This window comes from Curtobacterium sp. MCPF17_046 (genome assembly GCF_003224295.1).
GTDB lineage: Bacteria > Actinomycetota > Actinomycetes > Actinomycetales > Microbacteriaceae > Curtobacterium.
In genome coordinates this window covers 111823-224926 of sequence record NZ_QKLB01000005.1, presented here as the reverse complement: position 1 = coordinate 224926, position 113104 = coordinate 111823, and the positions used below count along the sequence as shown (strand labels likewise).

Below are 113104 nucleotides of genomic sequence, written 5' to 3'. Positions count from 1 at the left end.
CGGAACGCGAATGCGCAAGGCAGGCGGGTGCTTTTTTTTTTTCAAGCAGAAAACGGCATACGAGATCCTGAGATGTCTCGTGGGCTCGGAGATGTGTATAAGAGACAGCCCCCCCCCCGGGCCCCCTGCTTGACATGACCGGCCACGGTGCCTATGGTCATGGAATCGATTCCATGGAATCGATTCCACGACTCGCCCAACGGAGTGCTCAACGATGAACGCCGTCACCATCAAGGACGTCGCCGCCCGCGCCGGCGTCTCGGCAGCGACGGCATCGCGCGTCCTCTCGGGCAACGCCGCGACGAGCGAAGACTCGCGCCGGGCCGTCGAGCAGGCCGCGAAGGACCTCGACTTCCGCCCGAACCTGCAGGCCCGCGCGCTGCGGTCCACCCGGTCGGACACGATCGGCCTGCTCGTCTCGGACGTCCGCAACCCGTTCTTCGCGGACCTCGCCCACACGATCGAGCAGGCCGCGCTGGCCGAGGGCTACGTCACGCTGCTCGGCAACGCGAACGAACGGGCCGACCAGCAGAACCGGTACCTCGACACGCTCATCGCCCGCCGGGTCGACGGCGTGATCGTCGCACCGCAGGGCAACGACACCGGGACCGTCCAGCAACTCGTCGACCGCGAGATCCCCACGGTGTTCGTCGACCGCGTGATCCCGGGCATCGACGTGCCGAGCGTCACCACCGACAGCAGCACCGGCATCCGGCAGACCGTCGAGCACCTCGCCGCACTCGGACACACCCGTATCGGGTACATCGCCGGCCCGCAGAGCGTCTCCACCGGCCGCGAGCGCTTCACGGCGTACCAGGACGCGATCACCGCCGCGGGCCTCAGCGCGGACCCCGACCTCGTCGTGTTCGGCGACTTCCAGGCCGCGTCCGGCTCGACCGGCGTCACGACCCTGCTCGGTCTCGACGACCCGCCGACGGCGATCTTCGCCGCGGACAGCCTGATGGCCGTCGGCGCGATCGCGATCCTGAACCGGCTCGGTCTCCGTGTCGGCGAGGACATCGCCCTGGTCGCCTTCGACGACATCGAGTGGTTCTCGCTCCTCGAGCCCGCCCTCTCCGTCGTCGCACACAGCGTCGAGGACATGGGCCGTGTCGCGGTCGACCTGCTCCGCGACGTCATCGACGGCGGCACCCCGCAGTCCGTCCGCCTGCCGAGCGAGCTCATCGTCCGCGCCTCCTCGGCCACCCCCATCCGTCCCCGTCGACCGGCCGCACCGCCGCGCCCGACCGACCAGCAGCACGCCGACCAGCAGCACGCTGACCAGCAGCACCCGGAGCACTGACATGGAACAGACACCGATGCCGCAGACCCCCCTGCAGCAGCACCCACTCCTCACCCTCGACCGGGTGAGCAAGTCGTTCGGCCCCGTCCAGGTGATCACCGACGTCACCGTCGACGTGCACGCCGGGAAGGTGCAGGTCCTCCTCGGCGAGAACGGTGCCGGGAAGTCGACGCTCATCAAGATGATGTCCGGCATCCACCAGCCCGACGGCGGGCGGATCCTCGTCGACGGGGCCGAGGTGAGCCTCCCGACCGTCTCGGCCGCGGAGCGGCTCGGCATCGCGACCATCCACCAGGAGCTCAACCTGGTCGGGTCGCTCAGCGTCGCCGAGAACGTGATGATGGGCCGGATCCCGACCCGCTTCGGCATGGTCGACCGGAAGACGCTCCGCCGCCAGGCGGAGGCGGCGCTCGCCACCATCGGGCTCGACGTCGACGTCGACACCCCGGTCGGTGACCTCGGCATCGCCCGGCAGCAGCTCGTCGAGATCGCGAAGGCGCTCAGCGTCGACGCGCAGATCCTCATCCTCGACGAACCGACCGCGGCCCTCACCCGCCACGAGACCGAGGCGCTCTTCCGGGTCGTCGCGGACCTGCGTGCCCGGGGCGTCGGCATGCTCTTCATCAGCCACCACCTCGACGAGATCGCCGAGATCGGCGACACGGTCGCGGTGCTCCGCGACGGTCACTTCGTGGCCGAGGTGCCGGCCTCGACGCCCGAGGACGAGCTCGTCCGGCTCATGGTCGGGCGGAGCATCGAGGAGCAGTACCCGACGGGCGCGGCCGTCGTCGACCGTGCCGACCCCGTGCTGCGGGTCGAACACCTCACCGCCGTCGGTCGTTTCACGGACGTGTCCTTCGACGTGCACGCCGGCGAGATCGTCGGCATCTCCGGCCTCGTCGGCGCCGGACGCACCGAACTGGTCCGCGCGATCGCCGGCGCCGACGGCTACGACAGCGGCACCGTGACCGTCCGCGGCCGCGCACTCGGCAAGGGCAGCGTCGCCGGCGCGATCAAGGCCGGTATCGGACACGTGCCCGAGGACCGCAAGGGCCAGGGCCTCGTGCTCGGCGCGTCGGTCAACGACAACCTCGGCTACGCCACGCTCGCGTCCAGCGCACGGGGCGGTCTCGTCGACTTCGCCGGGCAGAAGCAGCGCGCCGAGCAGGTCGCCGCCCGCCTGCGGATCCGGATGCACGACATCGACCAGCCGATCGGCTCCCTGTCCGGCGGCAACCAACAGAAGGCCGTCTTCGGGCGCTGGATCCTCGCCGGCTCGAGCGTCCTGCTGCTGGACGAGCCGACCCGCGGTGTCGACGTCGGCGCGAAGGTCGAGATCTACGAGCTCGTCAACGCCATCACCGAAGCCGGCGGTGCCGTCGTCATGGTGTCGAGCGAACTCCCCGAGGTCCTCGGCATGAGCGACCGCATCCTCGTGATGCGCGACGGCCGCATCGCCGGCGAACTCGACGGCGCCGACGCCACCGAGGACGCCGTCATGACCCTCGCCGCCCGGGACGTCACCGAGCCCGAGAACGGGCAGGCCGACGCCGCCTGACCCCGGCGCCCCACTCCGCACGGCGCACCACCGCACATCCCGCCGCCGTCCCCTCCCCCGCGTACAGCGCAGTACCTCCCAGAAAGCACCCGCATGTCATCGACCACTGTGAAGGCCCCGTCGCGGTCCTCCTCGTTCACGAAGTTCCTCGCGAACAACGGCGCCCTCGTCGGCCTCGTCGTGCTCTGCATCGCGCTCTTCATCGCGACGCCCGACTTCCTCACCGGCCGGAACCTCCTCAACATCGGCATCCAGGTGTCGACCGTGGCGGTGCTCGCGTTCGGCGTGACGTTCGTCATCGTCGCCGGCGGCATCGACCTGTCCGTCGGGTCGGTCGCCGCCCTGTCCGCCATGGTCTCCGGCTGGTTCTTCGCCACCGCAGGGCTGCCGGGGTGGCTCGCCCTCGTCGGCGGGCTCGTCGCGGGACTCGCCACCGGCGTCGTGAACGGCCTCGCGAGCGCCTACGGCAAACTGCCGTCGTTCATCGCGACCCTCGCCATGCTCAGCGTCGCCCGCGGCCTGACCCTCGTGCTCTCCGACGGCAAGCCGGTCCCCACCTCCCCGCAGGTGTCGTTCCTCGGCAGTGACATCGGCCCGGTCCCGGTGCCGATCATCGTCCTGGTGCTCGCCGCCCTCGTCGCCTCGTTCATCCTCAACCGCACCGTCATCGGCCGCAGCATGTACGCGGTCGGCGGCAACGCCGAGGCCGCACGCCTGTCCGGCCTGCCGGTCAAGCGCATCGTCGTCGTCGTCTTCGCCCTGTCCGGCCTGTTCGCCGCACTCGCCGGCCTCCTGCTCGCCGGCCGCCTCGACTCCGCGCAGCCGCAGGCCGCCAGCGGGTACGAACTCGACGCGATCGCCTCGGTCGTCATCGGTGGCGCCTCGCTCGCCGGCGGTGTCGGTCGGATCTCCGGCACGTTCATCGGTGCACTCGTGCTCGTCGTCATCCGCAACGGCCTGAACCTGCTCAACGTCAGCTCGTTCTGGCAGCAGGTCGTCATCGGCCTGGTCATCGCGGTCGCCGTCGGCTTCGACGTCCTGCGCCGCAAGACGCGCAGCAGCTGACCTCCCACTCCTCCTCCTCCCTCCCCCACACCACCAGCACAAAGGAACCAACGATGAAGTTCTCCTCCTTCCAGAAGGTCGCCACCGTCGGCGTCGTCGCCGGCCTGGTCGTCCTCGGCACCGCCGGGTGCAACCGCACGAGCACCAGCGGCGCGGCCGGCGGCGGCAGCGACACCAAGGTGACGCTCGCCCTCTCCACGCTCAACAACCCGTTCTTCGTCGAGGTCCGCGACGGCGCGAAGGCCGAGGCGAAGAAGCAGGGCGTCACACTCGAGGTCGTCGACGCCCAGAACGACTCCGCCCAGCAGGCGAACCAGCTGCAGACCGCCTCGAGCGGCAGCACCGACGCCGTCATCGTCAACCCGGTCGACTCCGACGCCGCCGGCCCGAGCGTGACCGCGCTCAACAAGGCCGACATCCCCGTCATCGCCGTGGACCGCACCGTCAACGGCGCCGACGTCGACTCCTTCATCGCGAGCGACAACGTCGCCGGGGGCAAGCAGGCCGCCGACGACCTGGCGAAGGCCATCGGCGAAAAGGGCGAGATCCTCGTCCTGCAGGGCCAGGCCGGCACCTCCGCCAGCCGCGACCGCGGCAAGGGCTTCGCCGAGGGCATCAAGGCGTACCCGGACATCACGGTCGTCGGCAAGCAGACCGCGAACTTCGACCGCGCCACCGCGCTCGACGTCACGACCAACCTGCTGCAGGCACACCCCGACGTCGTCGGCGTCTTCGCCGAGAACGACGAGATGGCCCTCGGCGCGATCAAGGCGCTCGGCGCGAAGGCCGGCAAGGACGTCAAGGTCGCCGGGTTCGACGGCGAGGCCGACGGTCTCAGCGCCATCGAGGACGGAACGCTCAGCAGCACCGTCGCGCAGCAGCCGGCGAAGCTCGGCGCCCTCGCGGTCGACCAGGCGATCAAGGCCGCCTCGGGCAAGGCGAAGAAGACCGTCCAGGTGCCGGTCGTGTCGGTGACCAAGAGCAACGTCGGAGACTTCACCAAGTGAGCCGCTCCACCGGAACCGTGGTCGTCGTGGGTTCGCTCAACGTCGACCAGGTCGTGACCGTCGAGCGGCACCCGTCGCCCGGCGAGACCCTCGTCGCGACCTCCATGTCCCTGCTGCCCGGCGGCAAGGGCGCCAACCAGGCCGTCGCCGCCGCCCGTCGCGGCGCTCCCACCACCATGGTGGGGAGCGTCGGACGGGACGGCTCGGCGCAGGTCGCCACGAGCCTCCTGGCCGACAGCGGGGTCGACGTCACACACGTCCGTGCCGTCGACGCCCCCACCGGTCTCGCGACCGTCACCGTCGACCGGAGCGGTGAGAACACGATCGTCGTCATCCCGGGCGCCAACAGCGCCACCGACCGGGAGGCCCTCCTCGCCTCCGCCTCGGTCGTCGCGTCCGCCGCGGTGGTCGTCCTGCAGGGCGAGATCCCGGCGGACGGCATCGCCGCCGCCGCGGAACTCGCGACCGGACGGGTGCTGCTCAACCTGGCGCCCGTCGTGCCGGTCGACCGGGAGGTCGTGCTCGCGGCCGACCCGCTCGTGGTGAACGAGCACGAGGCTGCGCTCGTCCTCGCGCAGCTCGACCCCGGTGCGGACGTGCCGGCGGACGAACCCGCACTGGTCGCCGCGCTGCGGGCACTCGGTGTGCGGAGTGTCGTCGTGACGCTCGGCGCGCGGGGTGCACTCGTGGCGGACGGGGACGACCTCGTCGCGGTCCCGTCCCCGCGGGTGACCGCGGTCGACTCGTCGGGTGCGGGCGACGCGTTCGTCGGTGCCCTCGCTGCCGGGCTCGCGGGCGGGGACTCCCTGCTCGACGCCGCGCGGCAGGCCGTCCGGGTCGGGGCGTTCGCCGTCCAGGGGGCCGGGACGCAGCCGTCCTACCCGACGCTGGACGACGTGCTGCCCTCGGTCGACCTGCCGGACGGGTCGGCTGCTCCGGCTGCTCCGGCCGGGGGTGCGTCGTGAAGAAGGGCGGCATCCTCAACGCCGAGCTGAACGCCGGTCTCAGTCGGCTCGGCCACGGTGACCTGGTCGTCGTCGCGGACTGCGGCCTGCCGATCCCGCCCGGCGTGCCGGTCGTCGACCTCGCGCTCGTGCACGGGGTGCCCCGGTTCGTGGACGTCCTCGACGCCCTGCTCGGGGACGCCGTCTTCCAGGAGTGCATCGCCGCGACCGAGGCCGCCGGGACCGAGGCCGACGGGTGGCTCGCCGACCGGTTCCCGGAGCGGCGTGCGGTGTCGCACGAGGAGCTCAAGACGCTGTCGGCCGGCGCCCGCCTGTTCGTCCGGACCGGCGAAGCCACGGCGTTCGCGAACGCCGTCCTCGTCTGCGGCGTGCCGTTCTGACCGGGGTCCCGGCCGGGTCATCCCCTCGGCCGGGACCACCACCGCTTCCGCGCTGTCCCGAGCGGCTTCGCGAGGGCCGTCCGGCGTCGGTGGGAGCGAGCCTGCCGGACGGTGACCGGCACGCCGATCGCGAGGAACACCGCTCCCGTTGCACCGACGACGGCACCGATCCGGACCTGTCGTTGCAGGCTCGCGCGAGCGCCCGCACCCGCCAGGGCGATGGTGCGACGGTCGTCGGGGTCGATCAACACGGTCAGACGCTGCCCACGCTGGTAGCGCTCGCGCGCCGTGCTCGCGTACCCACGCAGCGGAGTCGTGGACGTGACGCCGTCGATCGTCTGCCGGGTGACGGGCCAGTACTCGGTCCAGCTCCCACCGCGGTGACCGGTGTGGTGCTGTTCCTCGACCGCGACGACAACTGCGGACACCGTCCTTCCACGCTCGTGCAGGTCCGTGTTCTGCCGCAGCGTCGCGATGTCCCCGGGCAGGGTGAACACGACCGGCAGGACCGCGAGGAATCCGATCACCACCAGCCAGCGTGGCCAACCCACGCGGACGCTCTCCCCGGTTCCGCGCCAGAACCGGGCCCAGGTCATCGGCTGCCGCGGTCGACGTGGGCGGCGGCGCCGCTTCCTCGGCTTCGGCACGGCTACCTCCCCGCTGGGTCAGTGGCGCGAGCACCGTGGTGGTCGCTGGCGGCGCGCTGGTCACCGTGGGCACGGCGGGTGGGAAGGTCGCGCCGGTAGAACACGAGTGACCGACGGCGGTCGACCTCCGCCAGGCCGTTCGACTCGAGGACACGCTGCGACGCGGTGTTCGTCACGTCCGTGTCCGCCACCGCGACCCGCGCGCCGCAGACGGCCGCGCGGTCGAGAGCCAGTCCCACTGCCTCCGTCGCCAGACCGGCGCCCCGAGCCGACGGGACCAGGCCGTACCCGAACTCGACCGTCCCCGATGCATCCGGCGGGCCGAAGAAGCCGAACCCGCCGACGGCGAGACCATCCGACGTTCGCCGGACGAGGTACATCGTGAAGTCGGGGTCCACCTCCGACGCGGTCGCCAACGACCGCAGTGGGTCGAGCTCATCCGCGAAGGGGTACTCGGCGTGCCAGTCATCACCGGGACGCTCGTCACGCGCGACGACACGAGCCGCGAGTTCCGGCGTGATGGGTTCGAGCGTCGCCAGCGCCCCGTGCAGGATCACGCGTCGATCCTCGCAGGGCCGACGGTGCAGTCCTCGGTGACGCGATCGACAGGACACGAACCAGCGACCCAGCGCCGGTCCCTGCGGGCCGCGGTCACACCGGGCCGAGCGGCTGGTGGTCGCCCGCCGGGTTCTCCACGCGGATGGGATCACCGGCCCGGACCGTTCCGCCCGAGACGACGACTGCCATGACGCCGCCTCTGCGTCGCACCGAGCCGTCTTCGGCGCGACCCAACACCTCGCGGAGGAGACCGGGCTCGAAGTCGTTGATCTGCTGGCACGGGTTCCGCAACCCGGTCACGCGGACGCAGGCGTCGGCTCCGAGGTGGAGCAGTGCACCGGTCGACAGTCCGAGGAGGTCGATCCCCCGCGTCGTGATGTTCTCGCCCATCTCGCCCGGCGCGACCGCGAAGCCGACCTCAGCCACCTCGTCGAAGAGCTCGGCGTGGATCAGGTGCACTTGGCGCAGGTTCGGCTGCAGTGGGTCCCGAGCCACACGCGATCGGTGCTGCACCGTGCGTCCCGCATGTGCGTCACCCTCGACGCCCAGGCCCTCGACGAGCGTCACCTCGTCCACGACGGGTTTGCTGAAGTCGTGGCTGCTGTCCCTGCTCACCGCGACCACCCGTGCTCGGTCTCCGCGTTCCCCCGTCATGTGGTGATCCTGCCCCAGGCGTGCGAGCGACGGCAACACCGCGACCCGGGTGACGCGGAGGCCGGCCCCGCGATGGATGGTCGCCTACCGCGCGGACGAGAGGGCGACGGCGCCGTGCGACAAGGCGGCGAACTGTCGGCCGGGGTAGCGCAGTCCGGCGAAGTACATGTTCGTGTGGGCCACGATCTGCTCGCCGGTGATGGCCACTCCGTCGTGCTCGGCGTCTGTCGTCGTGTGGGCGTCGGCGACCAGCGTCACGTCGTACCTCCCGCCGTGGCGGAAGTGCCACGGGACGCGGCCGAGTTCGCACCCGTCACCGAACGAGAATCGCGTCAGGAGAACGAAGAAGCCCCGACGGAACTCGGTTCCGTCGGGGCTGTCGGTCGGGCTGACAGGATTTGAACCTGCGACCCCTTGACCCCCAGTCAAGTGCGCTACCAAGCTGCGCCACAGCCCGTGAGTCCGTACGGACCCAGACCCCGCGTCCACGAAGGACACTGCAGGCCCTGCTCCCCACCCGACCGAGCGCGGAGCAGCCCATCCAGCATAGCGGAAGCGCGAGCCCCACCGCGCCACGGCCCGCAGCCCGCGCGCGTCAACCCTGCGTGTGCAGCGCCGACGTGCCCTCGCGGCGAGCGCCGACACCCTGGGCAGCCTGACCCGGTCGGACGACCCGCCGCTCCCGCGACAACCACGGCAGTGCGAACCCGGCGAGCAACGCGCCGGCCCCGTCCGCGGCCAGGTCGCCGATGGTGTCGTCGTAGCCGACGACGATCGTGTCGTCGACGAAGTTGTGCCCGAGCCACTCGCCGATCTCCCACACGGAGCCGATCGCCATCCCCGCGGCGAGCGCCACGAGGGCGGAGAGCAGCACCCCTGCACGCGGGGCCGAGGCGATGACCCCGACGTCCGAGGCGATGACGTAGAGCAGCCCGGCGAGCAGGCCGACCAGGATGACGTGCACGACCTTGTCCCACAGGAACACGGTCGTGTACCAGTCGAGCATGCTGCTCCACGCGGCGACCAGGCTCAGCAGGACGACCGCTGCGTCGAACGTCGGGCGGAGGCCGAGCATGCGTGGGACGACGGCGCCGAGGAGTGCGAGCGCCATCACGGCGAACGCCACCGCGCCCCATCCGACGGCGGCGACGGGCACGCTGACGAGCGTCACGATCCGGAGCAGGTCGGCGGCCCAGACGGCGCCGTGCGGTCGGCGGAGGAACGTCAGCCCGAGGGTGGCGATCACGCGCTCGCTCCGAACGACAGGACGGCGTGCACGGCGAGGTGGTCCGAGGGCCACACTCCCCCGGGCCGCCTGGTGGACACGGCGACGCGGGACACGACGGCCGTCTCGGTCGCGAGCACGCCGTCGATGCGTGGCCGGTCGGCGCGGGGCTCCCGGTACGCGGCGTACGTCCCGACCTCCGGCGTTTCCGGACGGGAGGCCCGCCCCCAGGTGTCGGGGACACCTGCGTCCGCCAGCGCACGCCACGGCGCGGATCCTGCCGCACTGTTGAAGTCGGCCATCACGACGGCCGGCAGCGCGGACTCGGCCACGATCCTGCCGAGGAGTTGCGCAGACCGGAGCCGCGCCCACGGCGAGACGACGTCGAGGTGCGTCGCCAGGGCGAGGAAGCGTCTGCCGGTGGCGTGGTCGTCGAGGACCACGCCGACCGCGTGGCGGGGGAAGGCGGTGGCCCAGGCGCGGCTGCCGGGGCGAAGCGGTCGGCGGGAGAGCGCCCACGAGCGGCGTTCGACGACGGTGCAGCGCTCGGTGTCGACGAGGACCCCGACGGCCTCGCCGTCGCCGTGGCGGTCCCGCCCGAGGAGGACGGCTTCCCACCGTTCGCCGATGCCGGTGGCGAGGTCGACCGCCTGCCGGCGCAGGGCCTCCTGGACGGCGAGCACGGTCGGCTGCTCGGAGGCGACGAGCGCGACGACGGCGTCCCGGCGGTGCTCCCACGCGTCCGGGTGCCCGGCGGGCCGGGGTACCTGGCGGCGCAGGTTGAGGGTCATGCAGTGCAGATCGGGAGGCGACACCGGCCCGATGGTCGGTCGGTCGTCGGCCTGTCGGAGCATGCTCCCGTTCTACCGACCGGACTGACCCGGTTCCCAGGCTGGCTGTCGCCCGGCTCCTATGGTGGCTCGATGCGTTCCCGACCCGTTCGTCCCCTGCTCGCGCTCGCGGTGACCGGCCTCGTCCTCGGTGTCACCGCCTGTTCCGGTGCCGCGCCGGAGCCGCGGCCGACCCTGACCCGCGTGGCGTCCGACACCGTCACGGTCGTCGCCCAGGACTCCGCCGCCGAGCGGTCGGTCCGGACGAGTCGGGCCGTGTTCCGGTCCGCTCCCGGGGCGGTCGTGGCGCCGGCGGACGACGCCGAAGCCGTGCGGCGGGCGGCGAGCGCCGCGGTGCGCGCGCACGTCCCCGCGCTCCTCGTGGGCACGGGACCGGAGGCGGTCGACGCCGAGCTCGAGCGACTCGACGCGTCCTGGTACCAGGCGGTCGGCAGGGTCTCGCTCGACACGGACGTCGCCGAGCGGGACGCGCCGGAAGGAGGCCAGCGGGCGGAGGCGGAGCGGGCCTCCCGGCAGACGGTGCTCGTGGCGGACCGGTCCTCGGATGCCGCGGCCGTGGCGACCGCGCGGGCTGCCGGTGCCCAGCTGGTGGAGATGCCCTCGGGCGTGTCGGACCCTGCCGCGTCGGGCGACGTGGTGCGGGCGCTGCACGGTGCGGAGGGTCGGCCGACGCTGCTGCTCGGTGCCGCCTTCGCGGACCTCGGCGACCCCGAGTGGGTCGTCCGGGCGGCGCAGACCGGGTACCGGATCGGTGACGGCGGGCGGCGGCCCTTCGACGGCCACCGGTACACGGCCCTGTACGGCGCTCCGGGCGCGCCCGTGCTCGGGGTGCTCGGCGAACAGGACCCGGCGGCGAGCGTGCGGCGGGCCAAGGCCCTCGCGCGGGAGTACCGCGGGATCTCCGACGTGCCCGTGACGCCCGCCTTCGAGGTGATCGCGACCGTCGCCGCCGGCGAGGCCGGAGCGGACGGCGACTACTCACGCGAGCTGCCCGTGTCGACCCTCGAGCCGTACGTCGACGCCGCGCACGAGGCCGGCATGCCGACCATCATCGACCTGCAGCCCGGGCGGAGCGACTTCCTCTCCCAGGCGCAACGGTACGAGTCGCTGCTGCGGCGGCCGGACGTGTGGTTGGCGCTCGACCCGGAGTGGCGACTCGGGCCCGACCAGGTCCCGCTCGAGCAGATCGGCTCGGTCGGTGCGCGGGAGGTGGACGAGGTGTCGGCGTGGCTCGCGGAGCTCGTCCGCCGGCAGGGGCTGCCGCCGAAGGCACTCGTGTTGCATCAGTTCCGGTCGTCGATGATCGTCGACCGCGGCTCGCTCACCTCACACCCGGAGCTCGACCTGCTCGTGCACGTCGACGGGCAGGGCGCGCAACCGGACAAGCAGGCGACCTGGAAGGCGCTGCACGAGGGCGGTCCGGAGGGGCTGCACTGGGGGTGGAAGAACTTCCACGACGAGGACTCGCCGATGCTGACGCCGGAGCAGACGATGGCCGAGGTGCAGCCGACCCCGTCCCTGGTCACCTACCAGTGAGTGGTCGCGGGTCCTCCTCAGCGTCATGGCTCGTGGCCGGGTTCGTCGGTCGGTCCTGACAGCATGGGGGCATGAACCCACCTGCTGCCTCCTCCGTCCCGCCTGCCGCGGGGGTCGCGTCGTCGGCCGGTCCGGCGCCGTCCGCTGCGATCGCCGCCGAGGCGCAGGAGGCCCTGCAGGCCCTGACCGGTCGGGTCGACGCCGTCTTCCACCCGGGGCAACTCGAGGCGATCTCCGCGCTCGTCGAGCACCGGCAGCGCGCCCTCGTCGTGCAGCGCACCGGGTGGGGCAAGTCGGCCGTCTACTTCCTCGCCACCCTGCTGCTGCGGCGCCGGGGCGGCGGGCCGACCGTGCTCGTGTCGCCGCTGCTCGCACTCATGCGGGACCAGGTCGCGGCGGCCGCACGGGCCGGGGTGCGAGCGGTGTCCATCAACTCGGCGAACGCGCACGAGTGGACCGAGACGCAGGCCGCCCTCGCCCGTGACGAGGTCGACGTGCTCCTCGTCTCCCCCGAGCGGCTCAACAACCCGAAGTTCCGCGACGAACAGCTGCCCGCGCTCATCGGGCGGATGGGGATGCTCGTCGTCGACGAAGCGCACTGCATCTCCGACTGGGGGCACGACTTCCGACCCGACTACCGGCGCCTGGCCGAGCTCATCCGCTCCCTGCCGCACGGCGTGCCGGTGCTCGCGACGACGGCGACCGCGAACGAGCGCGTGGTCGAGGACGTCGCCGAGCAACTCACCGCCGGCCCCGAGGACCCGGTGTTCACCATCCGTGGGTCGCTCGCGCGAGCCTCGCTGCGGCTCGGCGTGCTCACACTGCCCGACGCCCGCGCCCGGCTCGGCTGGTTGCTCGCGCACCTCGGCGACCTGCCCGGCAGCGGCATCATCTACACGCTCACGGTCTCGGCTGCCGAGGACATCGCCCGCCTGCTGCGCGAGTCCGGGTACGCCGTCCGCGCGTACACCGGCCGGACCGACAACGAGGAACGCGAGCAGCTCGAAGGGCAGTTGAAGGGCAACGAGCTGAAGGCCCTGGTCGCGACGAGTGCGCTCGGCATGGGGTTCGACAAGCCCGACCTCGGTTTCGTCGTGCACATCGGCGCGCCGTCCTCGCCGGTCGCCTACTACCAGCAGATCGGTCGTGCAGGCCGCGCGACGGACAACGCCGACGTGCTGCTGCTGCCCGGACGCGAGGACCAGGAGATCTGGCAGTACTTCGCGAGCGCGTCCATGCCGACCGAGTCGCGCGCCTCGGCCGTGCTCGGTGCACTCTCCCCCGACAGCGCCATGTCGACCGTCGCACTCGAAGGGCTCGTCGACATCAAGCGGTCGACGCTCGAGCTCCTGCTCAAGGTGCTCGACGTCGACGGTGCCGTCCGTCGTGTCGGCGGCGGCTGGGTCACCACCGGCCGCCCGTGGGAGTACGACGCCGCTCGCTACGAGCGCGTCGCCGCTGCCCGTGCCGCCGAGGCCGCGTCGATGCTGGCGTACGAGTCGACGAGCGCGTGCCGGATGCAGCTCCTCCAGCAGGACCTCGACGACCCCACGGCCGAGCCGTGCGGCCGGTGCGACAACTGCGCCGGCGCCTGGTACCCGACGGACGTCTCCGACGCGGACCGCTCCGGCGCCGCGACCGCGCTCGACCAGGTCGGCGTCGAGATCGCCCCGCGTGCGCAGTGGCCCTCGGGCATGGCGTCCCTCGGGGTCGCGGTGAAGGGCAAGATCCCGGCCGGGGAACTCGTGGCCCCGGGCCGTGCGGTCGCGCGACTCACCGACCTCGGGTGGGGCGGGCCGCTCCGGGCGCTGTTCGCGACCGGCACCCCGGACGGGCCGGTGTCCCGCGAACTCGTCGACGGCTGCGTCCGAGCGCTGAAGGACTGGCCCTGGGAGGTCCGACCGACCGGCGTGGTGGCGCTGTCCTCGCGCTCCCGCCCGCAGCTCGTCGGCTCGCTCGCGCAGGCCCTGTCCTCGATCGGGCGGCTGCAGCACCTCGGCACCCTGGACCGCGACGGCGGCGTCCCGCGCGGCGACGGTGCGACGAACAGCGCCTACCGGTTGTCCGGCGTCTGGGACACCTTCGTCGTCGGCCCGGAGCTGGCCGCCGCACTGCAGGCACACGAGGGGCCGGTGCTGCTCGTGGACGACCTGGTCGACAGCCGGTGGACGATGACGGTCGCGGGTCGCGAACTCCGCCGGGCCGGAGCGTCCGCCGTGCTGCCGTTCGCGCTCGCCACCGTCGCCTGACCGGCCGCCACCGACCGCCACCGACCGACGGGTGGCCGGGAGGGGCGCGGCGGGGTCGTCACGCGCCTCCCGTCCGCCCCGGCCGCTACGCGGCCGTCCCGATCGCGTCGAGTTCCGCCACGGCGTCGTCCGGCAGCACGAACCCGGCGGACGCGATGTTGTCCCGGAGGTGCGCGACCGACGACGTCCCCGGGATGAGCAGCATGTTCGGCGACCGCTGGAGCAGCCATGACAGGGCGACCGTGAGCCGCGACACCTCCAGGCGCGCCGCGACCCGGTCGAGTGCTCCGGACTGGATCGGCGAGAACCCACCGAGCGGGAAGTACGGCACGTACGCGATGCCCTGCGACGCGGTGAGGTCGACGAGGGCGTCGTCCTGTCGGCGGGCGACGTTGTACATGTTCTGCACGCAGACGATCGGCACGTAGCTCTGCGCCTCCGCGAGCTGCTCCGCGCTGACGGTCGACAGACCGATGTGCCGGACGAGCCCCTCCTCCTGCAGGCGGGCGAGTGCCTCGACCTGCGGGGCGATCGAACCCGGCTCCGGGGCGTCGAACCCGCCCATGCGGATGTTCACGACGTCGAGCCGGTCGAGTCCGAGGGTGCGGAGGTTCTCGTGCACCTGCGCGACGAGGTCGTCGGGCTCTCGGGTCGGCACCCAGTTGCCCTTCGCGTCTCGGACCGACCCGACCTTCGTCACGATGTGGACGTCCTCCGGGTACGGCGCGAGTGCTTCGCGGATGAGCTCGTTCGTGACGTGCGGGCCGTAGAACTCGGCGGTGTCGATGTGCGTGATGCCGAGGTCGACGACGGTCCGGAGCACCCGGACGGCCTCGTCGTGGTCGGCAGGCGGTCCGAACACGTGCGGCCCGGCCAGCTGCATGGCGCCGTACCCGACGCGGGTCAGGTCGAGGTCGTCAGCGATGCGGTAGGTGCCGCCGGGGAGGGAGGTGGTGGTCATACGACCCACGATGCTCCTCGTGGTCCGGGCGACACGCATCCTCGGTGGTCCTGGGGTACGCGGTCGGGTCCGCCCCGGCTACCGTGCCTCGCGGCGGGCCGGCCTCGGGAAGGTGCTCCGCATGTGGTCGCTCGTCAGCACGTCCCCGATCCCGACCATGAGGACCGAGAAGACGATCTGCTCGATGACCATCCAGAACGGGTACAACCCGGGGATCGCCGCGATCACCAGCGTCACGATCGGGAAGACCCGGCTGAACAGCCGCAGCCGCTGGTACGCCCAGTAGTACCCGAGCTGCGCCCGCCACGCGAACACATACAGCGTCAGGGTGATGAGCAGCACGACCGTCGCGCGGAACCAGACCGCCCACGGGACGTCCTGGCCGGCCCGGGTCAGGAGCACGGCGACGAGGACCGCGGTCAGTCCGACGACGGTCTCGGCGACGAGCAGCCAGCGGATCCAGCGGAACGACCGGACGGTGTCCGGGTGGGCGAGCATGTCCTCCCGGATGACGTAGCCGCCCTGTCGTCCGCCTGCGAGGCGGTCGAGCCGCAGTCGCGTCCACGCGCGGTCCGCCCGCGCGGAGAGGGCGGGCGGGTGCGGCGTCACCGTCCCATGGTGCCCCATCCGGCCACATCGCGGGGCCACCGGATCTATGGCGGGGCCCCGGGATCTGCGGCGTAGCCACGCGGGGTCCGCGCCGCGGTCACCGACCCTCCCTCGGACGAGCGGTCGGGCGCTGCCATCCATCCCGCACGCACCACAGCGCGCACGGCTGCCCCGGTCAGGAGACGGGCAGCAACTCCGCTCCGCCGAGCACGGCACCGGTGCCGGCGTCGACGAGCAGGACGGAGTGCACCACCGACGGCAGGTCCTGCGGGTCGACGATGACCAACACGGGGTGTTCGCCGTCCGGCGTGAACGAGCCGAAGTCGGCCGGAACGTCGTCACCGGTCCACCGTGCTCGGTCGGTCCCCACGACGTCACCCGAGGACAGCTGGACCCGCACGGCACCGACGTGCGACCCGGTCGCCCCGGACCCCGCATCGACCCGGACACCGGTGAGGGTGATCTGGACGACCTGTTCCCCGACGACCTCGAGGCGGACGGTGCCCCGGACGTCATCTCGGATCGGAACGAGGTCGCCCGCGATCGGCAGAGCCCGTCGCCACCAGGGAGCCGACGCCTGCCCGTCGTCGACGGGCAGTCCGGTCGCGGCGTCGACCACGGTCGTGTCACCGCTGGGAGCAGCACCGGTGCCCGCGCCAGCGCCGGACGGGACGACCGTCGCGTCGGACGTCGGCTCGTCCGGGATGAAGCCGTGGCCGATGGCCATCCGGGGTCCGTCCGTGCTCGGGGACGGCGACGGCGTGGACGCCGACGTCCGGTCATCTGGAGCGGACCGCAGCGCGACCGCGCCGACGCCGACCGCGACGAGCAGGACCAGCCCCGCCACGAGGGGCGACCGACGCGGTGACGTCGATCGCTCCCCTCGCGGCGCGGCCATGACCGGTCAGCGCTTCCGGCGCTCGCGGACGCGCATGTTGACGATGATCGGGGTGCCGTCGAAGCCCCAGACCTCGCGGAGGCGCCGTGTGATGAACCGGCGGTACTGCGGGTCGAGGAACGCCGACGTGAACAGCACGAAGGTCGGCGGCTGGGTCGACGCCTGCGTGGCGAACAGGATGCGCGGCTGCTTGCCACCGCGGACCGGGTGCGGGTGCTCCTGGACGAGTTCGGCGACGAAGGCGTTGACCTTGCCGGTCGGGATGCGGGTGTCCCACGACTCGAGTGCGGTCTCGAGCGCCGGCACGAGCTTCTCGAGGTGGCGTCCGGTGCGGGCGGAGATGTTCACGCGCGGAGCCCAGGTGACGTGCGCCAGGTCCTGCTCGATCTCGCGCTCCAGGTAACGGCGGCGCTCGTCGTCGAGCAGGTCCCACTTGTTGTAGGCCAGGACGAGTGCGCGCCCGGACTCGAGCACGAGGTCGATGATGCGGAGGTCCTGCACCGACACCGGTTCGGTCACGTCGAGGACGACGACGGCGACCTCGGCCTTCTCGAGGGCGGCGGTCGTGCGGAGCGAGGCGTAGAAGTCGGCCCCCTGCTGCATGTGCACGCGCTTCCGGATGCCGGCGGTGTCGACGAAGCGCCAGGTCTTGCCACCGAGTTCGACCTGCTCGTCCACCGGGTCACGGGTCGTCCCCGCGAGCTCGTTGACGACCACGCGCTCCTCGCCGGCGGCCTTGTTGAGCAGCGAGCTCTTGCCGACGTTCGGGCGGCCGAGGATCGCCACGCGACGCGGGCCACCGATCTCCTGCTTCGCGACCGCGGACACGTCGGGCAGCGTCGCGATGATGAGGTCCAGGAGGTCCGCGACACCGCGACCGTGCAGGGCCGAGACCGGGTGCGGCTCGCCGAGGCCGAGGTTCCACAGCGCGTGGGCCTCGAGGTCGCGGCGCTCGTCGTCGGACTTGTTCGCGACGACGATGACCGGACGGTCGGTGCCGCGCAGCATCTTCACGACGTGCTCGTCGGTCGCGGTGATGCCGACCGTGACGTCCACGACGAAGAGCACCGCGTCGGCGAGGTCGATCGCGACCTCGGCCTGGGCGGCGACCGAGGCGTTGATGCCCTTCGCGTCGGGCTCCCACCCGCCGGTGTCGACGATGGTGAACCGCTTGTCGTTCCACTCGGCCTTGTAGCTGACGCGGTCACGCGTGACACCCGGGGTGTCCTGCACGACGGCTTCACGCCGCCCGAGGATGCGGTTCACGAGCTGCGACTTGCCGACGTTCGGACGCCCGACGATCGCGAGCACCGGCAGCGCCGGCAGGTACGCGACGCCGTCGACGCCGAGCTTGCCGGCTTCGAGGAGTGCGATGTCCTCCTCGTCGAGGTCGTAGTCCTCGAGCCCGGCACGGAGCGCGCTCGCACGCTGGTCCGCTTCGGCCTCGTCGATGTCGGCGAGCCGCTCGCCGAGGGAGTCGTCGTACTCGGGGAAGTCGTCGTCGCTTCGGTCGTCCAGCTGCGCCATGGTGGTTTCCTTGCCGGCGGCCGGTCGGCCGCGTGTTCGTGGTTCACGTGCGGCCGTGTGGCCGCCTCGTCGTCAGTTTGTGGCCGAGCGGGCCAGGTCGACCACCGCCTGCACGGTCTGGTCGAAGTCGAGGTCGGTGGAGTCGAGGGTGGTGACGCCGTCGGCGGCGTTCATGAAGTCGACGACCTTCGCATCGGCAGCGTCCCGACGGGCGAGGGCGGCCGAGGTCTCTTCGGCCGACTGGGTCGTGACCTCTGCCGACCGACGTGCCATCCTAACGGATTCGTCGGCGGTCAACAGGATGCGGACTTCGGCGTCCGGTGCGACGACCGTCGTGATGTCGCGTCCCTCGGTGATGATGCCCTGTCCGTCCGCCTTCCGCATGACCTGCCGGAAGAGCGCGACGAGCTTCGCGCGCACGTCGGGCAGCTTCGCGATGTGCGCGACCGCCGCCGTGACCTCGGGCGTCCGGATCGCGTCCGTGACGTCGACACCGCCGACGCGCACGAAGTAGGCGTCGGGGTCGGTGCCGATCTCGTAGTCGAAGTGGTCCCAGCTGGCCAGGACCGCGGCCGGGTCGTCGAGGTCGACGCCGAGCTGCAGGGCGTGCCACGCGAGCGCACGGTAGGCGGCGCCGGTGTCCTGGTAGCCGAAGCCGAGTGCGCGCGCCGCGGCGCGGGACACGCTCGACTTGCCGCTGCCTGCGGGGCCATCCACCGCGATGACGAACTTCGCGACGAACGCGCCGGCCGGGAGCCCCGCGGGCATCGGGTCACGCGTGGAGCCGAGTTCACCGGCACCCTGGCCGTCCGGACCACCGGTGACGTCGCCGCCGCCGAGGGGTCCGGGCTGGTCGACAGGGGTCGGCAGTCCGGCGTCGGGGCCGTCCGGGCCCCCGGTCACGCCGGACTCGAGTGCGGTGTCGTGCTCGTTCAGGCCCATGCTGCTGCGATCCTCCATCCGCGACCCTCGAGTTCCTCGACGAGTCGCTGTTCGTGCTCGGGGACCACCGACACCTCGACGATGCCGATCTGCGCCCGTGGCGAGTGTTCGAGGTGCAGGTCCTCGAGGTTGATGCCGAGCTCCCCGATGGTGGTGAGGAGCGCGGCGAACTGTCCGGGACGGTCGTCGATCAGGACGACGACACGGGCGAACCGGGCGGTGGAGCCGTGCTTGCCGGGCAACCGCTCGACACCCCGGTTGCCGGACGCGATGGTCTCGGCCAGGCTGCGGGGCGACCCGGGGGCCGTCGGGTCGGCGAGCGCGTCGATCACCCGGTCGAGCTCGTCCCGCAGGTCGGTCAGCACCGGTCGGATGTGTGCGGCATTCGCGCCGATGATCTGCACCCACAGACCCGGGTCGCTCGCGGCGATGCGCGTGACGTCGCGCACCCCGCCGCCGGCGAGCCCGAGGGCCTCCCCCGGAGCGTCCCGGAGTCGTGAGGCCATGAGCGTCGACACCAGTTGCGGGACGTGGGAGACGACGGCGACCGCCTGGTCGTGGGATGCGGGGTCCATCGGGACGACGGTCGCGCCGAGGTCGAGCGCCAGGTGCTCCACCGGGGCAGCTCGCTGGTGGGTGATGTCGTCGTGTCCGGCGATCACCCACGGACGGCCGATGAACAGGTCGGCCCGGGCGGCGGTCGGCCCGCTGCGTTCCCGACCGGCCATCGGGTGTGAGCCGATGTAGCGCGAGACGTCCGCGCCGACGGCACGGAGTCGTTCGAGTGGCCCGGACTTCACGCTCGCGACGTCCGTCACGACGGCGTCCGGGAAGACAGCGAGCTCCCGTTCCACGACACTGGCCGTGACGTCCGGCGGCACCGCGACGACGATGAGCTCCGGTGCGTCACCCGGCGCAGGGCGGCGTCCGGCGCCGTAGTCGACGGCGAGCGCCAACGCGGCGGGGGACACGTCGTCCAGGATGACGTCCACTCCCTTGTCACGCAGGGCGAGGCCGATCGAGGCGCCCAGCAGGCCGGTCCCGACGATCCGCACCGGACCGCGAAGTCGCCGGTCGATCTCCGACGACCCAGGGTCGTCGGAGCGGGCGGGCGGAGTGGCATCGGTCACGCCGCAAGCCTAGCGAGCGGTACGGCCCGGGAACGGGACGGCGCCGGGCCTGTGGGGAACTCCCCCACCTGCGCCGGCGCCGTCCGTGAGCCGGTCAGTCCGTGCTCTCCGCCTCGTCGTCACCCGTGCGGGTCCCCGCGGTCCGCGCGATGCTGAGCAGCTTGCCGAGCTCGACGGTGGTGAGTTCCCGCACCTGGCCCGGCGCGAGGCTGCCGAGCTGGAGCGGTCCGAAGGACCGTCGGACGAGTTCGAGGACCGGGTGCCCGATCGCCTCGAGCATCCGCCGGACGATGCGGTTGCGGCCGGAGTGCAGGGTGATCTCGACCAGGGACTCCCCGCGCGACGACTCGAGCAGGCGCGCCTTGTCGGCGGCGATCGGCCCGTCCTCCAGGTCGATGCCGTCGAGCAGCAGCTGCAGCGTGGAGGGCGTCATCGTGCCGTCGACCTTCGCGACGTAGGTCTTCGTCACGCCGAACGACGGGTGGGCCAGCACGTGCGCGAGGGCTCCGTCGTTCGTCAGGATGATCAGGCCGGCCGTGTCGTAGTCGAGGCGGCCGACGTTGAACAGGCGCTCCTCGAACCGGTCGACGAACTGGGACAGGTCCGGGCGGTCGTGCTCGTCCTGCATGCTCGAGACCACGCCGGTCGGCTTGTTGAGGACGACGTACCGCCGCGAGGTGTCGGTCTGCACCGGCACACCGTCGACGGCGACCTCGTCGGTGTCCGGGTCGACGCGGCGACCGAGCATGTCCGCCACCTCGCCGTTCACCGTCACGCGCCCTTCGGCGATGAGGTTCTCCGCGACACGACGGCTGGCGACGCCGGCAGCGGCGATCACCTTCTGCAGACGCTCACCACCCTCCTGGAGGTCCGGCTCGCCTCCGTCGGTCGTCGTCCCGTCCGCCGGGTCCCAGTCCGGGATGATCGGGCGTTCGGGTGTGCCCTCGGCGGGACGACCCTCGTCGTCGCGTTCCCCGGCGGGCAGGGGCGTCGTGCGCTTGCGTGCGGGGTCGTTGCGCGGGCTGGTCGTGCCACCGACGTAGCGGCGGCCGTTGTGCCAGACGCTGCTCGGGGCGCCGTCCGGGCTCCGGCGGTCGTCGCGGCGCGGGTCGCCGCCACGCTCGGCACCCCGGTCGTCCGACCGACGGGTGGCCCCGCGGTCGTCACGGCCGCGGTACCCACCGCGCTGGTCATCGCGGCCGCCGCCGCGGAAGTCACGTCCCTGGTGTCCGCCACGCTCCGCGCCACGGTCGTCGCGCGGCCGGTCACCACCGCGGTACCCACCGCGCTGGTCGTCACGGGCGCCAGCGCCGGGCCGACGGTCGGAGTCGTCGCGGCGCACGAATCGGCCGCGGTCATCGTCCCGACTCACGAAGCCGCCACGGTCGTCCGAGCGACGGTCGGAGCTGCGCGCGTCACGGTCCGGACGTCCGCGGAAGCCACCGGAAGACCGGTCGTCTCCGCCGCGGTACCCGCCGGAACGGTCGTCACGGCCTCGGAAGCCACCCGTCGGACGGTCGCCGCCACGGTCGTCACGCCCTCGGAAGCCACCGGAGGACCGGTCGTCACCGCCGCGGTACCCACCGGTCGATCGGTCGCCGCCCCGGTCGTCCCGCCCGCGGTACCCACCGGTCGGACGGTCGCCGCCCCGATCGTCACGCCCGCGGTACCCACCGGTCGGACGGTCGCCGCCCCGGTCGTCCCGCCCGCGGTACCCACCGGCCCCGCGGTCGTCGCTCCCGCCGTACCCGCCCCGGTCGCCGGCACCACGCTCGTCGCGACCGCGGTACGCACCGCGGTCCGAGGAGCCGCGGTCGTCGCGCCCGCGGTACCCGCCCGTCGAGCGGTCCCCACCGGCACGGTCGTCGCGCCCGCGGTACCCACCGGCACCCCGGTCGTCGCCGCCGCGGTACCCACCACGGTCGCCACCGGCACGGTCGTCGCGCCCGCGGTACCCACCGCCACCCCGGTCGTCGCCGCCGCGGTACCCACCACGGTCGCCACCGGCACGGTCGTCGCGCCCGCGGTACCCACCGGCACCCCGGTCGTCGCCGCCGCGGTACCCACCACGGTCGCCACCGGCACGGTCGTCGCGCCCGCGGTACCCACCGGCACCCCGGTCGTCGCCGCCGCGGTACCCACCACGGTCGCCACCGGCACGGTCGTCGCGCCCGCGGTACCCACCGGCACCCCGGTCGTCGCCGCCGCGGTACCCACCACGGTCGCCACCGGCACGGTCGTCGCGCCCGCGGTACCCACCGGCACCCCGGTCCTCGCCGCCGCGGTACCCACCACGGTCTCCGCCAGCACGGTCGTCGCGCCCGCGGTAGCCACCGCGGTCACCCGCACCCGCACCCGCACCACGGTCGTCCCGCCCGCGGTACCCGCCGGAGCCGGCCCCGTCGCGACCGCGAGGTGCGTCGTCACGGCGGCCCGCGCCTCCCGGCCGGTCACCGCCCGCGCGTCCGGAGCCGCCGCGGCGGTCGTCGTCTCGTCGTGGTCTGTCGTTCTGGTCAAACCCGGCCATCGGGGATCCCTTCGGTCTGCCCGAAGCCGTCCGCGCCGTCCTCCAGGAGGGGCGAGATGAGCGGAAGCTCGTCGAGCGAGTTGATGCCGAGCTGCTGGAGCAGCAACTCGGAGGTGACGTAGTTGATGGCGCCGGTCTCGGAGTCGGTGAACGACTCCTCGATGAGGCCGCGCGCGACGAGGGTCCGGACCACGCCGTCGACGTTGACGGCCCGGATCGCGGCGATCTGGGAACGGGTGATCGGCTGCTTGTAGGCGACCACGGCCAGCGTCTCGAGGGCTGCCTGGGACAGCCGTGCCGGACGCTCGGCCTCGACGAACTGCTCGACGACGGCGTCGAGTTCCGAGCGGACGTAGAAGCGCCAGCCCCCGCCGACCTCGCGGAGCTCGAACCCGCGGCGGACCGTGCCGTCGACGCCGTCGAAGTCGGCCACCAGGCGGTCGACCGCCTGCCGGACGACGGCCACCGGTTCCCCGACGGCGGCGGCGAGTGCCACGAGCGACTGCGGCTGGTCCGCGATCATCAGGATCGCTTCGAGTTGACGGTCGATCGATGCCTCGACGGGAGGCGCGGCGTGAGCGGGCGCGTCGGCCCGTGCCGCTGCGGCAGCACGGAGCTCGGCTTCCAGGGCTCGGGCGTCCTCGATCTCGTCCGAGCCACCCGGCTCGGCGGATCCACCGGCGCGGGCGCGCGCACCGCGAACGTGCACGTCATCCGTCATAGTCGGCTCCCAGGTTCGCGAGGCTCTCGTCCGTCCAGTCGAGCGCGGTCCACCGGAGGATCAGTTCCCCGAGTGGTTCGAGTTGCTCGAACGAGATGGAGGCGTTCCGGTACAGCTCCAGGATCGCGAGGAAACGAGCCACCACGATACCCGCCTGGTCGACGCCCGCGATCACCTCGCGGAACGTCACGTCCGGCGACCCCTCGTCGGCGCGGGTGCGCAGGAGGGACACGACGATGGCGGCCTGCTCCCGGATGCTCACGGCGGGGGCGTGCAGGTGGTCGAGCCCGACGGTCGGGATCTCCCGCGGGGCGAACGCCAGTGCCGCCAGCGCCGCGAAGTCCTGCACGGAGAGCGTCCACACCAGCTCCGGGGTCCGGGCGCGGAACCGTTCCTCGAGCCGGACGCTCCGGACGTGCCGTCGGGACTCGGTCGCCCAGCGGTCGCCGAACCAGTCCGCGGCCTGCTTGAACGCCCGGTACTGCAGCAGTCGTGCGAAGAGCAGGTCGCGGGCCTCGAGGAGCGCCACGTCCTCGGCGTCCACGAGTTCACCCTGCGGGAGCAGTCCGACGATCTTCAGGTCGAGGAGCGTCGCAGCGACGACGAGGAACTCGCTCGCCTCGTCGAGTTCGTCGCTCGACTCGGCCTGTCGCACGTACTCGATGAACTCCCCCGTGACCGCGCTGAGGGCGACCTCGGTGATGTCGAGCTCGTGTTTCGTGATGAGCGAGAGCAGCAGGTCGAACGGTCCGTCGAAGTTGCTGAGACGCACCCGGAACCCGGGTGCCGTCGTGGTGCCGACCGGCGCGTCGCGCGCGTCGTCGACGGGTCCGGGCGTGCCGGACGGGAGGCTCGTGGCCGGGTCCTCAGGCGACGGCGCCACGCTGGACGAGCTCTCGGGCCAGCTGCCGGTAGGCGTGGGCCGCGGCGTGCTCGGGAGCCGTCTGCGTGATCGGCCGTGCGGACACCGTGGCGTCCGGGAACTTCACGGTGCGCCCGATGACGGTGTCGAGGACACGGTCACCGAACGTCTCGACGACCCGCTCCATGACCTCCCGCGAGTGCAGTGTCCGCGAGTCGTACATGGTCGGGAGGATGCCGTCGAGCGTCAGGGCCGGGTTGAGCCGGTCGCGCACCTTGTCGATGGTCTCGATGAGCAGCGCGACACCGCGGAGGGCGAAGAACTCGCACTCGAGCGGGATGAGCACACCGTGCGCGGCCGTCAGGGCGTTCACGGTCAGGAGGCCGAGCGAGGGCTGGCAGTCGATGAGGATGACGTCGTAGTCGTTCGACACCTTCCGCAGCACGCTCGCGAGGATCTGCTCCCGGGCGACCTCGTTGACCAGGTGCACCTCGGCCGCGGACAGGTCGATGTTCGCCGGGATGACGTCGAGCAACGGCACGTTCGTCGGCTGGATGACCTGGTTCGGGTCCTTCACGGCGCCCATGAGCAGGTCGTAGACGGTGGGGATGTCGTGCGTCCGCACGCCCAGGCCGGCGGAGAGGGCACCCTGCGGGTCGAAGTCGACTGCCAGCACCTTCCGCCCGTACTCGGCCAGCGCGGCACCGAGGTTGATGGCGGTGGTGGTCTTGCCGACCCCGCCCTTCTGGTTGCACAGGGAGATGATGCGCGCCGGACCGTGGCCGTCCAGCTCGTCCGGCACGGGGAACGCCCGCACGGGCCGACCGGTCGGACCCGTGACGATGTCGCCGGTACCGGAGGCTGTCGTCGGGATGCTGCTCACCCGGCCATCGTACCGGCGCACCCGCGGCTCACCGGGCCGCACCGCCGAGCGGGCGGACCCGCGGGTCGGACCGGACACGGGCCTCCCGGTCGTCGGAGGGCCGTGATCAGGCGGCGCGGAGGGCGACGCGCATGCTGTCGACGCGTTCCGCGATCACCGGATCGGTGGCCCACCGCTGCTGCAGGCGCCCGACCAGTTCCGTCACCTGCTCGCGGTCGAGCCCGGCGATGAGTCGCAGGCCGACCGTGAGCTCGGGCCCGGCGAACCGGGAGAGCGGGTCCCCCGGTGACAGCTCGACCCGGACCACGGCCGGTTCGGTCTCGATCGTGCCGGCGAAGGCCCGCGCGACCTCGGGGTCCTCGGAGCACGGCGTCCAGGGCAGGTCCTGCCCGAGCGCCCACACCGCGGGCCGCCGCAGGACGAACTCGGTCGCTGCCGTGGGGTCGAGCACGACGAGTTGCGTGTCCTCGCTCGCCGCGGCCATCGCCACCCGGCGGGACTCGACCGGGATCGGACGGGCACCGGCGTCCCAGGCGCGCATCGCCTCGACCGAGGTGAAGGCGGGCATGACGGCGCGGCCGTCCGGGCCGGCCACGGTCACGATCGACAGTTCCTGCGTCTTGTCGACGCTGCGCCCGTCCGGGGTCTCCCCGACGTCGCCCGCTTCGGCGACGAGCGGGATGAGCAGACGTGCTGAGCGCAGGGCGTCCACGACGGCGCCGTGCGGGCCTCCCGAGGCGACCGCGGTGATCGCGGCGACGAGGTCCGGGTCGGCCAGGCCGTCGTCCTCGGCAAACGTCGTGTCGTGTGCGTCGAACGTCCGACCGGCCCAGGGGTTCCCCGCGGAGTCGGCGGTGTGGTCGTGCGCCGCGTGCTCCTCGGCGGTCCGGTCGTCGGGTTCCGGGCCGGTGCCGCGGCCGTTCGAGATCCCCGCCACGGACTACTCCGAGGCGATGTCGAGCGCGGCCGGGAGCGTGAACGCCCCTGAGTACAGCGCCTTGCCGATGATCGCGCCCTCGAGACCGTGCGGCACGAGTTCGCGGAGCGCACGCAGGTCGTCGAGCGTCGAGATGCCGCCCGAGGCCACCACGGGCTGGTCGGTCCGGTCGCACACCTGGCGCAGCAGGTCGACGTTCGGGCCCTGCAGCGTGCCGTCCTTCGTGACGTCGGTGACGACGTACCGGGCGCAGCCGGCGTCCTCGAGCCGGTCGAGCACCTCCCAGAGGTCGCCCGCGTCCTCGGTCCATCCCCGGCTTGCGAGGGTGGTGCCGCGGACGTCGAGCCCCACGGCGATCTGCTCGCCGTACTGCCCGATGACCCGCGCGGCCCAGTCGGGGTTCTCGAGCGCGGCCGTGCCGAGGTTGACCCGGGCGGCGCCGGTGGCGAGGGCGGCCTCGAGCGAGGCGTCGTCGCGGATGCCGCCGGAGAGCTCGACGGACACGCCCTCGACCTCGCGGACGGCGTGCGCGATCACCCTGCGGTTGTCGCCACGACCGAACGCCGCGTCGAGGTCCACGAGGTGGATCCACTCCGCCCCCTGGTCACGCCAGGTGCGGGCCGCGACGACGGGGTCGCCGTACCCGGTCTCGCTGCCGGCCTCGCCCTGGGTGAGGCGCACGGCCTGACCGTCGACGACGTCGACGGCCGGCAGCAGGACGAGGGGCTGGGTGGTGGAGAGCTCGGTCATGGTCCCGTCGGGATCGGGGGTCACAGTGACGAGACCCAGTTGCGGAGGAGGCGGATGCCCGGCTCGCCGGACTTCTCCGGGTGGAACTGCGTGGCGCTCAGCGGGCCGTTCTCGACCGCGGCGATGAACCGTTCCCCGTGCTCGGCCCAGGTGAGCTTCGGCGCACGGAACGGCCCGTACGCCTCGAGCGGGAAGTCGGTGACGCCGTAGGAGTGCACGAAGTAGAAGCGCTCGTCGCGGAGGCCGTCGAACAGCACGGAGTCCTCCGGGGCCTCGACCGTGTTCCAGCCCATGTGCGGTAGGACCTCGGCCTCGATCGGTTCGACGACGCCGGGCCACTGCCCGAGGCCCTCGACGTCGGCACCGCGCTCGACGCCGCGCTCGAACAGGACCTGCATGCCGACGCAGATCCCGAGCACGGGCCGCCCACCGGCCAGGCGGTGGTCGACGATCTCGCCGCCGCGCACCCCCTCGAGCTGGTCGACGACCGCGGCGAACGCGCCGACACCGGGGACCAGGAGCCCGTCGGCCTTGAGCCCGGCCTGCTTGTCGTTCGAGAGCGTCACGTCGGCGCCGGCGCGCTCGAGCGCCTTCGCGGCGGAGTGGACGTTGCCGGAGCCGTAGTCCAGGACGACGACGTTCGGCCGGGTGGTGCTCACAGCGTGCCCTTCGTGGACGGGATGCCGTCGACGCGCGGGTCGAGTTCGACGGCGCGGCGCATCGCGCGGGCGAAGGCCTTGAACTCGGCCTCCGCGATGTGGTGGGGGTCGCGCCCGTCGAGGACGCGGACGTGGACGGTGATGCCGGCGTTCATCGTGATCGCCTCGAACACGTGCCGGACCATGGACCCGGTGAAGTGTCCGCCGATCCGGTGGAACTCGAAGCCGGCGGGCTCTCCAGTGTGGACGAGGTACGGACGACCGGACACGTCGACGACCGCCTGCGCCAGGGCTTCGTCGAGCGGGACGAGGGCGTCCCCGTAGCGGCCGATGCCCGCGCGGTCGCCGAGCGCCTGCCGGAGCGCCTGCCCCAGCACGATGCCGGTGTCCTCGACCGTGTGGTGCACGTCGATGTCCGTGTCACCGGAGCTCTGCACGCGCAGGTCGATCAGGGAGTGCTTGCTGAACGCCGTCAGCATGTGGTCGAAGAACGGCACGCTCGTCGCGATGTCGGACTTCCCGGTGCCGTCGAGGTCGAGCGACAGGGACACGGTCGACTCGCTCGTCGAGCGGGTGATCTCGGCGGTGCGCGCGGTCATGCTGCAACCCTAACGGGCGGCTGCTCGGCGGCGACCGCGCGCATGGCGTCGAGGAAAGCGGTCGTCTCCTCCGCCGTCCCGGCGCTCACGCGGAGGTGGTTCGGGATGCCGAGGTCGCGCACGATCACGTCGCGCTCGAGCAGCGACTCGAACGCTGCACGCGGGTCGGCGACCCCGCCGAACAGCACGAAGTTCGACCACGTCTCGTGCGGCTGGTACCCCATCGCGCGCAGTTCCGTCACCATGCGGTCGCGCTGCCCGCGGATGTCGTCGACCATGCGCAGCATCTCCGGGGCGTGCCGGAGGGCGGCGACGGCCGCGGCCTGGGTGAGGGCGGACAGGTGGTACGGCAGACGCACGAGGCGGAGCGCGTCGATGACGGCGGGGTCCGCGGCGAGGTAGCCGACCCGGGCGCCGGCGAAGGCGAAGGCCTTGCTCATGGTGCGGGACACGACCAGGCGCTCCCGACCGGGCAGGAGGGTGAGCGCGGTCGGCTGCCCGACCGGCATGAACTCGGCGTACGCCTCGTCGACCATCACGATGCCGTCGGTCGCGTCGTAGACGGCCTCGATCGTGGCGAGGTCGAGTGGCGTCCCGGTCGGGTTGTTCGGCCCGCAGAGGAAGACGAGGTCCGGCCGGTGGGCGGTGACCGCGGCCACGGCGGTCTCGGGCGAAATCCGGAACGCGGCGTCACGGTCGGCCGGGATCCACTCGGTGCCGGTGCCCGACGCGATGATCGAGTGCATCGAGTAGGTGGGCGGGAACCCGAGCACACTCCGCCCCGGGCCACCGAAGGCCTGGAGGAGCTGCTGGATGACCTCATTCGAGCCGTTCGCCGCCCAGATCGACTCCGGTCCGAGTCCGTGCCCGAGGTACCCGGCGAGCGACTCCCGCAGCTCGGTGAACTCGCGGTCCGGGTAGCGGTTGACGGTCGTCAGCGCTCGGCGGACCGAGGCGACGATGTCCTCCGCGACGTCCTCCGGGACGGGATGCGTGTTCTCGTTGACGTTGAGCTGCACGCGGACGTGCTTCTGCGGGGCGCCGTAGGGGCTCTGCCCGCGCAGGTCGTCGCGGATGGGGAGGTCTTCGAGCGTGGTTGCCACCGATCCATCGTAGGCCGCGCCACCTCGGGGCTCGCTGCCCGTCCGGACGGTGCGCGATCGGTGATCGCGTCGGACACCCGACGGTCGGACGGTCAGTTGCCGTACTGGGCCGGGATGGCGATCTCCTGGCCGGCCTGCACACCCGAGCCGTCGAGTGCGTTGAGGCTCACGACGTCCTGGACGAAGTCGCGCGGGTCGGAGTCGGGCGCGGTCTGCTCGGCAAGCTGCCACAGGGTCTCGCCCGGCTGGACCGTGACGGTGTCGAAGTGCACGTCGGCCGCCCGGTCACCGGCAGATGCCTGACCGCCGTTGAGCATCGCGATCCCGACGCAGAACAGCACGGGAAGGGCGGCGAGGGTCGTGAAGACGACCCGCCCGCGGCGGGTGAGACGGAGACGCGTCCGCACTGCGGGTGCTGCGGTGTGCTGCGTGTCCACGATGGCGTTGGTGCTCATGTCGTTGCCTTCCTGCTTGCCGTCGGAGTCCGACCGGTCCGGATGGGCCGACCGAAGCCGTGTACCGAACATACGTTCGATCGGGTGGATGCACAAGTCCCGTGGAGGGGATCTGTGGGGGGATTTCCTGCGACACGCTCGAACAAGTGTTTGGCCCGGGTGCGCCGACCGGATACTGTTTCGAGCGACTGGAACGAGTCTCGCGGCCACCACCGACATTTCCGCGGACATCGTTCCACCGCGACGAAGGGCGAGACGTGACGGACGAACTGCGCGGACAGAAACCGCTGACCGCGAAGCAGCAGTCGATCCTCGACGCCATCCGCGCGTCGATCGCCAGCCGGGGCTACCCGCCGAGCATGCGCGAGATCGGCGACGCCGCCGGCCTCTCGTCACTCTCGAGCGTCTCGCACCAGCTCGGACAGCTCGAGCTCGGCGGGTGGATCCGTCGTGACCCGAACCGCCCGCGCGCGCTCGAGGTCCTCGTCGACGAGCCGGCGCCCGGCACCGACGGGCCGGACGTGGACGCCACCACCCTCGTGCCGCTGGTCGGGCGCATCGCGGCCGGTGTCCCGATCACAGCGGAGCAGCACGTCGACGAGATCATCCCGCTCCCCCGTCAGCTGGTCGGGACGGGCGACCTCTTCATGCTCAAGGTCGTGGGCGAGTCGATGATCGACGCCGCGATCTGCGACGGCGACTGGGTGGTCGTCCGTGCACAGCAGACCGCCGAGAACGGTGACGTCGTCGCCGCCATGCTCGACGAGGAAGCGACCGTCAAGGTCTTCCGTCAGCGCGACGGGCACACGTGGCTGCTGCCCCGCAACTCCGCGTTCGAGCCGATCCTCGGCGACGCCGCGACGGTCCTCGGCAAGGTCGTCGCAGTCCTCCGCTCCCTCTGACACCACTCCCCGACACACGACGAGGGCGGCCGCACGCATCGCGAAGGCGGTGCGGACAGCCGCCCTCGTCGGCGTCCCGCGGGACGCCGGACGGGAGGCGCGGTGCGAGCGTGCACCGCGCCTCCCGTCCGGCGGACCAGCGTCAGACGGACGCGACCGGCGCGACCACGTACGGGTCGAGTTCGGCGACCTCCCGCTGGAAGACCCGCACCCGGAGGCGCGTCCCCTCCGCCACGTAGTCGAGGGACTCGACCGCGCCGGCGTCGTGCAGCTGCGAGACCAGGTCGCCGCGGGAGAACGGGAGGACGACGGTCAGTTCGACGTCGGGCTCCGGCAGGCGTGCCTCGATCGCCGCGAGCAGGTCCGGGATGCCGGCACCGGTCCGCGCCGACACGAAGACGGCGTCCGGCGCGAGCGCCACGAGGGCCATGCGCTGGGTGTCGTCGATCAGGTCGGCCTTGTTGAACACGACGACCTCCGGGATGTCGCGTGCACCGACGTCGCCGATCACGTCGCGGACGGTCGCGAGCTGCGCCGCCGGGTCCGGGTGGGAGCCGTCGACGACGTGCACGATGACGTCCGCGTTCCCGACCTCCTCGAGCGTCGAACGGAACGCCTCGACCAACTGGTGCGGGAGGTTCCGGACGAAGCCCACGGTGTCCGTGAAGGTGAACTCGCGACCCTTCGACGTCTCCGTGCGCCGGACCGTCGAGTCGAGGGTGGCGAACAGCTGGTTCTGCACCAGGACGCCGGCGCTCGTCAGTCGGTTGAGGAGCGAGGACTTGCCGGCGTTCGTGTACCCGGCGATCGCGACGCTCGGGACGTCGTTGCGATTCCGGTCGGCACGCTTGGCCTCGCGGGCGGGTGTGAACGACGCGATCTGGCGGCGCAACTTCGCCATCCGGGTGTGGATGCGGCGTCGGTCGAGCTCGATCTTCGTCTCACCGGGACCACGGGAGCCCATGCCCGCACCGCCGGAGACCTGACCACCGGCCTGTCGGGACATCGACTCACCCCAACCGCGCAGACGCGGCAGCAGGTACTCGAGCTGTGCGAGCTCGACCTGCGCCTTGCCCTCGCGGGTGGTGGCGTGCTGGCTGAAGATGTCCAGGATCACGGCCGTCCGGTCGATCACCTTGACCTTCACGACGTCCTCGAGCGCGCGGCGCTGCGAGGGTGCGAGTTCGGTGTCGGCGATGACCGTGTCGGCACCGGTGGCCTTGACCACCATCGCGAGTTCCTGGGCCTTGCCCTTGCCGAGGTACGTCGCCGGGTCCGGGTTCGGTCGGCGCTGCAGGAGGCCGTCGAGCACCACGGCACCCGCGGTCTCGGCGAGGGCCGACAGTTCGCGGAGGGAGTTCTCGGCGTCGGAGGCGTCGCCCTGCGCGTACACGCCGATGAGGACGACCCGCTCGAGCCGGAGCTGCCGGTACTCGACCTCGGTGACGTCCTCGAGCTCGGTGGAGAGGCCGCCGACGCGGCGCAGCGCCGCACGGTCCTCACGGTCGTACTGTTCGCCGTCGCCGTCCCAGCCCTGCTCGTCCACCGAGCGGGTCTGGATCGCCTGCGCCGGCGCGAAGATGGAGGATGCTGCGCGCCGGTCGGCGTTGCGCAGCACCCGCTCGACGACACCGTCTGCGCTGTCGTCGTGGATGGCCTGTTCGTCCTGCTGATGGGATTCCGTCATGCTGTCCACAGGGTACCTCCGGAGCCCTCTGGACACACGGGGTTCCCGGTACGGTTCTTCCATGGCGAACGACCACTACTTCTCTGCCACTCCGGAGAGCCCGGCGCGGCCGCGGCAGATCCGCGTGACGCTCGCCGGTCGGACGCTCGACCTCACCACCGCCGCCGGCGTCTTCAGCCCGGACGGCATCGACCGCGGCACGAGCGTGCTGCTGCGCACCGTCCCCGCGCCCGCGCCCACCGGGGACCTGCTCGACGTCGGATGCGGGTGGGGTCCGCTGGCGATCACCATGGCGCTGCAGTCCCCCGACGCCCACGTGTGGGGCGTCGACGTCAACGAGCGTGTCCTCGACCTTGCACGCACCAACGCCGCCACTGCCGGAGCGGGCAACGTGACGGTGGGTCTGCCCGCCGACATCCCGCCCGACGCGACGTTCCGGACGATCTGGTCGAACCCGCCGATCCGGGTCGGCAAGGACGAACTGCACGACATCCTCCGCACGTGGATCCCCCGGCTCGCCGTCGGCGGGGACGCCTGGCTCGTGGTGTCGAAGGACCTCGGCGGGGACTCCCTGCAGCGCTGGTTGCAGCAGACGCTGGCGGAGGGCTTCACCGTCACGCGGGCGACGACCGACAAGGGCTTCCGCGTCATCCGGGTGCACCGGACGGCGTGACCGGGGCTGGCTGAGGCCTGCCCGGCCCAGCTCGGGCGGGCCCAGACCAGCTTGGGCGGGCCCGGATCAGCTTGGGCGGGCCCGGATCAGCTCGGACGGACCCAGACCAGCTCGGGCGGGCCCAGACCGGCTCGGGCGGGCCCAGACGGGCTCAGGCCGCCTCAGACCGTGAGGTCACCCGAGAAGACGAGTTCCGCCGGGCCGGCGAGCGAGACGTGCTCGCCGTCCTCCGCGGCGAACATGCGCACGGTGAGCACGCCGCCCGGAACGCGGACGCGCCAGGTGTCCGGCGCTGCCGAGCCCGCCCAGTACCGGGTCGCGAGGGCCGCGGCGATCGCACCCGTCCCGCACGACAGCGTCTCGCCACTCCCACGCTCGTGCACGCGCATCGTGATCTCGCCGACACCGTCCGTGACGAGTGGGTCGCCGGGGAGCACGAACTCGACGTTCGCGCCCGAAGCGGGAGCCGGGTCGAGCACCGGCACGTAGGTCAGGTCGATGCCGGCGAGCTCCTCCTCGCTGGCGACCGCCACGACGACGTGCGGGTTGCCCACGTCGATGCCGAGGCCGGGCCGTGCGCGGTCGAGCTCCTTCGCGCGGACGAGGACGTCGTCCGACCCGCCACCGTCGATGCCGGGACGCCACCGGCCGAGGTCGGCAGCGAAGCCCGTCGACGACCGTTGGATGTCGACGACGCCCTTCCGGCTGCCCACGGTCAGGGTCTGTCCCGGGGCGAGGTCGACGAGTCCCGCCTCGGTCAGGTACCGGGCGAAGACGCGGATCCCGTTGCCACACATCTCGGCCACCGAGCCGTCGGCGTTGTGGTAGTCCATGAACCAGGTGGCGTCCGGGTCCTCGGCGAGGACCGCTCGGCCCTCGGGGATCGCGTCGGACCGCACCGCCCGGATGACGCCGTCGGCGCCGACGCCGAACCGCCGGTCCGCGATCGCACGGATCCGGTCCGGGGTCAGGTCGACCGTTGCGTCGGGGTCGGCGAACAGGACGAAGTCGTTGCCGGTCCCGTGGCCCTTGGTGAAGTGCAGCTCGGTCACGGGACGATCCTACGGGCCAGTCCCGACAGCTCCGCGGCCCCGGCGCCGGTGACGTCCACCGCGCTCACCCGGGTCGTCCCGGCGTCGGCGTACCGCTTGAACCAGGAGACCTGTCGTCGCGCGTACTTGCGCGTCGCGATGCTCGTCGCCTCCACGGCATGGTCGACCGTCGCCTCCCCGCGGAAGACCTGGAGTGCCTGCGCGTACCCGATGGCGGCACGCGCCGTGCGGCCCTGTTCGAGTCCCCGGTCCCGCAGGGTCGCGACCTCGTCCACGAGCCCGGTGGCGAACATGCGCTCGGCCCGGGTGCGGAGGCCGGCCACGAGCTGCTCGCGGTCGCGCCGCAGGTGCAGGACGTGCGCCGGTCGCCACGGGCGCGGCGCGGACGGGAGGCTCGGGGTGACGCGGTCCGACCGGCTCGCGATCTCGACGGCCCGGATCAACCGCCGCGGGTTGCGGGCGTCGATCACGGCCGCCGCGGCCGGGTCGAGCGCTCGCAGTCGGTCGAGCAGGACGGTCGGCCCGAGCTCCCGGTGCTCCCGCTCGAGCTGCTCGCGGAGCACGGGATCGGTCCCCGGGAAGTCGAGGTCGAACAGCACGGCGGACACGTAGAGGCCGCTGCCGCCGACGAGCACGGCGACACCGCCGTCTGCCGTGATCTCCGTGATCGCCGTGCGGGCGTCACGCTGGTACGCCGCGACGCTCGCCTCGTCCGTGACGTCGAGCACGTCGAGCTGGTGGTGCGGGATCCCGCGACGTCCGGACTCCGGGACCTTCGCGGTGCCGATGTCCATACCGCGGTAGAGCTGCATGGCATCGGCGTTGACGATCTCCGCCCGTCGGCCATGCGCACGGTGCCGTTCGGCGAGGGCCAGGGCGAGCTCGGACTTGCCGGTGCCGGTCGCCCCGACCACCGCGACGACGTCCGCGCCGGCGACCAGGTCGAGTGGTGCGCCCTGGTCGCTCCCGACACCCGGACCGACGCCCGGCCCGGCGGGTCCGTCGATCGCCGCACCGGAGCGGGACCCGGGGTCCGCCGAGCGTCCGTCAGCGTCCGACACGGAGCGTGGGGAGACCGAGCGACACCGGACGTGGTCCGGCTCCGGGGACGGCAGGGGTGGGGACGCCGCACGACTCGGCCTGCGCGCGGTCCCACGCGTCGCCCGCTCGGGTGCGGCGGACGCGGAGGGGGGCGTCCGAATCCGCGATGAGGAAGTGCGGCGCGGCCCGGGTCACCTCGACGGAGACGACGTCGCCGGGTCGTGGCACGTCGGACCCGGCCGGCACCGCGAAGTGCACGAGGCGGGAGTCCTCGGCGCGGCCGGAGAGGCGGTGCGTGCTGTCGTCCTTCTTGCCCTCCCCCGTGGCCACGAGGACCTCGACGGTGCGCCCGAGCTGTGCGCTGTTCTCCTCTGCGGTGATCCGCTCCTGCAGGGCGATGAGTCGCTCGTACCGCTCCTGCACGACCTCCTTCGGCAGTTGACCGTCCATCGTCGCAGCCGGGGTACCGGGGCGGATCGAGTACTGGAACGTGAAGGCCGTGGCGAACCGGGCCTGCTCGACGACGCGCATGGTGTCCGCGAAGTCCTCGTCCGTCTCGCCCGGGAAGCCGACGATGATGTCGGTCGAGATCGCAGCGTGCGGGATCGCGGTGCGCACCCGGTCGAGGATGCCGAGGAAGCGTTCGCTCCGGTAGCTGCGCCGCATGGCCTTGAGCACCCGGTCCGAGCCGGACTGCAGCGGCATGTGCAGCTGCGGCATGACGTTCGGCGTCTCCGCCATCGCGCTGATGACGTCGTCGGTGAACGCTGCGGGGTGCGGACTGGTGAAGCGCACGCGTTCCAGGCCGTCGATCTGCCCGGTGGCGCGGAGGAGCTTGCCGAACGCCTGACGGTCGCCGAACTCGACGCCGTAGGAGTTGACGTTCTGCCCGAGCAGCGTGACCTCGATCGCACCGTCGTCGACGAGGGCCTGGATCTCGGCGAGCACGTCACCCGGCCGGCGGTCCCGCTCCTTGCCGCGGAGGGACGGCACGATGCAGAACGTGCACGTGTTGTTGCAGCCGACGGAGATCGACACCCAGCCGCTCGAGGTCGACTCCCGCTTGGTCGGCAATGTCGAGGGGAAGACGTCGAGGGACTCGAGGATCTCGAGCTGTGCCTCGTCGTTGTGCCGGGCCCGCTCGAGCAGGGTCGGCAGGGAGCCCATATTGTGCGTGCCGAACACGACGTCCACCCACGGCGCCTTCTCGAGGATGACGTCCTTGTCCTTCTGCGCCAGGCAGCCGCCGACGGCGATCTGCATGCCGGGGCGCTCGCGCTTGACGGCCGCGAGCCGGCCGAGGTTGCCGTACAGGCGCTTGTCCGCGTTCTCGCGCACGGCGCAGGTGTTGATGACGACGACGTCGGCCTGCTCGTCCTCCGCGGCGACGTACCCGGCGGCTCGGAGCGACCCGCTGAGCCGCTCGGAGTCGTGCACGTTCATCTGGCACCCGTAGGTGCGCACTTCGTAGGTACGCGGGCGCGCGGCGACGGTCTCCATGATCGTCCCAGTGTAGAACCGGGCGCACCCCGGACAGCGGCCGGATCGGGACCGGAGCCGCTCTACTCGAACCGGACGGTGCCGCGGCCTCCGGTCGGCGGACGCCGCGGTCCGTCGAGCGCACGCTCGACCGCGATCCGCACGACACCGCCGTTGTAGCCCTTGCGCATGAGGAACCCGGACAGCCGCCGCTCGGCCGTCGCACGGTCAAGACCACGCATCTGGCCCGCACGCTTGGTGGCGAGCTCGATCGCCCGGATGAACTCGTCGTCCTCGTCGTCCGCGGCCGCGTCGAGTGCTGCGTCGATCGCGGCCTGGTCGATGCCGCGGCGACGGAGGTCCGCCACGATCGCCTGCCGGCCCAGTCCCTTGCGCGAGTGCATCCGGTCCACGAGGTCGGTGGCCAGGGCGACGTCGTCGAGCAGTCCGACGCGGGTGAGCCGCTCGATCTCCTGCTCGATCACGTCGGGGTCGAACGCGTCCTGCTTGCTGAGCATCGCCCGGAGCTCGGATGTGCTCACGCCGCGGCGGCTGAGCGCGCGCATGCTGACGCGCTCGGCGTCGGCGCGCTGCTCGTCGAGCGGCCGCGGGGCGTCCGCCGGGTCCAACTCATCGCCGGTGATCGAGAAGACCGACGCTGTCTGCGCGTCGGCTTCCTCGTCGCCGTACCCGTCCTGCTCGGCGCGAGCGCTCCGGCCCGAACCGTCGCCGACAACCGGGGACAGCCAGGCCGCCTGCGCACCGCGGACGGGCAGCGGCACCGGGGCGTCGGCGTCGGCGTCGGACGGCGGAGCCACAGGCACACGCTCCCGTCCGGAACCGGCACCGGCACCGGCACCGGCACCCGGATCATCGCTGCCGACATCCGCCCGGCTGGGGGCGACCGCTGGAGCCACACCCGCGCCACCAGCGTCGCCGGCACCGGGCCGGGCACCGCCGGAGCGCCGGCGGGACCTCGCACCGAACAGGTCGGTGACCGGCGCGAGGTCCTCGCCGTCGTGGTCGGTCACGCGCCCTTGCGCTCCGCGAGCTTCGGCGCGATCGAGTCGACCGGCGCCGCTTCCTTCGCACCGCCGACGCCGAGCTTGGCGAGGATCTTGCCCTCGATCTCAGCGGCGATCTCGGGGTTCTGGATGAGGAAGGAGCGCGAGTTCTCCTTGCCCTGCCCGAGCTGGTCGCCGTCGTAGGTGTACCAAGCACCGGACTTCTTCACGATCCCGTGGTCGACGCCGAAGTCCAGCAGCGAACCCTCGCGCGAGATGCCCACCCCGTACAGGATGTCGAACTCGGCCTGCTTGAAGGGCGGCGCCATCTTGTTCTTGACGACCTTGACGCGGGTGCGGTTGCCGACGGCGTCCGTCCCGCTCTTCAGCGTCTCGATGCGACGGATGTCGAGGCGGACCGACGCGTAGAACTTGAGCGCCTTACCGCCGGAGGTCGTCTCGGGCGATCCGAAGAACACACCGATCTTCTCGCGCAGCTGGTTGATGAAGATCATCGTGGTCTGCGTCTGGTTCAGCCCACCGGCGAGCTTGCGGAGTGCCTGCGACATGAGGCGGGCCTGCAGACCGACGTGCGAGTCACCCATCTCGCCCTCGATCTCCGCGCGGGGCACGAGTGCCGCGACGGAGTCGATGACGATGAGGTCGATGGAACCCGACCGGACGAGCATGTCCGCGATCTCGAGCGCCTGCTCGGCGGTGTCCGGCTGCGAGACGAGGAGCGCGTCGATGTCGACCCCGAGCTTCTTGGCGTACTCCGGGTCGAGCGCGTGCTCGGCGTCGATGAACGCCGCGATGCCGCCGTTGCGCTGCGCGTTCGCGATGGCGTGGATCGTCAGCGTGGTCTTGCCGGAGGACTCCGGCCCGTAGATCTCGATGATGCGTCCGCGCGGGAGCCCACCGATCCCGAGCGCGACGTCCAGCGCGACGGAACCGGTGGGGATGACGGCCACCGGGGCACGCTCATCCGTCCCGAGGCGCATCACGGCACCCTTGCCGAACTGACGGTCGATCTGGGCGAGTGCGGTCTCGAGGGCCTTCTCGCGGTCTACTGGTGATGGCATGGGGTGCTCCTTCGTGCTGATGACGGCCGCCTGTAGGCTGTCGCGTCCGGACCGGCCGATGGTGCAAGGCCACTCGTTCTGCGACAAGGCTTCGGACGTGTTCCGATGTCCTCGAACCTACGGCCGCCCACCGACATCCCTGCCGTCAGGAGCGGAGGTCGTGGATGGGACACCCGGTCGACGTCGCTGTGGAGGAACGTAGCACCGACCGAACACGTGTTCGAGCGACACGCCGAACACACGTTCCCATCCTCCGCGGACTCAGTCGCGCGGCTCCTGCAGTCCCTTGCCGTGCCGACGCTCGAGCGGGACGTCCTGCGAGTCGCAGAGGGCGTCCCACACGGCACGCGCGTCGATGCCCGCTGCGAGGGCATCGGCGGCTGACCGGCCTCCGAGCTGTTCGAGCACGACGTCCCGGGACACGACCGCTCCGTACGCGTCCCCGAACACCTGGTCGACGGCTCGCCAGAACTCACTCACCCGCATCGGACCAGCGTAACAACGGGGAACGCCCCCGTCGGCGGACCGACGGGGGCGTTCGAGCGGTACGGGTCAGCGCACCGCGAGGTCGTTGTCGAACTCGGCGACGAGCTCGTCCGGGAGCGTGTCCGGGACACGCGTGAGTCCCTCGACCACTGCGAGGCGGTCGCCCACCTCGCGCATGATCGTCGAGATCGGGGTGTCGAGGGCATCCGCCACAGAAGCGAGGATCTCGGAGCTGGCCTCTTTCTGACCGCGCTCCACTTCGCTGAGGTACCCGAGGGCAACACTGGCCTTGGACGCGACCTGACGGAGGGTCCGGCCCTTCTGCAAGCGGAAGTCCCGCAGCACGTCGCCGATTTCCTGACGAACGAGAACCATGAGAACTCCTCCTTCCTGTCATCTCCGCGCCCGCTCGATCCGGATGACCGAGCTCGGGTCCGGCGACCCTGAGGCTGCCGGTTGCAGCATGGTAGCCAGTGCGGCTGCCGTCCTGCTGGAGATTGCGTGAGATGTAACCTGACGGTCACGCCCGCTATTCCACGCCCTGGAGTCTGGATCGCAGACGTGCCAGGAGTTCGGAGACGACCGCCGCGCGGATTGCCCCGCGGTCCCCGTCCAGGTGGAGTTCGACCGCTGCGGCGCGCTCGGCGCTCGCGATCCCGATGAACACGGTGCCGACCGGTTTGCCGTCCTGCGGATCCGGTCCGGCGACGCCGGTCGTGCTGATCCCCCAGGTCGCGGGGACGCCGTCCACGGCCAGCGCGATCCGGACACCCGCGGCCATCTGGCGGGCCACCTCGGGGTCCACGGCGCCGTGCTCGGCGAGCAGGTCGGCATCGACACCGAGCACGGTCGCCTTCACGGGCGTTGCGTAGGCGACGACACCGCCGCGCACGACGGCCGACGCCCCGGGGACGCCGACCAGCTCCGACACGACGAGTCCGCCGGTCAACGACTCCGCGACCGCCACGGTCTCGCCGCGTGCGGTCAGGGCCGCCACGAGTGCCGCTGCGTGACCGCCGGAGTCGGCGTCGGTCACGCCGGGGTCCGGTTGTGCTTCCACGCCTGCACCAGGTAGTCGACACCGCTCGCCACGGTCGCCACGAGGGCGGCCGCCATGAAGACGCCGTTCACCCAGTGCGCGAGGTCGCCGACCAGGTGCCACCACGGGAACAGCGCGAGGGTGAGCGCGACGGCCTGCAGCACGGTCTTGACCTTGCCGCCGCGGCTGGCCGGGATGACCCGGTCGGACAGCACGGCGAACCGGAAGACGGTGATGCCGATCTCACGGACCATGATGAGCACCGTCACGTACCAGGGCAATTCTCCGAGGATCGAGAGGGCCACGAGGGCGCCGCCGATGAGGACCTTGTCGGCGATCGGGTCGACGAGCTTCCCGAAGTCGGTGACCAGGTCCTGGCGTCGCGCGATGATGCCGTCGGCGCTGTCGGTGACGATCGCCACGACGAAGAGCACCGCGGCCCAGATCCGCACCGGCCCGTCCGCACCGGCGTCCGCCAGGAGCAGCACGAAGAACAGCGGCGCCATGAGGATGCGCACCACGGTGATGATGTTCGCGACGTTCGCGGTCGACGCGGGGCCGGGACCCTTCCGCAGGATCCGGCCGCGCCACGGGAACCGGTTGGTCGTACCGTCGGAGGCGGTCATGGTCTCACTCCCTGCCCGTCAGGCCCCAGGCGTCCTCGTCGGTGTCACCGTCCACCTCATCGTACCCACGTGTCATGCCGGCCACCGGGTCGTCCCCGTACCGGTCGTCGGACCCCTCCGCCGGGTGCGTGGACCCAGCCGCGGCGGGGGCGGCGGGCGCTGCCGGCGGCTCCTCGCCCCGGAGCTTCGCGAGCACCGCGGGCAGCTGGTCCCCCGTCACGAGGACGTCACGTGCCTTGGACCCCTCGGACGGCCCGACGATGTCGCGGGACTCCATGAGGTCCATGAGCCGCCCGGCCTTCGCGAAGCCGACCCGGAGCTTGCGCTGCAGCATCGACGTCGAACCGAACTGCGTCGAGACGACCTGTTCGACGGCCGCCAACAGCAGCTCGAGGTCGTCGCCGATGTCGGCGTCGATCTCCTTGCGCTCGACCACGGCCGCGACGTCCTGCCGGTACTCGGGCTGGGCCTGTCGCGTGACGTGCTGGACGACCTCGGCGACCTCGGTCTCCTGCACCCAGGCGCCCTGCACGCGGACCGCCTTGGACGACCCCATGGGCAGGAACAGGCCGTCGCCCTGGCCGATGAGCTTGTCGGCGCCGGGCTGGTCGAGGATGACGCGGGAGTCCGTGACGCTCGTGACGGCGAAGGCGATGCGCGACGGCACGTTCGCCTTGATGAGGCCCGTGATGACGTCCACCGACGGGCGCTGCGTCGCGAGCACCAGGTGGATGCCGGCGGCGCGGGCGAGCTGGGTGATGCGGACGATCGACTCCTCGACGTCGCGCGGGGCGACGAGCATGAGGTCGGCGAGCTCGTCCACGACGACGAGCAGGTACGGGTACGGCTTGAGCTTCCGCTCACTGCCGGCCGGCAGCACGATCTCCTCGTTCTGGACGGCCTTGTTGAAGTCGTCGACGTGCCGGAAGCCGAACGACGCCAGGTCGTCGTACCGCATGTCCATCTCCTTCACGACCCACTGCAGCGCTTCGGCCGCCTTCTTCGGGTTCGTGATGATGGGGGTGATGAGGTGCGGGACGCCGGCGTAGATCGACAGCTCCACGCGCTTCGGGTCGACGAGGACCATGCGGACCTCGGACGGCTTCGCGCGCATGAGCAGCGACGTGATCATCGAGTTGATGAAGACCGACTTGCCGGAGCCCGTGGAGCCCGCGACGAGCAGGTGCGGCATCTTCGCCAGGTTCGCCACGACGAAGCCGCCTTCGACGTCCTTGCCGACACCGATGGTCATCGGGTGCTTCGACTTCGTGGCCGCGCTCGACCGGAGGACGTCACCGAGGGAGACGATCTCGCGGTCGGTGTTCGGGATCTCGACGCCGATCGCGCTCTTGCCCGGGATCGGCGAGAGGATGCGGACCTCGTTCGAGGCGACCGCGTAGGACAGGTTCTTCGAAAGGGCCGTGACGCGCTCCACCTTGACGCCCGGGCCGAGCTCGATCTCGTACCGCGTGACCGTCGGACCGCGGGAGAACCCGGTGACCTTCGCGTCGACCTTGAACTCGGTCAGGACGCCGGTGATGGCGGCGACGATCTCGTCGTTCGCCTGGCTGCGGGCGACCGAGGGGGTGCCGGGGCTCAGTGTCGTCGCCGCCGGCAGCCGGTACGGGTGCGCCGGGTCCTCCTCGGTCGCGACCGGCGGCAGACCCTCGGGCTCGTCGTCCACGCCGACGTCGCCGAGGTCCGACTCCGCCGACACGACGGGGACGCTCGCCGGAGCGACGGGCGCCGGTCCGGTCGGGAGGCCCGTGGCGACGGCAGCGGCCACGTCACGGTCCGGACGGAACGCCTCCGTCGGGGACGCCGGCGCCGGCGACCCGAAGTCGCGCAGTGCCTGCTCCGCGCGGTCGAGGTCGTCGGCGACGTCCTGCTCGACCGAGTCGTTCAGGTTGACCGAGACCGGCTCGGCGGGCGTCAGGTCGCGGAGACCGGCCGCGGCACCCGGGGCCGGGACGGCTGCGGGCGCAACACCGGTCGGCGGGATGACGGGGCTGTCGTACGCCGGGTCCTCTTCGCGTCCGGACTTGTTGCGGCGCCACCACGGCAGGTGCCCGTCAGCGCCGTCCTCGACGGGGGTGCCGTCCTCGTCGAACCCGAGGTCCTCGAACAGCGGGAAGTCCTGCGACTGCCCCTTCGGGCTCCGCTTGCGGGTCGGCTTCGTCGCCGGCGCGGTGTCGTCCTCGGCGACGGGTGCCTCGGCGGCCGGGCCGGGAGCGCCGAACAGGTACGCGTACAGCTCGTGCAGCCGCCGGCCGAGCTTGTTCGGCGGGGTCTTGGTGATGATGAAGAGCGAGAGCGCGAGCAGGACCACCGCCACGGGGACCGCGACCCACGCGGTCGCGACGGCGACGAGCCAGCCGATGACGACCCATCCGAGCACGCCGCCGGCCGCGGCCAGGGCGGGCATGCCGTCCGCGGCACTCGGCTGTCCGCCGAACACGTGGCAGAGCGAAGCTATCGACACGAGCATCAGCCCGAGGCCGATCCCGATCCGGGTGTTGTCGTGCACGGACGCCGGGTGCCGGAACAGCCAGCCGGCGAACACGACCATGATGACGGGCAGCGCGAACGCCAGGCGCCCGAACAGGCCACCGAACGTGTAGGCGTCGAGCCCGATCGACACCGGGTTCGTCGGGTTGAGCCACTCCACCACGGCGCCGAGGACCGCGAGGACGAACAACAGGAACGGGAACCCGTCGCGCCGCTGGTCCTTCTCGAGCGACTCCTTGCCGAGCAGCCGGAAACCGGCGCCGACGCCGTGCGCCACGCCCATCCACGCGGTCACGAGCGGGTTCTGCTCACGGAACACCGGCGTGGGTGCAGCCTGCGGCAGCTTCTTCGTCGTCGCCTGGGTGCGCGTCGTCCCGCGCGCCCCGCTTCCACGGGTCGACGACGAGGACGCGCGCGAGCGCGTGGTCGACTTGGTGCCTCCGGCCATGGGCAGAACCCTAATCGTTCCCGGGGACAACGACGGGAGGCCCGCCGCAACGTCCGGAGCGGACGTGCAGCGGGCCTCCCGGTGCGGTGGGGCGGAGCCCCTACGCCTCGATGACGACCGGCACGATCATCGGGCGACGGCGGTGCTTCGTGTTCACCCAGCGGCCGACCGTGCGCCGGACGACCTGCGTGAACGCGTGCTGGTCGCGCGTGCCGTTGCCGGCGGCGTCCGCCAGGGCCTTCGCGATCTGCGGACGGACGTCGTCGAAGACGGAGTCGTCCTCGGCGAATCCGCGGGACTGGATCTCCGGACCGATGACGCACTGGCCCGTGGTGAAGTCGACGGCGCAGAAGACCGAGATGAAGCCCTCCTCGGCCAGCACGCGGCGGTCCTTCAGGTCGGCGTCGGTGATCTCACCGACGGTGGACCCGTCCACGTAGACGTACCCGATGTCGAGCTGACCGGCGATGGTCACGACGCCGTCCTTGAGGTCGACGACCGTGCCGTCCTCCCCCAGGACCACGTTGCGCGGCGGGACGCCGGTCTGGATCGCCAGGTCGGCGTTCGCGTACAGGTGACGGTGCTCGCCGTGCACGGGCATGACGTTGCGCGGCCGGAGGATGTTGTAGCAGTAGAGCAGCTCGCCGGCGGACGCGTGCCCGGAGACGTGCACCTTCGCGTTGCCCTTGTGCACGACCTTCGCGCCGAGCTTGGTCAGCCCGTCGATCACGCGGTAGACGGCGTTCTCGTTGCCCGGGATGAGCGACGACGCGAGGATGACGGTGTCGCCCTCGCCGATCTCGATCTGGTGCTCGAGGTTCGCCATGCGCGCGAGGACGGCCATCGGCTCGCCCTGGGACCCGGTCGACATGTAGACGATCTGGTCGTCGGGGACGTTCTTCGCCTTCTTCGTGTCGATGAGCACGTTCTCCGGCACCCGCAGGTACCCGAGCTCGGCGGCGATCGTCATGTTGCGGATCATCGAGCGGCCCATGAACGCGACCTTGCGGTTCGCGGCTGCGGCGGCGTCGAGGACCTGCTGCACGCGGTGCACGTGGGACGAGAAGCTCGCGACGACGACCTTCTTGCGGGCGCGCGTGATGATGTTCTCGAGCACGGGGCCGATGTCGCGCTCCGGGGCGGTGAAGCCCGGCACGTCGGCGTTCGTGGAGTCCGGCAGGAACAGGTCGACGCCCTGCTCGCCGAGACGCGCGAACGCACGGAGGTCGGTGATCCGGTCGTCGAGCGGCAGCTGGTCCATCTTGAAGTCGCCCGTGTGCAGCACGCGGCCGGCCGGGGTCGTGATGGCGACGGCGAGGGCGTCCGGGATCGAGTGGTTCACGGCGACGAACTCGAGGTGGAATGGACCGAGCTGCTCGGTCTGGTCCTCGGCCACGTTGAGCGTGTACGGCTTGATCCGGTGTTCCTTGAGCTTCGCCTCGACGAGTGCGAGGGTCAGCGTGGAGCCGATGAGCGGGATGTCGCCGCGGAGCTTCAGCAGGTACGGGACGGCGCCGATGTGGTCCTCGTGCCCGTGCGTGAGCACGACACCGAGGACGTCGTCGAGGCGGTCCCGGATCGGCGAGAAGTCCGGCAGGATCAGGTCGACCCCGGGCTGGTGCTCCTCCGGGAAGAGGACGCCGGCGTCGACGATGAGGATCTTGCCCTCGAACTCGTAGACGGTCATGTTGCGACCGATCTCGCCGAGTCCCCCGACGGGGATGACTCGGAGCGTTCCGGGTTCGAGCGGCTGCGGTGTGGAGATCTGTGTGGGCATTCGGTCCTACGGATTCGGGCGACGCACGTCGTGCGTCGCGGTGTTCGTCTAGCGGGTGGTGCCTGGCACCTTCGGTAGTGCGCCGCCGGCCGCTGCGTTGCGGTCGGGGCGGAAGTTGGAGAAGTCGGCGCCGGGGACGTCCCGGACGGCCTCGAGCGAGGTCTCGATGGCGTACGCCTCGGAGTCCTCGGGCCCGACGAGGGGCAGGCGGACACGCGGGCTGCCGATACGGCCGAGCCCGTGCAGGACGTACTTCGCGGCGACGGTGCCGGGCACGTGGGTCATGACCGCGCGGACGAGGGGCTCGAGGCGCTTGTGCTCGGCCGTCGCGGTGGCCAGGTCGCCGCGGTTCACGGCGTCGACGATCGTGCGGTACGGCGTGCTCGTGATGTTCGCGGTGACACCGATGAGGCCCGTGGCACCGATCGACAGGTGCGGGAGCACGTTCGTGTCGTCGCCCGAGAAGTACATGAGGTCCGTGTTGTTGAGCACCCGCGAGACCTCGGCGAAGTCGCCCTTGGCGTCCTTCACCGCGAGGATGTTCGGGTGCTTCGACGCGCGCAGGATGGTGTCGTACGTGATCGGGATGCCGGTGCGGCCCGGGATGTCGTACAGGATCACCGGCAGGTCGGTCGCGTCGGCGATCATCCGGAAGTGCGTGAGGACACCGGCCTGGGTCGGCTTGTTGTAGTACGGCGTGACGATCATGACCCCGTCGGCACCGGCGCGCTCGCTCTGCTTGTAGAGCTGCATGGCGTGCGCGGTCTCGTTGGAGCCACCGCCGGTGATGATCTTCGCGCGACCCGCGGCGACGGACTTGCCGACCTCGACCAGCCGGAGTTTCTCCGGGTCGGTGAGGGTCGACGTCTCGCCGGTGGTGCCGGTCACGACGATGCCGTCGGCACCCGCCGTGATGCAGTCGTCGATGTGCTGCTCGACGCCCGGCCAGTCCACCTCGCCGTCGGCGGTGAACGGGGTCACGAGCGCGACGAGGACCTGGCCGAAGGGATTCTCACGCGTGGACACGGAGTCCAGCGTACCGGGCGCGACGGACCGGGCGTCCGTCCGCCCGGACGGTGCCCCGCCGGGAGGCCCGGATCACCTCCGACAGGTGGGTTCAGGCGCGGCGGCGCCAGTCGAGGAAGCGGTAGCGCGTGCCGTCGACGCGGGACACCTGCCAGGGGCCCTCGTCGACGAGCGTCCAGGCGTCGTCGAGGGTCGGTGCGGACGTGTCCCCGTCGACCGCGACGTCGACGACGGTCTCCGAGACGCGGTCGGCGAAGGACACGGCGTCCGCGTAGACCGCACCGCCGCCGATCACCCAGACGTCCTCGTCGGTGTCGAGCGCGCTCGCGAGGTCGTGCACGACCACGGCACCCTCGGCGGACCACGCGGTGTCCCGCGTCAGCACGACGTTCCGGCGACCAGGCAGCGGGCGGAAGCGCTCGGGCAGGGAGTCCCAGGTGCGACGCCCCATCACGACGGTCGCGCTGCCGGTGACCTCGCGGAAGTGCGCGAGGTCCTCCGGCACGTGCCAGGGTATGCCCCAGTCCGCGCCGATGACGCCGTTCGACGACCGGGCCCAGACGAGCCCGACGCCGGTGATCCCCACCGGCACGGCCGGCTCGCCGCTGGCGCGTCGATCCGGAACCGGCGGCGTGGGCCCGGGCTCCGTCCAGGACCCCGCCCGGTCGTCCGTCATCAGACCGCGACCTTGCCGGAGATCGCCGGGTGGTGCTCGTAGCCGACGACGGTGATGTCCTCGTACTCGTAGTCGTCGATCGAGTCGCGCGGGGCGAGCTCGAGCGTCGGCAGCGGGTACGGCGTCCGGGTCAGCTGCTCCTGCACCTGCTCGACGTGGTTGTCGTAGACGTGGCAGTCGCCACCCGTCCAGATGAAGTCGCCGACCTCGAGTCCGGTCTGTGCCGCGACCATGTGCGTCAGCAGGGCGTACGAGGCGATGTTGAAGGGGACGCCGAGGAACATGTCCGCGCTCCGCTGGTACAGCTGGCACGACAGCTTGCCGTCATTGACGTGGAACTGGAAGAACGCGTGGCACGGGGCGAGCGCCATGCTCGGGATGTCCGCCACGTTCCACGCCGACACGATGAGCCGACGCGAATCGGGGTTCGACCGGATCTGCTCGATGACCTGGGCGATCTGGTCGACGTGCTCGCCGGACGGGGTCGGCCAGGAGCGCCACTGCACGCCGTACACCGGCCCGAGGTCGCCGTCCTCGCCCGCCCACTCGTTCCAGATCCGGACGCCGTGCTCCTGCAGCCAGCCGACGTTCGAGTCCCCGCGGAGGAACCACAGCAGCTCGTACGCGATCGACTTCATGTGCACGCGCTTCGTGGTGACGAGCGGGAACCCCTGCGACAGGTCATAGCGCAGCTGCGCACCGAACAGGCTGCGGGTACCGGTGCCGGTCCGGTCGCCCTTCGGGGAGCCCTCCTCGAGCACTCGGCGCAGCAGGTCTTCGTACGGCGTGGGGATCTCGGTCACGACGTCGAGCCTAAGCGTGCGCCGCGGTGGAGGCGAGCCGGGCGACCGGCGGGGTGTCGGGCCTCCCGGCAGCGCCGCGGCGGGCCGTCAGGTGCGTGAGTACCGTGGCGGCATGACGTCACAGCCCCTCTCGGTCCTGGTGGCCGGCGCATCCGGCTTCATCGGCACGCCACTCGTCCGTGCCCTGCGCGAGGCGGGGCACCACGTCTCGACGCTGGTGCGGCGCGAGCCGCGGACGCCGACCGAGTTCCGGTGGGCACCCGGGGAGCGTCCGCTCGACCCGGCCGTCCTGGACGGCGCCGACGTCGTCGTCAACCTGTCCGGCGCGAACCTCGGCAAGCTGCCCTGGACGGACTCCTACCGACACGCGATCCGGTCCTCCCGGGTCGACGCCACGACGACCCTGGTCGAGGCGATGCGTGCCGCGACGACACCGCCCCGCGTCTTCCTTTCCGGGTCCGCCTCGGGGGTCTACGGCGACCGGCCGGCCGACGTCCTCGACGACGACGCGGCGTCCGGCAGCGGGTTCCTCGCCGACGTCTGCACCGCCTGGGAGGCAGCGGCCCGCCGCGCGCCCGACGGCGTGCGCGTCGTGCTGCTGCGCACCGGCATCGTCATCGGCCAGGGCGGTGGCGCGCTCGCCCCACTCGTCCCGCTGACGAAGGCGGGTGGCGGCGGTCGTCTCGGCACCGGTGGCCAGTGGTGGCCGTGGATCGCCCTCGAGGACGAGGTCGGCGCGATCGTGCACCTCGTGACCGCCGACGACGTGTCCGGTCCGGTCAACCTGTCGGGCCCGGAGCCGGCCGTGGCCGACCGCATCACCAAGCGCGTCGCCGAGGACCTGCACCGCCCGTACCTGTTCCGCGTCCCGGCCTTCGCGCTCCGCAGGCTGCTCGGGGACGCGGCGGACGAGATGCTCCTGTCCAACCAGCGGATGGTCCCGGCGAAGCTGCTCGACTCGGGCTACACGTTCCGGTACACGCGGGCCGAGGACGCGGTCGACGCGGCGTTCTGACCCCGTCCACGCACCGTCACCGTGCGTGCGCGAGGGCGGTCCGCATCGCGGCGCGGGCGCGCTTCCGGTCCCCCGCGGCGTCGTAGACGACCCCGAGGCGGTACCAGGCACGCCAGTCGTCCGGGGCGGCCTCGACCGCGGCGCGGTAGCGCGGGAACAGCTCGTCGGCGGCACCCCGGTCCGGACGCCCGGAGGGGCGCACCGGAACGACGTCCGACGGTGCGCCGCCGTCCCGTTCGAGCCGGGCGCCGAGGCGCGTGATGCGCAGTCCGAAGCGGAGTTCCAGCACGAGGAGCAGTGCCCCGACCAGGGCCACGACGACCAGCGCGACGCCGATGCCGATGCCGACCGGGAGGCCGGTCGCGATGAACGCCACCGCCCGCTGCCCGACGAGCACGATGTACACCACGAGCAGGACGGTCATGAGCAGGACGCCCCAGAGCGGTGACCGCAGGCCTCGCACGAGCGTCGCCTACCCGATGCCGAGCACGGAGCCGAGGCCGACCGTCAACCCGCGCATCGACCCGACCGCCTGCAGCGCGGCGCGGATGCCCGGCAGGTAGGCGGCGTCGTCCCCGGTGTCGTGGCGGATGGTGAGGGTCTCGCCGGGACCGCTCAGCACCACGTCCTGCACGGCCTTCACCCCGGGCAGCCGGAGCGAGTGGATCGGCACGCTCGCGACCTGCTGCCCGCGCGCACGCTGGTCGACGTGCGGGGCCTCGACCGGCCCGACGTCGCGCCGGGCCTCGGCGATGAGCTCGGCGGTGCGGACGGCGGTCCCGGACGGCGAGTCGATCTTGCCGGCGTGGTGGCTCTCGACGATCTCGACGGAGGGGAACCACGGGGCCGCGATCGTCGCGAGGTGCGTGCCGATCACCGACCCGATCGAGAAGTTCGGCACGACGAAGGCGCCCTGCTCCGGCCGGTCGACGAGCGACGCCCGCAGTCTCCCGAGTCGCTCCCCCGACCACCCCGAGGTACCGACCAGGACGTTCGCGCCGCTGGCCAGGGCGTTCTCGACGATGGCGGGGCTGAGCGCGGGCACCGTGACGTCGACGACGAGCTCCGCACCCGCGAACACCGAGCCGGGGGCGTCGTGCGCGCTGTCCCGCGAGGACAACCGCGCGACGAGCTCGAACTCGGGCAGTTCCTCGACGACGGCGGCCACGAGGCCCCCGAGCCGACCGGAGGCGCCGACGACGGCGACGGGAGTGACCATGTCCCCATCCTAGGATCGGAGCATGTCCGACGATCGCAGCCAGGTCAGCGTCCGCGTCGTCCCCGCCGACCTCCCCGAGGTCGACGCCCTGCTCGACCGGTACCTGGACGAGCGCGAGGCCACGTTCCCGAGCGCGCAGGGCAACTACTCGCGGAAGCGGACACCGGCCGCCGAGTTCGTGCCGCCGAACGGCGTCTTCGTGGTCGCGACCGACGGAGCCGTCGCGGTCGGCTGTGGCGGGCTGCGCCGCATCGCCGACGACGGCGACGACGTGCGCTTCGAGGTCAAGCACGTGTTCGTGACGCCGGAGGGTCGGGGCCGCGGCGTCGCGACCGCGATGATGGACGTCCTCGAGACCGCCGCCGCGGACTTCGGCGCGACGAGCATCGTCCTCGACACGAACGACTCGCTCGTCGCCGCGGGCGCGATGTACCGCGGTCGGGGCTACGAGCGGGTGCCGGCCTTCAACGACAACCCGAACGCGACCGCCTGGTACCGCAAGCCCGTGCGCCGGCCCTAGAGCGGCTGCGGGACGGGCAGCCCGGTGCGGAGCTCGACCGGCAGGTGCGCGAGGTCGTTCAGCGTGACGAGCTCGGCGGGCTTCGCGGACCGGATCCGGATGATCGTCAGCGAACTGTGTGCCACGTTCGTCCCCATCCAGCGCCACTCCGGGGCCTGGAAGACCTCGCGGACGAACCAGCCGATGACGGCGTTGTGCGTGATGAGCAGGTCGTGGCGGTCCTCCATCGCGGGCGTGAACCACTCCGCGACGGCGTCCTCCATCTGCGCCTGTCCCGCGACGATCTCCTCTTCCGTGACGCCCCCGTACCAGCCCTTGTAGGCGTGCGGCATGTCGGGTGTCGGTCCGGAGGGGATGCAGTCGAAGAGCAGGGTCGACGGCTCGGGCTGGATGGCCGGGAGGCGCTGCTGCAGGAAGGACGCGGTCTCGCTCGGGGCGTCGAGCGGGGAGTGCCACACGCCGTCGAACGGCACGCCGCCCAGACGGTCGGCGATGAGCATCGCCTGGCGCTTGCCGCGTTCGGAGAGCTTGCCGTCCCGCAGACCGTGCTCGGCGTCCTGGTGTTCGCCGTGCCGGACGAGGTAGAGGTAGTGCGACATCGTGGAGGTCAACCGTCGATCCCGAGGGCGGCCGCCAGCCGGTCGCGCTGCACGTCTCCGACCACGGCGGTCACCGTCGGTCGGGTCAGGAGGTCGCGGGACAGGTCGAGCACGTCGGCGGCGGTGACGCGGTCGACACGCTCGAGGGCGGTCGCGAGGTCGGTGAACTCGCCGGTCCCGAGCTCGGCACGGCCGAGGCGGGTCATCCGGGCGTCGGAGTCCTCGAGCGAGAGCGTCAGCGCGCCCTCGATCTGCCCCTTGGCGCGACGGAGCTCGTCCTCGGTGATGCCGTGGTCGACCATGCGGCGGAACTCCCCGTCGATGATGTCGACGACCCCGGCGACGTTGTCGGGGGCGCAGCCGGCGTAGACACCGAACGCCCCGTTGTCGAGGTAGGCGGGTGCGAACGAGGACACGGCGTACGCGAGGCCCCGGCGTTCGCGGACCTCCTGGAAGAGCCGGGAGCTCATGCCCCCGCCGAGCACGGCGTTGAGGACGCTCAGCACCGGGCGGCGGTCGTCGCGGAGGTCGAGCCCCTGGGACCCGCGGAGCATGCTGACCTGCTCGGTCGGACGGTGCACGACCCGCACGGTGGACTCGACGGGGTCGGCGACGGGCTGCGCGGTGCGACGGGCGAGCGGCACGGCGGCTCCGGCGTCCGCGAAGACGGCCTCGACGAGCGCACAGAACCGGTCGTGGTCGACGGCGCCCGCAGCGGTGACGACGATGCCGTTCGGCTCGTAGTGCTCGGCGTAGTGCGCCATCACCTCGTCCCGCTGGACCTCGCGGATGGACTCCGGGGTCCCACCGATCGGGCGGCCGAGGGCGTGCCCGTCGAAGGTCGCGGCGAAGAACGCCTCCCCCGCCACGTCCGCCGGGTCGTCGGCCGCCATCGCGAGTTCCTCGAGGATGACCCCGCGCTCGACGTCGAACGCGGCCGGCTCGAGGGTGGAGTTCGTCACCATGTCGCCGATCACGCCGACCGCCATCGGGACGTCGGTGTCCCGGACGCGGGCGTAGTAGCAGGTGTACTCCTTCGCGGTCGCGGCGTTGTGCTCACCGCCGACGGAGTCGAACGCCACCGCGATGTCGAGCGCGGTGCGCTCCGCGGTGCCCTTGAACAGGAGGTGCTCGAGGAAGTGCGTGGAGCCGTACTGCCCGGCACGTTCGTCGCGGGAGCCGACCCCCACCCAGAACCCGATGCTCGTGGAGTGGACGGAGGGGACGGACTCGGTGAGCACACGGACGCCCGAGGCGAGAACGGTGCGCCGGACGAGGGCTCCACCGGACGTCACGAAGGACGTTTCCGGAGCCTCGAGCGGCAGCGGCACTGGGCGGTTCATCGTCATGACTCTACTGAAGGCCGGGCCGGGATCGCCCAGGCAGACCGCCGTCGGGAGAGGACACCCGAAGAGGGGTACAGAAAAGAAGGACAGACGGACTCGTCTGTCTGTCCTCATCGTGCTACAGTGGTGTCACCGGATCGGGAGCCCCCCTAGATCTCGATCCGGTGGCTCGGGACATCAGTCCTGCGCGGCACGAGTCCCCCCGCTCCGCCGCGGAGCCGATGACCCAAGGAGAGCCACGCTGTGACGGTCGATTCCCCCCAACCGACCGTCCAGCGTCTCCTGGGTCAGCGTCTGCAAGGACGGGCCCCGAGCAACCAGAACCTCGCGTCGCCGGACGGGTCGAGCGTCCCCCCGGCTCCCCGCTCCGGCGGCGCGAAGGTCCGCATCCTCGAGACGGCCACTCGCCTGTTCTACGAAGAGGGCATCCACGGTGTCGGCGTCGACCGCCTCATCTCCGAGGCGAGCGTCACGAAGGCGACGTTCTACAAGCACTACGGCTCGAAGGACAACCTGATCCTCGCCTACGTGCGTGAGCAGCACACCCGTGTGCAGGCCTGGATGGAGTCCGTCGTCGGCGACGCCGAGTCCCCACAGGCCGCCGTCCGCGCGTGGGTCGACGCCCTCGCCGCCGACGTGAACCGTCCGGACTTCCGCGGCTGCGCGTTCCTCAACGCGGCCGCCGAGTACCACGACCCGCGGGACCCGGTGCGCCAGGTCGTCGCCGTGCACCGCGACTGGTACACGGAACGCCTCGGTGACCTGCTGCAGGCCGCTGGACACCCGCTCCCCGGGGACGGTGCCGACGAACTCATGCTCGCCCGCGACGGCGCGATGTCCGGTGCCTACGCCGGTGACGCGATCGCGGCGACGGCAGCACTCAACCGGGTCGCCGAGCGGGTCCTCGCCGCCTGAGCGCCGACCGGAGCGCTCCCGGGATCCACCGGGCGCACGGGTGTTGGCTCGGAGCATGACGAACCACCCGAACTGGAACCTACCCGACGTCCCCTCCTTCGACCTGTCCAGCCCCGACTTCACGGACGGCGGCCAGCTGCCCGACTGGGCCCGCGGCTCCGACGCCGGTGGCGAGGACCGTTCCCCGGCCCTGGCGTGGTCCGGTGCCCCCGAGGGCACGCAGAGCTACGTGCTCACGGCCTACGACCCGGACGCCCCCACCGGTTCCGGCTTCTGGCACTGGGCCGTCTCGGACATCCCGGCATCGGTGACATCGCTGCCGCAGGGCGCCGGCACGGACGACTCGCTCCTGCCCGACGGCGCCACCCGCCGCCGCAACGAGTTCGGCACCGACACGTTCCTCGGGGCCGCTCCGCCCGCGGGCCACGGTCCGCACCGGTACTTCTTCACCGTGAGCGCGCTCGACGTCCCGACGCTCGACGTCCCCGCCGGCGCGACGCCGGCCGTCGTCGGTTTCATGCTCCGCGAGCACCTGCTCGGTCGCGCGCAGCTCGTCGGCATCCAGGAGACGCCCGCCTCCTGACCCGGGCAGGACCGCGCGTTGAGCCCGGTCCCGACGGACGGCGTTGCCCGCGACGGCGGACGGCCGCCGACCCCATCGGGGTCGGCGGCCGTCCGTGCGTCGGGACGCGGGTCGATCAGCCCTCGGCGGGCATCTCGGCGTGGGTGCCGTGGTCGTCGCGACCCTCGGTGTCCACGTCGTCGGCCACGACCGGCGCGAGCGACAGCTTGCCGCGGTCGTCCACCTTGGTGACCTCGACCAGGATCTTCTGACCGACGCCGAGGACGTCCTCGACGTTCTCCACGCGCTTGCCACCGGCGAGCTTGCGCACCTCGGAGACGTGCAGCAGACCGTCACGGCCCGGGAGCAGCGACACGAAGGCGCCGAACGTGGCGATCTTCACGACGGTACCGAGGAACTGGTCCCCGATCTCCGGGTTCGTCGGGTTCGCGATCGCGTTGACCTGCGCACGCGCGGCCTCGGCGGACGGACCGTCGACGGCGCCGATGTAGACCGTGCCGTCGTCCTCGATGGAGATGTCGGCGCCGGTCTCGTCCTGGATCCCGTTGATCGTCTTGCCCTTCGGGCCGATCAGCTCGCCGATCTTGTCGACCGGGATGTTCACCGAGATCACGCGCGGCGCGGTGTCGGCCATCTCGTCCGGACCGTCGATGGCCTCGTTCAGCACACCGAGGATGGCCGAGCGGGCCTCCTTGGCCTGCTTCAGCGCGGCGTCGAGGACGGACGACGGGATGCCGTCGAGCTTCGTGTCGAGCTGGATGGCCGTGACGAAGTCCGAGGTACCGGCGACCTTGAAGTCCATGTCGCCGAGGGCGTCCTCGGCACCAAGGATGTCGGTCAGCGCCGCGTAGCGGGTCTGGCCGTCGACGGTGTCGGAGACGAGGCCCATCGCGATGCCCGCGACCGGGGCGCGCAGCGGCACACCGGCGTTGAGGAGCGACAGGGTCGACGCGCAGACCGAGCCCATCGAGGTCGAGCCGTTGGAGCTCAGCGCCTCGGAGACCTGACGGATGGCGTACGGGAACTCCTCGCGCGACGGCAGCACCGGCACGAGGGCGCGCTCGGCGAGGAAGCCGTGCCCGATCTCGCGACGCTTCGGCGACCCCACGCGGCCGGTCTCACCGGTCGAGTACGGCGGGAAGTTGTAGTGGTGCAGGTAGCGCTTCTTGGTGACGGGCGACAGCGAGTCGATCTGCTGCTCCATCTTGAGCATGTTCAGCGTGGTGACGCCGAGGATCTGCGTCTCGCCGCGCTGGAAGACCGCGGAGCCGTGGACACGCGGGATCACGGCGACCTCGGCGTCGAGCGGACGGATGTCGGCGAGGCCGCGACCGTCCATGCGGACCTGCTCGGTCAGGATGCGGCCGCGGACGACCTTCTTCGTGACCGACTTGTACGCGGCGCTGACCTGGCTGGTGGCGACCTCGGGCAGCGTGCCCGCGGCGACCTGCTCGGCGATGGCCGCCTTGACGCGCGACTTGAGCGCGTCGTCGGCGTCCTGACGCTCCGCCTTGCCGGCGATCTGGTACACGTCCCCGAGCTCGGAGAGGGCGAGGGACTCGACGGCGGCGTAGACCTCGTCGGCGTACGGCGGGAAGACCGGGTAGTCCTGGATCTCCTTGGCCGACTGCGCGGCGAGCTTCGCCTGCGCCTCGACGAGGGACTTGAGGAACGGCTTGGCCGCCTCGAGGCCCTGCGCGACGATGGCCTCGTCGGGCTTGGTCGCGCCGCCCTCGATGAGGTTCCAGGCGTGCTCGGTGGCCTCGGCCTCGACCATCATGATCGCGACGTCCTCGTTGCCCGCCTCGTCGGTGACGACGCGGCCGGCGACGGTGAGGTCGAAGACGGCGTCGGCCAGCTGCGACGCCTTCGGGAACGCGACCCACTGGTCGGTGCCGTTCGCGCCGGGGATGAGCGCCAGGCGCACACCGGCGATCGGGCCGGAGAACGGCAGACCGGAGATCTGCGTCGACGCGGACGCGGCGTTGATGGCCAGCGCGTCGTAGAACTCGTCCGGCGCGATGCTCAGGACGGTGATGACGATCTGGACCTCGTTGCGGAGGCCGTCGACGAACGACGGGCGCAGCGGCCGGTCGATGAGGCGGCAGACCAGGATCGCCTCGGTCGAGGGGCGGCCCTCACGACGGAAGAACGAGCCGGGGATCTTGCCGGCGGCGTACGAGCGCTCCTCGACGTCGACCGTCAGGGGGAAGAAGTCGAAGCCCTCGCGCGGGTGCTTCCCGGCGCTGGTGGCCGACAGCAGCATGGTCTCTTCGTCCAGGTACGCGGCGACGGCACCCTGTGCCTGCTGCGCGAGACGACCGGTCTCGAACCGGACCGTCCTGGTGCCGAAGCGACCGTTGTCGATGGTCGCTTCAGCGAACTTGATCTCGGGACCCTCCAAGAGGATGCCTCCTTGCGTGTGTGAGCAGCAGACCCGGCCTCGGGCACACGCGTGCACGTGCGCTCCACGACGCGGAACGCATGTCTGGCCAGCAGTGGGAGCACTCGGGATGCGGTTCGGCCCGGATGCCACCACCGATGACCAGCTTCGTGCCGGTCTGCGTGCGGTGTTGTGTGTCGTCGCGGGGAACGGTCCCCAGACCAGCCGACCTTAGCATTCCGAGGTGGACCGACGGCGGTGCCCGTGGCGAACGGGCGTGTCCTCGGTAGCCTGCTCCCATGCGCGGGGAAGCAGCACGACGGACGGCCGGACCACGGGTCGCAGCAGCACCACGGCGGGCACCTCGGCTGGGTCGTGCCCGGAGTACCCTCCTCACCGTCGGGGTGCTGGTCGGCGCCCTCGTGGTCCCCGCGGTGACGGCGGCCCCGTCCTCGGCGACCGACTACCCGACGTGGCAGGACGTCCAGCGGGCGGAGGGCGACGAACAGGCGAAGCAGGCCGAGGTGGCGGAGGTCCGGGCCGCGCTCCGGTCGGTGCAGGCCGAGGCCGCGGAGAAGTCGCAGGTCGCCCTCGACACCGCCGCCGCGGCAGCCGCCGCCGAGGCGGACCTGGCCGAGGCCACCCGAACCGCCACGAGCCTCCAGGCCCACGCCGACGAGGCGTCCGCGACGGCCGAGCGCGCGCGGACCCGGGCCGGGCGCCTCGCGGCCGACCTGTACCGGGACGGCTCGACCGACCAGATGACCACCCGGATCGCGACGGCGGACGACCCCGACCAGCTGCTCTACCAGCTCGGCGCGCTCGACCAGCTGTCGACGACGTGGGACGGCGTCATGGACGAGGCCGCGGTCGCCGCCAGGACGGCGGCGTCGCTGCACGACCAGGCGGAGCGGGCCGAGGACGAGCGGGCGTCGCTGGCGGACCAGGCCGAGGCGACCGCCACCGCCGCCCGCGCGGCACAGCGACGGGCGGACGCGGCGGTCGCGGAGACCGAGTCGCACAGCGACGAGCTGTACGCGCAGCTCGCCGCGCTCCGGGACTCCACCGCCGAGACGCAGCGTCGCTACGAGGTGGGCCAGGCCGTCGCGGCGCAGGCGGCGGCGCAGGCGGCCGCCGCACGGGCCGCGGCCGAGACCGCGCGTGCCGCCGGCGGCGCTGCCAGCTCGGCGGACAACGCCTACCCGAGCACCGAGGGCGTCACCGTCGACCCGGCGGCCGCGCAGGCCTACGCGCGCAGCGCCATGGGTGCCCACGGCTGGGGCGACGACCAGTTCGGCTGCCTCGTCTCGCTCTGGACGCAGGAGTCCGGGTGGCGGGCGAACGCGCTCAACGCGTCGAGTGGCGCGTACGGCATCCCGCAGGCCCTGCCGGCGTCGAAGCTCGCCGCCGCGGGCGCGGACTGGCGGACGAACGCCGAGACGCAGATCGACTGGGGTCTGGCGTACATCGCGGACCGCTACGGATCGCCGTGCGGCGCGTGGGACCACGAGATGAGCGTCGACCCGCACTGGTACTGACCCGGCGGGCGCGACACCGGTGTCACCGGTGCTGCAGCCCGCCGAGCAACGACGCGAAGTCGGTGACCGCCGGGAGCGCGTCCGCCTGCTGCGGCTGCCGCCGGGAGGCCCGGACCGCCCAAGCAAGGTCGGCTCCACCCCGGCGGATGCGCGCGTCGAGCACGCCCGCGTCGTCGCTCCCCCAGTCGTCCGTGGCGGCGAAGACCGCGGTGGGGACGACGGCGGCCCGGAGGTAGGCGAACACCGGTCGGATGCCGTGCTCGAGGGCGAGCGAGTGCCGTGCGGTCCCGCCCGTCGCGCCGAGCAGCACCGGCATGTCGGTGAGGGCGTCCTTGTCCAGCACGTCGAGGAAGGACTTCGCCAGGCCGCTCATGCCCGCCGTGAAGACCGGCGTGACGAACACGACCGCGTCCGCCTCGACGACCGTGGCCGTCGCCGCCGCGAGTGCCGGAGCGGAGAAGCGGGTCAGCATCGCGTCGGTGATCTCGTGGGCGAGCGGGCGGAGGTCGACGTTCCGGACCTCGACGGGGCCCGCTGACTCCCCCGCGAGCGCGGCACCGGCTGCGCCTGCGAGTCGGTCGGCGAGGAGGCGGGTCGAGCTGGGCTCGGAGAGCCCGGCGGAGACGACGGCGATGGTGGTCATGGAGGCTCTCGACTTTCAATGCGTTTGCATGAACAGTACACGGAACCGCGGCGGACGGGGAGGCATTCCCGTCCGCGTCGGACGCCGACGCACCCGCCGGGGAACGACAGGAGCCCCGGCCCTCACGAGGAGGGACGGGGCTCCGGACCAGCAGGGCTGCGACGAGGCAGCACCCTGACGATGACTAGCGGCGCAGGCCGAGGCGCTCGATGAGCGCACGGTAGCGGGCGATGTCGACGTCGGAGAGGTAGCCGAGGAGACGGCGACGCTGACCGACCATGAGCAGCAGACCACGACGCGAGTGGTGGTCGTGCTTGTGCTCCTTGAGGTGCTCGTTCAGGTCGTTGATACGACGCGTCAGAACGGCGACCTGGACCTCGGGGGATCCGGTGTCGCCCGGGTGGGTCGCGTACTCTTCGATGATCTCCTGCTTGATCTTCGCGTCAAGTGCCATGGAGGATCCCCTTTCCTGCTCTGCGTGAGAGCGTGTCCGTTGCGCGGTGCCCACACCTGCTGTGTGAGCGCTCTTGATCCGCGGCCGTTCGACGGCAACCGAACGAGCATACCAGAGCGCGTCCCGCTCGACGAGCGGCGGTCAGACGGTCCGGGCCCGCAGGGGACGCCGCCGCCGGCGCTCCGGCAGCAGGCTCCGGACGAAGCCGACGAGCGTCGCACCGAGCAGACCACCCATGCCGTTCGACAGCACGTCGCGGGGGTCGGCGACCCGGTAGGGCAGGTACACGGCCTGCGCGAACTCGATGCCGACCGAGAGCGCGACGGCCACCACGGCACCGAGGACCCACCAGCGCCGGGGCAACCACAGCGCCGCGATCAGCCCGACCGGCACGAACATGGCGACGTTCGCCAGGAACTCGGTCCGGTCGTAGGTGAACCACGCCCCGTGCGGCAGCTGCTGGACCCAGGCGACGGCGCGGAGCACGAGGGAGTTCTCGGCCTCGGTGAAGACGTGCGGGGTGAGCGTCATGCGCCAGATCACCCAGGCGTAGCCCGCCGTCAGCGCGAGGAGGAGCAGTTTCCGGAGCATCGGGCCAGTCTGGGGCACCCCTGCTGGCCGGGCCCTGGGCGGCACCCTGGCATCCGGTGCCGATCGGGTGGGAACATGGCGGGCGAGAGCGACGCCGACCGGGGGCGGCGCCCGAGCGGGAGGACGGCCCATGCCGGGAGCGCAGCGCGCCTCGACCCGCCGACAGTGGGTGTGGATCGGGGTCGTCGCCGCGCTCGTCACGGCCGTCGTCGTCGCGGTCACGGTGGTCCTCCCGGGCACCGGCGACCGCCAGGTCGTGCATCGCAAGAGCGTCGCCGAGGCGTGGTCGGGTGGCCTCGCCCGTCAGCCGGCGAGCGCGAACCAGCCACGCTGGCACGTGACCGCGGCGCGGGACGCGGGCCGGGTGACCACGGCCGAACGCCTCGCCGTGATCGCCGACCAGCCCCTCGCGACGTGGCTCACCGACCCGTCCGTCCCGGAGACCGTCGACACCGTCCGGAGCGTCCTCGCCGCGGCCCGGTCGCAGCAGGCGACCCCGGTGTTCGTGCTCTACGCGATCCCGGACCGTGACTGCGGCCACTGGTCGCGCGGCGGCACCGCCGAGGACGACTACCTGCCGTGGGTCCGCGCGGTCGTGCGTGCGCTCGCGGGCTCGCACGCGGTGGTCCTGGTCGAGCCGGACTCGATCGCGCAGATCGCCGTGTGCGAGCGGCTGCGGGACACCCGGCTGCCGCTCCTCCGGAAGGCGGTCGGGGCCCTGACCGGGCACGGCCTGACGGTGTACCTGGACGGCGGGAACGAGAACCGGGTCCCGGTGGACACGATGGCCGGGTGGCTCCGCCGGGCGGGCGTCGACCGCGTGCAGGGCTTCGCCACGAACGTGTCGAACTTCTACCGCGTGGACCAGGAGCGCGCCTACGCCGACGAGCTCGCCGACGCGATCGGGGGCGACCCGCACTTCGTCATCGACGTCTCACGGAACGGGCAGGGGTGGCGGGGTGACTGGTGCAACCCCGACGGCGCCGGCCTCGGCCAGACCCCGCACGTCACGCGCGGCACCACCCGGCTCGACGCGCTGCTGTGGGTGAAGACCCCCGGGCTGAGCGACGGCGCGTGCAACGGCGGACCGGCCGCCGGCGAGTGGTGGGAGTCGTACGCACTCGCCCTGGTCGCGAACCGCAAGCGCGACTGACGGCGGAACCGACAGCCGGGAGGCCGGTCGCCGAACCGGCTGTCGGCCCCCGGTGGTTGCATGTCGCCATGACCAGCCGCTCGCCGCGCTCCGTCGTCCCGCCGTACCTCCTCCGCGCCGTCGCCGACGCACCGGAGGACCGGTTCCCGCGCGCTGCCGCCGCAGCCCGGACCGCCCTCGCCTCGATGGACCGCGTCCAGGAGCCGAAGCACGTGACCGGCCTCCGCGCGGCCAGGACCGCCGGGGCGCCGGACGTCGCTCCGCGGCGCACGATCGCGGACGCCGCCGGCACGACGACGCTGCCGGGCAGGGTGGTGCGGCGGGAGGGTGACGGCGACACCGGGGACCCCGCGGTCGACGAGGCGTACGCGGGCCTCGGCGCGACGCACGCGTTCTGGCTCGAGGTGTTCGGACGGGCGTCGATCGACGGCGCCGGACTCCCCCTCGACGCCACCGTGCACTACGGGCGGGAGTACGACAACGCCTACTGGGACGGGCAGCGGATGGTGTTCGGCGACGGAGACGGCGAGGTCTTCCGGCGGTTCACCGTCGCGGTCGACGTCATCGGGCACGAGCTGGCCCACGGCGTCACGCAGTACACCGCGGACCTCGTCTACCAGGGGCAGTCCGGAGCGCTCAACGAGTCGATGAGCGACGTCTTCGGCGTGCTCGTCGCCCAGTACGCCGCCCGGCAGACCGCGGAACAGGCGTCCTGGCTGGTCGGCGAAGGGCTGTTCACGGACGCCGTGCACGGGGTCGCCCTCCGCTCGATGCGTGCGCCGGGCACGGCCTACGACGACCCGGTGCTCGGGGCGGACCCACAGCCCGCGACCATGGCCGGCTACGTGGAGACCGCCGAGGACCAGGGCGGCGTGCACCTGAACTCCGGCATCCCGAACCACGCGTTCTTCCTCGCCGCGACCACGATCGGCGGACCGGCCTGGGTCGGCGCGGGACAGGTGTGGTGGGACGCCCTCACCTCGGCCGAGGTGTCGGCGTCCATCGACTTCGCCGGCTTCGCGGCCGTCACGGTCCGAGCAGCGGCGGCGCGGTTCGGAGCGGTCTCGCGCGAGCACACCGCCGTCGCCGGTGCCTGGCAGCGCGTCGGGGTGACGGTCTGAGCCGCAGCAGCGCTGCTCAACCGGGCACTCCGGCGCGGGTGCGGAGGGCGTAGGTTCCGGGGCATGCAGATCGTCGTGCGCCGCAGTGGTGGGTTCGCCGGCCTCCCGCGGGCATGGCGGGTCGACACCGATGCCCGTCCGGACGCCGACCGGTGGACGGAACTCGTCGGGGCACTCCCCGGCGACGGGTCCGTGGCACCCGGGGCGGCTCCGGACGGTGCGGGTGGGGAGGGTGCCGATCGTGACGAGAGCGCCGTCCGCGACGACTACGTGTGGACGGTGACCGTCGCCCGGACCACGGTGACGATCCCGGGTCGTCGCCTGGACGGCCCGTGGGCGGCCCTCGTGGAACAGGTACGCGACCAGGGCGAGCCGGCCTGACGGGGTCGCTCCCGAGCCTCCCGGCAGGTCGGACGGACCGCAGGAGGCACCGGCCCGACCGGCCGGACCGTCAGGCGACCTCGATGACCGTGAGCCGGCGGGTGGGACGGGTCATCGCGACGTAGACGGCCGCCGCGGCCCGAGCGGCGTCGGAGCCGACCCGGTCCGGGTCGACGAGCAGCACGCCGTCGAACTCCAGGCCCTTCGCGTCCGCGCCGGTGAGCACCGTGACCGACCCCGCCCGGGGTGAGCCGAGCCCGCGGACGTCGGCCTCGGTCCGGGCCAGGCGCTCGCGGACGGCGGCCACGTCGGCCTCCGGCACGATGACACCGATCGTCCCGGAGCCGATCAGGTCGCGCTCGCCGTCGACCCGGTCCGCGACCGTGTCGAGCAGGTCCGCCCGGTCGACGCGCAACCGCTCGACGGGGTCGCCGTCACGGACCGCCTCGTTCGCGGTCACCGTGAGACCGGCCGCCGCGGCGAAGGCCCCGGCCGCCTGGACGATCGAGCGCGGGGTGCGGTAGTTGACGGTGAGTTCCTCGAGGCGGGAGTCCAGCGGCACCTGCGGGGCACGACCACGACGACGACGGGCGAGCGCACCGCGGACGTCGTCCCACGTGCGGGCGGCACCCGGCGACGAGCCCTGCGCCATGTCACCGACGATCGTGAAGGACCGCAGCGGGTTGCGGCGTGCCAGGACCCGCCACTGCATCGGTGAGAGCTCCTGCGCCTCGTCGACCACGATGTGCCCGTAGGTCCACTCGCGGTCCTCGGCGGCACGCTCGGCGGTGGAGCGCCGGTCCCCGCCCTCCGCGAAGGCACCGGCGACCTGCTCGGCGCTGACGATGCCCTCGACGCCCATGTTCTCGATGGCCTGCCGGGCGTTCTCGATGTCCCGGTTCCGGGTGGCCTTCGCCTGCCGCTTCGCCGCACCACCGGTCGGGTCGAACACCCCGAGCAGCTCGGCCGCCTCGTCCAGGAGCGGCACGTCCTCGACCGTGAAGCCGGCCCCGCGCTCGCGCCGCAACAAGGCACGTCGCTCGGGCGACCAGTTCGGTGTGAGGGACGCGAGCCAGTTCGGCCGGGCGTACAGGTCCTCGAGGAGCTTCTCGGCCGGCAGCGGCAGCCACGCCGTGTTGAGCAGGACCCGGGCGTCGTACGAGCTGCGGATGTCCTCGCGCAGCACCTTCTCGTCGGCCTCGTCCACCGTCGTCCCGCGGTGCCGCAGCTGGTCGGCGAGCAGTCGCGTCATGGCGTCGAGCGCGTTCTTGTTGAACGTGACGCGGGCGACGTTGTGCGGCTTGCCGCGGTCCTGGGCACGGCGCATGGCGTCGGCGACCAGCTGCGGCGGGACGACGAGCCGTTCGCCCTCGACGTCGAGCGTGACGGACTCGGTCGGGACGACCTGCCGCGACCGGACCGCGCGGCGGAGCAGGTCGGCCATCTCGCCGGACCCCTTCACGGCGGCGACGTCCCGACGGTCGTGCACGGTGGTGTGGAGCCCCGGGTGGAGCGACCCGAGGGACGCCATCACGACGCCGGTCTCACCGAGGGACGGCAGCACCTGCTCGATGTACGTCAGGAACGCCGGGGACGGCCCGACGACGAGCACGCCGGAGCCGCGCAGACGCTCCCGGTAGGAGTAGAGCAGGTACGCCGCACGGTGCAGTGCGACGGCCGTCTTGCCGGTGCCCGGCCCGCCCTGCACGATGAGGACGCCCTCGAGCGGGGAGCGGATGATCCGGTCCTGCTCGCCCTGGATCGTCGCGACGATGTCGGTCATCCGCCCGGTGCGCTCGGCGGTGACGGCCGCGAGCAGGGCTCCCTCGCCCTGCAGGTGCGTGCGCTCGTCGTCGTAGAGCGTGGCGTCGAACACCTCGTCCTCGACGCCGACGACCGTGCGGCCCTCGAGCGTCAGGTGGCGTCGGGCCCGCATGCCCATCGGATGCGCCGCGGTGGCCTGGTAGAACGCGCTCGCACCCGGTACGCGCCAGTCGAGCAGCAGCGGCCGGTGGTCGGCGTCCCGCAGCCCGACGCGCCCGATGTACCGGAAGGCGTCCTCGTCGGCGGGCGGGTCCTGGACCTCGAGCCGCCCGAACACCAGGCGGTCGCCCACGCGCCGCAGGGTGGCGACGGTGTCCTCGTAGAGCCGGGCGAAGGCGTCACGCTCGGTCCGGCTCTGGTGGTTGCCACCGACTGCCTGCCGGCGGGTCTCGACGAGCCGCTGCTCGGCCTCGGTGGTCAGTTCGTCGAGTCGGTGGAACAGACCGTCGACGTAGCCGCGTTCACGGTCGATCTCGGTCGGTTCGGAAACACGCGGTTCGGACACTCGCAACCCTTCGGGACAGGGGTACCGATGATATCCCCCTGCCCCGGTCGGGTCCGAACGCGAGCGCCCGCCTACATCTCCTCGTGCGTGTCCGGGTCGCCGTCCCAGAGCCGCCCGCGCTCGAGGGCGGAGATGGCCTGGACCTCGTCGTCGGTCAGCGAGAAGCCGAACACGTCGAGGTTCTCGCGCTGGCGGTCCGGGTCGCCCGACTTCGGGACCGGCACGGCGCCGAGCTGGACGTGCCAGCGCAGCACGACCTGGCCGGCCGAGACATCGTGCGCTGCGGCCGCGGCGGTCACGGGTCCCTCGGTGAGGAGCTCGGACTGCTTCGCCAACGGGCTCCAGCTCTCGGTGACGATGCCGAGACGCTGGTGCACGGCGCGGAGGTCGGCCTGCGGGAAGTACGGGTGCAGCTCGACCTGGTTCACCGCCGGGGCGACCCCGGTGGCGTCGAGGATGCGGTCGAGGTGCTCCGGGGTGAAGTTCGAGACACCGATCGAGCGGACCTTGCCGCTGTCCCGGAGGTCGACGAACGCCTTCCAGGTCTCGACGAACTTCCCGACGGACGGGTTCGGCCAGTGGATGAGGTACAGGTCGAGGTGGTCGAGCCCCAGGTTCGCCAGGGTCTCGTCCACCGAGCGGTGTGCCTCGTCGTAGCCGTGGTGGCGTCCCGGGAGCTTCGACGTCACGACGAACTCGTCGCGCGGCACGTCGGACTCGCGGACCGCACGGCCCACCGCGTCCTCGTTGCCGTAGTTCAGCGCGGTGTCGAGCAGACGGTACCCACTCGTGATCGCCGCACCGACCGCCGCGACCCCCTCGTCCCCGTCGAGCGAGTACGTGCCGAGGCCGAGCGCCGGGATGCGGTGTCCGTCGTTCAGTTCGAGGGTCGGGACCTCCGGGACGCCCGTCATCAGCGGACGCCGAGCAGGTCGATGACGAAGATGAGCGTCTTGCCGGAGAGGAAGTGTCCGCCGCCGGCCGGGCCGTAGGCGAGCTCCGGCGGGACGACGAGCTTGCGGCGACCGCCGACCTTCATGCCGGGGATGCCCTCCTGCCAGCCGCGGACGAGCGCCGCGAGCGGGAAGTCGATCGGCTCGCCACGGCCCCAGGAGCTGTCGAACTCCTCGCCGGACTCGTACTCGACGCCGGCGTAGTGGACCTTGACGGTCGAGCTCGCCTCGGCGACGTCGCCGTCGCCCACGACGATGTCGGTGACCACGAGGTCGGTGGGGGCGGGGCCCTCGGGGGCGTCGAACTCGGGCTTGCTGTTCAGGTCAGTCATGCCCGACAGTCAACCAGAGGACGTGCACGTGCCCCGCAGGAGCCCTCCAGGCCACAGAATGGTTCCACTGTGACACCAGACGCCCCCGCGAAGCCCCGCCGCTCCCTGCTCGCCGACCTCACCCCGCTCCGCCGCTCCCCCGCGTTCGCGCGGCTCTGGATCGGCAGCTCGATCGCGGGCATCGGCACCATGATGACGAGCGTCACGGTCGGGCTCGAGGTGTACGAGATCACGCGCTCGACGTTCATGGTGTCGCTCGTCGGCGTCATCTCGCTCGTGCCGATGATCCTCGCCGGGCTGTACGGCGGCATGCTGGCAGACGCCTTCGACCGCCGCACGGTGGCCCTGGTCTCCGCCGTCATGGCCTGGGTGTCGACCGCGATGATCGCCGCGCACGCCTGGCTCGGGCTCGACAGCGTCGTGCTGCTCTACGTGCTCGTGACCGTCAACGCCGTCGCGGGCACCGTGATCGGCGCGTCCCGGGCGGCGATCGTCCCGCGGCTGGTGGGCAACGACCTGCTCCCCGCGGCGAGCGCCCTCAACAGCATCAGCGCCGGGTTCTCGGTGACGGTCGGACCGGCGGTCGGCGGCGTCCTCGTCGCCGCGTTCGGCTTCGCCCCGACCTACACGGTGGACGTCGTGCTCTTCAGCGCCGCGTTCCTCGGGGTGGTGACGCTGCCGCGGATGGCCCCCGAGCACGACGCCCTCCGCCCGGGCCTGTCGTCGCTCGTCGAGGGTGCGCGGTTCCTCCGCCGCTCCCGGAACATCACGATGACCTTCGTGCTCGACATCATCGCCATGACGTTCGGGCAGCCCCGGGTGCTGTTCCCCGCGATCGGTGCCCTGGTCGTCGGCGGTGGGTCGATCACGGTCGGCACCCTCTCGGCCGCCTACGCGGTCGGTGCGCTGCTGTCCGGTGTCTTCTCCGGCCCGCTCGGGCACGTCCGCCGACAGGGCGAGGCGGTCGGCTGGGCGATCACCGTCTACGGCGGCGCGATCGCCGCGTTCGGCGTCGTCGTCGCGGCCGCGCACCTCCTCGGCGGACGGGCGTCGGAGACGTTCTCGACGGGGATCCTGCCGGCACTGGCGCTCTGCGCGCTGGCCCTCGCGGTGGCCGGCGGCGCGGACAACGTGAGCAGCGTGTTCCGCGGGACGATCCTCCAGGCCGCCGCGCCGGACGGCATGCGCGGCCGACTGCAGGGCATCTTCATCGTCGTGGTCACCGGTGGGCCGCGCGTGGGCGACCTGTACGCCGGTCTGGTCGTCGCAGCGGGCTTCGCCTGGCCGCCGCTCATCGGCGGCGTCCTCATCATCGCGCTCGTCGCGCTGCTGCTCCGGCTCGTCCCGTCGTTCCGCCGGTACGACGCGCTGCACCCGAACGCGAACTGACGCGCCGCGTCGCGTCTCCGTCGTGCGCACGGACGCGCCGCGTCGCGTCCGCCCCGCGCACGGTGCGGACGGGAGGCTGCGCGCCGGACCCGGGGCGTGCCTCCCGTCCGGCAGCGGTCAGGACCGGCGACGGGCCTCGGCGTCCCGGGCGGCCTCGTCGAGCATCTCCTCGGTCACGACCGGGATGGCACCGGTCGCCAGCTCGATGCCGGACAACCGGGCGGGGCTGAGCACCCGGTGCACCTGGTCCGCGTCCATGAGACCCGCGGCGATCACCAGGGTCGAGATCGGGGTCGACGTCGTCAGGGCGGTGTGCGCGATGGACGCCGCCGCTGCGTAGCCGATGTACGGCGTCAGCGCGGTGACGACGCCGACGTTCGTGTCCACCTGGGCGGCGAGCCGTAGCTCGTTCGCCCGGATGCCGGTCACGCAGTGCTCGCGGAGCGTCGCGCACCCGCGGGTCATCCACTGCAGGGACTGCAGGATCGAGTGCGCGATGATCGGCTCGAACGCGTTGAGCTGGAGCTGACCACCCTCGGCCGCCATCGTCACCGTGGTGTCCGCGCCGGCGACCGCGAAGGCGATCTGGTTGACCACCTCCGGGATGACCGGGTTCACCTTGCCGGGCATGATCGACGAACCGGCCTGCCGCGGCGGCAGCGTGATCTCCCCGAGGCCCGCCTGCGGGCCGGACGCCAGGAGCCGCAGGTCGTTGCAGATCTTCGACAGCTTCATCGCGCTGCGCTTGACCGTGCCGGACAGGGTCATGAACGCGCCGGCGTCACTCGTCGCCTCGATGAGGTCCGGGGCCGTGACGACGTCGATGCCGCTCGCCTCCTGCAGCTGCCGCCGCACCTCGTCGCGGTACAGCGGGTCGGCGGTGATGCCCGTCCCGATCGCGGTCGCGCCGAGGTTCATCTCGCCGAGGAGCGGCACCACCCGGCGGAGCTGGACGACGTCCTCGGCGATGGTGTGGGCGAAGCCGGTGAACTCCTGGCCGAGCGTCATCGGGACCGCGTCCTGCAGCTGCGTGCGGCCGACCTTGAGGACGTCGGCGAACGCCTCCCCGCGCTCCGCGAACGCTGCCGACAGCTGCTCGAGCTGGTCGGCGAGCCGGCGCACACCGGTGATCATCGCGATCTTGATGCTCGTCGGGTACGTGTCGTTCGTCGACTGGCTGCGGTTGACGTGGTCGATCGGGTGCAGGTACGCGTAGTCGCCGCGCTCCCGGCCGAGCAGTTCGAGGGCCCGGTTCGCCAGGACTTCGTTCGTGTTCATGTTCGTGCTCGTCCCGGCGCCACCCTGGACCACGTCGACGACGAACTGGTCCCGCAGTGCCCCGTCGCGGACCTCCTGCGCGGCACGGTCGATCGCGTCGGCCCGCTCGGCGTCGAGGACACCGATCGCCTTGTTCGCCCGGGCCGCCGCCTGCTTCACGGTCACGAGGGCCGCGACGAGGTCCGGGTAGACCGCGATCGGCACCGAGGCGATCGGGAAGTTCTCCATCGCCCGGAGGGTGTTGATCCCCCAGTAGGAGTCGACCGGCACCTCCCTCGAGCCCAGGGAATCGGTCTCGGTGCGGGTGGCAGCGCTCGTCACGTCGTGGTCCTCTCCGTCGCGGTCACCTCCGAGGCTAGCCCGCGACCGTCCAGCCGGTGCGGCCGGCCAGGAGGTCAGTGGAAGGCGGGGACGATGAGGTAGACGCCGTAAAGCACCGCGGCACCGCAGGCGGCGAAGCAGACCACGGCGAGCGCCCGGAACGCACGGATCGCGGTGGAGGCCGCGGTCGGGTCGGGGAAGCCGGCGGTGGCCGGGCCGACGGTGCCGTCGTCCTTCACCGTGTACTTGCCCGCGCGGGCGTCGGCGGCGCTCCAGAGGCGGAGGCCCACGGAGTAGACGGTGACGACGAAGCACGCCGACACGACGGCCACCAGTGCGACGAGCAGGAACGCCGCCCAGTCGATACCCATCAGCAGGTCCCTCCGCAGCGTCCGTCCATGACGATACCCATCAGCGACGGCCTCCCTTGCGTCCGGCCATGCGGCGGAGGGTCCGCTCGCGGCTCAGTTCGGCGCGACGCGCGGCGACGGCCTCGGCACGCTTGGCGCGCTGCAGGTCGCGCCGCTCCTTGCGGGTCAGCACGGCGTTCGCGGCGACGTCGACCTCGATGGCCGCGGCGTGCTCGTGCGGCTTGCGCAGCGACCACAGGTACAGGCCGAGGATCACGGCACCACCGATGACCGCGTCGAGCACGAGCCCGATGACGCCGAAGTGGGCGATGCCCGAGGCGATCGCCCCGACCGCCGCGGCGGCGGGCAGCGTGATGAACCACGCGATGACGATCTTGCCGGCCGTCGACCACTGGATCTTCGAACCGCGGCGGCCGAGGCCCGCGCCGATGATCGAGCCCGAGGACACCTGCGTCGTCGACAGTGCGAAGCCGAGGTGGCTCGACGCGAGGATCGTGGCGGCGGTGGACGCCTCGGCTGCGAAGCCCTGCGTCGCGCGGATCTCGGTGATGCCCGAGCCGAGCGTCCGGATGATGCGCCACCCGCCCGTGTAGGTGCCGAGGGCGATCGCCAGGGCACAGGCCACGACGACCCAGAACTGCACGCCCTGGTCACTCGACTGCGCGCCCGAGGCGATGAGCGTCAGCGTGATGACACCCATCGTCTTCTGCGCGTCGTTCGTGCCGTGGGCGAGCGACACCATCGAGCTCGTGAACACCTGTCCGATGCGGAAGCCCCCGCGCTCGTTCGGGAACACCGGACGACGGGTCACGCGGTAGGCGATGCGCGTGGCGAGGAGCGACACGAGCGCGGCGATCACCGGCGACAGGAAGGCCGGGATGATCACGACCGTCAGCAGTGCCGCGTAGTTCACCGAGTCGAAGCCGGCGCCGACGATCGCGGCGCCGATGAGCCCGCCGAAGAGCGCGTGCGAGGACGACGAGGGCAAGCCGCGCAACCACGTGATCATGTTCCACACGACCGCGCCGATCAGGCCCGCGAAGATCATCTCGGGGCTGATGGCGACGCCACCGGGGCCCTCGTTGATGAGCCCGTGCGAGATCGACGTCGCCACGGCGGTGCTGAGGAACGCACCGACGAGGTTGAGCACCGCGGCGACCGTCACGGCCACCTTCGGCTTCATGGCACCGGTGGCGATCGGTGTCGCCATCGCGTTGGCGGTGTCATGGAATCCGTTTGTGAAGTCGAAGAAGAGGGCCAACGCGATGACCAGGACGACTATGAGTGTGATGTCCACCGCGGGCAAGTGTCGCAGCCCGGCGGCTCCGGAGCAAACCCTGTCGTCCACCGGCCGTTCACCGGGGCTGCGGAACCGTTCAGCCTGCGAACCATCCGGATGGGAGGATGGGCCTCATGGGCACCGCGGAACTCCTCATCCTGTTGATCGGTTCGCTCGCGGTGACCGGCTTCGCCCGCGCCAAGGGGCTGCCCGCCCCGCTGCTCGTCACGGCCGTCGCACTCGCCGTCTCGTTCCTGCCCGGCCTGCCGGAGATCGAGATCGACTCCGAGGTGATCCTCACGGTGATCCTGCCGCCGCTGCTGTACTCGGCGGCACTCGACGTGTCGTGGCAGAGCTTCCGGCAGTCGATCAAGCAGATCCGACGACTCGGCATCGTCCTCGTCATCGTCACGGCGCTCGCGGTGGGACTCGCCGCGTACCTGATCATCCCCGACATGGACTGGCCGGCGGCGATCCTGCTCGGCGCCGTGGTCGCTCCGCCGGACGCCGTGTCCGCCGCCGCGATCGGCCGGAAGCTCGGACTCCCCCGCCGTGTGATGACGGTGCTGTCCGGCGAGAGCCTCATCAACGACGCGGCGTCGCTGACCCTGGTCCGGGTGTTCACGCTCATCGCCGCGGGCACGTCGCTCACCATCTGGCAGGACCTCGGCATCTTCGGCCTGGCGATCGGCGTCGGCTTCGCGGTGGGCATCGTCCTCGGCGTCGCGGTGCACTGGATCCGGATGCGCATCAACGACCCCGTGGTCGAGACGATCATGAGCATCCTGTTGCCCTTCGTCGCGTACGTCCTCGCCGAGCACCTGTCCGGCTCCGGCGTCATCGCGGTCGTCACCGCCGGCCTCTACATCGGGTACAACTCGCCGAAGGAGGGGTACGCGACGCGACTGCAGGAGCGCCCGCTCTGGACGAGCATCGACGTCATCCTCGAGGGGTTCGTGTTCGCCCTGATCGGGCTGCAGCTGAAGACGGTCGTGCAGGACCTGCTCGAGAGCAACCGCAGCCTGGCCCAGACCCTCACCGCGGCGGCCGTCGTGCTCGTCGTCGTGGTCCTCGTCCGTCCGCTCTTCGTCTTCGAGTCCTACGCGCGCAACCGGATCAACGGCAGGTGGCTGAGACCGCTGCGCGTCCGGTTGTCCCGCGGGCACCGTTCCCTGCGGTGGTTGCGCGGCACGGCGGAGCCGAAGCTGAACTGGCGGGAGCTCACGGTCATCTCGTGGACCGGCATGCGGGGCGTCGTCACGCTCGCAGCAGCCGTCGCCGTCGTCTCCGACCCCGTCCAGGTCAAGGCGCAGGACACCATCTTCATCATCGCGTTCGTCGTGACGGTCGGCACACTCCTGCTGCAGGGGCTGACGTTGCCGTTCGTGATCCGCGCGTTGCAGGTGCAGGACCCCGGGGAGAGCGAGGAGGACGTCCGCAGCGAGATGCGCCTCAACCAGCGCACGACCGAAGCGGCGATCGCCCTGCTCGAGCGCCGACGTCCGGCCTGGGCGGAGCAGTACGGACACCAGGCCGTCGACAGCGTCGTGAACCGCCTGAAGGCCCGGCTCGAGCGGCAGGCCGAGACCCTCCGCCGCGATGCCGAGGAAGAAGAGGACGAGGAGCGCAACGCCCCGATGCGCCTCCGTGGCGCACAGATCCAGGACATCCGACGCGAGCTGCTCGACCGTCGCCGCGAGATCGTCCTCGAGGAGCGCGAGAAGGGCAACCTCGACGAGGAGGTCATGCGCCGCGTGCTCGTGACGCTCGACGCCGAGGAGCTCGCGATGGACTCCGCGCAGGCCTCCCGCAGCCGCTCCTGATCCCGTCGCCCACCCCGGAGGCACCCCTGCTGCCGCGGCGTATCGTGGAGCGCCAGACGACAGGACAGGAGCGCAACGCCGAGTGAGCACGCCGCGGAACGACCGACCGAGGAAGAACGACCTGCCGGAGCGGGCAGGTGGTGCGCGGACAGCCGCCGGTCCGCCCGCCGCCGCCCGCTCCAGCGCGCCGCCGAAGCAGCAGATCGGGCGCTACCGCCGCTGGTACTCGACCCTGCACCCGTCCCTCCAGCTCATCGGGCTGCAGCTCTGGATGCCGCTGTTCTTCATCGTCGGCTTCTGCCTCTGCTACGTCTTCGCCTTCCACGCGCCGCATCCGCACGACGTCCCGGTGGCGCTCGTCGGCAGTGACCCGTCGTTCGTCGCGGCCGTGCAGAAGGCCCTGCCGGGTGAGTTCGTCTTCCACACCTACGACTCGCTCGCGGCCGCGAAGCGGGACGTCCTCGCCGGGTCGATGGCGGTCGCGTACGACCCGTCGGCCAACACCTTCTTCAAGGCCAGCGCGCACCAGTTCCAGGTCGCGAACCTCGTCCCGGCGACGCTGACGGCCGTGTTGACCGGCATCGGGGTCGCGACGCCGCAGGTCACCGAGCTCGCCGCGCTGCCGGCGCGGGACGAGTACGGCACCGTCCCGATGTACGTCATGCTCGCGTGGTGCATCGGCGGCTACATGGTCGCGATGTTCATCGGCATCATGGGCGGTCCTCTGCGGCACCGCACCCGCATGACCGTGATCGTCGTCGGCGGTCTCGTCATCTCCGTCATCACGAACACCCTCGCGGGTCCGGTCGTCGGCGCGATCTCCGGGCACTTCGTGCCGCTCGTGCTCATCGCCTGGGGGTGGATCGTGGCCATCGGACTCGCGGTCAACGGGCTGAGCTACTTCGTCGGCCGCTTCATCGCCGCCCCCGCGATGATCTGCTTCGTGTTCCTGTCGATGCCGTCCTCCGGCGGGGCCTACCCGAAGTGGTTCATGCCGGAGCCGTTCGCGTGGCTGAACCACGTCGTGGTCGGCTCGAGCATGGTCGACATGATCAAGCACGAGGTCTACGGCGTCGGCCCCGGTCCGGCCCGCGGGCTGATCACCATGGCCTGCTACGCGGCCGCCGGGCTCGTGCTCATGTACTTCGGCAAGCAGTGGTGGGAGCGCCGTCGCATCCGGGCGATCCTCACCGGCCGCACCACGATGTTCCAGGATGCGAACACCGCGAACCGCGAGTTCCTCGGTCGTGAACGCGACGCCGAGCTCGAGCGGCACGGCCTGACCTCGACCGCGACCGGCACGCTGCAGGTGGTGCGCGACGACGGGTGGGAGGACGACCGCGCCGGCGGCGACGTGTTCACCGGTGGCCGCGACGGGCTCGAGAACGATCCGCTGGACCGCGGTCGGTAGCGCTCCCGGCGTCGGTATCCTGGGGTGACCATGTCCCGCATCGCCTGGCACCGCCTCCTCGTCACGATCGTCGTCGTCTTCCTCGTGCTCGCGGCGATGTCGTACGTCACGAGCATCGTCCTCGCGCCGAGCGGCGGCCGCAGCGTCGCCGGGCTCTGGGACGGCTGGGCGATGTTCTCGCTCGTGGCCGCGATCGCCTTCGGGGTCGTGGACTTCTTCGTGCGTCCGCTCGGCGGACAGAGCGGGGACGCGGACGTGATGGCCGCGGCCGAGGAGGCCCGGACCGGCAGCACGCGGACACAGCGGTCGCGCTGACCGTCGGTCGACGTCGGGCCCGCAGGCCTCATCGTCCGGCGTCCCCGGCGCTCAGGCCGGTTCCCCGATGCCCGTCCCGGTGAACCCGGCGACCGTCGCGTCGTCCTCGGCGAACACGACCCGCGCCTCGACCCGACCGCCCGCGAGCACACCGGGCAGCCAGTAGCGCGCGTCGTCCCACATCGCCTCGTAGGGGACGGCGTCGACCGGCACCCACCGCGGCTCCAGCTCGTCGCCGCCCGACGGCTCCCCCTGCCAGCGGCGGCAGACGAAGACGTCCGAGACCTGGGACCAGGACGGGCGGAACGGGAACCGGTAGTCCAACGTGCCACGTGCCTCCAGGTCGGCAGCGTCGACGCGGAGACCGACCTCCTCGGCGACCTCGCGGACGGCGGTCTCGACCGCCGTCTCGTCGCCCTCGCGCTTGCCGCCCGGACCGACCACGCGGCCCGTGCCGAGCCCGCGTCGCTTCTCGCCGAGCAGGACCTCCGGCCCGTCCGCACCGTCCCGCAGCAGGTACACGACGACCACGGCCGGGTGCTGGGACTTGCTCTCGTCGCGCTCGGTCATGTGGTCCAGTGTGGCCGATCCGATGACGTACGCTCGTTGCATGGCAGGCGTGCTCTGGGGGCGTCATGGCTGAGTCCCGGAGGGCGGGGCGCAGCCTCGAGGTGCTGCGCGCCGAAGCCGCCGAGGAGATCTCGGTCATCGTCGAACACCGCTGCCGGCAGGGCGACGACCCGTGGGACTTCATGCACACGCTGCCGACCGTGGACGAGCAGGTCGTGCTCATCCTCCGCGCCGAGGCCATGGACGTCGACGTCCGGATCGGCCGCCGGAGCTCCCAGTGGTCGGCGCACCCGGCCTCCGGTCACGGCACCGAACACGGCGAGGAGTACCACCGTCTCCGTCGCATCGCGCTCCAGCACCCCGAGCTGACGCAGGCGGTCTGGAAACTCATGGACGCGCTGCCCGGCGGTCGCTGACCTGGGGTTGGATGGGTGGCATGACCGACACCGTCCTCGCCGTCCTGAACCAGCCCTCGCGGTCCGCAGCCCCGCACGACCCGGAGGCGGACGCCTTCACGTGGGAGAAGCCGCTCGAGGAGCACGTCCAGGTGATGGACCTCGGGCTCACCCGCGGGGACGGCGTCTTCGAGACGATCACGGTCATCGACGGCCGACCGCAGGCGCTCGAGGCGCACCTGGCCCGCTTCGTCCGCTCCGCCGCCAAGCTCGACCTGCCGGAACCGGACGTCGACGCGTGGCGGCGGGCGATCGAGGCCGTCTGTGCCCGGCTCGACCCGGTGCGCGAGGCGTACGCGAAGACCGTGCTCACCCGGGGCGTCGAGGGCCTCGGGCGTCCGACCGGGTGGGTCTACGCGGCGCCGTCGGCCGACCAGACGCGTGACCGCACCGAGGGCATCGGCGTCGTCACGCTCGACCGCGGCTACCGGCACGACGTCGAGCGGACCTCCCCGTGGCTGCTGCAGGGCGCGAAGACGCTCTCGTACGCGGTGAACATGGCGGCACTCCGGGAAGCCGTCCGCCGTGGAGCCGACGACGCGCTGTTCGTCTCGACGGACGGGTACGTGCTCGAGGGCACCCGCGCGAACCTCATCATGTCCGTGGGCGGCCGCTTCGTGACGCCCCGCACCGACATCGGCATCCTCGACGGCACCACGCAGGCCGACGTCTTCCGCTTCGCCGAGCAGGAGGGCATCGAGACCGCCTACGAGCTCGTCACGCTCGACGACCTGCGGGCCGCCGACGCGCTGTGGCTGGTCTCCAGCATCCGGCAGGCGGCACCGATCCACACCGTCAACGGGGTGCGGATCGAGATGGACCTCAGCATGACGGAGCGCATCAACGACTTCCTGCTGGCGCGCGAGGACTGACGCGTCGGACGGGAGGCACGGGGCGGGGGTGCGCCGCGCCTCCCGTCCGACACGGTGTCACCAGCGCGGCGTCGTGACGCCCTGACCGTCGACGTAGGCGAAGACCTGGCGGCCCTCGATCCAGACGCGCTGGGCGCGGCTGGTTGCGTCGAGCGGGTCGCCGTCCCAGAGGACGAGGTCGGCGTCGTACCCCGCGGCGATGCGGCCGACACGGTCGCCGAAACCGAGGATGTCCGCGGGGGCGGAGGTGATCGCCTCGAGCGCGGTCTGCCGGGGCAGCCCGTCGCGGACGGCCATCGTGGCCTGGGTCACGAGCATGTTGATCGGGACGACCGGGGCGTCCGTCGTGATCGCGACCCGGACCCCGGCCGCCGCGATCGTGGCGAGGTTCGGGATGCCGCGGTCACGGAGCTCCACCTTCGACCGGCTCGTGAACAGCGGGCCGTAGACCACCGGGATGCCCTTCTCAGCGAGCAGGTCGGCGATCTTGTGGGCCTCGGTGCCGTGGTTCACGACCAGGCGGTAGCCGAACTCCTCGGCGAGGCGGATCGCCGTCGCGATGTCGTCGTGACGGTGGGTGTGCTGGTCCCAGGCGAGCTCCCCGTCGAGCACGCGCGCGAGGGTCTCCTTCGTGAGGTCACGCTCGAACGGCTCGTCCTTGCGCGCAGCGGCGTCGCGGGCAGCGCGGTAGTGGTCGGCGGCCAGGAAGGCCTCGCGGATGACCTTCGCGACGCCGAGGCGGGTCGACGGCGTCTGGCCCTTCTCGCCGTAGACGCGCTTCGGGTTCTCGCCGAGGGCGCTCTTCACGCTGACGCTGTCCGAGATGAGTTGTTCGTCGATGGTGCGGCCGCCCCAGGTCTTGATCGCGACCGTCTGCCCTCCGATCGGGTTGCCGGAGCCGGGCTTGACGACGATGCTCGTGATGCCGCCGGACAGGGCGTCGCGGAAGCCCTCGTCCTCGATGTCGACCGCGTCGATCGCGCGGACCGCCGCCATGTTCGGGCCGGTCATCTCGTTCGTGTCGTTCCCGGCGGAGCCGTTCGCCTCCTCGTGGATGCCCACGTGCCCGTGCGCCTCGACGAAGCCCGGCAGGAGCCAGGCACCGGCGGCGTCGACGACCGGCAGCCCGTCCGGCGGGGTGACGTCCGGTCCGACGGCGGTGATCCGGCCGTCCTGCACGACGACCGCCCCGCCGTCGAACTCGTCACCCTCGACGGGGACGACGTGGGCACCGGTGATCACGAACGTGTTGTCAGTCATTCCACAACGGTACCGATCGGTGCCCGTACCGGGACGGGTCGGGCCGACCGCGCCGGCCCGGCCCGTGCACACGACATCCGGGTTCTTCGCGGATCGGGCCGCACCGCCACTACCGTCGGCCGGTGCGAAGAACGGGAGGCAGCATGACGGGCACCACGGACACGACCGACAGCACAGTCACGATCGGCAGCACGGACACGATCGGCGCGGACTGGGCGCTCCGTCCCGGGGCGTCGGGTGCACCACGCGCGGCGACCGGGAGCGGGCGTGCCGCGGGGGCTTGGCCACGCCACGGATCGACCACGCGTCCGTGGCGGAGCAACCTGCGGCTGCCGCGCGCCGACCGGATGACACGCTCGGTGCGGTGCGCGGTGCCGCCCGCGATCGCGGAGCAGACGTACGTGGCGCCGCCCGACCTCGCCGCTCTGCTGACACGCGCGACCGACCGCCTGGCGGACCTCGACCGCCGGCTCGGTGACCGCACGGCCGCGTTCGACCTGCTGCTCGCCCGGACCGAGGCGGTCTCGTCGTCCCGGATCGAGGAGGAGCACGCCACGCTCGACGACTACGCCCGGGCGCTCGTCGGCATCCGCGCGAACGGCAGTGCCACGGCGATGGTCGGGGCGACCGCCGCCCTGCGCGGGATGATCACGGCCGCCGGTCGGGGCAGCATCACCGAGCGGTCCGTGCTCGACGCCCACGCGGTGCTCATGCGGGACGACCCGGTGGACGGCCCCGCCGCCGGGCAGTGGCGTCGGGTGCAGAACTGGATCGGCGGCGGGGTGTCTCCCCGGGACGCCGCGTACGTGCCGCCGCCCGCGGACGACGTCCCCGCCGCGATGGCCGACCTCTTCGCGTTCCTCGCGCGGGACGACGTCGACGCGTTGGCGCAGGCCGCGATCGCCCATGCCCACTTCGAGTCCGTCCACCCGTTCACCGACGGCAACGGTCGGATCGGACGAGCGCTCGTCAACGCGGTCCTGCGGCGGCGTGGCGTCACGACCGCGCTCGTCGTGCCCGTGGCCGCCGCCCTGGTCGCCGATCGAGCGGGCTACTTCGCCGAGCTCGAGCGCTACCGGGACGGCGCCGTCGACGGGATCGTCGGCCTGACGGCGCGGGCGGTCGGCGTCGTCTGCGACGAGGTCGAGTTCGCCGCGCTCCGACTCGACGAGATCGAGCACGACCGGAGCGCGGTCCGCCCGACCGGTCACGGACCGCGGGTCACACACCACTCGGACCTCCTCCGCGTCCTCCTGGCCGATCCTGTGCTGACCGAGGCCGCGGTGAGCGCAGCGCTCCCGGCGGACCTGCCGTGGACCGACGCGGTGATCGACGAGCTGGTCGAGGCCGGCGTGCTCCGCCCCGTCACGGAACGTCGGCGCGACCGGGCGTGGGTCGCGGCCGACGTGCTGGCCGAACTCGACGCACTCGCCGAGCGGATCCGGGCGGCAGCGGCACCGGGGTCGTCCTGATGGAGCAACAGACCGGTCGTGGACGCACGATCCACGAGCTGAGGTTCCTGATGGACCGTTCGACTCGACAGCCTGGAAGGAGACCAGTTCGACCGCGGAACGGCCGATTCAGACACCACAGACGGCCATCGGTCGGTTCGGATCGGTACTGACCCAGATGGCGTTCACGTGTTCCCCGTCAGTTCCGACCTGGAAGCGCAGTACACCGTCAGCTCGTGTGACGTCCCACATCGACCCCGGGCCCGAGAAGTCCGGCGTCGAGTTGACCAGCGTCGGGTACACCGCACGGACCTCCCCGATCGTCGAACCGACACCGATCCCAGCTGCCGTCGTCGGGCCGGGCACCAGGCTCGTCGGAGTACCGCCGTCCTCCGCCGTGATCAGAACGCCGGACACCGATCTGACGAGGGCGCCGGAGGTTTCCGTCTCCTCCCAGGCGAGCTCGATGGTCGAGTAGCCCTCGCGTGCCCACGTGCCCGGTACCGTGCACGAGCCTTCGCCTGGTGGAAGCGACCGGTAAGCGACGCGGAGGTCGTCGCCCTCGGCCTCGAACTCACCGCCGATCGCGATCGGTCCGACTTCAGAACCGGAGATGGTCCACGTGGAGGGGTCGTTGAGCGCGAAGGCGCCCTTCGTGCCCGTGGGTGTCGGTGTGGAGTCGGGGATCTCCCGGACCGGTGCCGCTGCCGGCGTGCTCGGCATCGCTGGTCCGGTGGGACTGGGCGACGGCGCGGGGGCCGAGGCCGTGAAGGGCTGCGGGATCATCCCGAGGGCGACAGCGCCGCTCGTGGCGCCGAGGCCGAGCAGCGCGATCACGCCGATCGCGACACCGGCACGTCGGCCGCGACGGCGCGGTGCGGGGCGACGGTCCTCGGCGCGGTCGAGGACCGTGTGCTTCATCGAGACGAGCATCCGCTGCAGGTCGTCTCCGGTGGGGGGCTCAGTGTTCATCGTGCATCACCGCCTTCTTCAGTCGTGCGCGCGAGCGGGAGACCCGCTGGGTGACCGCCCCGACGCTGAGGCCGAGGATCTGCGCGGCCTCGGCGTAGGAGTGGCCCTCGAGCAGGCACAGCTCGCAGATGCGTCGGTCGGTGGGTGCCAGTGCTGCGATCTCGTCGCGGACCCAGCGCAGGCGTTCGCGGGCCTCGTCGGCACCCGGATGCGCCGCGAGCTCCTCGGGGAGCTCGTCCCCGCGGTTCTTCGCCGAGCGTCGGGCCTGGTTGCGGGCGTGGTTGCGGCACACCACGAGCAGCCACGGCAGCAGCGCACTCGTGGCCAGGTCGAGTCCGGCAGCCTTCTGCCAGAGCGTGAGGAAGGTGTCCTGCACGAGTTCCTCGACGTCCTGCCGGCTGTCGGCCAGCGCCCACGCGTAGCGCGTCAGGGTCGGCGCGAACCGGTCGAACGCGTCGGCCAGCGCCGTCCGGTCCCCGTCCGCGAGCCGACGAGCCAGTGCTGCGTCGGCTTCGGTGTCGTCATCCACTGATGCCCCCTCTCACCTGGAAGTGTCGAGAACGACGCGATCATGACAGGCGACGGAGCAACCGACCAGCTCCCCTCCTGCCGACGTGGTGTCGGAGGGGCCGGCCACGGACCGGACTGCATCCCGCGCGAGCATCAGCACGACGAGGCTCGCTCTCCGACGATGCCGGCGGGATCGAGCGCCTCGAGCGTTCCGTCCGGGGTCGGGCCTCCATCCCGAACGCATAGGGTGGGCCGGTGACCAGCGAGCACGACGTGACCACCCCGCCGACCGCCGCCAAGCGGCCCGTGACGCGGACCCACCACGGCATCGACTTCGTCGACGACTACGAATGGCTCCGTGACAAGGAGTCCCCGGACACCGTCGCGTACCTCGAGGCCGAGAACCGGTACACCGAAGCGCAGACCGAGCACCTCGGTGCGCTGCGGGACCGCCTGTTCGACGAGGTGAAGAGCCGCGTGCAGGAGACCGACCTCTCGGTGCCGGTGCGGATGGGCCAGTGGTGGTACTTCACCCGCACGAGCGAGGGCAGCCAGTACGGCGTGCAGTGCCGCGCCCCGATCAGCGGGCCGGACGACTGGACGCCGCCGTCCCTCGACGAGGGCTCAGCCACCCTCCCTGGCGAGGAGGTCGTCCTCGACGGCAACGCCCTCGCCGACGGACACGACTTCTTCTCGCTCGGCACGTACGACATCAGCGACGACGGCAGCCGCCTCGTGTACGGCGTCGACGTCGAGGGTGACGAGCGGTACACGCTCGCCGTCCGCGACCTCGAGACCGGGCAGGACCTGCCCGACACCATCCCGAACACCGGAGCCGGCGCGACGTTCGACCCCTCCGGGCGGTACGTCTTCTACCCGACGGTGGACGAGTCCTGGCGCCCGGACCGCATCTGGCGGCACGAGGTCGGCACCGCGGCGGACGCCGACGTGGTCGTGTTCGAGGAACCGGACGACCGGTACTGGGTCGGCGTCGGGGTCACCCGTTCGTCGCAGTACATCGTCATCGAGCTCGGGTCGAAGATCACCTCCGAGGCGCTCGTCCTCGACGCGTCCGACCCCACGGGCGAGTTCCGTGTGGTGTGGCCGCGTCGCGAGGGCGTGGAGTACGAGATCGAGCACGCGATCGTCGGGGGCAGCGACCGTCTGCTCGTCCTGCACAACGACGGCGCGGAGAACTTCGAGCTGGTCGACGTGCCCGCGGACGACCCGACCTCGACCTCCGACCGCCGCGTGGTCGTCCCGCACCACGAGGAGCGGCGCATCGAGTCGGTGGACGCCTTCGCCGGGCACCTCGCGCTTGAGTACCGGTCCGAGGCGCTCCCCCGGATCGCCGTCATCCCGATCGAGGGCGACGGCTACGGCGAACCCCACGAGGTCCCCTTCGACGAGGCACTGTTCTCGGCCGGACTCGGCGGCAACCCCGAGTGGGACCAGCCGACCCTCCGCCTCGGGTACACGTCCTTCGTGACGCCGTCCGAGGTGAGCGACCTCGACCTGACGACCGGACAGGTGACCGTCCTGAAGCGGCAGCCGGTGCTGGGCGGGTACGACCCGGCCGACTACGTGCAGGAGCGCGACTGGGCGACCGCTGCCGACGGCACCCGCGTCCCGATCTCGCTGGTGTGGCGCAAGGACGCCGTCGACGCGGACGCCCCGGCGCCGCTGCACCTGTACGGCTACGGGTCGTACGAGCACTCGATCGACCCCGGCTTCAGCGTCATGCGCCTGTCGATGCTCGACCGCGGGGTGGTCTTCGCGGTCGCGCATGTCCGCGGTGGTGGCGAGATGGGCCGGCACTGGTACGAGGACGGCAAGACCCTGACGAAGAAGAACACCTTCACGGACTTCGTCGCTGTCGCCGAGCACCTGATCGACAGCGGTCGGACGAGCGCCGACCAGCTCGTGGCCGAGGGCGGCAGCGCCGGTGGGCTCCTGATGGGCGCGGTGGCGAACCTGGCCCCCGAGCGGTTCGCGGGCATCCTCGCCGCGGTGCCGTTCGTCGACGCGCTGACGAGCATCCTCGACCCGGACCTGCCGCTCACGGTGATCGAGTGGGACGAGTGGGGCGACCCGCTGCACGATGCCGAGGTCTACCGCTACATGAGCGAGTACACGCCGTACGAGAATGTCCGCGACGACGTGCAGTACCCGCGCATCCTCGCCGTGACCTCGATCAACGACACCCGCGTGCTGTACGTCGAGCCGGCGAAGTGGACCGCGAAGCTCCGCGAGGTCGGGGCTCCCGTCCTGCTGAAGACGGAGATGGCCGCCGGCCATGGTGGCGTCAGCGGACGGTACGACTCGTGGAAGGAGCGGGCGTTCGAATTGGCCTGGTTGCTCGACGTCCTCGGTCTGGCCGACGTCTCCCCTGCGGCCGCGACGGCGAACCCGATCGCGGCCGGCTGAGCGGACCCCGCGACCGACACGACGACGGCGCGCACCCGACCCGGGTGCGCGCCGTCGTCGTGTCCGACGGTCACACGCGGTTGAGCGCGTGCACCGCCTCGTCGTAGGACTCCTCCGCCAGCCGGACCCGGTCGCCGGCGAGCACGCCGTACCCGAACGTCCCTTCGCCTCCGCGATCGGCGATCCCGGAGTGCGTGCGGAGCGCGTCGAGTGCGTACAGCGACCGCACCCGCTCGGTGAGGACGTCGGCGGCGGTCCCGATGCGCTTCCACAGTGCGTGCGGGAAGGCGTCGTCCCCGAGCACGTCCATCGCGAGTCGTGCGCGCATCGTCCCCTGCCAGGCCAGTTCGGTCGCAGCCCGGTCGGCTGCTTCGCGTGCGGCCGCCGTGTCGGAGGTGTCGTCGGCCACGGCGTCGCGCACGAGCTCCCGGACGTGGGGCTTCACCGTTGCGGTGACGTCCTGGGCGACCTTCTTCGGCGACCGGAGCGCCCACTCGGTCGGGGCGGGCCGCTCGACGGCGTCGTCGAGGGCGTCGAGGAGCTCCAGGAACGGCTCCCCGTGCAGCGCCGCGACGACGTCCCGCACCGCGGAGTCGCGTCGCTCGCGCGTGGCGGCGAGGATGCGTTCGCGGGTCATGGCGTCGACGAGGGCGTCCTGCGCCGGCGTCGACGCCCGCGGCAGCCGCTCGACCAGGTACTCGGCGAGCGCGGCACGGGCGGCCACGTCGGCGAGGGCGTCGGCGCCGGCGACGGCGCGGTCGACGGCGTCACCGGCGGCGAACGCGGGTCGGTAGGTCTGCAGGATCGCTGCGATCTCCAGCGTCGTCGCGGCCACGTCGCGGAGCTCAGCGTTCTCGCCGGAGCGCAGCCGGGCCTCCTGGCCGAGCAGCGCGGAGCGCAGCTTCCCGAGACGCTTCGTGAGGATGCGCGCGGTCGTCCCCTTCTCGGGACGGTCGACGGTCTGGAGGCGCGGTGCCGGTGCTCCGGCGAGCCCGCGTGCCAGCTTGGACGCGACGGCGGCGGGGCCGGCGCCGACGGCCGCGAACCGACCGTCGAGCGCGGCGAAGAGCTCGTGAGCGACCTGTTCGTCCACACCGCCGACGGTCTCGACCTCGACCTCCCGCCAGGTGCGCGGGTCGGCCGGAGCGTCGTCGTCGAGCCGTTCGGCGACGACCCGGTCGTCCGCGAGTTCGGCGATCTGGTCGCCGTCCTCGTCGAGCAGGCGGGTGACGGTGCGGGTGGTGGTGATGCGGACGACCGGGTGCAGTCCGCGGCCCCGACGCTCGGTGAACAGGGCGGCGAGGACCTCGTCGGGCACGGTGTCCGGGTCCTCGGTGAGCGGGAAGTGCTGCTCGTGCCGGACGGTGTCGGACTCGGCGCGCTTGATGTGCCAGCCGGCGTCGTGTCCCCCGGTGCGACGGCGGATGGTGACGTGCGCGGCGACGAGGTCGTACCGCTGCGTGTCCCAGTAGGTGGCGTCGAGCTCGAACGGCTCCTGGTGGTCAGCCCGCATGATGCCGCCGACGCCGATCAGGTCGGGGAGCGGGGCTCCGTCGGGCAGGTCGTAGGTGCGCTCGATCTCGAGGTGGGTGTCGCTCACGCGGTCCTGTCTACCAGGGTGGCGGCATGCTCCTCACCACGGGTGCCTCGGCTGGACCGAGCGGTTCGCCAGGCCAGGAGCCCGGCGACGACCACGGCGAGCCCGAGCAGGGAGATGATGCACGGCTGCAGCCGGATCGGGACGACCACCCACAGCGCGCCGCTCTCGATCAGGGTCGCCACTCCGAGCGGAACGAGCAGGAGCAGCCAGCCGCGTCGTGGCGCCTCGATCGCGACGAGCCAGCCGGCGAGCGCGAGGAGGGACGGCAGCACCGCCGGCAGGATGCTGACGGGCCAACCAGAATCCGGGACGACAAGCGGGGTGACGACCGCACCGACCGCAGCGGCCGCGATCAACGCGGCACCGAGGCGACGGCGACCGGGACTCGATCCGGGCAGGAGCAAGGCCGCCGCGGTCACCGCTGCGCCCGGGACCAGGTACGACAGGAGCCAGAAACCGATCACGCCGACGGTGCGGTCGAGGTCGCTCTCGTACCCGTAGTTGGGCTGCAGGATCAGCCACGGTCCGGTCATCAGGATCGCCAGGACGGCGACCGTGACCAGCACCGGGACGGTGCGGATGGTGTGTGGTGTCGCCGCTTTCGAGAACGGTGCGGTGGTCATGGTCTCTCCCCAGGTGGTACGCCGAACCCCTCGGCGGTGGAACAGTGCGGTGGTGAAGGCGCCGAAGGCCAACGCCGTCGGTGAGAGCCCGAAGTCGGCCGCGTCGCGCAGGTCCGCCTGCCATTGCTCGCGCCGGACCGGGCGGTGCTCGGCGGGTGAGATGGCCACGGCGGCGGCGACGAGGGCGCGGCTGAACGCGGTCACGAGGTCACCGGCCGGGTGCTCGGGCGCGGTGCGGGACGGGTGGCTGCGGCGTCGGCTGTTCGTCGAGCGTCGACGAGCTCGTCCGCAGCTTGACGCCCGTCGGCGGTGAACTCGTAGAGGCGGCGACGGGGCCCGGAACGCTCGGCGTCGTCGTCCCAGCTGGAGTCGACCCACCCCTGACGCTCGAGTCGTTCGAGGATCGGGTACACGGTGCCGGACGGCCGTCCGACCACCTTGATGAGTTGCAGCCCCCAGGCCGGGCCCTCTGCCGCGAGCAGGGCGGTGAGGACGTCGAGCGTCGGAGCGGTGACGCGGAGCAACGGTTCCATGCTCGTAACCTAGCTATGTAGGACAACCCGGTCAAGAGCCTCCCGGGGAGCAGGGCGAGAATGAGGACATGAGCGAGACGATCACCCGTGACGCGTTCGTGCCCCAGGCCGGCGGCGTCACCATGTTCACCACGAGCTGGTGCGGCTACTGCGCCCGGCTGAAGAACCAGATGACCAAGGCCGGTGTGCCCTTCCGCGAGGTCGACATCGAGCAGACGCCGGGCACCGCCGAGCTGGTCGCCGAGGTCAACGGCGGCAACCAGACCGTGCCGACCCTGGTGTTCCCGGACGGCAGCACCGCGACGAACCCGTCCCTGGCGGAGGTCCAGTCGCGCGTCTGACGCGCGCGGCGCGGCCCGGCGCGAGCTGGCCCAGCACAACGAGAACCCGCTCGAACCACGGACGTCCGTGGTTCGAGCGGGTTCCTGTTGTGCGGTGCCGAACGGCGCCGGGGCTGGGCAGCGAGCGCCGCACCGAGCGCTAGCGGCTGAGCGCGTCCATGAGCAGCGCGGCCATGGCGTCGAGCTGGATGTCGCCGGAGTCGACGACCTCCTCGTCGGAGCCGTCGAGCGCCCGGGCCGCGAGTCCGGCCTTGCTGTCGATGAGCTCGGCGATCTTCGTGTCGATCGTCTGCGCGGCGATGATGCGCCACGCGGTGACCGGCTCCTCCTGCCCGATGCGGTGTACGCGGTCGATCGCCTGCGTCTGCTCGGCACTCGTCCAGGACAGCTCGGCGAGGACGACGTTGGACGCCACCTGCAGGTTGAGCCCGACACCCGCCGCGGTGAGCGAGCAGACGATGACGGCCACGTCCGGGTCGTTCACGAACGAGTCGATCTCGGCCGTGCGCTGCGCCGGCGTCTGGTCGCCGCGGATCGTCGCCGTGCGCAGGTGCCGACGGGCGAAGACCTCTTCGGCCTGGTCCATCACGTCGAGGTGCTTCGCGAAGAACACCACCTTGCCGACGTTCGAGGCGAGCTGCGCCGCGTAGTCCGCCGCGAGCTGCGCCTTGGCCCGGCCGATGCGCCGCACCATGGAGAACACGTTCTCGCCGGTGGACGAGGCGTCCTGGTCCTCGAGCTCCCAGCGGGCGACCTGGCGGACGAGCTTCTCGTCGATGCCGACCACCGGGTCCTGGCCAGTGCGGGCGGCGAGCGCCTGGTGGTACCGCTTGACGAGCTTCGCGGTGAGCTCGCGCTCGGCGTCGCGGATGGAGCGGCCCTCGTCGCCGTCGAGCTCGACGGGGATGTCGGCGATCCGGCGGGCGGGGATGTCCGCCGCGACGTCGACCTTGCGCCGTCGGACGATGCCGAGGTCGATCACGGCCTTCCGCGCTTCGGTGAAGAAGCCCTGGTCGGCCGGGGTGAGCCCGATCTCCTCGAGCTCGTTCATGAGCTGCGCGCGGGGCTTCTTGTCGTCGATCCAGCCGAGGAACTCCCAGATGGTGCGGAAGTCCTCGACGGAGTTGATGAGCGGGGTACCGGTCAGGGCCATGAGCAGCGGGTTCGCCGTCCGCTCCCGGATCTTCTCGGCGAGCTGCAGCACGTACTTCGAGCGCTGCGACTCCTTGTTCTTGATGAAGTGCGCCTCGTCGACGACCATGCCCTTGAAGCCGAACGTGCCGAGCCAGCCGACGTGCCGGTCGAGGATCTCGTAGTTGACGATGAGGATGTCGGCGAAGCCGTCGAGGTCCTGCCCGTCACCGTGGATGACGGTCGCGCGGTGGTTCGGCACCCAGCGCTCGGCCTCGCGCGCCCAGTTCGTCTTGACGACGTTCGGGACGACGACGAGCAGCGGGAAGGCCTTGGCCGCGTCCGCCGCGAGGAGCGACTGCGCGGTCTTGCCGAGACCCGGTTCGTCAGCGAGCAGGAAGGTGCGGTGTCCCTGCGCGGCGGAGGTGACGAGCTCGGCCTGGTGCTTCATCAGCGTCACACCGGAGGGGGTGCGCAGCGACGCGGGCTCGGGCAGCGGCATGGACGCTGCTCCCCCGCCGGCGCCGTACTCGAACGACTTGAACAGCGGACCGAAGAGCTCCCAGTTCGCCAGCCGGCGGGGATGGGCGACGGGCTGGTCGGCGAGCGCGAAGTCCGGCGGCAGGAACGGGTTGGCGAGCTGGCGCTGCACGACCGCCTGCGGCACGACGGCACGCTCGGGGGTCTCCACCGCCGCGGTGGGTTCGGCCGCGATGACGAGGTCCTCGGGCTGGAGCTCCATGCCGGCGGCGATCATCATGTCGCGCTTCACGGTGCGGGTGGCCTCGGAGACCGCGGCCTCCTCGGTCAGGAGCTGGATGACGCTGGTGTCCCGGGCGGCGGTCTTCGCCAGGATCGTCGCGACGCCGTCCAGGCGCTTGAGCTGCTCGGCACGCTGTGCGTCGGTGAGCGTCGTGTCCGCCTTCACGCGGGCACGCTCCTCACGCATGAGCAGCGCCACTGCCTGGAACTTCGTGCGGTTCGTGGCCTTGAGGGCTCCGCGCTGCGCGGCGGCCTCGACCTCGCGGACGGCACGGGCGAGGACGGGGATGAGGCCGTCGTTGTCGAGCGGCCGGGTCCGGCGCGACGCCGTCCGCGTGCCACCGGCAGCGCGGCGGGTACCTGATCGAGCCAAGGCTCCTCCTGTTCCGCCCTCGTCGGGGCGAGCCACCCGGTACGGGCGGAAGTCGTGTCGGTGCGTCCGTCGCACCCGGGTCCTCCCCGGGCCGCCGTGGCCCGGAGCGCACCGGATCGTCCGGCTGACCGCATCGCACGGCCCAGGGTGAGGACCGGTGGTCGATGGAACGGCCTGCGCGGGAGGTCAGGCGCCGTCGCACGCACGCGTCGTCCCGGAACTGTGCCCCCGGAGAGCTCCGCCCTCCGGAGGGCCACGCCTCGATGAGAGGCCCACCCCAGGAGGTCCGAACCCGGACGACGCGGATCCGGCACCCGCACCGGTCAGGCGACCGGTCGTCGCGGCAGGAATCGACGCGACATGCGAGCACGCGGTGCGTGCGCGGTCAGTTTACTCCCCAGCCGACGTCGGAGGCGACTCCCCGCCCTCCGCGCGTGGCGGGCCTCCCGGCCGGTCGCCGTCGATGCGCGGCGGCGCTGCCTCCCGGACCGCAGCCGGAGCCGTCCTCGTCGGGACCGCTGGTCAGACGCGCGGCGCGGACCGCGGACGGCCGGAACCGGACGGGAGGCTCGGGGCCGGCTCCGCCAGGGCGGCCCGCGTCGCGGCGAGCAGCTGCTCCGCCGTCGCGATGCCGTTCGCCGACCCGGTGGTGGCCTGGCCGCCGGCGTGGGCGAGGAGTTGCGCGCCGATGGCGGGTCCGATGCGCTCGGCCTCCTGCGGGTTGCGGGCGACCCAGTCGCGGGCGACGGCGTCGGCGAGACGCTCGGCGGCGGCCCCACGCTCGGCGTCCTCGCGCGACCGGTGCCAGAGCCCGGTGACGACGAGGTGCGCGACCACGGCGCCGATGTCCCGCACCGGGTGTCCCCAGCCGGCGGTGTCGATGTCGAGCAGGCCGGAGATGCGCCAGGGCTCGTCCTCGTCGACGAACACCTGCTCGAGGTGCAGGTCCCCGTGCACGACCTGCTTCTGGCCCGCGGCCCACCCGATGGAGCGGCGGCCGATGGCGTCGTACAGCCGGTCGATCTCCTCGGCGTCGCCGGGGAGCGCGGTCGTCAGCGTCCGACGGTGCCAGTCGGCGTGGTCCATCGCGTCGGCCCGGGCCTGCTGCGTCATCGGCACCGTGGCGATACGCCCGGTGAGCGCGGCGAGGGACGCCACGAACCGCGGGTCGTCGGCGATGTCGGTGATCCGGCTGCCGGCGGGCACGCCGCGGACGAGTTCGAGGACGAGCAGTCCGTCGCCGCGGCTCGCCAGCACCCGCGGCACGGGGAGGCCGGCGGCGGCGAACTGCTCGTGGGTCCGGACGATCGGGGCGACCCGGTGCGGACGGACGATCTTGATGAACAGGGTCCGTTCCGGGGCGTCCACGCGGACGACGGCGCGCTTCCCCGGTCGGTACGCGGCGACCGTCAGCGTCGGGTTCGTCACCGGCAGCCCGAGCGTGGTGAGGAGCTCCGCAACGGCGTCGCGGTACGTCACCTGCGGCAGGACCGGGAGGCCCGGGTCGTTCGGGTAGGCCCACACCGACACCGGGTCGCCGGTCGTCGGGTCGGTGACGATGGCGCTGTTCTGGTCGTGGGTGCCACCGGTGTCGACGTAGGTCAGGACGGTGGCGCGCTGGCCGGCCCGGTCGACGGTGTCCACCTCGTAGCCGTACAGGTAGCCGTTGCCGGACGGCTCGACCGAGTGAGCGCGCGCGGCGACGACCGTCGTCCCGGACCCCGCGAAGGCCTCGGGGATGACTCGCTCATGGTTCGGCCACACGTCCACAGTCAACCGTGTCACCGGGGATCCGTCGCGTTCGTGCCCGGCTCGGCGTGCGGCTCGTGGCTACCGTGGGAGCGTGAACCCGGTCGCGCCCCTCCGCAGCTCGAGTCGCACACCCTTCCTGCAGGTCGTGAAGACCGCGGTGGCGGTGGTCGCGGCGGTGCTCCTGTGCGAACTGCTCATCCGCGGGCCCTTCCCGACCTTCGCCGCGATCGCCGCCCTGCTCGTCGTCCAGCCGAGCATCAACCAGTCGTTCGTCAAGGGCCTCGAGCGGAGCGCGGGCGTGCTGCTCGGCGTGGTGCTCGCCACCGGGGTGCACCTGCTCCTCGGCGACGCCGTCGCGGTCGTCCTGCTCGTCGTCGTCCTCGCGATCCTGCTCGCCTGGGCACTGCGGCTCACACCGACCTCCGCGACGCAGGTCGGCATCAGCGGCATGCTCGTGCTCACCGCGGGTGTCGTCACGCCGAACTACTCGGCCGACCGGATCCTCGAGACCGTGGTCGGCGCGGTCGTCGCCCTCGCGGTGAACGCCGTCATCGTCCCGCCGGTGCTCATCGAACCCGCGCACCTGGCGGTCGCGCGGCTCGCCCGGGACACGGCCGCCGCCTTCGAGCGGATCGCCGTCGGACTGACCGAGGGGTGGGACGCCGGACGGTGGGACGAGGCACTCCGCCAGGCCCGCGCACTCCGCCAGCAGCACGGCAGGACCGAGGCGGCGCTGACGTCGGCGCGCGACTCCCTCACGATGAACCCGCGTGGCGGCCGGCACCGCACGATCCTCGAGCGGGACGTCGCGGTCGCCGAACACCTCCGGGTCCTCGTCACGCGCGTGACCGGCATGACCCGTGCCGTCCGGGACAACACCGCCCCCGACCTGCGGGCCGACCCGATGGTCGGTCGGATCGCCACCGAGGTCGCCCGGATCGGCGCCGACGTCCGACGCCTCGGTGCACAGGTGGAGTCAGCGCGGCTGACGCCGGGTGAACTCGACGACGGCCCGGAGGACGCCAGGCTCGAGCACGCCCTGACGGCCCCGCTCGCGGTGGTCCGGCCGAACTCCCGGCACTGGGTGCTCATCGGGGCACTGCTCGAGGACGTCCGACGCGTGCGCGAGGAACTCCTCGGCGAGGACGACTGACGCCGACCCCCGGTTCAGCAGACCCGCTCGCCCGCTGCCCGTGCGGCCTCGGTGGCGGTGGACAGCACCTCGCGCCAGACGTCGGCTGCGGGCCACGTCGGGTCCGAGGTGCCCATCTCCACGTCGGCGAAACGGCCGATCTCGGCGACCACCGCCTCCGGTCCGACCGCCCGTGCTGCGCGACCGGCGCTGTCCGGCACGGCCGTGCGCAGGTCGGCGACCACGCGGTCGCGGTGTGGTCCGTCGAGCGCTCCGAGGCCGACGACGCCCTTCCAGGCGGAGTCGAGCTCGGCGCGCAGGCGGACGATCTCCGGAAGGTCCGGGTCGTGCATGCTTCCCCCAAGTACAGGACGGTCTGTCGGGTGCAGCGTCCGAGGCGGAGCATAGCAACGAAGGGGGTACCGTCAGTACCCGTCAGTCTCGGGTGTCCACTGACCGCAGCCCGCACCGGTCGGCTGTGTCGCTGCTCAGGCGTCGTGACGACGGAACCGCCCACGCGGTCCGCGTTCGGTGCCACGATGGTCGCAGGAGGTCCAGATGCGCTTGTTGGTGGTCGAGGACGACGACGAGATGCGCGCGCTCATGGAGCGCGGGCTCGCCGCCGAGGGGTACCGCGTCACCGCGGTCGAGAACGGTGTGGAGGCACTCATCGCCCTGGGCGAGCAGCCCTACGACATCGCCGTGGTCGACGTGATGATGCCCGGCATGTCCGGCTTCGAGTTGGCGCGGCGCGTCCGCGAGCGCGAGGACCCGGTCCGGATCCTGCTCGTGACCGCGCGGGACGCCGTCGACGACCGTGTGTTCGGGCTCGACGCGGGCGCGGACGACTACCTCACCAAGCCCTTCGCCTTCGCCGAACTCACCGCACGTCTGCGGGCCCTGGGGCGTCGCGAGCCGACCGGCGCCCCGCGCACCATCGAGGTCGGGGACGTCTCCATCGACTCGGAGGCCCGTCGCGTGTCCGTCAAGGGGCAGCGGGTCGCGATGAGCCCCACCGAGTTCGCCCTGCTGCGCCTCCTCGCGCGCTCGGTCGGCACCGTCGTCGACCGGCCGAAGATCCTCGAGGAGGTCTGGGACGGCTCGCAGCACGTCGACCCGAACGTCGTCGAGCAGTACATCTCCTACCTGCGGAAGAAGCTCGTCGCGCAGGAGGCCACCGTGGCCATCAGCACCGTGCGCGGCCGGGGCTACCGGCTCGACCTCGTCACGGCCTGACGACCGCGTGGTGCGGTCGGACGGCGGCGTGACCGCGGGGCGGGTGGCCGGGCGCCGACCGTCCCGACTGCGGTCGCTGTCGTTGCGCGCCCGGATCACGATCGGGTCGACCGTCATCGCCGCCGTCGTCATCGCCCTGCTCGTGCTCGTGATGCGCCTGCAGGTGGTCAACGTCGTCGCGAGCGCCACCGAGACCCTGCTCGACGCCGACACGGACCCGTACGTCGCGACGCTCGAGGTCGACAGCGACCCGAACCTCTCACCACCCGGCAACGCCCAGTTCGTCGCCGTTGTCTCCCCCACCGGTGAGATCACCCTGTCCTCGATGCCGCGCCGCCTCGAGCAGTCGCTCGGCAGTCTGCGGACGACGCCGGCCGGCACCTCGGTCGTCGAGCTCGGCGGGTCCCAGTACCGCGTGGTCGTCGAACACCCGGTGAACCAGGCCGGTCGCTGGACCGTCGTCGCTGCCCGCAACTCGCAGGCCGAGGCGATCGTCGTCGACGAACTCACCACGACGCTGTCCTTCACCGGTCTGGCGATCCTCCTGGCCTTCGGCGTCGCGTCGTGGGTGCTGGCCACCACCGCACTCCGTCCGGTCAACCGGATGCGTCGCGAAGCCGAGCGGCTGTCCGTCGCCCCCGAACGTGCCGAGTTGCCGGTCGGCCCGGCGCAGGACGAACTCGCCTCGCTCGCGACGACCCTCAACGCCTTCCTGGCGCGGACGCGACAGGCCACCGAACGCGAACGACAAATGGTCTCGGACGCGAGCCACGAGCTCCGCACACCGCTGGCGATCCTCACCACGCAGCTCGACCTCGCCGCGCTCGACCGGGATGACGCCCGCGCACTCGCCGCGCACATCGAGCGGGCGAAGAACAGCGTCGCCCGGCTCTCCCGACTGGCCAACGACCTGCTCACGCTCTCGCGGATCGAGGAGTCGGAGCGCCGCGCGGCCGACGGTGCCCCGCAGTCCGCCACGACCTGGTCGGACCTCGGTGACGAGGTGATGGCCGCCGTCGACCGGGTGCGGCTCATCGCGAGCGCGAAGGACGTCACCGTCGACTTCGAACTCGAACCGCCGACCGTGGCCGACGGTTCCGACGGTTCCGACGAGCCGCGGTACCGGCTCGACACCGGGGGCATGGCACAGCTCGTCACGAACACCGCCGGCAACGCCGTCGCGGCGCTCCCCCGCGGAGGCACCGTGCTCGTCAGCTGGCGGGCCGCCTCCGGCGAGGGGGTGCTGCAGGTCACGGACGACGGCCCCGGCGTCCCGGAGTCGTTCGTGCCGGTCGCGTTCGACCGCTTCACCCGACCCGACGAGGCCCGCACCTCCCGCCGCGACCCGGACCCGACCACCGGCGGGGTCCCGATGCCGGGCGGGTCCGGCCTCGGGCTCGCGATCGTTCGGGCGGTGGCGGAACGGGCGGGCGGCACGGCGGCCCTCCGCAACCTGCCGACGGGTGGGCTCGAGGTGACCGTTCGGGTGCCCGAGGTGCGGGACGCTCCGGCGGTGCGCGCAGCGCACTGACCCGGACGGAAGCGGCGGTCGGTGCGCGTCACAGGCTCCCGGTGTGTCGTCACCAGCGGTGCGTCCCGGGGACGGGAGCGGCGGTCACTGGAAGTCCCGCGACCGTGTCCGGACGGCGAGCGGGAGGTGCTCGATGCGGTCCGCGACGAGGTTGACCACCCCGTCCGGTGACCGCTCGAGGATCCCCCGCACGATGACCGCAGGGGACTCCCGTGCCACCCGGCGGTACCGGGCCCACACCCCGACGCTGCAGATGACGTTCACCAGGCCTGACTCGTCCTCGACGTTGAGGAACGTGATCCCCGACGCCGTCGCCGGGCGCTGCCGGTGCGTCACGATCCCGCCGACCTCCACGCGCCGGCCGGTCTCCGCCGTCCTGGTGTCCTCGACGCTGAGCACCCCGCGCGCCGACAACCGCTCGCGGAGGTGCCCGACGGGGTGGTCGTCCGTGGACATCCCCGTCGACCACATGTCCGCGATGAGGACGTCCCCGCTCGTCATCTGCCCGAACAGCGGCGGCTGCACGACGACCTGGGTGTCCGGCAGCTGGTCGGGGCGCTCCGCCGCCGCCTGCGCCGCCGACCACATGCCACCACGACGATCGACCCCGAGCGACTCGAACGCGTCCGCGGCGGCGAGCGCCTCGAGCTGCGCGGTGGTGAGGCCGACCCGACGTGCGAGGTCGGACATGTCCGTGAACGGTCCGTTCGCCCGCCGCTCGGCGACGATCCGCTCGGCGCTCCGGCGGCCGAGCGACGCGACCTCGGCGAGGCCGAGCCGCACGGCGGAGGCACCGTCACGACGGTGTGCGGCGGTGTCGTCGGGGGCGTCCCGGTCGAACGGCAGCACCGGCGGCTGCTCGGTGGCCAGGCAGGCGTCGTCCCCGACCGCGTCCGTCAGACCCTCGATCGGTTCGAGCGTCGCGTCGACCTCGGACCGCAGGATGTCCGGCCGGAGCACGCGGACCCCGTGCCGGCGGGCGTCGGCGACGAGGGTCTGCGGCGAGTAGAACCCCATCGGCTGTGCACGGAGCAGCGCCGCCAGGAACGCCCCCGGGTAGTGCAGCCGCATCCACGCGCTCGCGTAGACGATGAGCGCGAAGCTGATCGAGTGGCTCTCCGCGAAGCCGAAGTTCGCGAACGCCTGGATCTTGGCGTAGATGGCGTCGGCGTCCTCGCCGTGGATGTCGTTCTCCGCCATGCCCCGGTAGAGCTTGTCCCGGAGCCGGTCGATCTTCTCGAGGCCGCGCTTCGACCCCATCGCCCGACGGAGCAGGTCGGCGTCGTCCCCGGAGCAGTTGCCGACCGCGATGGCCATCTGCATGAGCTGCTCCTGGAACAGCGGGACCCCGAGCGTCCGTTCCAGCACCGGTTCGAGCGCGGGGTGGATGTAGGTCACCGGTTCCTCACCCGTGCGCCGGCGGATGTACGGGTGCACCGCCCCGCCCTGGATCGGCCCGGGACGCACGAGGGCGACCTCGATCACGAGGTCGTAGAACCGACGCGGCAGCAACCGGGGCAGCGTGCCCATCTGCGCACGGGACTCCACCTGGAACACGCCGATCGTGTCCGCGCGACAGAGCTGGTCGTAGACGCCCTGCTCCTCCTTCGGGATGGAGTGCATGTCCCACCGCTCCCCGCAGTGGTCGGCGGCCAGGTCGAACGAGTACTGCAGCGCGGCGAGCATGCCGAGTCCGAGCATGTCGAACTTCACGAGCCCCATGTACGCGCAGTCGTCCTTGTCCCACTGCAGCACGGTCCGACCGTCCATCCGGGCGTGCTCGATCGGCACGACCTCGCCCACCGGCCGGTCGGTCAGGACCATCCCGCCGGAGTGGATGCCGAGGTGCCGCGGGAACCCGAGGACCTGCTGGGCCAGGTCGACCACCGGCTCCGGGATGTCGTGGTCCTGGCTCTCGGTGACCGAACCCCACCGTTCGACCTGCTTCGACCAGGCGTCCTGCTGTCCGGGGCTGTGTCCGAGTGCCTTCGCCATGTCCCGCACCGCGCCCTTCGGCCGGTAGGTGATGACGTTCGCGACCTGCGCGGCGTTGAACCGGCCGTACTTGTCGTAGACGTACTGGATGACCTCTTCGCGCCGGTCGGAGTCGAAGTCCACGTCGATGTCCGGTTCCTCGTCGCGCATGGCCGACAGGAACCGCTCGAACGGCAGGCCGTACCGGATCGAGTCGACGGCGGTGATCTCGAGCAGGTAGCAGACCGCCGAGTTCGCGGCCGAACCCCGCCCCTGGCAGAGGATCCCCCGCTCGCGGGCGAACTGCACCATGTCGCGCACGATGAGGAAGTACCCGGGGAAGCCCTTGTCCTCGATGACCGACAGCTCGCGTTCGATGCGCTCCCGCTTGTGCGCGTCGACGCCGTCCGCGTCCCCGGGGTAGAACCGACGGGCCCCACGCCAGGTGAGCTCGCGCAGCCAGGTCATCGCCGTGTGGCCGTCCGGCACGTCGAGGTCGGGCAGCCCGGGCTTCGCGGTCTTCAGCTGGAAGCCGAGTTCGTCGGCGAGCACCACGCTCCGTTCGACGGCACCCGGCCACCGGGCGAACCGCCTGGCCATCTCGGCGCCGGACCGGAGGTGCGCGGTGTCGGCGGCGGGCAGCCACCCGTCGATCTCGTCCAGGCTGCGCCGGGCGCGGACGGCGGCCAGGGCGGTCGCCACCGGGAACCGGTCCGGGGTGGCGTAGTGCACGTTCCCGGTCGCCACGACGGGCAGCGCGTGCCGGGCGGCGAGCGCGGCGAGGACGTCGTTCCGGGCGCTGTCGAGCGGGTCCCCGTGGTCGGAGAGCTCCACGACGACGGAGCCCGTCCCGAACCGGTCGAGCAGCGCCCGCAGCGCCTGGTCGGCAGCGCTCTCGCCGCCGCGTTCGAGGGCCTGGCGGACGGTGCCCTTCCGACAGCCGGTGAGCACCCGCCACCGTCCGCCCGACCGCTCGGCGAGGTCGTCGAGGTCGTACCGGGGACGCCCCTTCTCGGAGCCCGCGGCGAGGTGCGCGGCCGTCACCGCGCCGGCCAGCCGGTGGTACCCGTCCTGCCCGTCGGCGAGGAGCAGCAGGTGCGAGCCCTCCGGGTCGGGCACGCCGTTCTGCGGTCCGGTCAGTCCGAGGGACAGCTCGGCGCCGTAGACGGTGGTGACGCTCGGGTACGTCTCGGCGACCTCGGCCATCCGCGCGGCACCGTAGAAGCCGTCGTGGTCGGTGATCGCCAGTCCGTGCAGGCCGAGTCGCGCGGCCTCCTCGAGCAGGTGCTCGGGCGGGCTCGCCCCGTCCAGGAAGCTGAAGGTCGAGTGCGCGTGGAGTTCCGCGTACGGCACGGCGGGCGGCGCGTCCGGCGAGGCGACGTCCGCCGGACGGTACGGCGCACGCTTCCGCGACCAGGCCGGGCTGTCGCCGCCGTCACCCTCGGGGGTCGTCCCCGGGCTCCGCTTGTCGGAGAGGGCGCGCTCGAACTGCGACCACGGGATCGGCGGGTTGTTGTACCCCATCAGTGTCCGTCCTTCACGTCGCGATCGCCTCTGCCCACCAGCGGTGGTCGGCGAGGACCAGGTACCACGCCCGCCCCTCGGCGTCGACGAGCTGCAGGCGGTGCAGTCGTCGTCCGCCCGACTCCCACCACCGCACGACGAGCGGCCACGGCCCCGCCCACGCCGTGACGGGTGCGAACCGTCCGCCACGGTCGCCGTCCGACCGGAAGCGTCCGGGTTCGCCGGTCAGGGTGCCCCGGTCGTCGACGTCCACCGGACCGCCGTCCGCCGTGACGACGTCCACCGGGCGCGGCCGCTCGAGGACCGTCGCCGGCGGCGGCCCGGGCAGCTTGCCCGGCCACGGGCGGTCCCGGACCACCGCGAGTGCGCGCTCGCCCCCGGCGGGTGCGTCCCCCCACGGCACGAGCACGATGCGTTCCGCCAGCGTGCGGCCGCCACCGATCCGGGGCGTGACGACACCGTCGTGCCCGACCATGCCCTGTACGCGGGCCAGGCCGTGGTGCACCCGCTCGTCGGGTCCGGAGCCCCAGAGTCCGCGCTCGTGGTTCGCGAGGTCGTCCACCGCGACGGGTTCGAGCACGACCGAGGTGACCGGCGCCTCGAGCCCGGTCGGGTCGACCCCGCCGGCGAGCTGCCACCGCACCCGGTCCACCACGTCGGCCGCGTCGAACCACCGCGGGTGCGCCCACACCCGTTCGAGCAGGACGTCCCGCTCGTCGACGATGCCGACCCGGATCGTCGTCGCCACGAGACCGGCTGCACGGAGCTTCGCGGCGAAGTCGTCGGCGGAGCGGCGGAACGCGAAGGCGATCTGGTCGGCGCGGTCGAGGGGCGGTTCGAAGGACGCCTGGACCTCGAGGTCGGGCGGCACCTCGCGCGCGGAGACCTCCCGCGGGTCGCGCCCACCGGCGAGGCGGTGCAGGAACGCCCCGGGGACGCCGAACCGGTCGCGCACCTGTTCGTCGGTGAGCGCGGCGAAGTCCCCGAGCGTCGCGATCCCGAGTCGGCCGAGGACCATCGCGAGGTCCGGGTCGCCGAGCACGCCGAGCGGCAGCGGGGCGAGGAACTCCGCCGACCCGCCGACCGGCACCATCCGGACGCGCTCCCCGGGCCGCCGCGGTCGTGCCCGTGCGGCCTGCTCGGCGGCGAACGGGGTGTCGGCCACCCCGGCCCGGACACCCGGTGCGCCGTGGTCGGCCGCGATGCCCGCCAGGACGGTCGCCGCGGCCCGTTCTCCACCGTGGTAGCGCGCCGGACCGCGGGCCCGCAGCGCGATCGTCCCGGGGCGCAGGACCTCCACCCCGGGTGCTGCTTCCTCGATGGCGCGGATGACCGGCTCGAACGCACGGTGGTCGAGCGCGTCGTCGTACGGCTGGGTGACGAGGTCGGTGCAGCGTGCCTGCGCTTCCCGCACCCGCAGCCCTCGGACCACCCCGACCTGCCGGGCCGAGGCGGAGCTCGCGAAGACCAGGCCCTTGGCGATGAGGGCGAACGGTTGTTCCGGAGGCGCGCCGGCTGCCCGGGCGGCCGCGATGACGGGCCAGTCCGGGCACCAGAGGACGATCGTGCGGGTCGGCGGGGGTTCCGGCAGCCCCGCTCCCCGGCTGAGTGCGTCCGCACGGACGGCTCCCGCACCGGGCATCCCGACACCGGGCATCCCGACGCCGGACAGTGCAGCGCCTGCTCCCCCGCCCTTCGGCGCGCCCACCAGCGCTCGGCGCCCGCGGGGGCTCACGACGCCACCGCGACGGGACGCAGGACCCGCTCGTCGACCGGCACCGCGGCGACCGCGGTCGTCGGGACGGCCGCGCGGACCGAGCCGTCCGCAGCGGGCAGCAGCAGTTCGGCGCTCGTCGGTCGGACCGCACCGGCGCGCCCCGACGCGGTGACGGTCACCCGTCGCTCGGTGAGGTACCCGTGACCGTGGCCGATCCCGCTCCACCGGGACTCGGTGACGCGCAGGGTGACGTCCGCCCCGGGCCAGGACCCGAGCGCGACGAGTGCGGCCCCGCGCTGCCGGAGACGCGCGGAGAGCCGGGCGACGTCACCGGGCACCACGCGGCCGAGGGGACGGGTGAGGACGATCTGCGCGACGTCGGCGAGGGCCGCGGTCACCGCGAGCCACTGGTCGCCCGGGTCCGGCACCAGCACGAGTCGTTCCAGGTCGATCCCCGCCGCGGCCGCCGCCTCCACACCGAACGAGGGCACGCCGACCACTGCGCACCACGCGCCGGCCGCCGATGCCGCCTGCAGCATCGTCTGGGCGAGCAGCACCGACTCCGGCACGGCGTAGGTGCCACCCGCGCGGATCGCACCGCCCGGCAGCAGCGGGGCGAGGGCGTCCGCGGTGGGCAGCCCGTCGGTGTCCACCCGGGTGGACTCCATGTCGGCCACCCGCGACCGCAGCGAGGTGATCCGGTCGAGTGCCGCCCGCGCTGCTCCGACGTGGTCGGCCCCGCGAGCCCCGTCCGCGCCCCCGCGAGCAGCACCGTTCCGCCCGACGTGCTCGCGGTCCCCGCGTCCGCGGTCGCTGCGCTCGTCGGACGACCGGAGTGCCGTCGCCGTTTGCATGCCCTCATGTTCGAACATGTGTTCGATGATGTCAACCGGCACCGACATCCGGTGGCAGCGGCTCGAACACCTGTTCGAGGGCTACCAGTGCGCCGCCGCACCCACCCCGCGGAGCACCGACACCGTCTTCGCCTCGACCTCGTCGGCCTCGTCCTCCGGCGAGGACGACCACGTCACCGCGCCGCCCGCCCCGAGCGTCCTGCGCCGCACGGACCCGTCCGGGTGGAGGACCGTCACCAGTGTCCGGATGGCCACCGACAGATCGACCGCACCGCTGGCCGAGAAGTACCCGATCGCCCCGGCGTACACCCCGCGCGGGGCACCCTCCAGCCGGTCCGCGATCGCCGTCGCACTGCGCTTCGGCGCTCCCGTCATCGACCCCGGCGGGAAGGCCGCCCGCACGACCGCGGCCCGGGAGGCTCCGGGTGCCAGGACACCGGCGATCGTCGACACCATCTGGTGGACGCTCGCGTACGTCTCGACGTCGCAGAGCCGTTCGACGCGCACCGACCCCGGGCGCGCCGTCCGCTGCAGGTCGTTCCGCAGCAGGTCCACGATCATCACGTTCTCGGCCCGGTCCTTGGCGCTGGTCGTCAGGTCGGCGCGCACCACGGCGTCCTCGACCGGGTCGACGTGACGCGGTCTGGTGCCCTTGATCGGCTCGGCCAGCACACCGCCGTCGGCGTCGATGCGCAGGAACCGCTCCGGGGACCGGCTGGCGATCCGCAGGTCACCGGTCCGCAGGTACGCGCCGAACGGCACCGGATCGCTCCGGCGGATCCGCAGGTACTCCGCCAGGTGGCGGTCGCCGGCGGCCCCGGGGCGGTCCAGGGCGTCCGGTGCGTCTGCTACATCCGGTGCGTCCGGGACGGCGAACGCCGTCGTCAGGCACACCTGGAACGCGTTGCCCTCGCGGATCTCGTCACGGCACGTGTCCACCGCACGCTCGTAGGCCGCGCGGTCGACGCGACCACACGCCTCCAGGAGGGACCGGTCGGGCTCCCGACCACCGTCCGGGAGGCCCGTGGCCCGGTCCGCCAGGTCGTCGTGCGGCTCCGGAGCGGCCGGCTCCCGGTCGTCCGGGTCCGCGCCGCACAGCCCGGCCGACCAGGCGCGGTTCGCCGCGGACGCGTCCGGCTCGTCGTCGTCCACGAGGGTCAGCGCCCAGGCGGCTCCGTCCCCCCGCACGAGGACCGCACGGTCCACGAACCGGAGGTCGGCGTCCGCGTGTCCGTCCGCGGTCCGGTCGGGCCCGTCGACCTCACGCCCGAGCTCGTACCCGAGGAAGCCGACCCACCCGAGCGCGAACGCACAGCCGTCCGCCGGTGCGTCCAGCGTCGGTGTGCGCTGCAGGAGGTCGTCGAGGACGGCGAACGCGGCTCGGTCCTCGGCCCGGGACGACCCGAACCACGACCCGGCGGCAGGCGACACGTCGAGCCGGGCGACACGGTCCTGGTGACGGAACCGCGCGGCGAACGGTCCATCCGTGAGGGCGAGCACCGACCACGCGGCACGGAGCCCCGCCGACGGTGGGGCCCCCTCCGGCAGTGCGGAGTCGAACCAGACCAGGTCGGTCGTGGTCCTCCGGGCGAGCACGGCGAGGTCGACCGGGCCGTCGAGCCTGCGGGTCTCGAGCCGCGGGCCGGCGCCTCCCTCGACGGACGGGGTGGGAACCGCCTCGGCCGTCAGACCGCGGAGATCGTCCATGCGGCGGCGTGGGCGGCGCCCGGCTCGAGCACGACGAGGCCGGCGTCCACGTCGGCGGCGAAGGCGTCGGCGTTGAAGGCGTTCGGCGCGCAGGTCATCGGCTCGACGGCCAGCCCGGCACGGTGGTACCCGGGGACCACGTGGTCGGCGGTGTGCACCTGCGCCCACCCGCACTCAGGGCCGAAGGCGACCCGGACGCCGTGTCCGTCCGCTGCCGTGACGGTGATCGCCGCGATGCCGTCGGTGTCGCGGTCGAAGCCGGTGAAGGCGTGGTCGATGAACCGCGGTCCGATGTGCGTCGGCGTCTGGAGGTCGAACTCGTCGTGCACCGGGACCAGGTCGGTCGGGATGAGCCGGTCCTCGGTGACCTCGAGGACCTCGGCGGCCGGGAGCGTGAGCGTCCAGTCGTCGACCGTGCCCGCGCCGGCGAGGAGGTACGGGTGCGGGCCGGTCCCCCACGGTGCCCGGTCGTCGCCGGTGTTCGTGCCGGTGACGGTGGTGTGCAGGCCGTCGGCGTCGAGGCGGTACTCCACGCGGACCTCGACCCGGTACGGGTACCCCTCCTGCGGCTGCACGGTCGTGGCGAGCACCACACGGTCGACGTCGTGTTCCAGCACGGCGAACTCCGTCCAGGCGACCAGTCCGTGCAGGGCGTGGGAGCGCTTCGGCTCGGTCAGGGCGAGTTCGTGCTCGGTCCCGCCGAAGGTGTACCGGCCGTCCACCACTCGGTTCGGCCACGGGGCGAGGACCGCCCCACGGAAGACCGGTCGTACCTCGTCCGCGTCGAAGGTGGTGACGAGGTCGCGGCCGTCGTGGCGGAGTGCCCGCAGGGTCGCGCCGACGCTCGCGATGTCGGCGGTGTAGCCGGAGGATGCGATCGACGTCTGGGACCCGGACCGGGGGGCTGCGCTGCTCATGCGGTCAGCGTATCGGCCGCGGGGACCCGGGCGGGCGACGGGGCAGGAACGGGAGAAGCCCCGTTGCTCGGGGAGCAACGGGGCTTCGGTGGTGGATCTGAGGGGACTCGAACCCCTGACCCCCTGCATGCCATGCAGGTGCGCTACCAGCTGCGCCACAGACCCGTCGGCCGCAAGCGGCCTGTCGGTGTCCCTCCGGTTCCCCGGAGGCACCAGTACAGCGTACACCACGCGGAGACGGGGGAACGAAATCGCCGTCGCCTCCCGGGCGCGTCGCCGCTACGCGGACTGTTCGGCCGCCTGCGTCTGGTCGACCGGGAGGTCGAGCGGGATGACCGGGCAGTCCGACCAGAGTCGCTCGAGGGAGTAGTACTGGCGCTCTTCCTCGTGGAAGACGTGCACGACGATGTCCCCGAAGTCGATCAGCGCCCATCGGCCTTCACTGCGGCCTTCACGACGCAGCGGCTTCGAACCGGCCTCGAGCATGCGGTCCTCGATCTCGTCGGCGATGGCGAGCACGTTGCGCTCGTTGCGGCCGGTGGCGAGCAGGAACACGTCGGTGAGCTGGAGCGGTCGGGTGACGTCGAGGGCGACGAGGTCCTCGGCCTGCTTGGAGTCGGCCGCTTGGGCGGCGATCTGCACGAGTTCGAGTGCGCGAGCGGAGGCGGTCACGGATTCCTTCCGGTGGTCATCCCGACGGAGGCGTCGCGATGTTCATGATGGGTGTCGATCATAGGTCAGACCGCCGACGACGGCCATGCCGACGAGGACGGTGAGCCCGGACCGACGACCCGGTGATCGGCTACGAGCCGAAGAAGTTGGTGGCCACCAGGGCGACGACGATCACGCCCGCCGCGACGACCCCGACCGCGCTGGCCGCGACCGCCAGGACCACGGGCGCCTTCGAGTCCTTGGGCTTCGCCGCGGCCAGGACGACCTGCCGCGTCGAGGTGTGGCTCGACACCGCACGGCTCGCGCGCACCGGGCTGGCGTCGGTGTCGGGCTGCTCGTCCTGCTGGTCGAGCAGCCGGTCGACCTCGGCGCCGTCGATCGGCCGGTGCGACCCGGTCGAGGACAGCGAGGACGGCAGGTCGATCGACCCGGTGAGGATGACCTCGCCGGTGGCGTTCAGCGCACCGGTCGGGTCCGCCAGGGCCGAGTTCGGCAGGATGATGGCGTTCGACCGCGCCTCGGTGACGCGGCGGGTGCCGGTCTCCTCGTCGTGGACCTCGGCGTCGTTCGAGTCGTGCGCGAAGGTGGACCAGTGGCCGCTCGGCGCCTCGAAGGCCGTGGTGACCGGCTTCGGCTCGCGGCCGGCATCAGACGACGCCGGACGGGATGCGGAGCCCGGCGCCGACGCCGCGCCGGAACGGACGGCGGAGGTCGGTCCGGACACCTGGGCGTCGGCGGGCACGACGGGCAGCGGGACCTCGTTCGTGTCGTCGTCGTCCAGGTCGAGCGGGAACACGCCGGGAGCCGCTGCAGCCGGGGCGGAGGTCGGGGCCGGGATGACGTCGTCGACACCGGTCCCCGCCGTCGTACCCGGCTCGTCGGTGACCGCGAGGTCGTCCGGGTCCGCGTCGTGCGGTGCCCAGGTGGTGCGGTGCAGGCGCGGCTCCTCCGCGTGCGCGGCCGCCGCCTCGAGGGGCTCGATCGCATCGGGCGATCCGTCGGCGGCCGTGGCCTGCTCGACGGCTGCCGGGTCGAGGTGGGACACCTCGGGGTTCGGCTCCTGCCAGTGCGAGGTCTCGCCGCCGTCGTCCTCAGCGCGGGTGTCCTGACCGGCGTCGTCGTCCGACCGGTCTGCGGTGTCGGCGGTGTCGGCGGGGCCGGCGAACCCGAAGGGCACCAGCGGCACCCGCTCGGGGTCGACGCCCGACGCGGCCGTCTCGGCGGGCGTCGGGAGGGACGGCACCTGTGCGTCCGGGGCCGGGACGGCGGCCGGACCGGACAGGGTGCCGAGCACGTCCTGCACCGTGCGGTCCGAGGAGTGCGGGGTGGGGTTCTGCAGCGGGACCGGACGGCCGCCCTGCTCCTGTGCCTCGCGGAGGAGCCGCAGCTGTCGGCGGGACATCCCGCCGGTGCCGGGCACGATCTCCGTCGCGGACGCCGGCGGCTGGTCCGGGACACCCGAGGGTGCGCTGGCGGACCGCGGGACGGCCGACTGGGCGGGCGCCGCGGAGCCGGGCGCGACGTGCGAACCGGGACGACGCCGGGCCTCCGGCGCGCTGGTCGCGGCGACGGTCGGCGGTGGGGTCACGGGCTGGGCACCGCCGGACGCGGCGCGCTCACGCTCGCGCATCTGACGCCGCGACAGGGGCGGCTGCGCGTCGGACGGACTCATGCAACGCTCCGATACAGATGGTGCTTCGAGATGTACTGGACGACGCCGTCCGGTACGAGGTACCAGACGGGGGACCCGCCTCTCACCCGATCGCGGCAGTCGGTCGAGGATATCGCCAGCGCGGGGACCTCGAGGACACTAACGTCCCGTTCTGGGAGTCCGGTGATGCTCAACGCGTGTCCCGGTCGGGTCACGGCGACGAAGTGGGCCAGGTCCCAGAGGCCGTCGTGGTCCTTCCAGTCCAGGATCTGCTGGACCGCGTCCGCTCCGGAGATGAACACGAGCTGCGCGTCGGGGCGCTGCTCGCGGAGGTCGCGGAGGGTGTCCACCGTGTAGGTCGGACCCGGGCGGTCGATGTCCACCCGGCTGACCGTGAACATCGGGTTCGACGCCGTCGCGATGACCGTCATCAGGTACCGGTGTTCGGCGTCGGTGACGTCCGCCTTCATGTACGGCTGACCGGTCGGGACGAACACGACCTCGTCGAGGTCGAAGTGCTTCGCGACCTCGGACGCCGCCACGAGGTGACCGTGGTGGATCGGGTCGAACGTCCCGCCCATCACCCCGATGCGCGGCCGACCCGTGCTCTCGAGCATCGGGGGGCTGGTCAGATCTTCGAGTGGCCGAACTCGTCCACGCCGGTCTCGTGCTGACGGGTGGCCTGGAACTTGTGCGAGTGGCGGTAGGCGACGTCGCGGAAGCTCCACGTGACGAAGCCCAGGAAGGTGAAGAAGCAGGCGGCGACGATCGGGTAGACGATCGCGGGGACGCCGGCCGCGTGCTCGGCGGCCTCAGCGAGGAGTGACATCTGGCAGTGCTCCGATCGGTCGAGGAAGACTCCGGACCATCCTAGCCGCGGATGTGTCCCTGCCCGCGCACGAGCCACTTGGTACTCGTGAGCTCCGGGAGCCCCATCGGCCCCCTGGCGTGCAACTTCTGGGTCGAGATGCCGACCTCGGCCCCGAAACCGAACTCACCCCCGTCGGTGAACCGGGTCGAGGCGTTCACCATGACGACAGCGGAGTCGACCCCGGCCAGGAAGTGCTCCGCCGTGTCGACGTCGTTCGTCACGATCGACTCGGTGTGGTGCGTCGACCACCGGGCGATGTGCGCCATGGCCGCGTCCACGTCCGGTACGACCCGGATCGACAGGTCGAGGTCCATCGACTCGGTCGCCCAGTCGGCCTCGGTCGCGCGCAGGACCCCGGGCACGATCGTCCGGGCGGCGTCGTCGCCACGGAGGGTCACCCCGGCGCCACGGAGCCGGTCGGCGAGCACGGGCAACAGCCGTTCCGCGGCCCGCTCGTGCACCAGCAGGGTCTCGAGGGCGTTGCACACGCTCGGCCGCTGCACCTTGCTGTTCAGGACGATGTCCACGGCCCGGTCGAGCGGCGCGGACTCGTCGAGGAACACGTGCACGACCCCGGCCCCGGTCTCGATCACCGGCACCTGGGACTCGGTCACGACGGTCTGGATCAGGGAGGCGCTCCCCCGCGGGATGAGCACGTCGACGAGCCCACGGGCACGCATGAGCTCGGTCGCGCCCTGCCGGCCGAACTCGTCGATGGTCTGGACCAGTTCCCGCGGGAGTCCGACCGAGGCGACGGCGTCCTGGATCCGTGCGACCAGGACCGCGTTCGTCCGCTGCGCCGCCGACCCGCCGCGCAGGACGACCGCGTTGCCGGACTTCAGGGCCAGGGAGGCGATGTCGACGGTCACGTTCGGTCGTGCTTCGTAGATCGCGCCGACGACCCCGAACGGCACGCGGACCTGCGTGAGTTGCAGGCCGTTCGGCAGGACCGATCCCCGGACGTGCTGGCCGACCGGGTCGGTCAGGCCGACGACGTGCTCGACGGCGTCCGCGAGGGCGTCGACCCGGAGCACGTCGAGCCGCAGTCGGTCGAGCAGACCCGACGACAGGCCGGCGTCCTCCCCCGCGACGAGGTCCTCGTGGTTCGCCGTCACGATCTCGGCCGTGCCCGCACGCAGCTCGAGCGCGATCGCCCGGAGAGCGGCGTCCTTGACGGCGGTCGTCGCGGTCGCGAGCGCCGTCGATGCGGAGCGTGCGGCGGTCAGGACGTCGGCCAGGGTCGGTGCGGGGGCGGTGCGGGACATGGACCGATCGTAGACCGGCGACCACCCGCGTGACGCGACCTGTGGACACGGACGGGAGGCGCGCCTCCAGGCCGTCGACGACCCGCGCTCAGGCGCGTGGTGCGGCCCGGAACCAGGTACCGACGTGCTCGCCGCCGAGGGCTCGCTCGACGAGCGCGGTGGCCGTGACGAGGACCGCGGTGCCGGCCTCGGCGGCGAGTCGCGCGGCCGCGACCTTCGTGCCGGCTCCCCCGGTGCCGACCCCGGCCGCGCCGATCGAGCCGAAGGTGACGCCGGCGAGCTCGTCGCCGAACCGGACCTCGTCGATGCGGGTGGCGCCGGGCTGCTCCGGCGGCTTCGTGTACAGGGCCTCGACGTCGGACAGGAGCACGAGGGCGTCGGCCTCGAGCTGCCGGGCGACCAGTGCCGCGAGCCGGTCGTTGTCACCGAACCGGATCTCGTGGGTGGCGACCGTGTCGTTCTCGTTGACGATCGGGAGCACCCGGAGTTCGAGCAGCCGGTTCATCGCACGGCGGGCGTTCACGCGGTGCGTCGGGTTCTGCAGGTCGCCGGCGGTGAGCAGCACCTGGGCCGCGGTGACGCCGTGGCGATCGAGTTCCTTCTGGTACCGGAACACGAGGACGGCCTGCCCGGTCGCGGCGGCCGCCTGCTGGGTCGCGAGGTCGTCCGGCCGGCCGTCCAGGCCGAGGAAGGGGAAGCCCGTCGCGATCGCACCCGAGGACACGAGCACGACCTCGGTCCCACGCCGGTACGCACCGACCAACGCGTCGACCAGGGGGCCGATCTGCCCGGCGTTGTCCCCGCTGACCGAGGAGGACCCGACCTTCACGACGATCCGTCGCGCGCGCGGGATGTCGGCCCGCTCGGTGACGGGTCCGGCGGTGCGCTCGGTCGTGTCGGTCATCGTCGCTCCCGGGTCAGTCCCGCTCGGCTGCTGCCTGCTCGACGGACGAGGCGGTGTCGGGCACGCCCGCGTCGGTGGCGTCGTCCTGCCACAGCCCGGCGCGGCGCTCCTGCTCGAGCTCCGCGCGGGCGGCCGCCTTCGCGTCCATCCGCTCGAAGTAGTCGGCACGACGCTCGTTGCGTGTGGGGCGCGCGTTGAGGTCGAGTCGGGCGTCGGTGCCGCGTGCACTCGTGATGAGCTCGGCGGTGGAGGTGAGGGTGGGCTCCCAGTCGAAGACCATCCCGCCGTCGCCACCGATCACGACGGTGGACCCGGCGACGGCTCCGGCCTTGAAGAGGCCGTCCTCGACACCGAGCTTCGCGAGCCGGTCGGCGAGGTAGCCGATCGCCTCCTCGTTGGTGAAGTCGGTCTGCTGGACCCAGCGCTCCGGCTTCGCGCCGCGGACGCGGTAGAAGCGGTGCTCCTCGCCGCCCTCGGCCCGGACTGTGAAGGGCTTCTCGTCGACGGCCTTCGGGCGGATGACGATGCGCTCGACCTCGGGCTCGGCGGCACGCTCGGCCCGCGCTTGCTCGACGACGTCGGCCAGGGCGAAGGTGAGTTCGCGCAGGCCCTTGTGCGACGCGGTCGAGATCGGGAAGACCCGGTAGCCGCGCGACTCGAACTCCGCGGTCACGAAGGCCGCGAGCTCCGCGGCGTCCGGCACGTCGATCTTGTTCAGCGCGATGAGCTGCGGCCGCTCGAGGAGCGGGACCTGTCCCTCGGGGACCGGGTACTGCTCGAGCTCGCGGAGGATGACGTCGAGGTCGCTCACCGGGTCGCGGCCGGCGTCGAGCGTCGCGCAGTCGATCACGTGCAGGAGGGCCTCGCAGCGCTCCACGTGGCGGAGGAACTCGAGCCCGAGGCCCTTGCCCTCCGACGCGCCCTCGATCAGGCCGGGGACGTCCGCGACGGTGAACCGGGTCGTGCCGGACTCGACGACGCCGAGGTTCGGCGTGAGGGTGGTGAACGGGTAGTCGGCGATCTTCGGCTTCGCTGCCGAGACCGCGGCGATGAGCGAGGACTTGCCCGCGCTCGGGAACCCGACCAGGGCCACGTCGGCGATGGTCTTCAGCTCGAGGCTGACGTCCCCGCTCCAGCCGTCGGTGCCGAGCAGCGCGAACCCGGGGGCCTTGCGCTTCGTGGTCGCCAGTGCGGCGTTGCCGAGCCCGCCCTGGCCGCCGGGGGCCACGACGACGCGGATGCCCGGTTCGGTGAGGTCCGCGAGCACCTCGCCGTCCTCGTCGTACACGACCGTGCCGACGGGGACGGGGAGCTCGAGCGTCTCGCCACTGACACCGCTCCGGTGGTCGCCCATGCCCGGCTGGCCGTTGCGGCTGGAGCGGTGGGGCGAGCGGTGGTAGCCCAGGAGGGTCGTGACCTGCGGGTCGGAGACGAGCACGATGTCGCCGCCGTCACCGCCGTTGCCGCCGTCGGGGCCCGCGAGGGGCTTGAACTTCTCACGACGGACGGACACACAGCCGTTGCCACCGTTGCCTGCCGTCAGGTGCAGGGTCACGCGGTCGACGAACGTCGCCATGGGTTCACTCCTGGTTGTCGTACGGGAAAACAGCGGGAGGGGCAGGCACACGGCCTGCCCCTCCCGCTGAACTGATCGTCGGTGACTACGCGTTGACGATGTTGATGACCTTGCGGCCACCCTTGGTGCCGAACTCGACCGAACCGGCCGAGAGGGCGAACAGCGTGTCGTCGCCACCGCGGCCGACGTTCGCGCCGGGGTGGAAGTGCGTGCCGCGCTGGCGGATGATGATCTCACCGGCGTTGACGACCTCGCCACCGAAGCGCTTCACGCCGAGGCGCTGTGCGTTCGAGTCGCGACCGTTGCGAGTGGAACTCGCACCCTTCTTGTGTGCCATGTCTCTACCTCCGCCTTACGCGATCTTGGTGACCTTGACGCGCGTGAGATCCGCGCGGAAGCCCTGGCGCTTCTTGTAACCGGTCTTGTTCTTGAACTTCTGGATGATGACCTTCGGGCCGCGGAGATCGGCGAGGACCTCGGCGGTGACCGTCACGTTCGCGAGCTCGGCCGCGGCGGAGGTGATCTTGTCCCCGTCCACGAGGAGCACCGGCGCGAGGTCGATGTTGCCATTGTCGTCGGCCTTGATGCGGTCGATGGTGATGATCGAGCCGACCTCGACCTTCTCCTGACGGCCGCCGGCGCGCACTACTGCGTAAACCACGTGGATTCCTTACGTAACTCTGCTTGAGGGAAGTCTCGGGTGCCCACTTCTGCGCGATCCATCCGGCTTGCCCCGGATCCCGGTTCACCCGGGTCCCAGGTCGCCCCGAGTCGATCGGCGACGCAGGCAGAACGGCCCGCTGACACCAGGGATCGAGAATACTCGATCCGACCAGGTGGGTCAAACGCCGACACACGTACCATGGCGGGATGACCGTGCTGATCGATCCCCCGGCCTGGCCCGCGCACGACACGCTCTGGTCACACCTGGTCAGTGACTCATCCTACGACGAGCTGCATGCCTTCGCCGACCGCGCGGGCGTCCCGCGACGGGCGTTCGACCACGACCACTACGACGTGCCGCAGGCCCGGTACGACGAACTCGTGGCGTCCGGGGCCTCCCCCGTGACCGGTCGCGAGCTGGTGCTGCGGCTCATCGCGAGCGGGTTGCGGGTGCCGCAGCGCGACAAGCGCCACTGACACGACCGTCTGCTGCAGACGACCGCGGGTGCCGGCACGCCGCCAGTGGGCCTCCGGAACGGGTCGTCAGGCCCGCGGGGCTCCCGCCGGACGGCGACGTGCGCGTCCGAGCCACAGCCACGCCACCGTCGACGAGCCGAGCAACATCAGCGCGAGCGGCAGCCCGATCTGCACCGGCGTGGTGACGGCGTCGACGAGCAGGCGCCCGAGGGCCTGTCCGACGGTCCCCTGCCCGGCGGCCTCGGCCAGCCCGTGGACGAGGCCCACGAGTGCGAGGGCGAGGGTCCCGCCCGCACCGGCGAGCAGGACGCGGAGCAGGACCACGGGCAGCGGCACCCTCGGCACGACGGGCGCGAGGAAGGCGAGCACGAGGAACGCCGCCAGGTGGAACGGGAACCGGGTGACGAAGACGCTCTGCACGAACGCCTCCACCAGGCTCGTCCCGCCGTGGCTCCGGAAGGGCCCGACGATCGTGCTCGTGCCGACCAGGCCCACCAGACCCGCGACGAACTCCACCAGGACGACGCTGACCACCGTCAGGGCGGCCCCGGTCGTCGCGAGCGGAGACGCGCCCGGCGCGACGACGGCGGCGCGGACCGGGGCGGCCGGAGCCGGGTCGGCGTGCGACCGCGGCGGCGGGACCGCACCCCAGCCCGGACCGGGCTGGTCGTGACCCGGGACCGGGCCGCGACCAGCCGTCGGCTGCTCGTCGGTCACCTCACCGTCCGACGATGACGGTGCCGTCGTCCTCGGTGCCGTCGGTCCCGGCGGGGCTGGCCGGTGCGCTGATGCTGCCCGAGGACACGCGACGCGAGCGGGAACGACCCTGACCGGGCTGCTTCGGCTCCGGGAGCGCCTGCAGCACCGAGTCGAGCAGCGACTCCGCGGCCTCCTCGCTCACCCGTCGCGGCTCGCGCTTGGCGACCCCGACCGGGATGTCGAGGATGGCGACCGTGGTGTCGGCCGGCGTGATCGCGGCCGACGAGCTGACCCGACGACGACCCGCGGGGCGTTCCTTCGGTGCGGCCTGGGGAGCCGGCTCGGACACGGCGGGCTGCTGTGCGACCGGTGCCGGCGCGACGGGCTGCTCCGCGGGGGCCGGGACCTCCGGCTGCGTGTCGGTCGTGTCGGCGCCGGCCGTCGTACCGGGCAGGACGGCCTCGGGCGCGGGCGTCTCCAGCGTCGACGCCTGCTCGGCGACCGGAGCCTGCTGCGCCGGTGCCTGCTGCAGATCCCCGGCTCGGCTCCCGCGACGACGGCGCCGCTTCGACCCGCCCGTCGACTCGGCCGGCGTCTCCGCCGCGGGGGCGACCGGCGAGGTCGGCGACGCGACCGACACCGGGGACGCCGGCGACACCGTCGCGGCGATGCCGGTCAGCGGCGCACCGGACTCGTCGTGCGTGATGGTGGACGCAGCGATCCGGGACAGCGCGTGCTTCACGTCGTCGGTGATCTGGTGTGCCGACGACTTCTGCTCGGTCGTGGCGTTGCCGCCGTTCGACCCGTTGCCGTTGCCGCTGCCGCTGCCGCTGCGCGCCTTGCGGCGCCCCTTGGTCGGACCGGGGTCGGCGTTGTTGTCGTTGACCTTCGCGTTCACCTCGTCGAGCGACTCGCGCAGGCCCACGCCGATCTTCTTGCGGGTCATCTGCACGAGGCCGAGCGAGGTGACCTCCGCCACCTGGTGCTTCGTCCGGTCGCGGCTCAGGCACTCGACGAGGCGACGGAGGACCAGGTCGCGGTTCTCCTCGAGCACCATGTCGATGAAGTCCACGACGATGATCCCGCCGATGTCGCGCAGGCGGAGCTGACGGACGATCTCCTCGGCGGCCTCGAGGTTGTTCTTCGTGACCGTCTCCTCGAGGTTGCCCCCGGAGCCGACGAACTTGCCCGTGTTGACGTCCACGACCGTCATGGCCTCGGTGCGGTCGATCACGAGCGACCCACCGGAGGGCAGCCAGACCTTGCGGTCGAGCGCCTTCTCGATCTGCTCGTTGAGCCGGTACTCCTCGAACGAGTCCGGCCCGTCGTAGAGCTCGACGCGGTCCTTGAGGTCCGGCGCCACGGCGGTGAGGTACTCGTCGATCGTCTGGCGGGCGGACTCGCCGTCGATGATGAGCTTCGTGAAGTCCTCGTTGAAGACGTCGCGCACGATCTTGACGAGCAGGTCGGGCTCGGAGTGCAGCATGACCGGGGCCTGCCCGTTCTGCACCTTCTTCTCGATGGCCTCCCACTGGCTGGTGAGGCGCTGCACGTCGCGGGTCAGCTGGTCTTCGGTCGCACCCTCGGCGGCGGTGCGCACGATGACGCCGGCGTGCTCGGGCAGGACCTCCTTGAGGATCTTCTTGAGACGGGCACGCTCGGTGTCCGGCAGCTTGCGGGAGATCCCGTTCATCGAGCCGTTCGGCACGTAGACCAGGTAGCGGCCCGGCAGCGACACCTGGCTGGTGAGGCGGGCGCCCTTGTGGCCGACCGGGTCCTTCGTCACCTGCACGAGGACCTTGTCGCCCGGCTTGAGGGCGGCCTCGATGCGACGACCGTGGCTGGTGTCGACCGAGTTCCAGTCGACCTCGCCGGCGTAGAGCACGGCGTTGCGGCCGCGGCCGATGTCGACGAAGGCGGCCTCCATCGACGGCAGGACGTTCTGCACCTTGCCGAGGTAGACGTTCCCG

The 113104-nt window shown here is 72.2% G+C and carries 109 protein-coding genes and 2 tRNA genes (1 of these 111 cut by a window edge); 31 read left to right on the top strand and 80 right to left on the bottom strand.

The annotated features are described in order from the left end of the window. The first annotated feature begins 214 nt into the window (after nucleotides 1-214). From DEJ32_RS07110 to rbsD, 6 genes are all read left to right on the top strand, one after another. Nucleotides 215-1303, top strand: a complete 1089-nt coding sequence (locus tag DEJ32_RS07110) for a LacI family DNA-binding transcriptional regulator (protein ID WP_110900755.1) — start codon at nucleotides 215-217, stop codon at nucleotides 1301-1303. A 16-nt stretch (nucleotides 1304-1319) separates the two neighbouring features. Further along, on the top strand, nucleotides 1320-2861 hold the full coding sequence (locus tag DEJ32_RS07105; protein ID WP_220032997.1) for a sugar ABC transporter ATP-binding protein: 1542 nt from the start codon (nucleotides 1320-1322) through the stop codon (nucleotides 2859-2861). Between the two features lie 93 nt (nucleotides 2862-2954). After that, nucleotides 2955-3926: an ABC transporter permease gene (locus DEJ32_RS07100; protein ID WP_110890591.1), complete on the top strand. Its 972-nt coding sequence runs from the start codon at nucleotides 2955-2957 to the stop codon at nucleotides 3924-3926. A gap of 53 nt (nucleotides 3927-3979) precedes the next feature. Beyond that, complete coding sequence (locus DEJ32_RS07095) at nucleotides 3980-4933, top strand: substrate-binding domain-containing protein (protein WP_110900753.1); 954 nt, start codon at nucleotides 3980-3982, stop codon at nucleotides 4931-4933. Beyond that, nucleotides 4930-5898 (top strand): ribokinase, encoded by a 969-nt coding sequence (locus DEJ32_RS07090; protein ID WP_110900752.1) that lies wholly within the window; start codon nucleotides 4930-4932, stop codon nucleotides 5896-5898. Before DEJ32_RS07095 ends, DEJ32_RS07090 begins: the two co-directional genes overlap by 4 nt. Beyond that, nucleotides 5895-6278 (top strand): D-ribose pyranase, encoded by a 384-nt coding sequence (rbsD, locus tag DEJ32_RS07085; protein WP_110900751.1) that lies wholly within the window; start codon nucleotides 5895-5897, stop codon nucleotides 6276-6278. Before DEJ32_RS07090 ends, rbsD begins: the two co-directional genes overlap by 4 nt. A 17-nt stretch (nucleotides 6279-6295) precedes the next feature. Here rbsD and DEJ32_RS07080 read toward each other — a convergent pair whose 3' ends face one another. The 7 genes from DEJ32_RS07080 to DEJ32_RS07055 form a co-directional block, all read right to left on the bottom strand. Then, nucleotides 6296-6805: a DUF3592 domain-containing protein gene (locus DEJ32_RS07080; protein WP_181420605.1), complete on the bottom strand. Its 510-nt coding sequence runs from the start codon at nucleotides 6803-6805 to the stop codon at nucleotides 6296-6298. A gap of 122 nt (nucleotides 6806-6927) precedes the next feature. Continuing rightward, the gene (locus DEJ32_RS07075; RefSeq protein ID WP_110823906.1) at nucleotides 6928-7482 is read right to left on the bottom strand and encodes a GNAT family N-acetyltransferase; all 555 of its coding nucleotides are present in this window, start codon (nucleotides 7480-7482) and stop codon (nucleotides 6928-6930) included. 94 nt (nucleotides 7483-7576) lie between these two features. Continuing rightward, nucleotides 7577-8137, bottom strand: a complete 561-nt coding sequence (locus tag DEJ32_RS07070) for an MOSC domain-containing protein (RefSeq protein WP_110823905.1) — start codon at nucleotides 8135-8137, stop codon at nucleotides 7577-7579. A gap of 84 nt (nucleotides 8138-8221) precedes the next feature. Beyond that, a complete protein-coding gene (locus DEJ32_RS16190) occupies nucleotides 8222-8395 on the bottom strand; it encodes a hypothetical protein (protein ID WP_181420604.1) in 174 nt (57 codons plus the stop codon). Between the two features lie 125 nt (nucleotides 8396-8520). Then, nucleotides 8521-8594, bottom strand: a tRNA-Pro gene (locus DEJ32_RS07065). A 138-nt stretch (nucleotides 8595-8732) separates the two neighbouring features. Further along, entirely contained in the window at nucleotides 8733-9383 is a 651-nt protein-coding gene (locus tag DEJ32_RS07060; RefSeq protein ID WP_110900749.1) for a hypothetical protein, read from the bottom strand. Continuing rightward, entirely contained in the window at nucleotides 9380-10216 is an 837-nt protein-coding gene (locus DEJ32_RS07055; protein ID WP_110900748.1) for an endonuclease/exonuclease/phosphatase family protein, read from the bottom strand. The genes DEJ32_RS07060 and DEJ32_RS07055 overlap by 4 nt, the downstream gene beginning before the upstream one ends. A 69-nt stretch (nucleotides 10217-10285) precedes the next feature. On the opposite strand from DEJ32_RS07055, the gene DEJ32_RS07050 reads away from it, so the two are divergent. Then, entirely contained in the window at nucleotides 10286-11749 is a 1464-nt protein-coding gene (locus tag DEJ32_RS07050) for a hypothetical protein (protein ID WP_110900747.1), read from the top strand. A 71-nt stretch (nucleotides 11750-11820) separates the two neighbouring features. Next, nucleotides 11821-13998, top strand: coding sequence for an ATP-dependent DNA helicase RecQ (locus DEJ32_RS07045; RefSeq protein WP_110900746.1), 2178 nt, complete (start codon nucleotides 11821-11823; stop codon nucleotides 13996-13998). An 85-nt stretch (nucleotides 13999-14083) separates the two neighbouring features. Here DEJ32_RS07045 and DEJ32_RS07040 read toward each other — a convergent pair whose 3' ends face one another. From DEJ32_RS07040 to DEJ32_RS06965, 17 genes are all read right to left on the bottom strand, one after another. Then, nucleotides 14084-14959: an oxidoreductase gene (locus tag DEJ32_RS07040; protein ID WP_110900745.1), complete on the bottom strand. Its 876-nt coding sequence runs from the start codon at nucleotides 14957-14959 to the stop codon at nucleotides 14084-14086. Between the two features lie 78 nt (nucleotides 14960-15037). Continuing rightward, on the bottom strand, nucleotides 15038-15568 hold the full coding sequence (locus DEJ32_RS07035; protein WP_181436226.1) for a hypothetical protein: 531 nt from the start codon (nucleotides 15566-15568) through the stop codon (nucleotides 15038-15040). A 175-nt stretch (nucleotides 15569-15743) separates the two neighbouring features. Next, the gene (locus DEJ32_RS07030) at nucleotides 15744-16415 is read right to left on the bottom strand and encodes a hypothetical protein (protein WP_110900743.1); all 672 of its coding nucleotides are present in this window, start codon (nucleotides 16413-16415) and stop codon (nucleotides 15744-15746) included. A 57-nt stretch (nucleotides 16416-16472) separates the two neighbouring features. Next, on the bottom strand, nucleotides 16473-17993 hold the full coding sequence (gene der / locus DEJ32_RS07025) for a ribosome biogenesis GTPase Der (protein ID WP_110823898.1): 1521 nt from the start codon (nucleotides 17991-17993) through the stop codon (nucleotides 16473-16475). A 72-nt stretch (nucleotides 17994-18065) separates the two neighbouring features. After that, nucleotides 18066-18761 carry a (d)CMP kinase gene (gene cmk / locus DEJ32_RS07020; protein WP_110900773.1) on the bottom strand — a complete coding sequence of 232 codons (696 nt, stop codon included), beginning with the start codon at nucleotides 18759-18761 and terminating at the stop codon, nucleotides 18066-18068. Nucleotides 18762-18925: 164 nt separating this feature from the next. After that, on the bottom strand, nucleotides 18926-20065 hold the full coding sequence (locus DEJ32_RS07015; protein WP_110900742.1) for a prephenate dehydrogenase: 1140 nt from the start codon (nucleotides 20063-20065) through the stop codon (nucleotides 18926-18928). A 94-nt stretch (nucleotides 20066-20159) separates the two neighbouring features. After that, entirely contained in the window at nucleotides 20160-20912 is a 753-nt protein-coding gene (locus DEJ32_RS16460) for a pseudouridine synthase (protein WP_258368351.1), read from the bottom strand. A gap of 521 nt (nucleotides 20913-21433) precedes the next feature. Next, on the bottom strand, nucleotides 21434-22582 hold the full coding sequence (locus DEJ32_RS16455; protein WP_258368917.1) for a hypothetical protein: 1149 nt from the start codon (nucleotides 22580-22582) through the stop codon (nucleotides 21434-21436). Next, entirely contained in the window at nucleotides 22579-23313 is a 735-nt protein-coding gene (scpB, locus tag DEJ32_RS07005) for an SMC-Scp complex subunit ScpB (protein WP_110900740.1), read from the bottom strand. Before scpB ends, DEJ32_RS16455 begins: the two co-directional genes overlap by 4 nt. Further along, nucleotides 23303-24196 carry a segregation and condensation protein A gene (locus DEJ32_RS07000; RefSeq protein WP_375342313.1) on the bottom strand — a complete coding sequence of 298 codons (894 nt, stop codon included), beginning with the start codon at nucleotides 24194-24196 and terminating at the stop codon, nucleotides 23303-23305. The genes scpB and DEJ32_RS07000 overlap by 11 nt, the downstream gene beginning before the upstream one ends. Next, a complete protein-coding gene (locus tag DEJ32_RS06995; protein ID WP_110900771.1) occupies nucleotides 24180-25058 on the bottom strand; it encodes a ParA family protein in 879 nt (292 codons plus the stop codon). Before DEJ32_RS06995 ends, DEJ32_RS07000 begins: the two co-directional genes overlap by 17 nt. Nucleotides 25059-25164: 106 nt before the next feature. Further along, entirely contained in the window at nucleotides 25165-25995 is an 831-nt protein-coding gene (locus DEJ32_RS06990; RefSeq protein ID WP_110900739.1) for an SseB family protein, read from the bottom strand. Between the two features lie 3 nt (nucleotides 25996-25998). Continuing rightward, nucleotides 25999-26745: a bifunctional 1-(5-phosphoribosyl)-5-((5-phosphoribosylamino)methylideneamino)imidazole-4-carboxamide isomerase/phosphoribosylanthranilate isomerase PriA gene (gene priA, locus DEJ32_RS06985; protein WP_110823893.1), complete on the bottom strand. Its 747-nt coding sequence runs from the start codon at nucleotides 26743-26745 to the stop codon at nucleotides 25999-26001. Between the two features lie 20 nt (nucleotides 26746-26765). Then, complete coding sequence (hisH, locus tag DEJ32_RS06980; protein ID WP_110900738.1) at nucleotides 26766-27404, bottom strand: imidazole glycerol phosphate synthase subunit HisH; 639 nt, start codon at nucleotides 27402-27404, stop codon at nucleotides 26766-26768. Beyond that, the gene (gene hisB / locus DEJ32_RS06975) at nucleotides 27401-28003 is read right to left on the bottom strand and encodes an imidazoleglycerol-phosphate dehydratase HisB (protein ID WP_110900737.1); all 603 of its coding nucleotides are present in this window, start codon (nucleotides 28001-28003) and stop codon (nucleotides 27401-27403) included. The genes hisH and hisB overlap by 4 nt, the downstream gene beginning before the upstream one ends. After that, nucleotides 28000-29106, bottom strand: coding sequence for a histidinol-phosphate transaminase (locus DEJ32_RS06970; RefSeq protein ID WP_110900736.1), 1107 nt, complete (start codon nucleotides 29104-29106; stop codon nucleotides 28000-28002). Before DEJ32_RS06970 ends, hisB begins: the two co-directional genes overlap by 4 nt. 92 nt (nucleotides 29107-29198) lie before the next feature. Beyond that, nucleotides 29199-29561, bottom strand: a complete 363-nt coding sequence (locus tag DEJ32_RS06965; protein WP_110900770.1) for a LysM peptidoglycan-binding domain-containing protein — start codon at nucleotides 29559-29561, stop codon at nucleotides 29199-29201. Between the two features lie 257 nt (nucleotides 29562-29818). Between DEJ32_RS06965 and lexA the strand changes: the two genes are divergently transcribed. Further along, nucleotides 29819-30463 carry a transcriptional repressor LexA gene (lexA, locus tag DEJ32_RS06960; RefSeq protein WP_110823889.1) on the top strand — a complete coding sequence of 215 codons (645 nt, stop codon included), beginning with the start codon at nucleotides 29819-29821 and terminating at the stop codon, nucleotides 30461-30463. 142 nt (nucleotides 30464-30605) lie between these two features. On the opposite strand, the gene hflX is transcribed toward lexA, so the two are convergent. After that, entirely contained in the window at nucleotides 30606-32150 is a 1545-nt protein-coding gene (gene hflX, locus DEJ32_RS06955; protein ID WP_110900769.1) for a GTPase HflX, read from the bottom strand. Nucleotides 32151-32211: 61 nt separating this feature from the next. Here hflX and DEJ32_RS06950 point away from each other — a divergent pair, with 61 nt between their 5' ends. Further along, a complete protein-coding gene (locus tag DEJ32_RS06950) occupies nucleotides 32212-32823 on the top strand; it encodes a class I SAM-dependent methyltransferase (RefSeq protein WP_110900735.1) in 612 nt (203 codons plus the stop codon). A 161-nt stretch (nucleotides 32824-32984) separates the two neighbouring features. Here the strand turns inward: DEJ32_RS06950 and dapF are convergent, their stop codons facing one another. The 14 genes from dapF to DEJ32_RS06880 form a co-directional block, all read right to left on the bottom strand. Further along, a complete protein-coding gene (gene dapF, locus DEJ32_RS06945; RefSeq protein WP_110900734.1) occupies nucleotides 32985-33875 on the bottom strand; it encodes a diaminopimelate epimerase in 891 nt (296 codons plus the stop codon). Further along, nucleotides 33872-34816, bottom strand: a complete 945-nt coding sequence (miaA, locus tag DEJ32_RS06940; protein WP_110900768.1) for a tRNA (adenosine(37)-N6)-dimethylallyltransferase MiaA — start codon at nucleotides 34814-34816, stop codon at nucleotides 33872-33874. Before miaA ends, dapF begins: the two co-directional genes overlap by 4 nt. Nucleotides 34817-34922: 106 nt before the next feature. Continuing rightward, nucleotides 34923-36416, bottom strand: coding sequence for a tRNA (N6-isopentenyl adenosine(37)-C2)-methylthiotransferase MiaB (gene miaB, locus DEJ32_RS06935; protein WP_110900733.1), 1494 nt, complete (start codon nucleotides 36414-36416; stop codon nucleotides 34923-34925). Nucleotides 36417-36478: 62 nt separating this feature from the next. After that, entirely contained in the window at nucleotides 36479-37213 is a 735-nt protein-coding gene (locus DEJ32_RS06930) for a regulatory protein RecX (protein WP_146234096.1), read from the bottom strand. A 209-nt stretch (nucleotides 37214-37422) separates the two neighbouring features. Then, complete coding sequence (gene recA, locus DEJ32_RS06925; RefSeq protein ID WP_110823884.1) at nucleotides 37423-38481, bottom strand: recombinase RecA; 1059 nt, start codon at nucleotides 38479-38481, stop codon at nucleotides 37423-37425. Between the two features lie 261 nt (nucleotides 38482-38742). Further along, complete coding sequence (locus DEJ32_RS06920; protein WP_110890568.1) at nucleotides 38743-38967, bottom strand: DUF3046 domain-containing protein; 225 nt, start codon at nucleotides 38965-38967, stop codon at nucleotides 38743-38745. 66 nt (nucleotides 38968-39033) lie between these two features. Beyond that, complete coding sequence (locus tag DEJ32_RS06915; RefSeq protein WP_110823882.1) at nucleotides 39034-39342, bottom strand: helix-turn-helix domain-containing protein; 309 nt, start codon at nucleotides 39340-39342, stop codon at nucleotides 39034-39036. Between the two features lie 154 nt (nucleotides 39343-39496). After that, entirely contained in the window at nucleotides 39497-40003 is a 507-nt protein-coding gene (locus DEJ32_RS06910; RefSeq protein ID WP_110823881.1) for a CinA family protein, read from the bottom strand. Further along, entirely contained in the window at nucleotides 40000-40632 is a 633-nt protein-coding gene (gene pgsA / locus DEJ32_RS06905; protein WP_110823880.1) for a CDP-diacylglycerol--glycerol-3-phosphate 3-phosphatidyltransferase, read from the bottom strand. The genes DEJ32_RS06910 and pgsA overlap by 4 nt, the downstream gene beginning before the upstream one ends. 4 nt (nucleotides 40633-40636) lie before the next feature. Continuing rightward, nucleotides 40637-43588 (bottom strand): DNA translocase FtsK, encoded by a 2952-nt coding sequence (locus DEJ32_RS06900; RefSeq protein WP_110823879.1) that lies wholly within the window; start codon nucleotides 43586-43588, stop codon nucleotides 40637-40639. 100 nt (nucleotides 43589-43688) lie between these two features. After that, complete coding sequence (locus DEJ32_RS06895; RefSeq protein ID WP_110823878.1) at nucleotides 43689-45365, bottom strand: ribonuclease J; 1677 nt, start codon at nucleotides 45363-45365, stop codon at nucleotides 43689-43691. 48 nt (nucleotides 45366-45413) lie between these two features. Next, nucleotides 45414-46391: a 4-hydroxy-tetrahydrodipicolinate synthase gene (gene dapA, locus DEJ32_RS06890; RefSeq protein WP_110823877.1), complete on the bottom strand. Its 978-nt coding sequence runs from the start codon at nucleotides 46389-46391 to the stop codon at nucleotides 45414-45416. Between the two features lie 91 nt (nucleotides 46392-46482). Beyond that, complete coding sequence (locus tag DEJ32_RS06885) at nucleotides 46483-46983, bottom strand: dihydrofolate reductase (protein WP_309146426.1); 501 nt, start codon at nucleotides 46981-46983, stop codon at nucleotides 46483-46485. A gap of 83 nt (nucleotides 46984-47066) precedes the next feature. Then, on the bottom strand, nucleotides 47067-47870 hold the full coding sequence (locus DEJ32_RS06880) for a thymidylate synthase (RefSeq protein ID WP_220032700.1): 804 nt from the start codon (nucleotides 47868-47870) through the stop codon (nucleotides 47067-47069). Nucleotides 47871-47982: 112 nt separating this feature from the next. On the opposite strand from DEJ32_RS06880, the gene DEJ32_RS06875 reads away from it, so the two are divergent. Next, nucleotides 47983-48885 carry a TIGR01777 family oxidoreductase gene (locus DEJ32_RS06875; protein ID WP_110900731.1) on the top strand — a complete coding sequence of 301 codons (903 nt, stop codon included), beginning with the start codon at nucleotides 47983-47985 and terminating at the stop codon, nucleotides 48883-48885. 16 nt (nucleotides 48886-48901) lie between these two features. Here DEJ32_RS06875 and DEJ32_RS06870 read toward each other — a convergent pair whose 3' ends face one another. Further along, nucleotides 48902-49309, bottom strand: a complete 408-nt coding sequence (locus DEJ32_RS06870) for a tetratricopeptide repeat protein (protein WP_110823876.1) — start codon at nucleotides 49307-49309, stop codon at nucleotides 48902-48904. 48 nt (nucleotides 49310-49357) lie between these two features. Then, nucleotides 49358-50104, bottom strand: a complete 747-nt coding sequence (locus DEJ32_RS06865; RefSeq protein WP_110823875.1) for a 4-hydroxy-tetrahydrodipicolinate reductase — start codon at nucleotides 50102-50104, stop codon at nucleotides 49358-49360. Nucleotides 50105-50126: 22 nt separating this feature from the next. Between DEJ32_RS06865 and DEJ32_RS06860 the strand changes: the two genes are divergently transcribed. Then, the gene (locus DEJ32_RS06860; RefSeq protein ID WP_110900730.1) at nucleotides 50127-50624 is read left to right on the top strand and encodes a GNAT family N-acetyltransferase; all 498 of its coding nucleotides are present in this window, start codon (nucleotides 50127-50129) and stop codon (nucleotides 50622-50624) included. Here DEJ32_RS06860 and DEJ32_RS06855 read toward each other — a convergent pair. Next, complete coding sequence (locus tag DEJ32_RS06855) at nucleotides 50621-51223, bottom strand: histidine phosphatase family protein (RefSeq protein WP_110823873.1); 603 nt, start codon at nucleotides 51221-51223, stop codon at nucleotides 50621-50623. The genes DEJ32_RS06860 and DEJ32_RS06855 overlap by 4 nt on opposite strands. 8 nt (nucleotides 51224-51231) lie before the next feature. Next, on the bottom strand, nucleotides 51232-52566 hold the full coding sequence (locus DEJ32_RS06850; RefSeq protein WP_110900766.1) for a pitrilysin family protein: 1335 nt from the start codon (nucleotides 52564-52566) through the stop codon (nucleotides 51232-51234). 246 nt (nucleotides 52567-52812) lie between these two features. Here DEJ32_RS06850 and DEJ32_RS06845 point away from each other — a divergent pair, with 246 nt between their 5' ends. Both DEJ32_RS06845 and DEJ32_RS06840 read left to right on the top strand, forming a co-directional pair. Next, nucleotides 52813-53484, top strand: coding sequence for a TetR/AcrR family transcriptional regulator (locus DEJ32_RS06845; protein WP_110823872.1), 672 nt, complete (start codon nucleotides 52813-52815; stop codon nucleotides 53482-53484). 55 nt (nucleotides 53485-53539) lie between these two features. Continuing rightward, the gene (locus DEJ32_RS06840) at nucleotides 53540-54067 is read left to right on the top strand and encodes a YbhB/YbcL family Raf kinase inhibitor-like protein (RefSeq protein ID WP_110890559.1); all 528 of its coding nucleotides are present in this window, start codon (nucleotides 53540-53542) and stop codon (nucleotides 54065-54067) included. Between the two features lie 115 nt (nucleotides 54068-54182). Here DEJ32_RS06840 and DEJ32_RS06835 read toward each other — a convergent pair whose 3' ends face one another. After that, nucleotides 54183-56471, bottom strand: coding sequence for a polyribonucleotide nucleotidyltransferase (locus tag DEJ32_RS06835; protein ID WP_110823870.1), 2289 nt, complete (start codon nucleotides 56469-56471; stop codon nucleotides 54183-54185). A 278-nt stretch (nucleotides 56472-56749) separates the two neighbouring features. On the opposite strand from DEJ32_RS06835, the gene DEJ32_RS06830 reads away from it, so the two are divergent. Continuing rightward, complete coding sequence (locus DEJ32_RS06830; RefSeq protein WP_146234095.1) at nucleotides 56750-57988, top strand: hypothetical protein; 1239 nt, start codon at nucleotides 56750-56752, stop codon at nucleotides 57986-57988. Between the two features lie 22 nt (nucleotides 57989-58010). Here the strand turns inward: DEJ32_RS06830 and DEJ32_RS06825 are convergent, their stop codons facing one another. From DEJ32_RS06825 to DEJ32_RS06815, 3 genes are all read right to left on the bottom strand, one after another. Next, entirely contained in the window at nucleotides 58011-58631 is a 621-nt protein-coding gene (locus DEJ32_RS06825) for a CE1759 family FMN reductase (RefSeq protein WP_110900729.1), read from the bottom strand. Between the two features lie 184 nt (nucleotides 58632-58815). Continuing rightward, nucleotides 58816-59085 (bottom strand): 30S ribosomal protein S15, encoded by a 270-nt coding sequence (gene rpsO / locus DEJ32_RS06820; protein ID WP_110823867.1) that lies wholly within the window; start codon nucleotides 59083-59085, stop codon nucleotides 58816-58818. Nucleotides 59086-59226: 141 nt separating this feature from the next. Continuing rightward, nucleotides 59227-59676, bottom strand: a complete 450-nt coding sequence (locus DEJ32_RS06815; protein WP_181420398.1) for a VanZ family protein — start codon at nucleotides 59674-59676, stop codon at nucleotides 59227-59229. Nucleotides 59677-59806: 130 nt separating this feature from the next. Here DEJ32_RS06815 and DEJ32_RS06810 point away from each other — a divergent pair, with 130 nt between their 5' ends. From DEJ32_RS06810 to DEJ32_RS06800, 3 genes are all read left to right on the top strand, one after another. Further along, on the top strand, nucleotides 59807-60829 hold the full coding sequence (locus DEJ32_RS06810; protein WP_110900728.1) for a glycoside hydrolase family 6 protein: 1023 nt from the start codon (nucleotides 59807-59809) through the stop codon (nucleotides 60827-60829). A gap of 68 nt (nucleotides 60830-60897) precedes the next feature. Beyond that, a complete protein-coding gene (locus DEJ32_RS06805) occupies nucleotides 60898-61950 on the top strand; it encodes a M4 family metallopeptidase (protein ID WP_110900727.1) in 1053 nt (350 codons plus the stop codon). Nucleotides 61951-62013: 63 nt separating this feature from the next. Further along, nucleotides 62014-62331 (top strand): protealysin inhibitor emfourin, encoded by a 318-nt coding sequence (locus tag DEJ32_RS06800; protein WP_110900726.1) that lies wholly within the window; start codon nucleotides 62014-62016, stop codon nucleotides 62329-62331. A gap of 70 nt (nucleotides 62332-62401) precedes the next feature. Here DEJ32_RS06800 and DEJ32_RS06795 read toward each other — a convergent pair whose 3' ends face one another. The 3 genes from DEJ32_RS06795 to DEJ32_RS06785 all read right to left on the bottom strand — a co-directional run bounded on the left by DEJ32_RS06795 (nucleotide 62402) and on the right by DEJ32_RS06785 (nucleotide 65945). Then, nucleotides 62402-64660 carry an ATP-binding domain-containing protein gene (locus DEJ32_RS06795; protein ID WP_110900725.1) on the bottom strand — a complete coding sequence of 753 codons (2259 nt, stop codon included), beginning with the start codon at nucleotides 64658-64660 and terminating at the stop codon, nucleotides 62402-62404. Between the two features lie 71 nt (nucleotides 64661-64731). After that, nucleotides 64732-65574 carry an aldo/keto reductase gene (locus DEJ32_RS06790; RefSeq protein WP_110900724.1) on the bottom strand — a complete coding sequence of 281 codons (843 nt, stop codon included), beginning with the start codon at nucleotides 65572-65574 and terminating at the stop codon, nucleotides 64732-64734. Next, nucleotides 65574-65945, bottom strand: a complete 372-nt coding sequence (locus tag DEJ32_RS06785; RefSeq protein ID WP_110823860.1) for an FKBP-type peptidyl-prolyl cis-trans isomerase — start codon at nucleotides 65943-65945, stop codon at nucleotides 65574-65576. Before DEJ32_RS06785 ends, DEJ32_RS06790 begins: the two co-directional genes overlap by 1 nt. Nucleotides 65946-66014: 69 nt before the next feature. On the opposite strand from DEJ32_RS06785, the gene DEJ32_RS06780 reads away from it, so the two are divergent. After that, nucleotides 66015-67334: an MFS transporter gene (locus DEJ32_RS06780; RefSeq protein WP_110890551.1), complete on the top strand. Its 1320-nt coding sequence runs from the start codon at nucleotides 66015-66017 to the stop codon at nucleotides 67332-67334. A 117-nt stretch (nucleotides 67335-67451) separates the two neighbouring features. Here DEJ32_RS06780 and DEJ32_RS06775 read toward each other — a convergent pair whose 3' ends face one another. From DEJ32_RS06775 to DEJ32_RS06765, 3 genes are all read right to left on the bottom strand, one after another. Then, nucleotides 67452-68933, bottom strand: coding sequence for an aspartate ammonia-lyase (locus DEJ32_RS06775; RefSeq protein WP_110890550.1), 1482 nt, complete (start codon nucleotides 68931-68933; stop codon nucleotides 67452-67454). A gap of 74 nt (nucleotides 68934-69007) precedes the next feature. Beyond that, the gene (locus DEJ32_RS06770; protein WP_110823857.1) at nucleotides 69008-69304 is read right to left on the bottom strand and encodes a hypothetical protein; all 297 of its coding nucleotides are present in this window, start codon (nucleotides 69302-69304) and stop codon (nucleotides 69008-69010) included. 40 nt (nucleotides 69305-69344) lie between these two features. Then, the gene (locus tag DEJ32_RS06765) at nucleotides 69345-70601 is read right to left on the bottom strand and encodes an inorganic phosphate transporter (RefSeq protein ID WP_110823856.1); all 1257 of its coding nucleotides are present in this window, start codon (nucleotides 70599-70601) and stop codon (nucleotides 69345-69347) included. 116 nt (nucleotides 70602-70717) lie between these two features. On the opposite strand from DEJ32_RS06765, the gene DEJ32_RS06760 reads away from it, so the two are divergent. The 3 genes from DEJ32_RS06760 to DEJ32_RS06750 all read left to right on the top strand — a co-directional run bounded on the left by DEJ32_RS06760 (nucleotide 70718) and on the right by DEJ32_RS06750 (nucleotide 74132). Then, nucleotides 70718-72406 (top strand): sodium:proton antiporter, encoded by a 1689-nt coding sequence (locus DEJ32_RS06760; RefSeq protein ID WP_110824021.1) that lies wholly within the window; start codon nucleotides 70718-70720, stop codon nucleotides 72404-72406. Between the two features lie 82 nt (nucleotides 72407-72488). After that, nucleotides 72489-73817, top strand: coding sequence for an ABC transporter permease (locus DEJ32_RS06755; RefSeq protein ID WP_110900723.1), 1329 nt, complete (start codon nucleotides 72489-72491; stop codon nucleotides 73815-73817). Between the two features lie 30 nt (nucleotides 73818-73847). Continuing rightward, nucleotides 73848-74132, top strand: a complete 285-nt coding sequence (locus tag DEJ32_RS06750; protein ID WP_146232769.1) for a hypothetical protein — start codon at nucleotides 73848-73850, stop codon at nucleotides 74130-74132. A 51-nt stretch (nucleotides 74133-74183) separates the two neighbouring features. Here DEJ32_RS06750 and DEJ32_RS06745 read toward each other — a convergent pair whose 3' ends face one another. Continuing rightward, nucleotides 74184-74702 carry an 8-oxo-dGTP diphosphatase gene (locus DEJ32_RS06745; RefSeq protein ID WP_110900722.1) on the bottom strand — a complete coding sequence of 173 codons (519 nt, stop codon included), beginning with the start codon at nucleotides 74700-74702 and terminating at the stop codon, nucleotides 74184-74186. A gap of 65 nt (nucleotides 74703-74767) precedes the next feature. Here DEJ32_RS06745 and DEJ32_RS06740 point away from each other — a divergent pair, with 65 nt between their 5' ends. Both DEJ32_RS06740 and DEJ32_RS06735 read left to right on the top strand, forming a co-directional pair. Further along, nucleotides 74768-75118: a tryptophan synthase subunit alpha gene (locus DEJ32_RS06740; protein WP_110823852.1), complete on the top strand. Its 351-nt coding sequence runs from the start codon at nucleotides 74768-74770 to the stop codon at nucleotides 75116-75118. Between the two features lie 20 nt (nucleotides 75119-75138). After that, nucleotides 75139-76029 carry an aminodeoxychorismate lyase gene (locus DEJ32_RS06735; protein ID WP_110900765.1) on the top strand — a complete coding sequence of 297 codons (891 nt, stop codon included), beginning with the start codon at nucleotides 75139-75141 and terminating at the stop codon, nucleotides 76027-76029. 57 nt (nucleotides 76030-76086) lie between these two features. Here DEJ32_RS06735 and DEJ32_RS06730 read toward each other — a convergent pair whose 3' ends face one another. Then, entirely contained in the window at nucleotides 76087-77289 is a 1203-nt protein-coding gene (locus DEJ32_RS06730) for an amidohydrolase (protein WP_110890547.1), read from the bottom strand. Nucleotides 77290-77432: 143 nt separating this feature from the next. Between DEJ32_RS06730 and DEJ32_RS06725 the strand changes: the two genes are divergently transcribed. Beyond that, nucleotides 77433-78761, top strand: a complete 1329-nt coding sequence (locus DEJ32_RS06725) for a Fic family protein (protein WP_110900721.1) — start codon at nucleotides 77433-77435, stop codon at nucleotides 78759-78761. 108 nt (nucleotides 78762-78869) lie between these two features. Here DEJ32_RS06725 and DEJ32_RS06720 read toward each other — a convergent pair whose 3' ends face one another. Beyond that, on the bottom strand, nucleotides 78870-79712 hold the full coding sequence (locus DEJ32_RS06720) for a hypothetical protein (protein WP_146234094.1): 843 nt from the start codon (nucleotides 79710-79712) through the stop codon (nucleotides 78870-78872). Then, entirely contained in the window at nucleotides 79702-80241 is a 540-nt protein-coding gene (locus tag DEJ32_RS06715) for an RNA polymerase sigma factor (RefSeq protein WP_110900719.1), read from the bottom strand. The genes DEJ32_RS06720 and DEJ32_RS06715 overlap by 11 nt, the downstream gene beginning before the upstream one ends. Nucleotides 80242-80477: 236 nt before the next feature. On the opposite strand from DEJ32_RS06715, the gene DEJ32_RS06710 reads away from it, so the two are divergent. Then, nucleotides 80478-82649 (top strand): S9 family peptidase, encoded by a 2172-nt coding sequence (locus DEJ32_RS06710; RefSeq protein WP_110900718.1) that lies wholly within the window; start codon nucleotides 80478-80480, stop codon nucleotides 82647-82649. 70 nt (nucleotides 82650-82719) lie between these two features. Here the strand turns inward: DEJ32_RS06710 and DEJ32_RS06705 are convergent, their stop codons facing one another. The 3 genes from DEJ32_RS06705 to DEJ32_RS06695 are packed head-to-tail and all read right to left on the bottom strand — an operon-like array spanning nucleotide 82720 to nucleotide 85405. Next, nucleotides 82720-84249, bottom strand: coding sequence for a CYTH domain-containing protein (locus tag DEJ32_RS06705; RefSeq protein WP_110900717.1), 1530 nt, complete (start codon nucleotides 84247-84249; stop codon nucleotides 82720-82722). Then, nucleotides 84246-85076, bottom strand: a complete 831-nt coding sequence (locus DEJ32_RS06700) for a hypothetical protein (RefSeq protein WP_110900716.1) — start codon at nucleotides 85074-85076, stop codon at nucleotides 84246-84248. Before DEJ32_RS06700 ends, DEJ32_RS06705 begins: the two co-directional genes overlap by 4 nt. Beyond that, nucleotides 85073-85405, bottom strand: coding sequence for a PadR family transcriptional regulator (locus DEJ32_RS06695; protein ID WP_110890540.1), 333 nt, complete (start codon nucleotides 85403-85405; stop codon nucleotides 85073-85075). Before DEJ32_RS06695 ends, DEJ32_RS06700 begins: the two co-directional genes overlap by 4 nt. 68 nt (nucleotides 85406-85473) lie before the next feature. On the opposite strand from DEJ32_RS06695, the gene DEJ32_RS06690 reads away from it, so the two are divergent. Beyond that, nucleotides 85474-85746 carry a mycoredoxin gene (locus DEJ32_RS06690; RefSeq protein WP_110824018.1) on the top strand — a complete coding sequence of 91 codons (273 nt, stop codon included), beginning with the start codon at nucleotides 85474-85476 and terminating at the stop codon, nucleotides 85744-85746. A 139-nt stretch (nucleotides 85747-85885) separates the two neighbouring features. On the opposite strand, the gene DEJ32_RS06685 is transcribed toward DEJ32_RS06690, so the two are convergent. Together DEJ32_RS06685 and DEJ32_RS06680 are read right to left on the bottom strand one after the other, a co-directional pair. Further along, complete coding sequence (locus DEJ32_RS06685; RefSeq protein WP_110900715.1) at nucleotides 85886-88012, bottom strand: DEAD/DEAH box helicase; 2127 nt, start codon at nucleotides 88010-88012, stop codon at nucleotides 85886-85888. Between the two features lie 522 nt (nucleotides 88013-88534). Continuing rightward, nucleotides 88535-89776: an aminoglycoside phosphotransferase family protein gene (locus DEJ32_RS06680; protein WP_181420602.1), complete on the bottom strand. Its 1242-nt coding sequence runs from the start codon at nucleotides 89774-89776 to the stop codon at nucleotides 88535-88537. A 79-nt stretch (nucleotides 89777-89855) separates the two neighbouring features. On the opposite strand from DEJ32_RS06680, the gene DEJ32_RS06675 reads away from it, so the two are divergent. Further along, on the top strand, nucleotides 89856-90917 hold the full coding sequence (locus DEJ32_RS06675; protein ID WP_258365722.1) for an aromatic acid exporter family protein: 1062 nt from the start codon (nucleotides 89856-89858) through the stop codon (nucleotides 90915-90917). Between the two features lie 14 nt (nucleotides 90918-90931). Here DEJ32_RS06675 and DEJ32_RS06670 read toward each other — a convergent pair whose 3' ends face one another. Then, nucleotides 90932-91249, bottom strand: a complete 318-nt coding sequence (locus DEJ32_RS06670) for a hypothetical protein (protein WP_110823846.1) — start codon at nucleotides 91247-91249, stop codon at nucleotides 90932-90934. A 205-nt stretch (nucleotides 91250-91454) separates the two neighbouring features. Between DEJ32_RS06670 and DEJ32_RS06665 the strand changes: the two genes are divergently transcribed. Further along, nucleotides 91455-92132 carry a response regulator transcription factor gene (locus DEJ32_RS06665; RefSeq protein ID WP_110823845.1) on the top strand — a complete coding sequence of 226 codons (678 nt, stop codon included), beginning with the start codon at nucleotides 91455-91457 and terminating at the stop codon, nucleotides 92130-92132. A 28-nt stretch (nucleotides 92133-92160) separates the two neighbouring features. Further along, nucleotides 92161-93663, top strand: a complete 1503-nt coding sequence (locus tag DEJ32_RS06660; RefSeq protein WP_110900763.1) for a cell wall metabolism sensor histidine kinase WalK — start codon at nucleotides 92161-92163, stop codon at nucleotides 93661-93663. Nucleotides 93664-93747: 84 nt separating this feature from the next. On the opposite strand, the gene DEJ32_RS06655 is transcribed toward DEJ32_RS06660, so the two are convergent. The 15 genes from DEJ32_RS06655 to rplU all read right to left on the bottom strand — a co-directional run bounded on the left by DEJ32_RS06655 (nucleotide 93748) and on the right by rplU (nucleotide 109956). Beyond that, a complete protein-coding gene (locus DEJ32_RS06655) occupies nucleotides 93748-97161 on the bottom strand; it encodes an error-prone DNA polymerase (RefSeq protein WP_110900713.1) in 3414 nt (1137 codons plus the stop codon). A gap of 13 nt (nucleotides 97162-97174) precedes the next feature. Further along, nucleotides 97175-98803: a DNA polymerase Y family protein gene (locus DEJ32_RS06650; RefSeq protein ID WP_110900762.1), complete on the bottom strand. Its 1629-nt coding sequence runs from the start codon at nucleotides 98801-98803 to the stop codon at nucleotides 97175-97177. Between the two features lie 89 nt (nucleotides 98804-98892). After that, complete coding sequence (locus tag DEJ32_RS06645; RefSeq protein WP_181419394.1) at nucleotides 98893-99750, bottom strand: hypothetical protein; 858 nt, start codon at nucleotides 99748-99750, stop codon at nucleotides 98893-98895. Nucleotides 99751-99813: 63 nt separating this feature from the next. Beyond that, entirely contained in the window at nucleotides 99814-101439 is a 1626-nt protein-coding gene (locus tag DEJ32_RS06640; protein ID WP_110900712.1) for an anthranilate synthase component I family protein, read from the bottom strand. After that, nucleotides 101418-102356, bottom strand: coding sequence for an aldose 1-epimerase family protein (locus DEJ32_RS06635; protein ID WP_181420601.1), 939 nt, complete (start codon nucleotides 102354-102356; stop codon nucleotides 101418-101420). The genes DEJ32_RS06640 and DEJ32_RS06635 overlap by 22 nt, the downstream gene beginning before the upstream one ends. Nucleotides 102357-102445: 89 nt before the next feature. Continuing rightward, nucleotides 102446-102521 (bottom strand) — tRNA-Ala (locus tag DEJ32_RS06630). A 114-nt stretch (nucleotides 102522-102635) separates the two neighbouring features. Beyond that, nucleotides 102636-103028, bottom strand: a complete 393-nt coding sequence (rsfS, locus tag DEJ32_RS06625; RefSeq protein WP_110823841.1) for a ribosome silencing factor — start codon at nucleotides 103026-103028, stop codon at nucleotides 102636-102638. Nucleotides 103029-103158: 130 nt separating this feature from the next. After that, on the bottom strand, nucleotides 103159-104700 hold the full coding sequence (locus DEJ32_RS06620; protein ID WP_146234093.1) for a hypothetical protein: 1542 nt from the start codon (nucleotides 104698-104700) through the stop codon (nucleotides 103159-103161). Next, on the bottom strand, nucleotides 104697-105296 hold the full coding sequence (gene nadD, locus DEJ32_RS06610) for a nicotinate-nucleotide adenylyltransferase (protein ID WP_110823839.1): 600 nt from the start codon (nucleotides 105294-105296) through the stop codon (nucleotides 104697-104699). Before nadD ends, DEJ32_RS06620 begins: the two co-directional genes overlap by 4 nt. An 11-nt stretch (nucleotides 105297-105307) precedes the next feature. Beyond that, a complete protein-coding gene (locus DEJ32_RS06605) occupies nucleotides 105308-105508 on the bottom strand; it encodes a hypothetical protein (protein ID WP_110823838.1) in 201 nt (66 codons plus the stop codon). Between the two features lie 41 nt (nucleotides 105509-105549). Next, on the bottom strand, nucleotides 105550-106815 hold the full coding sequence (locus DEJ32_RS06600) for a glutamate-5-semialdehyde dehydrogenase (RefSeq protein ID WP_110900709.1): 1266 nt from the start codon (nucleotides 106813-106815) through the stop codon (nucleotides 105550-105552). Nucleotides 106816-106903: 88 nt separating this feature from the next. After that, on the bottom strand, nucleotides 106904-107719 hold the full coding sequence (gene proB, locus DEJ32_RS06595) for a glutamate 5-kinase (protein WP_110823836.1): 816 nt from the start codon (nucleotides 107717-107719) through the stop codon (nucleotides 106904-106906). 13 nt (nucleotides 107720-107732) lie between these two features. Then, the gene (obgE, locus tag DEJ32_RS06590; RefSeq protein WP_110900708.1) at nucleotides 107733-109295 is read right to left on the bottom strand and encodes a GTPase ObgE; all 1563 of its coding nucleotides are present in this window, start codon (nucleotides 109293-109295) and stop codon (nucleotides 107733-107735) included. A gap of 85 nt (nucleotides 109296-109380) precedes the next feature. Further along, a complete protein-coding gene (rpmA, locus tag DEJ32_RS06585; RefSeq protein WP_071257351.1) occupies nucleotides 109381-109632 on the bottom strand; it encodes a 50S ribosomal protein L27 in 252 nt (83 codons plus the stop codon). 15 nt (nucleotides 109633-109647) lie between these two features. Beyond that, nucleotides 109648-109956: a 50S ribosomal protein L21 gene (rplU, locus tag DEJ32_RS06580; RefSeq protein ID WP_110823834.1), complete on the bottom strand. Its 309-nt coding sequence runs from the start codon at nucleotides 109954-109956 to the stop codon at nucleotides 109648-109650. Between the two features lie 209 nt (nucleotides 109957-110165). Between rplU and DEJ32_RS06575 the strand changes: the two genes are divergently transcribed. Beyond that, the gene (locus DEJ32_RS06575) at nucleotides 110166-110435 is read left to right on the top strand and encodes a DUF4031 domain-containing protein (RefSeq protein ID WP_110890530.1); all 270 of its coding nucleotides are present in this window, start codon (nucleotides 110166-110168) and stop codon (nucleotides 110433-110435) included. Nucleotides 110436-110501: 66 nt separating this feature from the next. Here the strand turns inward: DEJ32_RS06575 and DEJ32_RS06570 are convergent, their stop codons facing one another. After that, nucleotides 110502-111152: a hypothetical protein gene (locus DEJ32_RS06570; protein WP_110900707.1), complete on the bottom strand. Its 651-nt coding sequence runs from the start codon at nucleotides 111150-111152 to the stop codon at nucleotides 110502-110504. A gap of 1 nt (nucleotide 111153) precedes the next feature. Next, nucleotides 111154-113104 carry the 3' portion of an Rne/Rng family ribonuclease gene (locus DEJ32_RS06565; protein ID WP_110900706.1) on the bottom strand. 1226 nt of this gene lie beyond the right edge of the window, so the window shows 1951 of its 3177 coding nt (coding positions 1227-3177); its start codon lies beyond the right edge, outside the window; the stop codon is at nucleotides 111154-111156.

Bases quoted from the DNA above. Each gene is read 5' to 3' on its own strand.
- DEJ32_RS06670 (WP_110823846.1), bottom strand. From the start codon at position 91,249: ATGCACGACCCGGACCTTCCGGAGATCGTCCGCCTGCGCGCCGAGCTC.
- DEJ32_RS06720 (WP_146234094.1), bottom strand. From the start codon at position 79,712: ATGAACACTGAGCCCCCCACCGGAGACGACCTGCAGCGGATGCTCGTC.
- DEJ32_RS06850 (WP_110900766.1), bottom strand. From the start codon at position 52,566: ATGAACCGCCCAGTGCCGCTGCCGCTCGAGGCTCCGGAAACGTCCTTC.
- DEJ32_RS06740 (WP_110823852.1), top strand. From the start codon at position 74,768: ATGGCTGAGTCCCGGAGGGCGGGGCGCAGCCTCGAGGTGCTGCGCGCC.
- DEJ32_RS06695 (WP_110890540.1), bottom strand. From the start codon at position 85,405: ATGGAACCGTTGCTCCGCGTCACCGCTCCGACGCTCGACGTCCTCACC.
- DEJ32_RS07040 (WP_110900745.1), bottom strand. From the start codon at position 14,959: ATGACCACCACCTCCCTCCCCGGCGGCACCTACCGCATCGCTGACGAC.
- DEJ32_RS06650 (WP_110900762.1), bottom strand. From the start codon at position 98,803: ATGCCCGGTGCGGGAGCCGTCCGTGCGGACGCACTCAGCCGGGGAGCG.
- DEJ32_RS06690 (WP_110824018.1), top strand. From the start codon at position 85,474: ATGAGCGAGACGATCACCCGTGACGCGTTCGTGCCCCAGGCCGGCGGC.
- recA (WP_110823884.1), bottom strand. From the start codon at position 38,481: ATGCCATCACCAGTAGACCGCGAGAAGGCCCTCGAGACCGCACTCGCC.
- rpmA (WP_071257351.1), bottom strand. From the start codon at position 109,632: ATGGCACACAAGAAGGGTGCGAGTTCCACTCGCAACGGTCGCGACTCG.
- der (WP_110823898.1), bottom strand. From the start codon at position 17,993: ATGGCGCAGCTGGACGACCGAAGCGACGACGACTTCCCCGAGTACGAC.
- DEJ32_RS07045 (WP_110900746.1), top strand. From the start codon at position 11,821: ATGAACCCACCTGCTGCCTCCTCCGTCCCGCCTGCCGCGGGGGTCGCG.
- DEJ32_RS07050 (WP_110900747.1), top strand. From the start codon at position 10,286: ATGCGTTCCCGACCCGTTCGTCCCCTGCTCGCGCTCGCGGTGACCGGC.
- DEJ32_RS06870 (WP_110823876.1), bottom strand. From the start codon at position 49,309: ATGACCGTCCTGCTCGTGGTGTACATCGTGCTCGTCGGGCAGCGGGCG.
- DEJ32_RS06810 (WP_110900728.1), top strand. From the start codon at position 59,807: ATGCCGGGAGCGCAGCGCGCCTCGACCCGCCGACAGTGGGTGTGGATC.
- DEJ32_RS06895 (WP_110823878.1), bottom strand. From the start codon at position 45,365: ATGCCCACACAGATCTCCACACCGCAGCCGCTCGAACCCGGAACGCTC.
- DEJ32_RS06600 (WP_110900709.1), bottom strand. From the start codon at position 106,815: ATGTCCCGCACCGCCCCCGCACCGACCCTGGCCGACGTCCTGACCGCC.
- DEJ32_RS06785 (WP_110823860.1), bottom strand. From the start codon at position 65,945: ATGACTGACCTGAACAGCAAGCCCGAGTTCGACGCCCCCGAGGGCCCC.
- priA (WP_110823893.1), bottom strand. From the start codon at position 26,745: ATGACCGAGCTCTCCACCACCCAGCCCCTCGTCCTGCTGCCGGCCGTC.
- hisB (WP_110900737.1), bottom strand. From the start codon at position 28,003: ATGACCGCGCGCACCGCCGAGATCACCCGCTCGACGAGCGAGTCGACC.
- DEJ32_RS07110 (WP_110900755.1), top strand. From the start codon at position 215: ATGAACGCCGTCACCATCAAGGACGTCGCCGCCCGCGCCGGCGTCTCG.
- DEJ32_RS06730 (WP_110890547.1), bottom strand. From the start codon at position 77,289: ATGACTGACAACACGTTCGTGATCACCGGTGCCCACGTCGTCCCCGTC.
- DEJ32_RS06900 (WP_110823879.1), bottom strand. From the start codon at position 43,588: ATGGCCGGAGGCACCAAGTCGACCACGCGCTCGCGCGCGTCCTCGTCG.
- DEJ32_RS06915 (WP_110823882.1), bottom strand. From the start codon at position 39,342: ATGGTTCTCGTTCGTCAGGAAATCGGCGACGTGCTGCGGGACTTCCGC.
- DEJ32_RS06735 (WP_110900765.1), top strand. From the start codon at position 75,139: ATGACCGACACCGTCCTCGCCGTCCTGAACCAGCCCTCGCGGTCCGCA.
- DEJ32_RS06745 (WP_110900722.1), bottom strand. From the start codon at position 74,702: ATGACCGAGCGCGACGAGAGCAAGTCCCAGCACCCGGCCGTGGTCGTC.
- DEJ32_RS06760 (WP_110824021.1), top strand. From the start codon at position 70,718: ATGGGCACCGCGGAACTCCTCATCCTGTTGATCGGTTCGCTCGCGGTG.
- nadD (WP_110823839.1), bottom strand. From the start codon at position 105,296: ATGCTCGAGAGCACGGGTCGGCCGCGCATCGGGGTGATGGGCGGGACG.
- DEJ32_RS06815 (WP_181420398.1), bottom strand. From the start codon at position 59,676: ATGCTCCGGAAACTGCTCCTCCTCGCGCTGACGGCGGGCTACGCCTGG.
- DEJ32_RS07070 (WP_110823905.1), bottom strand. From the start codon at position 8,137: ATGACGGGGGAACGCGGAGACCGAGCACGGGTGGTCGCGGTGAGCAGG.
- DEJ32_RS06640 (WP_110900712.1), bottom strand. From the start codon at position 101,439: ATGGACGATCTCCGCGGTCTGACGGCCGAGGCGGTTCCCACCCCGTCC.
- DEJ32_RS06920 (WP_110890568.1), bottom strand. From the start codon at position 38,967: ATGCGGGTGAGTGAGTTCTGGCGAGCCGTCGACCAGGTGTTCGGGGAC.
- hflX (WP_110900769.1), bottom strand. From the start codon at position 32,150: ATGACGGAATCCCATCAGCAGGACGAACAGGCCATCCACGACGACAGC.
- DEJ32_RS06855 (WP_110823873.1), bottom strand. From the start codon at position 51,223: ATGTCGCACTACCTCTACCTCGTCCGGCACGGCGAACACCAGGACGCC.
- proB (WP_110823836.1), bottom strand. From the start codon at position 107,719: ATGACCGACACGACCGAGCGCACCGCCGGACCCGTCACCGAGCGGGCC.
- DEJ32_RS06620 (WP_146234093.1), bottom strand. From the start codon at position 104,700: ATGAGTCCGTCCGACGCGCAGCCGCCCCTGTCGCGGCGTCAGATGCGC.
- DEJ32_RS06860 (WP_110900730.1), top strand. From the start codon at position 50,127: ATGTCCGACGATCGCAGCCAGGTCAGCGTCCGCGTCGTCCCCGCCGAC.
- DEJ32_RS06965 (WP_110900770.1), bottom strand. From the start codon at position 29,561: ATGAGCACCAACGCCATCGTGGACACGCAGCACACCGCAGCACCCGCA.
- DEJ32_RS06865 (WP_110823875.1), bottom strand. From the start codon at position 50,104: ATGGTCACTCCCGTCGCCGTCGTCGGCGCCTCCGGTCGGCTCGGGGGC.
- DEJ32_RS06645 (WP_181419394.1), bottom strand. From the start codon at position 99,750: ATGTTCGAACATGAGGGCATGCAAACGGCGACGGCACTCCGGTCGTCC.
- DEJ32_RS06635 (WP_181420601.1), bottom strand. From the start codon at position 102,356: ATGAGCAGCGCAGCCCCCCGGTCCGGGTCCCAGACGTCGATCGCATCC.
- DEJ32_RS06800 (WP_110900726.1), top strand. From the start codon at position 62,014: ATGCAGATCGTCGTGCGCCGCAGTGGTGGGTTCGCCGGCCTCCCGCGG.
- DEJ32_RS06725 (WP_110900721.1), top strand. From the start codon at position 77,433: ATGACGGGCACCACGGACACGACCGACAGCACAGTCACGATCGGCAGC.
- scpB (WP_110900740.1), bottom strand. From the start codon at position 23,313: ATGACGGATGACGTGCACGTTCGCGGTGCGCGCGCCCGCGCCGGTGGA.
- DEJ32_RS06840 (WP_110890559.1), top strand. From the start codon at position 53,540: ATGACGAACCACCCGAACTGGAACCTACCCGACGTCCCCTCCTTCGAC.
- cmk (WP_110900773.1), bottom strand. From the start codon at position 18,761: ATGCCCGCGGGGCTCCCGGCCGGCGCGTTCGTCGCGAAGTTCGTCATC.
- miaB (WP_110900733.1), bottom strand. From the start codon at position 36,416: ATGGAGACCGTCGCCGCGCGCCCGCGTACCTACGAAGTGCGCACCTAC.
- DEJ32_RS06750 (WP_146232769.1), top strand. From the start codon at position 73,848: ATGTCCCGCATCGCCTGGCACCGCCTCCTCGTCACGATCGTCGTCGTC.
- DEJ32_RS07095 (WP_110900753.1), top strand. From the start codon at position 3,980: ATGAAGTTCTCCTCCTTCCAGAAGGTCGCCACCGTCGGCGTCGTCGCC.
- DEJ32_RS06790 (WP_110900724.1), bottom strand. From the start codon at position 65,574: ATGACGGGCGTCCCGGAGGTCCCGACCCTCGAACTGAACGACGGACAC.
- DEJ32_RS06830 (WP_146234095.1), top strand. From the start codon at position 56,750: ATGCGCGGGGAAGCAGCACGACGGACGGCCGGACCACGGGTCGCAGCA.
- DEJ32_RS06770 (WP_110823857.1), bottom strand. From the start codon at position 69,304: ATGGGTATCGACTGGGCGGCGTTCCTGCTCGTCGCACTGGTGGCCGTC.
- DEJ32_RS06950 (WP_110900735.1), top strand. From the start codon at position 32,212: ATGGCGAACGACCACTACTTCTCTGCCACTCCGGAGAGCCCGGCGCGG.
- DEJ32_RS06875 (WP_110900731.1), top strand. From the start codon at position 47,983: ATGACGTCACAGCCCCTCTCGGTCCTGGTGGCCGGCGCATCCGGCTTC.
- DEJ32_RS06805 (WP_110900727.1), top strand. From the start codon at position 60,898: ATGACCAGCCGCTCGCCGCGCTCCGTCGTCCCGCCGTACCTCCTCCGC.
- DEJ32_RS06655 (WP_110900713.1), bottom strand. From the start codon at position 97,161: ATGGGGTACAACAACCCGCCGATCCCGTGGTCGCAGTTCGAGCGCGCC.
- DEJ32_RS06605 (WP_110823838.1), bottom strand. From the start codon at position 105,508: ATGTCACTCCTCGCTGAGGCCGCCGAGCACGCGGCCGGCGTCCCCGCG.
- rpsO (WP_110823867.1), bottom strand. From the start codon at position 59,085: ATGGCACTTGACGCGAAGATCAAGCAGGAGATCATCGAAGAGTACGCG.
- obgE (WP_110900708.1), bottom strand. From the start codon at position 109,295: ATGGCGACGTTCGTCGACCGCGTGACCCTGCACCTGACGGCAGGCAAC.
- DEJ32_RS07055 (WP_110900748.1), bottom strand. From the start codon at position 10,216: ATGCTCCGACAGGCCGACGACCGACCGACCATCGGGCCGGTGTCGCCT.
- DEJ32_RS07100 (WP_110890591.1), top strand. From the start codon at position 2,955: ATGTCATCGACCACTGTGAAGGCCCCGTCGCGGTCCTCCTCGTTCACG.
- DEJ32_RS06665 (WP_110823845.1), top strand. From the start codon at position 91,455: ATGCGCTTGTTGGTGGTCGAGGACGACGACGAGATGCGCGCGCTCATG.
- DEJ32_RS06575 (WP_110890530.1), top strand. From the start codon at position 110,166: ATGACCGTGCTGATCGATCCCCCGGCCTGGCCCGCGCACGACACGCTC.
- DEJ32_RS06825 (WP_110900729.1), bottom strand. From the start codon at position 58,631: ATGACCACCATCGCCGTCGTCTCCGCCGGGCTCTCCGAGCCCAGCTCG.
- DEJ32_RS07105 (WP_220032997.1), top strand. From the start codon at position 1,320: ATGCCGCAGACCCCCCTGCAGCAGCACCCACTCCTCACCCTCGACCGG.
- pgsA (WP_110823880.1), bottom strand. From the start codon at position 40,632: ATGACCGCCTCCGACGGTACGACCAACCGGTTCCCGTGGCGCGGCCGG.